111 protein-coding genes, 1 tRNA gene, 2 pseudogenes and 1 CRISPR repeat array (2 of these 115 running past the window's edge) are annotated in these 112,329 nt (G+C 62.3%); of the genes and pseudogenes, 57 read left to right on the top strand and 57 right to left on the bottom strand.

Annotation, left to right across the window (positions count from 1 at the left end; genetic code table 11):
- From BI344_RS01270 to BI344_RS22605, 6 genes are all read left to right on the top strand, one after another.
- Positions 1–705: the 3' portion of a glycosyltransferase family 2 protein gene (locus BI344_RS01270; RefSeq protein WP_071111156.1), read on the top strand. It extends 48 nt beyond the left edge of the window; the window shows 705 of its 753 coding nt (coding positions 49–753); the start codon falls outside the window, past its left edge; it ends in the stop codon at positions 703–705.
- A gap of 40 nt (positions 706–745) precedes the next feature.
- The gene (locus BI344_RS01265) at positions 746–1,582 is read left to right on the top strand and encodes a glycosyltransferase family 2 protein (protein ID WP_071111155.1); all 837 of its coding nucleotides are present in this window, start codon (positions 746–748) and stop codon (positions 1,580–1,582) included.
- Positions 1,579–2,634: a glycosyltransferase family 4 protein gene (locus BI344_RS22610; RefSeq protein WP_083370019.1), complete on the top strand. Its 1,056-nt coding sequence runs from the start codon at positions 1,579–1,581 to the stop codon at positions 2,632–2,634. The genes BI344_RS01265 and BI344_RS22610 overlap by 4 nt, the downstream gene beginning before the upstream one ends.
- Positions 2,635–2,699: 65 nt before the next feature.
- Entirely contained in the window at positions 2,700–3,632 is a 933-nt protein-coding gene (locus tag BI344_RS01260; protein WP_071111154.1) for an IS5 family transposase, read from the top strand.
- A gap of 255 nt (positions 3,633–3,887) precedes the next feature.
- Positions 3,888–4,289 carry a hypothetical protein gene (locus BI344_RS23580; RefSeq protein WP_139166849.1) on the top strand — a complete coding sequence of 134 codons (402 nt, stop codon included), beginning with the start codon at positions 3,888–3,890 and terminating at the stop codon, positions 4,287–4,289.
- Between the two features lie 59 nt (positions 4,290–4,348).
- The gene (locus BI344_RS22605; RefSeq protein WP_206600311.1) at positions 4,349–5,107 is read left to right on the top strand and encodes an O-antigen ligase family protein; all 759 of its coding nucleotides are present in this window, start codon (positions 4,349–4,351) and stop codon (positions 5,105–5,107) included.
- 226 nt (positions 5,108–5,333) lie between these two features.
- Here the strand turns inward: BI344_RS22605 and BI344_RS01250 are convergent, their stop codons facing one another.
- From BI344_RS01250 to BI344_RS01215, 8 genes are all read right to left on the bottom strand, one after another.
- On the bottom strand, positions 5,334–5,717 hold the full coding sequence (locus BI344_RS01250) for a type IV pilus assembly protein FimV (protein ID WP_239690812.1): 384 nt from the start codon (positions 5,715–5,717) through the stop codon (positions 5,334–5,336).
- A 114-nt stretch (positions 5,718–5,831) separates the two neighbouring features.
- A complete protein-coding gene (aroB, locus tag BI344_RS01245; RefSeq protein ID WP_071111152.1) occupies positions 5,832–6,911 on the bottom strand; it encodes a 3-dehydroquinate synthase in 1,080 nt (359 codons plus the stop codon).
- Positions 6,908–7,462, bottom strand: a complete 555-nt coding sequence (gene aroK, locus BI344_RS01240; RefSeq protein WP_071111151.1) for a shikimate kinase AroK — start codon at positions 7,460–7,462, stop codon at positions 6,908–6,910. The genes aroB and aroK overlap by 4 nt, the downstream gene beginning before the upstream one ends.
- 35 nt (positions 7,463–7,497) lie before the next feature.
- Positions 7,498–9,597, bottom strand: coding sequence for a type IV pilus secretin PilQ (locus BI344_RS01235; RefSeq protein WP_071111150.1), 2,100 nt, complete (start codon positions 9,595–9,597; stop codon positions 7,498–7,500).
- Entirely contained in the window at positions 9,594–10,112 is a 519-nt protein-coding gene (locus BI344_RS01230; RefSeq protein WP_071111149.1) for a pilus assembly protein PilP, read from the bottom strand. Before BI344_RS01230 ends, BI344_RS01235 begins: the two co-directional genes overlap by 4 nt.
- Positions 10,113–10,125: 13 nt before the next feature.
- Positions 10,126–10,743 carry a type IV pilus inner membrane component PilO gene (locus tag BI344_RS01225; protein ID WP_071111148.1) on the bottom strand — a complete coding sequence of 206 codons (618 nt, stop codon included), beginning with the start codon at positions 10,741–10,743 and terminating at the stop codon, positions 10,126–10,128.
- A complete protein-coding gene (locus tag BI344_RS01220) occupies positions 10,740–11,312 on the bottom strand; it encodes a PilN domain-containing protein (RefSeq protein ID WP_071111147.1) in 573 nt (190 codons plus the stop codon). Before BI344_RS01220 ends, BI344_RS01225 begins: the two co-directional genes overlap by 4 nt.
- Entirely contained in the window at positions 11,313–12,425 is a 1,113-nt protein-coding gene (locus tag BI344_RS01215) for a pilus assembly protein PilM (protein WP_071111146.1), read from the bottom strand.
- Positions 12,426–12,539: 114 nt separating this feature from the next.
- Between BI344_RS01215 and BI344_RS01210 the strand changes: the two genes are divergently transcribed.
- On the top strand, positions 12,540–14,900 hold the full coding sequence (locus tag BI344_RS01210; RefSeq protein ID WP_071111145.1) for a penicillin-binding protein 1A: 2,361 nt from the start codon (positions 12,540–12,542) through the stop codon (positions 14,898–14,900).
- Positions 14,901–14,970: 70 nt separating this feature from the next.
- Here BI344_RS01210 and BI344_RS01205 read toward each other — a convergent pair whose 3' ends face one another.
- Positions 14,971–15,228, bottom strand: a complete 258-nt coding sequence (locus BI344_RS01205; RefSeq protein WP_071111144.1) for a hypothetical protein — start codon at positions 15,226–15,228, stop codon at positions 14,971–14,973.
- Between the two features lie 410 nt (positions 15,229–15,638).
- Between BI344_RS01205 and BI344_RS01200 the strand changes: the two genes are divergently transcribed.
- From BI344_RS01200 to BI344_RS01190, 3 genes are read left to right on the top strand one after another with little or no spacing between them, the layout of a single operon-like run.
- Complete coding sequence (locus BI344_RS01200) at positions 15,639–16,304, top strand: helix-turn-helix domain-containing protein (protein WP_071111143.1); 666 nt, start codon at positions 15,639–15,641, stop codon at positions 16,302–16,304.
- Positions 16,305–16,351: 47 nt separating this feature from the next.
- On the top strand, positions 16,352–17,017 hold the full coding sequence (locus BI344_RS01195; protein ID WP_083338937.1) for a VUT family protein: 666 nt from the start codon (positions 16,352–16,354) through the stop codon (positions 17,015–17,017).
- On the top strand, positions 17,014–17,751 hold the full coding sequence (locus tag BI344_RS01190) for a metallophosphoesterase (RefSeq protein ID WP_071111141.1): 738 nt from the start codon (positions 17,014–17,016) through the stop codon (positions 17,749–17,751). Before BI344_RS01195 ends, BI344_RS01190 begins: the two co-directional genes overlap by 4 nt.
- Here the strand turns inward: BI344_RS01190 and BI344_RS01185 are convergent.
- Positions 17,740–18,267 (bottom strand): hypothetical protein, encoded by a 528-nt coding sequence (locus BI344_RS01185; RefSeq protein ID WP_071111140.1) that lies wholly within the window; start codon positions 18,265–18,267, stop codon positions 17,740–17,742. The genes BI344_RS01190 and BI344_RS01185 overlap by 12 nt on opposite strands.
- A gap of 370 nt (positions 18,268–18,637) precedes the next feature.
- Between BI344_RS01185 and lpxO the strand changes: the two genes are divergently transcribed.
- A complete protein-coding gene (lpxO, locus tag BI344_RS01180) occupies positions 18,638–19,558 on the top strand; it encodes a lipid A hydroxylase LpxO (RefSeq protein WP_204377996.1) in 921 nt (306 codons plus the stop codon).
- Positions 19,559–19,628: 70 nt separating this feature from the next.
- Here the strand turns inward: lpxO and cynR are convergent, their stop codons facing one another.
- Positions 19,629–20,516, bottom strand: a complete 888-nt coding sequence (gene cynR / locus BI344_RS01175) for a transcriptional regulator CynR (RefSeq protein ID WP_071111139.1) — start codon at positions 20,514–20,516, stop codon at positions 19,629–19,631.
- A gap of 109 nt (positions 20,517–20,625) precedes the next feature.
- Between cynR and BI344_RS01170 the strand changes: the two genes are divergently transcribed.
- The 3 genes from BI344_RS01170 to BI344_RS01160 all read left to right on the top strand — a co-directional run bounded on the left by BI344_RS01170 (position 20,626) and on the right by BI344_RS01160 (position 23,036).
- On the top strand, positions 20,626–21,270 hold the full coding sequence (locus tag BI344_RS01170; RefSeq protein ID WP_071111138.1) for a carbonic anhydrase: 645 nt from the start codon (positions 20,626–20,628) through the stop codon (positions 21,268–21,270).
- A gap of 26 nt (positions 21,271–21,296) precedes the next feature.
- A complete protein-coding gene (gene cynS / locus BI344_RS01165; protein WP_071111137.1) occupies positions 21,297–21,767 on the top strand; it encodes a cyanase in 471 nt (156 codons plus the stop codon).
- 69 nt (positions 21,768–21,836) lie between these two features.
- Positions 21,837–23,036: an MFS transporter gene (locus BI344_RS01160; protein WP_206600310.1), complete on the top strand. Its 1,200-nt coding sequence runs from the start codon at positions 21,837–21,839 to the stop codon at positions 23,034–23,036.
- A gap of 35 nt (positions 23,037–23,071) precedes the next feature.
- Here the strand turns inward: BI344_RS01160 and BI344_RS01155 are convergent, their stop codons facing one another.
- Positions 23,072–23,974: a LysR family transcriptional regulator gene (locus BI344_RS01155; RefSeq protein WP_071111135.1), complete on the bottom strand. Its 903-nt coding sequence runs from the start codon at positions 23,972–23,974 to the stop codon at positions 23,072–23,074.
- A 173-nt stretch (positions 23,975–24,147) separates the two neighbouring features.
- On the opposite strand from BI344_RS01155, the gene BI344_RS01150 reads away from it, so the two are divergent.
- Together BI344_RS01150 and BI344_RS01145 are read left to right on the top strand one after the other, a co-directional pair.
- Complete coding sequence (locus tag BI344_RS01150; RefSeq protein WP_071111134.1) at positions 24,148–24,381, top strand: hypothetical protein; 234 nt, start codon at positions 24,148–24,150, stop codon at positions 24,379–24,381.
- A gap of 56 nt (positions 24,382–24,437) precedes the next feature.
- Positions 24,438–24,683 (top strand): hypothetical protein, encoded by a 246-nt coding sequence (locus BI344_RS01145; protein ID WP_071111133.1) that lies wholly within the window; start codon positions 24,438–24,440, stop codon positions 24,681–24,683.
- Positions 24,684–24,773: 90 nt separating this feature from the next.
- Here the strand turns inward: BI344_RS01145 and BI344_RS01140 are convergent, their stop codons facing one another.
- The 3 genes from BI344_RS01140 to BI344_RS01130 form a co-directional block, all read right to left on the bottom strand.
- Positions 24,774–25,208: a Spy/CpxP family protein refolding chaperone gene (locus tag BI344_RS01140; RefSeq protein WP_206600309.1), complete on the bottom strand. Its 435-nt coding sequence runs from the start codon at positions 25,206–25,208 to the stop codon at positions 24,774–24,776.
- A 532-nt stretch (positions 25,209–25,740) separates the two neighbouring features.
- Complete coding sequence (locus BI344_RS01135) at positions 25,741–25,974, bottom strand: DUF3309 domain-containing protein (protein WP_241499226.1); 234 nt, start codon at positions 25,972–25,974, stop codon at positions 25,741–25,743.
- Positions 25,975–26,130: 156 nt separating this feature from the next.
- The gene (locus BI344_RS01130) at positions 26,131–27,036 is read right to left on the bottom strand and encodes a LysR family transcriptional regulator (protein WP_071111130.1); all 906 of its coding nucleotides are present in this window, start codon (positions 27,034–27,036) and stop codon (positions 26,131–26,133) included.
- Between the two features lie 134 nt (positions 27,037–27,170).
- Between BI344_RS01130 and BI344_RS01125 the strand changes: the two genes are divergently transcribed.
- Both BI344_RS01125 and BI344_RS01120 read left to right on the top strand, forming a co-directional pair.
- Positions 27,171–28,607: an MFS transporter gene (locus BI344_RS01125; protein ID WP_241499225.1), complete on the top strand. Its 1,437-nt coding sequence runs from the start codon at positions 27,171–27,173 to the stop codon at positions 28,605–28,607.
- Positions 28,608–28,725: 118 nt separating this feature from the next.
- The gene (locus tag BI344_RS01120) at positions 28,726–30,417 is read left to right on the top strand and encodes a sensor domain-containing diguanylate cyclase (RefSeq protein WP_071111129.1); all 1,692 of its coding nucleotides are present in this window, start codon (positions 28,726–28,728) and stop codon (positions 30,415–30,417) included.
- Positions 30,418–30,739: 322 nt separating this feature from the next.
- Here the strand turns inward: BI344_RS01120 and BI344_RS01115 are convergent.
- Positions 30,740–31,672 (bottom strand): annotated as a pseudogene (locus BI344_RS01115) (IS5 family transposase).
- Between the two features lie 58 nt (positions 31,673–31,730).
- On the opposite strand from BI344_RS01115, the pseudogene BI344_RS01110 reads away from it, so the two are divergent.
- Together BI344_RS01110 and BI344_RS01105 are read left to right on the top strand one after the other, a co-directional pair.
- Positions 31,731–31,865: pseudogene (locus BI344_RS01110) on the top strand (IS3 family transposase); the annotation flags it as partial.
- A gap of 17 nt (positions 31,866–31,882) precedes the next feature.
- Complete coding sequence (locus tag BI344_RS01105) at positions 31,883–32,755, top strand: IS5 family transposase (RefSeq protein ID WP_071111127.1); 873 nt, start codon at positions 31,883–31,885, stop codon at positions 32,753–32,755.
- Here BI344_RS01105 and BI344_RS01100 read toward each other — a convergent pair.
- The 10 genes from BI344_RS01100 to BI344_RS01070 all read right to left on the bottom strand — a co-directional run bounded on the left by BI344_RS01100 (position 32,745) and on the right by BI344_RS01070 (position 44,362).
- Positions 32,745–33,416: a tyrosine-type recombinase/integrase gene (locus BI344_RS01100; protein ID WP_071111126.1), complete on the bottom strand. Its 672-nt coding sequence runs from the start codon at positions 33,414–33,416 to the stop codon at positions 32,745–32,747. The genes BI344_RS01105 and BI344_RS01100 overlap by 11 nt on opposite strands.
- A 1,044-nt stretch (positions 33,417–34,460) precedes the next feature.
- Positions 34,461–35,075, bottom strand: a complete 615-nt coding sequence (locus BI344_RS23575) for a lysozyme inhibitor LprI family protein (protein WP_139166848.1) — start codon at positions 35,073–35,075, stop codon at positions 34,461–34,463.
- Between the two features lie 204 nt (positions 35,076–35,279).
- Positions 35,280–35,804 carry a hypothetical protein gene (locus BI344_RS23570; protein WP_139166847.1) on the bottom strand — a complete coding sequence of 175 codons (525 nt, stop codon included), beginning with the start codon at positions 35,802–35,804 and terminating at the stop codon, positions 35,280–35,282.
- On the bottom strand, positions 35,801–36,775 hold the full coding sequence (locus BI344_RS23565) for a calcium-binding protein (RefSeq protein ID WP_139166846.1): 975 nt from the start codon (positions 36,773–36,775) through the stop codon (positions 35,801–35,803). The genes BI344_RS23570 and BI344_RS23565 overlap by 4 nt, the downstream gene beginning before the upstream one ends.
- Positions 36,776–36,780: 5 nt before the next feature.
- Positions 36,781–39,546 carry a type VI secretion system Vgr family protein gene (locus tag BI344_RS01095; RefSeq protein ID WP_083370017.1) on the bottom strand — a complete coding sequence of 922 codons (2,766 nt, stop codon included), beginning with the start codon at positions 39,544–39,546 and terminating at the stop codon, positions 36,781–36,783.
- A gap of 196 nt (positions 39,547–39,742) precedes the next feature.
- Positions 39,743–40,084: a helix-turn-helix domain-containing protein gene (locus BI344_RS01090; protein WP_071111125.1), complete on the bottom strand. Its 342-nt coding sequence runs from the start codon at positions 40,082–40,084 to the stop codon at positions 39,743–39,745.
- Between the two features lie 577 nt (positions 40,085–40,661).
- Positions 40,662–41,252, bottom strand: coding sequence for a hypothetical protein (locus BI344_RS23560; RefSeq protein WP_206600308.1), 591 nt, complete (start codon positions 41,250–41,252; stop codon positions 40,662–40,664).
- Between the two features lie 251 nt (positions 41,253–41,503).
- Positions 41,504–42,604, bottom strand: a complete 1,101-nt coding sequence (locus BI344_RS01080) for a DUF6236 family protein (protein WP_071111123.1) — start codon at positions 42,602–42,604, stop codon at positions 41,504–41,506.
- A gap of 128 nt (positions 42,605–42,732) precedes the next feature.
- Positions 42,733–43,041 (bottom strand): hypothetical protein, encoded by a 309-nt coding sequence (locus BI344_RS01075; protein ID WP_071111122.1) that lies wholly within the window; start codon positions 43,039–43,041, stop codon positions 42,733–42,735.
- 397 nt (positions 43,042–43,438) lie between these two features.
- Positions 43,439–44,362 carry an AbiTii domain-containing protein gene (locus tag BI344_RS01070; protein WP_139166844.1) on the bottom strand — a complete coding sequence of 308 codons (924 nt, stop codon included), beginning with the start codon at positions 44,360–44,362 and terminating at the stop codon, positions 43,439–43,441.
- A 380-nt stretch (positions 44,363–44,742) separates the two neighbouring features.
- Here BI344_RS01070 and BI344_RS01065 point away from each other — a divergent pair, with 380 nt between their 5' ends.
- The 7 genes from BI344_RS01065 to cas2 are packed head-to-tail and all read left to right on the top strand — an operon-like array spanning position 44,743 to position 52,282.
- Positions 44,743–46,944: a CRISPR-associated endonuclease Cas3'' gene (locus tag BI344_RS01065; protein ID WP_241499224.1), complete on the top strand. Its 2,202-nt coding sequence runs from the start codon at positions 44,743–44,745 to the stop codon at positions 46,942–46,944.
- A gap of 31 nt (positions 46,945–46,975) precedes the next feature.
- Positions 46,976–47,644 carry a type I-C CRISPR-associated protein Cas5c gene (cas5c, locus tag BI344_RS01060; protein ID WP_071111120.1) on the top strand — a complete coding sequence of 223 codons (669 nt, stop codon included), beginning with the start codon at positions 46,976–46,978 and terminating at the stop codon, positions 47,642–47,644.
- A complete protein-coding gene (gene cas8c / locus BI344_RS01055; RefSeq protein WP_071111119.1) occupies positions 47,641–49,416 on the top strand; it encodes a type I-C CRISPR-associated protein Cas8c/Csd1 in 1,776 nt (591 codons plus the stop codon). Before cas5c ends, cas8c begins: the two co-directional genes overlap by 4 nt.
- Positions 49,417–49,426: 10 nt before the next feature.
- Positions 49,427–50,296 carry a type I-C CRISPR-associated protein Cas7/Csd2 gene (gene cas7c / locus BI344_RS01050; RefSeq protein ID WP_071111118.1) on the top strand — a complete coding sequence of 290 codons (870 nt, stop codon included), beginning with the start codon at positions 49,427–49,429 and terminating at the stop codon, positions 50,294–50,296.
- Between the two features lie 13 nt (positions 50,297–50,309).
- Entirely contained in the window at positions 50,310–50,936 is a 627-nt protein-coding gene (gene cas4, locus BI344_RS01045; RefSeq protein WP_071111117.1) for a CRISPR-associated protein Cas4, read from the top strand.
- A 1-nt stretch (position 50,937) separates the two neighbouring features.
- Positions 50,938–51,978: a type I-C CRISPR-associated endonuclease Cas1c gene (cas1c, locus tag BI344_RS01040; RefSeq protein WP_071111116.1), complete on the top strand. Its 1,041-nt coding sequence runs from the start codon at positions 50,938–50,940 to the stop codon at positions 51,976–51,978.
- Between the two features lie 13 nt (positions 51,979–51,991).
- Complete coding sequence (gene cas2 / locus BI344_RS01035) at positions 51,992–52,282, top strand: CRISPR-associated endonuclease Cas2 (RefSeq protein WP_071111115.1); 291 nt, start codon at positions 51,992–51,994, stop codon at positions 52,280–52,282.
- A gap of 192 nt (positions 52,283–52,474) precedes the next feature.
- A CRISPR array of direct repeats spans positions 52,475–55,083; the repeat unit is 32 nt; unit sequence GTCGCGCCCCACGCGGGCGCGTGGATTGAAAC.
- Between the two features lie 87 nt (positions 55,084–55,170).
- On the opposite strand, the gene BI344_RS01030 is transcribed toward cas2, so the two are convergent.
- The 10 genes from BI344_RS01030 to ispB form a co-directional block, all read right to left on the bottom strand.
- Positions 55,171–55,617, bottom strand: coding sequence for a hypothetical protein (locus BI344_RS01030; protein ID WP_139166843.1), 447 nt, complete (start codon positions 55,615–55,617; stop codon positions 55,171–55,173).
- Between the two features lie 49 nt (positions 55,618–55,666).
- Positions 55,667–58,573 (bottom strand): DUF927 domain-containing protein, encoded by a 2,907-nt coding sequence (locus BI344_RS01025; RefSeq protein WP_071111113.1) that lies wholly within the window; start codon positions 58,571–58,573, stop codon positions 55,667–55,669.
- Positions 58,574–58,678: 105 nt separating this feature from the next.
- A complete protein-coding gene (locus BI344_RS24260; RefSeq protein WP_158021018.1) occupies positions 58,679–58,855 on the bottom strand; it encodes a hypothetical protein in 177 nt (58 codons plus the stop codon).
- Positions 58,856–59,209: 354 nt separating this feature from the next.
- Entirely contained in the window at positions 59,210–59,431 is a 222-nt protein-coding gene (locus tag BI344_RS01020) for a hypothetical protein (protein ID WP_139166842.1), read from the bottom strand.
- Entirely contained in the window at positions 59,431–59,835 is a 405-nt protein-coding gene (locus tag BI344_RS01015; protein ID WP_241499223.1) for a helix-turn-helix transcriptional regulator, read from the bottom strand. Before BI344_RS01015 ends, BI344_RS01020 begins: the two co-directional genes overlap by 1 nt.
- Positions 59,836–59,932: 97 nt before the next feature.
- The gene (locus BI344_RS01010) at positions 59,933–60,901 is read right to left on the bottom strand and encodes a hypothetical protein (protein WP_139166841.1); all 969 of its coding nucleotides are present in this window, start codon (positions 60,899–60,901) and stop codon (positions 59,933–59,935) included.
- Positions 60,902–61,037: 136 nt separating this feature from the next.
- Positions 61,038–61,286 (bottom strand): hypothetical protein, encoded by a 249-nt coding sequence (locus BI344_RS01005; RefSeq protein WP_071111109.1) that lies wholly within the window; start codon positions 61,284–61,286, stop codon positions 61,038–61,040.
- 2 nt (positions 61,287–61,288) lie between these two features.
- The gene (locus BI344_RS01000; protein ID WP_071111108.1) at positions 61,289–62,521 is read right to left on the bottom strand and encodes a tyrosine-type recombinase/integrase; all 1,233 of its coding nucleotides are present in this window, start codon (positions 62,519–62,521) and stop codon (positions 61,289–61,291) included.
- A 504-nt stretch (positions 62,522–63,025) separates the two neighbouring features.
- Positions 63,026–63,100 (bottom strand) — tRNA-Arg (locus tag BI344_RS00995).
- Between the two features lie 17 nt (positions 63,101–63,117).
- Positions 63,118–64,098 carry an octaprenyl diphosphate synthase gene (gene ispB, locus BI344_RS00990; RefSeq protein WP_071112014.1) on the bottom strand — a complete coding sequence of 327 codons (981 nt, stop codon included), beginning with the start codon at positions 64,096–64,098 and terminating at the stop codon, positions 63,118–63,120.
- Between the two features lie 180 nt (positions 64,099–64,278).
- Between ispB and rplU the strand changes: the two genes are divergently transcribed.
- The 7 genes from rplU (at position 64,279) to BI344_RS00960 (ending at position 69,753) form a co-directional block, all read left to right on the top strand.
- Positions 64,279–64,590, top strand: a complete 312-nt coding sequence (gene rplU, locus BI344_RS22600) for a 50S ribosomal protein L21 (protein ID WP_083338673.1) — start codon at positions 64,279–64,281, stop codon at positions 64,588–64,590.
- Positions 64,591–64,602: 12 nt separating this feature from the next.
- Positions 64,603–64,878: a 50S ribosomal protein L27 gene (rpmA, locus tag BI344_RS22595; protein WP_021476841.1), complete on the top strand. Its 276-nt coding sequence runs from the start codon at positions 64,603–64,605 to the stop codon at positions 64,876–64,878.
- 127 nt (positions 64,879–65,005) lie between these two features.
- Positions 65,006–66,169 carry a GTPase ObgE gene (obgE, locus tag BI344_RS00980; RefSeq protein WP_071111106.1) on the top strand — a complete coding sequence of 388 codons (1,164 nt, stop codon included), beginning with the start codon at positions 65,006–65,008 and terminating at the stop codon, positions 66,167–66,169.
- Positions 66,170–66,647: 478 nt separating this feature from the next.
- Complete coding sequence (locus BI344_RS00975) at positions 66,648–67,427, top strand: ABC transporter substrate-binding protein (RefSeq protein ID WP_071111105.1); 780 nt, start codon at positions 66,648–66,650, stop codon at positions 67,425–67,427.
- 136 nt (positions 67,428–67,563) lie between these two features.
- Positions 67,564–68,253, top strand: a complete 690-nt coding sequence (locus tag BI344_RS00970) for an ABC transporter permease (protein ID WP_071111104.1) — start codon at positions 67,564–67,566, stop codon at positions 68,251–68,253.
- On the top strand, positions 68,250–68,963 hold the full coding sequence (locus BI344_RS00965) for an ABC transporter permease (protein WP_071111103.1): 714 nt from the start codon (positions 68,250–68,252) through the stop codon (positions 68,961–68,963). Before BI344_RS00970 ends, BI344_RS00965 begins: the two co-directional genes overlap by 4 nt.
- Before the next feature lie 22 nt (positions 68,964–68,985).
- A complete protein-coding gene (locus tag BI344_RS00960; protein ID WP_071111102.1) occupies positions 68,986–69,753 on the top strand; it encodes an ABC transporter ATP-binding protein in 768 nt (255 codons plus the stop codon).
- Positions 69,754–69,904: 151 nt separating this feature from the next.
- Here BI344_RS00960 and BI344_RS00955 read toward each other — a convergent pair whose 3' ends face one another.
- The 3 genes from BI344_RS00955 to BI344_RS00945 form a co-directional block, all read right to left on the bottom strand.
- Positions 69,905–70,144, bottom strand: coding sequence for a putative hemolysin (locus BI344_RS00955; RefSeq protein WP_071111101.1), 240 nt, complete (start codon positions 70,142–70,144; stop codon positions 69,905–69,907).
- 2 nt (positions 70,145–70,146) lie between these two features.
- Positions 70,147–70,611, bottom strand: coding sequence for an inhibitor of vertebrate lysozyme family protein (locus BI344_RS00950; protein WP_241499222.1), 465 nt, complete (start codon positions 70,609–70,611; stop codon positions 70,147–70,149).
- A gap of 62 nt (positions 70,612–70,673) precedes the next feature.
- Complete coding sequence (locus tag BI344_RS00945; RefSeq protein ID WP_071111100.1) at positions 70,674–71,801, bottom strand: succinylglutamate desuccinylase/aspartoacylase family protein; 1,128 nt, start codon at positions 71,799–71,801, stop codon at positions 70,674–70,676.
- A 119-nt stretch (positions 71,802–71,920) separates the two neighbouring features.
- Here BI344_RS00945 and BI344_RS00940 point away from each other — a divergent pair, with 119 nt between their 5' ends.
- From BI344_RS00940 to BI344_RS00930, 3 genes are read left to right on the top strand one after another with little or no spacing between them, the layout of a single operon-like run.
- Positions 71,921–73,198, top strand: coding sequence for a replication factor C small subunit (locus tag BI344_RS00940; RefSeq protein ID WP_071111099.1), 1,278 nt, complete (start codon positions 71,921–71,923; stop codon positions 73,196–73,198).
- A gap of 52 nt (positions 73,199–73,250) precedes the next feature.
- Positions 73,251–74,021: a hypothetical protein gene (locus BI344_RS00935; RefSeq protein WP_071111098.1), complete on the top strand. Its 771-nt coding sequence runs from the start codon at positions 73,251–73,253 to the stop codon at positions 74,019–74,021.
- Complete coding sequence (locus BI344_RS00930; RefSeq protein ID WP_071111097.1) at positions 74,021–76,843, top strand: ATP-binding protein; 2,823 nt, start codon at positions 74,021–74,023, stop codon at positions 76,841–76,843. The genes BI344_RS00935 and BI344_RS00930 overlap by 1 nt, the downstream gene beginning before the upstream one ends.
- A 12-nt stretch (positions 76,844–76,855) precedes the next feature.
- Here the strand turns inward: BI344_RS00930 and BI344_RS00925 are convergent, their stop codons facing one another.
- Positions 76,856–77,578, bottom strand: coding sequence for a haloacid dehalogenase type II (locus tag BI344_RS00925; protein ID WP_071111096.1), 723 nt, complete (start codon positions 77,576–77,578; stop codon positions 76,856–76,858).
- A 108-nt stretch (positions 77,579–77,686) separates the two neighbouring features.
- Positions 77,687–78,928, bottom strand: coding sequence for an alpha/beta hydrolase (locus BI344_RS00920; protein WP_206600307.1), 1,242 nt, complete (start codon positions 78,926–78,928; stop codon positions 77,687–77,689).
- 73 nt (positions 78,929–79,001) lie between these two features.
- Here BI344_RS00920 and BI344_RS00915 point away from each other — a divergent pair, with 73 nt between their 5' ends.
- Positions 79,002–79,496 carry a MarR family winged helix-turn-helix transcriptional regulator gene (locus BI344_RS00915; protein ID WP_083338675.1) on the top strand — a complete coding sequence of 165 codons (495 nt, stop codon included), beginning with the start codon at positions 79,002–79,004 and terminating at the stop codon, positions 79,494–79,496.
- A 42-nt stretch (positions 79,497–79,538) separates the two neighbouring features.
- Here the strand turns inward: BI344_RS00915 and BI344_RS00910 are convergent, their stop codons facing one another.
- Positions 79,539–80,252 (bottom strand): superoxide dismutase, encoded by a 714-nt coding sequence (locus tag BI344_RS00910; protein WP_083370015.1) that lies wholly within the window; start codon positions 80,250–80,252, stop codon positions 79,539–79,541.
- Positions 80,253–80,459: 207 nt separating this feature from the next.
- Positions 80,460–80,930 (bottom strand): DUF1842 domain-containing protein, encoded by a 471-nt coding sequence (locus BI344_RS00905; protein WP_071111093.1) that lies wholly within the window; start codon positions 80,928–80,930, stop codon positions 80,460–80,462.
- A gap of 275 nt (positions 80,931–81,205) precedes the next feature.
- Here BI344_RS00905 and tpx point away from each other — a divergent pair, with 275 nt between their 5' ends.
- The gene (tpx, locus tag BI344_RS00900) at positions 81,206–81,703 is read left to right on the top strand and encodes a thiol peroxidase (protein ID WP_071111092.1); all 498 of its coding nucleotides are present in this window, start codon (positions 81,206–81,208) and stop codon (positions 81,701–81,703) included.
- Positions 81,704–81,772: 69 nt separating this feature from the next.
- On the opposite strand, the gene BI344_RS00895 is transcribed toward tpx, so the two are convergent.
- On the bottom strand, positions 81,773–83,407 hold the full coding sequence (locus BI344_RS00895; protein WP_239690815.1) for an APC family permease: 1,635 nt from the start codon (positions 83,405–83,407) through the stop codon (positions 81,773–81,775).
- A gap of 372 nt (positions 83,408–83,779) precedes the next feature.
- Between BI344_RS00895 and BI344_RS00890 the strand changes: the two genes are divergently transcribed.
- Positions 83,780–85,426 carry a methyl-accepting chemotaxis protein gene (locus BI344_RS00890; protein ID WP_071111091.1) on the top strand — a complete coding sequence of 549 codons (1,647 nt, stop codon included), beginning with the start codon at positions 83,780–83,782 and terminating at the stop codon, positions 85,424–85,426.
- 2 nt (positions 85,427–85,428) lie between these two features.
- Here the strand turns inward: BI344_RS00890 and BI344_RS00885 are convergent, their stop codons facing one another.
- Entirely contained in the window at positions 85,429–85,950 is a 522-nt protein-coding gene (locus BI344_RS00885) for an RDD family protein (RefSeq protein WP_071111090.1), read from the bottom strand.
- Between the two features lie 3 nt (positions 85,951–85,953).
- The gene (locus BI344_RS00880) at positions 85,954–86,499 is read right to left on the bottom strand and encodes a gamma carbonic anhydrase family protein (RefSeq protein WP_071111089.1); all 546 of its coding nucleotides are present in this window, start codon (positions 86,497–86,499) and stop codon (positions 85,954–85,956) included.
- 106 nt (positions 86,500–86,605) lie between these two features.
- Here BI344_RS00880 and BI344_RS00875 point away from each other — a divergent pair, with 106 nt between their 5' ends.
- The 11 genes from BI344_RS00875 (at position 86,606) to BI344_RS00845 (ending at position 93,622) form a co-directional block, all read left to right on the top strand.
- Positions 86,606–88,648: a M3 family metallopeptidase gene (locus tag BI344_RS00875; RefSeq protein WP_071111088.1), complete on the top strand. Its 2,043-nt coding sequence runs from the start codon at positions 86,606–86,608 to the stop codon at positions 88,646–88,648.
- A gap of 228 nt (positions 88,649–88,876) precedes the next feature.
- The gene (xth, locus tag BI344_RS00870; protein WP_071111087.1) at positions 88,877–89,650 is read left to right on the top strand and encodes an exodeoxyribonuclease III; all 774 of its coding nucleotides are present in this window, start codon (positions 88,877–88,879) and stop codon (positions 89,648–89,650) included.
- Between the two features lie 262 nt (positions 89,651–89,912).
- On the top strand, positions 89,913–90,191 hold the full coding sequence (locus BI344_RS26040) for a protoglobin domain-containing protein (RefSeq protein WP_139166840.1): 279 nt from the start codon (positions 89,913–89,915) through the stop codon (positions 90,189–90,191).
- A gap of 29 nt (positions 90,192–90,220) precedes the next feature.
- Positions 90,221–90,352, top strand: coding sequence for a hypothetical protein (locus BI344_RS25725; RefSeq protein WP_277620416.1), 132 nt, complete (start codon positions 90,221–90,223; stop codon positions 90,350–90,352).
- Positions 90,353–90,455: 103 nt separating this feature from the next.
- Positions 90,456–90,725: an STAS domain-containing protein gene (locus BI344_RS22590; protein ID WP_083370014.1), complete on the top strand. Its 270-nt coding sequence runs from the start codon at positions 90,456–90,458 to the stop codon at positions 90,723–90,725.
- Positions 90,715–91,101 carry an STAS domain-containing protein gene (locus BI344_RS00860; protein ID WP_071111086.1) on the top strand — a complete coding sequence of 129 codons (387 nt, stop codon included), beginning with the start codon at positions 90,715–90,717 and terminating at the stop codon, positions 91,099–91,101. Before BI344_RS22590 ends, BI344_RS00860 begins: the two co-directional genes overlap by 11 nt.
- A gap of 190 nt (positions 91,102–91,291) precedes the next feature.
- Positions 91,292–91,417, top strand: a complete 126-nt coding sequence (locus tag BI344_RS25720) for a hypothetical protein (RefSeq protein ID WP_277620415.1) — start codon at positions 91,292–91,294, stop codon at positions 91,415–91,417.
- A complete protein-coding gene (locus tag BI344_RS00855) occupies positions 91,414–91,647 on the top strand; it encodes a hypothetical protein (protein ID WP_071111085.1) in 234 nt (77 codons plus the stop codon). Before BI344_RS25720 ends, BI344_RS00855 begins: the two co-directional genes overlap by 4 nt.
- A gap of 8 nt (positions 91,648–91,655) precedes the next feature.
- On the top strand, positions 91,656–91,868 hold the full coding sequence (locus tag BI344_RS23550) for a hypothetical protein (protein WP_139166839.1): 213 nt from the start codon (positions 91,656–91,658) through the stop codon (positions 91,866–91,868).
- 193 nt (positions 91,869–92,061) lie between these two features.
- Positions 92,062–92,769, top strand: a complete 708-nt coding sequence (gene rquA / locus BI344_RS00850; protein ID WP_071111084.1) for a rhodoquinone biosynthesis methyltransferase RquA — start codon at positions 92,062–92,064, stop codon at positions 92,767–92,769.
- A 136-nt stretch (positions 92,770–92,905) separates the two neighbouring features.
- Positions 92,906–93,622, top strand: a complete 717-nt coding sequence (locus BI344_RS00845; RefSeq protein ID WP_071111083.1) for a hypothetical protein — start codon at positions 92,906–92,908, stop codon at positions 93,620–93,622.
- A gap of 129 nt (positions 93,623–93,751) precedes the next feature.
- Here BI344_RS00845 and BI344_RS00840 read toward each other — a convergent pair whose 3' ends face one another.
- Positions 93,752–94,534, bottom strand: coding sequence for a ferredoxin--NADP reductase (locus BI344_RS00840; RefSeq protein WP_071111082.1), 783 nt, complete (start codon positions 94,532–94,534; stop codon positions 93,752–93,754).
- Between the two features lie 588 nt (positions 94,535–95,122).
- Here BI344_RS00840 and BI344_RS24680 point away from each other — a divergent pair.
- Positions 95,123–95,263, top strand: coding sequence for a hypothetical protein (locus BI344_RS24680; protein WP_206600305.1), 141 nt, complete (start codon positions 95,123–95,125; stop codon positions 95,261–95,263).
- 100 nt (positions 95,264–95,363) lie between these two features.
- Here the strand turns inward: BI344_RS24680 and BI344_RS00835 are convergent, their stop codons facing one another.
- From BI344_RS00835 to BI344_RS00805, 7 genes are all read right to left on the bottom strand, one after another.
- Entirely contained in the window at positions 95,364–96,401 is a 1,038-nt protein-coding gene (locus BI344_RS00835; protein ID WP_071111081.1) for a glycosyltransferase family 4 protein, read from the bottom strand.
- On the bottom strand, positions 96,389–97,213 hold the full coding sequence (locus tag BI344_RS00830) for a UDP-2,3-diacylglucosamine diphosphatase (RefSeq protein ID WP_071111080.1): 825 nt from the start codon (positions 97,211–97,213) through the stop codon (positions 96,389–96,391). Before BI344_RS00830 ends, BI344_RS00835 begins: the two co-directional genes overlap by 13 nt.
- A 242-nt stretch (positions 97,214–97,455) precedes the next feature.
- The gene (locus BI344_RS00825; protein WP_071111079.1) at positions 97,456–97,809 is read right to left on the bottom strand and encodes a 5-carboxymethyl-2-hydroxymuconate Delta-isomerase; all 354 of its coding nucleotides are present in this window, start codon (positions 97,807–97,809) and stop codon (positions 97,456–97,458) included.
- 19 nt (positions 97,810–97,828) lie between these two features.
- Positions 97,829–98,236 (bottom strand): hypothetical protein, encoded by a 408-nt coding sequence (locus BI344_RS24250; RefSeq protein ID WP_071111078.1) that lies wholly within the window; start codon positions 98,234–98,236, stop codon positions 97,829–97,831.
- A 67-nt stretch (positions 98,237–98,303) separates the two neighbouring features.
- Positions 98,304–99,467 carry a methanobactin export MATE transporter MbnM gene (locus BI344_RS00815; protein WP_071111077.1) on the bottom strand — a complete coding sequence of 388 codons (1,164 nt, stop codon included), beginning with the start codon at positions 99,465–99,467 and terminating at the stop codon, positions 98,304–98,306.
- Between the two features lie 2 nt (positions 99,468–99,469).
- Positions 99,470–100,486, bottom strand: coding sequence for an MbnP family copper-binding protein (locus tag BI344_RS00810; RefSeq protein ID WP_083338683.1), 1,017 nt, complete (start codon positions 100,484–100,486; stop codon positions 99,470–99,472).
- 25 nt (positions 100,487–100,511) lie between these two features.
- On the bottom strand, positions 100,512–102,458 hold the full coding sequence (locus tag BI344_RS00805) for a TonB-dependent copper receptor (protein ID WP_158021015.1): 1,947 nt from the start codon (positions 102,456–102,458) through the stop codon (positions 100,512–100,514).
- A 116-nt stretch (positions 102,459–102,574) separates the two neighbouring features.
- On the opposite strand from BI344_RS00805, the gene BI344_RS00800 reads away from it, so the two are divergent.
- The 5 genes from BI344_RS00800 to BI344_RS00780 all read left to right on the top strand — a co-directional run bounded on the left by BI344_RS00800 (position 102,575) and on the right by BI344_RS00780 (position 110,276).
- Complete coding sequence (locus BI344_RS00800; protein ID WP_071111075.1) at positions 102,575–103,837, top strand: ATP-binding protein; 1,263 nt, start codon at positions 102,575–102,577, stop codon at positions 103,835–103,837.
- Positions 103,834–104,358, top strand: coding sequence for a response regulator transcription factor (locus tag BI344_RS00795; protein WP_071111074.1), 525 nt, complete (start codon positions 103,834–103,836; stop codon positions 104,356–104,358). Before BI344_RS00800 ends, BI344_RS00795 begins: the two co-directional genes overlap by 4 nt.
- A 122-nt stretch (positions 104,359–104,480) precedes the next feature.
- A complete protein-coding gene (locus BI344_RS00790) occupies positions 104,481–106,112 on the top strand; it encodes a 3-(methylthio)propionyl-CoA ligase (RefSeq protein ID WP_083338685.1) in 1,632 nt (543 codons plus the stop codon).
- A 371-nt stretch (positions 106,113–106,483) separates the two neighbouring features.
- Complete coding sequence (locus tag BI344_RS00785) at positions 106,484–108,361, top strand: methyl-accepting chemotaxis protein (RefSeq protein WP_071111073.1); 1,878 nt, start codon at positions 106,484–106,486, stop codon at positions 108,359–108,361.
- Positions 108,362–108,446: 85 nt separating this feature from the next.
- Positions 108,447–110,276, top strand: a complete 1,830-nt coding sequence (locus BI344_RS00780; RefSeq protein ID WP_071111072.1) for a tetratricopeptide repeat protein — start codon at positions 108,447–108,449, stop codon at positions 110,274–110,276.
- 107 nt (positions 110,277–110,383) lie between these two features.
- Here the strand turns inward: BI344_RS00780 and BI344_RS00775 are convergent, their stop codons facing one another.
- The 3 genes in view from BI344_RS00775 to BI344_RS00765 are tightly spaced (at most 2 nt apart) and all read right to left on the bottom strand, a layout consistent with a single transcriptional unit that may run on beyond the window.
- Positions 110,384–111,766, bottom strand: coding sequence for an FAD-binding oxidoreductase (locus BI344_RS00775; RefSeq protein WP_071111071.1), 1,383 nt, complete (start codon positions 111,764–111,766; stop codon positions 110,384–110,386).
- 2 nt (positions 111,767–111,768) lie between these two features.
- Positions 111,769–112,281 (bottom strand): cupin domain-containing protein, encoded by a 513-nt coding sequence (locus tag BI344_RS00770; protein WP_071111070.1) that lies wholly within the window; start codon positions 112,279–112,281, stop codon positions 111,769–111,771.
- A protein-coding gene (locus tag BI344_RS00765) for a M15 family metallopeptidase (RefSeq protein ID WP_071111069.1) crosses the window boundary here: on the bottom strand, positions 112,278–112,329 show its 3' end. Its footprint extends 632 nt past the window's final position; 52 of the gene's 684 nt are visible here — the last part of the coding sequence; its start codon lies off the right edge, out of view — the gene reads right to left on this strand; its stop codon occupies positions 112,278–112,280. Before BI344_RS00765 ends, BI344_RS00770 begins: the two co-directional genes overlap by 4 nt.

Genomic DNA, 112,329 nt, shown 5'->3' with positions numbered 1-112,329 from the left:
ATCGATTGTCTGCGTTCATTGAAGGAGGTGTGCGACGACATCGTGGTCGTGGACTCAGGCAGCACCGATGGCACCATCGCTCTGGCTGAGGCCGAGGGTGCCATTGTGATCGTACAAAAACCGTTTTTGGGCGATGGTCCGCAGCGCAGCCTCGGCTTGGGCAGCTGCCGCCACGATTGGGTGCTTAACCTAGATGCCGACGAGCGGCTGGAGCCCGATTTCGTAGCCTATCTGAAGCAGACCAATCTGGATGCATTGGGTGTCGATTTGGTGGAGACCCGCCGCCGCAACTACATTGGCGATCGCTTCACGCCATTCGCTGGTCAGTATCCCGACTATGTTAAGCGGCTGTTCAATCGCCGGCGCGCCGACTTCACCCCAGTGGTGGCGCATACCTATGTCAAAGCGGCCAGCGCCACTCGCGCCAACATCCACATTACGCATTATTCATACCGTAACTACCCGGATATGGTTGCAAAATGCAAGTATGCCGAATGGCTTTCCGTGGGCCTCGCCAAGAGCGGAAAGCGGCTCTATCCGTGGGAGCCGGCGATGCACGGCGGCTGGGCCTTTTTCCGCCATTACGTGATCAAGCTGGGCTTCCTCGCAGGGTTGGACGGGCTGACGCTGTCGATTTGCAAGGGTGTCGGCTCCTATCTGAAATATGCGCATGCGATCGAGCTGCGCCGCAGTGGCAAGGCGTAAGCGGGCACGTGTCGCCAATACGTCTTCGTGGATTGTGCTTATGAAAATTTCCGTCGTCATTTCAACGTATAACCGCCCGGATGCTTTGGCTGCCGTGTTGGCCGGTTTCGCTGCGCAGCGCGGCGTCGAGCCGTCCGACTGGGAGATTGTGATCGCCGACGATGGTTCCGACTCCCGTACCGCTGACGTCGTCGAGTCATTCCGGCCACAACTCGGTGATCGGCTGCAGCATGCCTGGCACGAGGACAGGGGTTTCAGGCTGGCCGAGATCCGCAATCTGGCAGCGAGGTTGGCCCGCGGCGACTACCTGGTGTTTCTCGACGGCGACTGTGTGCCGCAGCGCGACTTTATCGCCTGCCACCTGGCATTGGCCGAGCCGGGTTGGGTGGTAGCCGGCAACCGGGTGCTGTTGTCCGAGCCATTTACCCGCGATTATCTGGCTGGCCGCAGCGCGCCGGTCTTTTGCTGGAGCAGGTTTGCCTGGCTGAGCCACCGTGCAGGCCGGCGCGTCAATAATGGTCTAGGGTGGCTGCGATTACCGCTGCGGGCTTGGCGCAAAGAGCGGCGTGCTGATTGGAAATTATTGCGCGGCTGCAATATCGGCGTGTGGAAGTCAGACTACCTGGCAGTCGATGGTTTTGACGCCACTTTTTCCGGATGGGGTTATGAAGATTCCGATTTCGCGGTTAGATTGATTCGCCACGGCATCGGCATTAAGAATGGCCGTTTCGCCGTCCCGGTGCTCCATCTTTGGCATAAGGAAAACGACCGCAGCTTTCAGGGCGAGAACTGGGAGCGTTTTGAGGCCTCCCTGCACGGTAGCCATGTCCGCGCTTTGCGCGGGCTGTCGAGTTTAGAGGAAGGAACGGTCCGATGAACGTACCCAGTGGGGTCAATCTAGTGTTTCATTCCATCCGCCCGGGAGGGGGGATGGAACGGTATGTGATGGATGTCATAGCGGAACTTTGTCGTCGAGGTATTTCAGTGCGCGGGATCGCGCGCAAAGTTGACTGGCACGATGCGCCGCAAGGTGCGGAGTTCGTAGTAATGCGGGATCGAACACCCGTCTCTAGACTGAACAATTTGTTGTTCGAGCGTAATGCATTGCATGCTTGTCGGCCGGACTGGAAAACGATAGGCATTTCTCGTGTCCCCGGGGCTGTGGATTTGGCAATCGTGGGCGGCACGCATATTGGTCATTTGCACGACAAGGGAAAACGCTACCCTGGTCTTTTTGATCGATTGACAATAAGACATGAAACACAGTTTTACCGAAAAGCCAAACTCATTATGCCGCACTCGAAAAGAGTGGCAGGCGAGATCAGTCAGTTGTATGACATTCCTGTTTCCAAAGTGGCTGTGCATTATCCCCCTGTCGATACGCAGAAATTTTCGCTAGCTGCCCGAGAAAAACGCGAGGCGATAAGGCAGACTTTGGGTATTCGCTCAGACCAGTTTATGCTGCTTTTCCCTTCCAATAACCATACGCTGAAAGGTGCAGAGCTAATTCTACAAGCGCTGCAGGCATTTGGCGGGAAGGTTATCCTAGTTGTTGCTGGAAAAGCTCCGCTACAGGCGCCTCATGTCGTTAATGCTGGCTTTTGTCAGGACATGCCTGCTTTGTATGCTGCGGCCGATGCGACGATTTTGGCTTCGAAGTACGAAGCATTCGGACTGGTAGGGCCAGAGTCGATTTTGTGTGGGACACCGGTTTTACTTGCCAATACCATTGGTGCTGTCGAGGTGTTGCGGGAGCCTGGATGCTATGTATTTGGCCGAAGCGTGGATGAATTGACAGATTGCTTACTGAAAGTTGTTAATTTAAGAGAAGATGGGCTGCCTCGCAGTCCAGAATGGGTGGGGAAGTCTCTTGACTACCCTTACTCTATTTCCATGCATGTGAATAGTGTCCTCTCTTTGCTCGGGTGATTTATGGAATCTTTGCGGCTTTGTTGCGCAAATCCGTCTGCGCCGCGGCTTGGTAAGATAGCGGTATGACCAAGCCCGCTCCGAAACGCTACCGCACGACCAACTGGAAAGCCTACAACCAAGCCCTGATCCAGCGCGGCTCCCTTTCGATCTGGCTGGATACGAGCATGTCATGGCAGGCGACTCCACGAGGTAAACGCGGACGGACGCAGACCTATAGTGATGCCGCTATTCAATTCTGTCTGACCATCAAGAACCTATTTGGACTGCCTTTGCGGCAGACCATCGGTTTCATTCAAAGCCTGTTCAAGCTGGCGGGCCTGGACTGGAGCGTCCCGGACTACAGCACGTTATCCAGGCGGCAGCAGACGCTGCAGGTCAGCATCCCCTATCAAAAGCGTTCAGGCGCGTTGCATATTCTGGTGGATAGCACCGGGATCAAGATGCTGGGCGAAGGCGAGTGGAAAACCAAGAAACACGGCGCGGAATACTGCCGGCAATGGCGCAAGGTGCATCTGGACATCGATGCGAAAACCCTGCAAATCCGCGCCATGGCGGTGACAGACAAGCGCCAGGGCAATGCGCAAATGCTGCCTTCGCTCTTGGTGCAAATCCCGGTCGATGAGCCGATAGCCTGCGTGAGTGGCGACGGGGCTTTCGATACCAAGGCATGTCATGAGGCGATTGCCGCGCGCGGCGCAATCGGGTGCATCCCGACGCGCAAGAATGCGCGGCCGTGGAAAGGAAGTTGGCCGGGTGTGCTGGCTCGAAACGAGATTCTGCGGGCCACCAAGCGATTGGGCAGGGCGATCTGGAAACGCTGGAGTGGCTACCATCGCCGCAGCTTGGTCGAAACCAAGATGCATTGCTTCAAGTTGCTGGGTGAAAGAGTGACAGCCCGGTGCTTCGATGGCCAAGTGGCAGAGCTGCAAGTGCGTGCTGCCATCTTGAACCGCTTCAGCATGCTGGGCCGTCCGTGGACGGTGGCTGTGGCATAAATCTGTTTGGGGAAAGGGGAAACTCGCCCTGCCCAGGATTTATGTAACAGCGCCGGTACTTTGTGAACCTTTATCAGAAAGAGTTTTTGACTGAGTTCATGTTACGGGGACACAGAAGTTTAACTGAAAAGATAAAATATATATGTGGGGCATCTGGCGTGAAATTTGGATTTAGAGCAAGGATATTTATGTATTCTGTATTTCCAAATGCTTTGAACCCATTTTTCAAATTGAAGACGCTGTTGAGGGGGTGATGTGAATTTTCAAAAAACATATGATTTTTTGATATTTGGGCTTATTTTTTTAATCATTTCTTGTGGTTTTATTTTGCGCGGGGCTGCTACTTCGGCAGCTGCGTTACTTGCTTTGATCGGTATTGCTTCTGCCTTTAAACAAAATTACTTTAAGGTTTGCTGGAATCGTTACTGGCCATGGATGATCGCAATGTGTGCCATTGGTTTGGCTATTGTTACCAGGCAGTTGGTAGATCTGGATTTTAGGATGCGATTTGCAGATTCTGCGACTCGATTGATGATTGCCATTCCTATTTTTGTTGCCTTGAGTCACTCTGGTTTTGTTAGTTTTAAGACGGCGCGTTGGACATTGTTTGCGGCAATTTTTCTGATGTTAATTTCGGCTATTATCATGCAGTTTTAGTTGGTGATCCTCGTATCAGGACGGAGTTCACAAATACTATACCCTATTCAGCATTCTGTTTGATATTTGGCGTGGCCTTTTTTATTTATTCTTACCGACTAGGCGGTTGGGATAGAGTGGCGGCGATTATTGCTATTTTTGGATCTTATTTGGCTCTCTATCTTTCTCAGTCACGCGGGGTTTGGGTGGCCGGTGCGGTTGTTAGCCTGTTCCTGCTATCTTCAGTATTTGGTTTTAGTCGGAAGAAATTTTTTATCTTCTTGTTTGTTTTGATTGCTGCTTTGGTATCGGCTTATTTTTTTAGTGAGGTGATTCGCGATAGGGTGGTGATGGCTGTTTCTGAATATCATCAGTTTTTTATGGGGCAGAGACATGGCTCTATTGGTGAGCGATTGGATATGGCTCTGGTTTCGTATTATATTTTCAAGGCATATCCATTATTCGGTGTTGGTCGCGATATTTCACCGGTTCTACACATGTTGCATGAGCAGGGTTTAGTAATTCCAAGTGTTGTCAATGCCACAGACACTCATGGAGAATTATTCTTCAATGCGGCTAGCTTAGGGGTGTTGGGTTTGTTGTGCTATTGTGCTTTTTATATTGGCGGGAGTTATCCTTTCTGGAAAGCAGCTTTTTCCCAAGAGCCCGAGGCTGTTGCTTTGGGGAAAGTCGGGTTGGCATCTAGCGTGATTTTGTTCATTGTTGGGTTTACCCATATTACCTTGGGCTTGGTCATGTATGCTTCAATATATGCTACATTTCAGGGATTGTTACTTTCATCCTTATATAAGCTGCAGCAGATGAAAGCAAGTCGGTAAAGGCCTACATGAGTTACGGTATCTTGTCAGCATGGCTGGATATATGTTGCCAGTCTGCGGGTTGTTCTGCTGTTGGGTTATTGGAAGATGTTGTGGTTGCCTGAAAGGTCTGTAGTTCAGCGAATCCCAGACCAACTGAGAGTCCGTACTAGGTAAGACAAAGGCCGCTGTTGAATCAGCGGCCTTTTTTGTCGGATCGGACGGAGTGCTTGGCGTCGCGGGCGACTCAGATTTTGACTTCGAACAGCGGTTCCTGAGGCGCCAGTTGGCGGCCATTCTCCTGTATGGTGTGCCAGACCGGCTGGCCCTGCACCTGAGCTTGGACGTCGCGCGCCAGCCGCACATAGGCTTGACTGTCGCGTGCGCTGGAGTAGGCCCGCAGCAGGGTGACCTTGGCGTGCAGATTGTCCGGATCGTCTTTCAGAGAGTCTTTCAACACCCGCACAGCTTCTTTGGTGCGGCCATAGGCAAGGTAGACTTCGGCTTCCCCTACCGGATCGATGCCGCGGTGGGTCGGTTTGGTGTAACGCAGGCGGCGCCAGAACTGGCGAAGCGAATAGTAGACAAGCATCAAGGCCAAACTGCTGGCCAGGGCCGTAAATACATCCATTCTGTTTCTCCCCCTCGGTGGTACAACATCTTATGTAGTCTGTTGATTATTCGGAAGAGGAAGGCGGCTTGGCAATCCGTATAAATCCGTAGCATTGCCTGGGCCGCCGCGGACTTAGCTGTTTTCGAGCAAAATCCTCTCCAGCAGGCTGGTGTCAAGGCCCGCTTGGATCGCTGCCTGGCCCAGCGAACGCAGCAGCACGAAGCGAACGGTGCCGGCCTCGACCTTCTTGTCATGGCTCATCAGCTTAAGCCATTGTTCTGCAGGCATAGCCGGCGCCTTCACCGGCAGGCCGGCGGCGGCGATCAGCCGGCGCACCCGCTCCACATCGGCCGCACCAAGCCAGCCTAACTCTGCAGAGGCGGCGGCGGCCAGCACCATGCCGGCGGCGACGGCTTCTCCGTGCAGCCAGGCGCCGAATCCCAGCCCGGCTTCTATCGCATGGCCGAACGTGTGCCCCAGATTGAGCAGCGCGCGCACGCCGTTCTCCTTTTCGTCCTCCGCTACGATGGCGGCCTTCATCTCGCAGCTGCGACGCACAGCGTATTGCAGGGCGGCGCTGTCGCGTTGCCGCAAAGCCGCCATATTCTGTTCCAGCCAGGCGAGGAAGTCGGCGTCGCCGAGCAGGCCGTATTTGATCACTTCCGCCAGGCCCGCGGACAGCTCGCGATCGGGCAAGGTCTCCAGCAGATCCATGTCGGCGATTACCGCCCGGGGCTGGTAGAACGCGCCTATCATGTTCTTGCCCTGCGGATGGTTGATGGCGGTTTTACCGCCAACCGACGAGTCGACCTGCGCCAGCAGGGTGGTGGGAATCTGGACGAAGGGGGCGCCGCGCTGGTAGCAGGCGGCGGCGAAGCCGGTCATGTCGCCTATCACGCCGCCGCCCAGGGCGATCAGCGTGGTGCGGCGCTCGGCGTTGCCGGCTAGCAGCGAGTCGAAAATCAGGTTCAGCGTCTGCCAGTCCTTGTACCGCTCGCCATCGGGCAGGATCACGCTCGTGCAGGCCACGCCGCGGGCCCCCAGAGCCTGCTGCAGGCGATGGAGATATAGCGGAGCGACGGTTTCGTTGCTGACGATGGCCGCCTTGGGGATTGGCAGGTGGGGGAGCAGCAGGTCGACCTGTTCCAGCAGTCCGTGGCCAATATGTATCGGGTATCGGGTATCGGGCAGGATCAGGTCGAGGGTGATCACGAGTCGGCTTCCTTGGTGGTGGTCGGGGGGGGCAACTGGTCGATCAGGCGGCTGACCAGCAGATTGACGTTTTGCTGGGTGGTGTCGACGATGATGTCGGCAATTTCCCGGTAGAGAGGGTCGCGTTCGTTGAACAGGCTTTCCAGCTTGGCGCGCGGGTCGGCGATTTGCAGCAGTGGACGGTTCTTGTCGTGCTGGGTGCGGGCCAGCAGGTCATCGATCGGCGCGCGCAGGTAGATCACGGTGCCATAGCGCATCAGCACCTGGCGGTTTTCCTCACGCAGGACGGCGCCGCCGCCGGTGGCCAGCACGATGTCGTCTTGCCGGGCCAGGTCGCGGATCACGCAGGTTTCGCGATTGCGGAAACGCAGCTCCCCTTCGATGTCGAAGATGGTCGCCACCCGCACGCCGGTGCGCGCCTCGATTTCCTGGTCGGAATCATAGAACGTCTTGCCGGTGCGGCGCGCCAGCGCCCTGCCTACCGTGGTCTTGCCCGCGCCCATCAGGCCGACCAGAAAAAAATTGCCTGCCAGTCTCTCCATGGCAGGCATTGTAGCCGATGGATCGCGGCTCTGTCTCGGGCCAGTCAGCGCCCGGCGGCGACCAGATCGTTGACCACTTTGGGCGTGATGAAGATCAGCAGCTCGCTGCGCTTGTCTATCTTCTGCGAGCTGCGGAACAGCACGCCGAGCAAGGGGATGTCGCCGAGGAAGGGCACCTTGTTGACCACATTGTCCAGCTGTTGCTGGTAGATGCCGCCCAGCACCACCGTGCCACCGTTGTCCACCAGCACCTGGGTTTCGATCTTCTCGGTGGTCAGCGACGGGGTGCCGTTGACGGTCTGCTGGAAGTTGGCCGAATCCTTGTTGACCTTGATGTCCAGCATCACGTGGTTGTCGGGGGTGATCTGCGGCTTGACGTTGAGGCTGAGCACCGCCTTCTTGAACGATACCGAGGTGGCGCCGCTGGAGCTGGCTTCCTGGTAGGGAATTTCCGTGCCCTGCTCGATGGTGGCTTCCTGGCGGTCGGCTGTCATCACCCGCGGGCTGGAGATGATGCGGCCCTTGTCTTCGGCCTGCATCGCCTGCAGTTCCAGACCCAGGATCACCGAGTGGCCGACGTTGTACAGCGCGGTCAGCGTGCCGGAGGGGTTGGCGATCGGCAGGTTGACGCCGGACGGCGTGGTCTGGATCACGTAGGGCTGGCCGGTGTTGAGATTGGTGACGTTGGAGACCGCGGTGCCCAGCGGACTGCCGGAGATGATGCCCTTGGGGTCCATCCGGTCGTAGGTCAATTGGATGCCGAGGTCGCGCTCCCAGTTGTCGGTGGCCTCCACGATGCGGGCTTCGATCAGCACCTGCTTCACCGGGATGTCGGTTTTGGAAATGACGTCGCGGATTTTGTCTATCACCGCGTTGATGTCGTTGACGATCAGGGTGTTGGTCTTGGGGTCGATCAGCACGCTGCCGCGCTCGGACAGCAGGCTTTCCTTCTTGCCGGAGGTGATGTCGCCGTCCAGCACCTTCTTGAAGTCCTCGGCGGAACGGTAGCGCAGCACGAAAGTTTCGGAACGCAGCGGCTCCAGCGTGGCCAACTGCTGGCGGGCTTCCTGCAGTTGCTTGTCGCGCGCCAGCAATTCGTCGCGCGGGGCGATCTGGATGATGTTGCCGTTGCGGCGCTGGTCCAGGCCCTTGGTCTGCAGGATCAGGTCCAGCGCCTGGTCCCAGGGCACGTCCTTCAGCCTGAGGGTGATGTTGCCGGTCACCGAGTCGCTGGTGACGATGTTGAGGCCGGTGAACTCGGCTATCACTTGCAGCACGGTGCGCACTTCTATGTTCTGGAAGTTGAGCGATAGCTTGTCGCCCTTGTACACCGGCTTGCCGTTGTCGCTATTGGCCAGCGTTTCCAGCGCCGGGCGGCGCACTTCCACCACCAGCTTGCCGTCGGTCTGGTATGACGAGTAGTCCCAGTCGCCCTGCGGCATGATCTGGATGCGGATGCCGTTGCCCTGGTTGACGGCGTCCACCTTGGCCACCGGGGTGCCGAAGTCGGTCACATCCAGCCGGCGTATTTGCTGGCGTGGCAGCGCGGCGCCGGCGATGTTGACGATCAGGTTCTTGCCGTCGCGGCGGACGTCCACCGGCGTGTTGGCGCTGGGCAGGCTGAGCTCGATCCGGCCTTCGCCGTTGCCGCCGCGGCGGAAGTCCAGGCTGGCCTGGCCGCCGGACGTCGGGTACCCGTTTTGCTGCGGGGCGTTGGCGGTAATGGTTTGTTCTTGCGGGGTGGCTCCCTGGGCCGGCGTCATCGAGCCGTCCAGCGTCAGCAGCAGCTTGTTGCCGTTGATGACGCTGCGGTAGGAGGCATTGCGGGCAAGGCTCAGCACCAGCCGCGAGCGGCCGGCGGCTTCCACTGCGATGGCCGATTTGAGCAGCGGGCTGTCGATGTTCAGCGCGGGCTTGTCCAGCTTGACGGTGGTGTCGGCGAAATCGAGCGCGATGCGCGGCGGATTGGACATGGCGAAGCTGCCGGGCTTGACCGCCGGGCCGTCGAAGGTGATTTGCACGGTCTGCAGATTGCCGTCAACCTTGCCGGGCTCGATCGCCGTGATGGCCGGGCCGGCGCAGGCAAGGCCGCCAGCCAGGCACAGCATCAGTCCCGTCAGCCATCTGATCGAAAGTTTTTTCATTTGTTCTGCCCTTGTTCGTCAAGATACAGACTGCTGTTGCGCTGCACCCAATCTCCATTCAGATCCTCGACGGTTTCGGAAAGCACGACTTCCGAGTCGCTGATGCTGCTCACCTTGCCGAAGTTGGGGCCGATATAGTTGCCGGCCTCTATCCGGTAGATGGCACCCTCCGGCGTGCGGATCAGCGCGTAGAGCGCGTTGCCCCGCTTCAGCGTGCCCACCATCGCAAGTTTGTCCAGATCATAATTTTCCAGCGCTTCGCGCGGGCGCTTCAGGTCGGGGGCGTTGGCCGAGTTCTGCCGCTTGCCGGCCTGCAGCTTTTGCGGATTGAACGGGTCGCTCAGATCGTATGCCTGGTAGTTGAAGGGTTTGTAAGTTTGCACCTGCGGCAAGGGTTCGATCTGGCCGCGCAAGCCCTGGCTGCTGCTGGCCATCCACTGTTGCAGATCCTCGGTGCCGGGGCCGCCGCATGCGCTCAGCAGCAGGGGCAGCAGGCCGATGAATGTTTTCCTCATCCTGGCGCGCCTCTCACTTCTGCTGCGCGGCGGGCAGGCCGCTGCGTTCGCTGGGCTCCAGCGCGCGGTAGGTGCGCGCCGTCGCGTCCATCGTCAACCGGTTGTCCTTGCCACCGCCCGGATTGAGGGCGATATCGCTGATGGTGACGATGCGCGACAGTTGGGCGACGTCGTTGACGAAGGCGGCGAGGTCGTTGTAGCTGCCCGACAGCCGGATGCTGATCGGCACTTCGGCCATTTCCGCCGAGCGCGACTCGGTGCCGGGCTTGAACAATTCGAACTGTAGGCCGCGCCCCAGGCCGGCCTGGTTGATTTCGGTCAGCAAGGTGTCCATGTCCGATTTGGTGGGCAGCTGTTTGAGCAGCGCGCCGAAGGAGGCGTCGATTTCCTTCAGTTGCTGTTGCAGCGCGTCCAGGTTCACCGCCTGGCGCTTCTTGTCGACGAAGGTTTGCTTGAGCTGGGCTTCCTGCAGGTGAGCCTGGTTTAGCTGGTTCAACTGGTCGCCCAGCACGAAGAAATAGCCCAGGCCGACCACCAGCAGGGCCAGAACGCACAGCATCAGACCCTGCGCCTGCAATGGCCAGTTGGGCATGTCCTTGGGATCCAGGCCGCGCAGTTCGTCCAGCGTCATGGCTTGGCTCCTTGCTGGCCGCCGGCCGGGGATTGGCGCAGGCTGGCGTTGAGGGTGAAGGCGCTGACGCGCTGGTTATTGACGACGGAGGACGAAACTTCAATCAACACCGGCGCTTCGAAGGTTTCCGATTGTCCCAGCATGCGCATATAGCTGGAGACGCGGGCGCCGGACTGGGCGTAGCCGGTCAGTACGATCTGGTTGCCGTTCTGCCGGAAGGTCTTGAGATAGACGCCGTCCGGAGTCTGGCGCACCAGTTGGTCGAACAGGCGCACCGCCTGGTTGCGGCCCTCCTGCAATCTCTCCACCAGTTGCTTGCGCGCCAGCAGGTCGTCGCGTTGTTTCTTCAGCTTGCCGATGTCCTTGATCTGGCCGTCCAGCTTGCCGATCTCGGCCTGCAGGTAGTGGTTGCGCTGTTCCTGGCGCGATAGCTGATGTTCCAGCACCATATAGGCCGTGCCCACCACCAGCAGGGCGAAAGCCGCGGTGGCGCCCAGCAGCAGCTGGAAGCGCAACCGGTGCGCCGCCTTTTTCTGCTCGCGGTGCGGGAGGAGGTTGATCCGTATCATTCAGTCGAACCTCCTGAGCGCCAGGCCGCAGGCGATCAGCAGCGAGGGCGCCTCCATCAGCAGCTCCTTCAGACGGATGGAGCTGGATTGCACCATGGTGGTGAAGGGATTGGCGATCATGGTGCTGATCTGGGTGCGGCCGGCCACCGCGTCGTCCAGGCCCGGCAGCATGCTGCAGCCGCCGGCCAGCAGGATGTAGTCCACTCTCAGGTATTGCGACACGCTGACCGTGGTGTAGAAGAACTGCAGCGCGCGCTGGATTTCCTGAGCCAGCGAGTCGATGAAGGGGTGCATCAGCTCCGACTCGTAGCCGTCCGGCAGCGCCATGCTGCGCTTGCCGCTTTCGGCCTCGTCGAAGCTGATGTTGTAGCGGCGCTGGATGTCGCGCGTCAGCTGATGGCCGCCGAACGCCTGCTCACGGTAGTAGATCTGCTGGCCGTTGCGGATGATATTGCAGTGGATGCGGGTGGCGCCGATGTCGAACATCGCGAAGGTCTGGTTCATGCCCTGGTCGGGCAGCTGGTGCTGGATCTGCTCGAAGGCGGTCATCATCGCGAACGATTCCACGTCCACCACCAGGGCGTGCAGGCCGGCCATCTCCACCACGGCCACGCGCTCCTCGACCTTTTCCTTGCGCGCCGCGCACAGCAGCACCTCCAGGTCGTCCATGCTGGATGGCGAAGGCCCCAGCACCTGGTGGTCCAGATTCACTTCATCCAGCGGAAAAGGGATGATCTGGTTGGCCTCGGACTCTATCATCTGGTCCATGTCTTCGGTCTGGCTGACCGGAACCAGCAGTTTTTTGTAAATGGCCATCGGCGTGGGAATGGCGATGGCGACATTGCGGATCGGGCTGCCCAGCCGCTTCCAGGCGCGGCGCAGCGCTTCGGCGATGCCGTCGATCTCCACCAGATTGCCATCGTTGACCGCCTCCTTGGGCAGCGGTTCTATCACGTAGCGTTCCACCTGGTAGTTCTTGCCGTTGCGCGACAGTTCAACTAACTTGACTGCCGTGCTGCTGATGTCCAAGCCAAGCAGGGGGGTATTCCGGGATTGCCCCAGTCCCAGTTGTTCTAGCCATGGCCGCCCAAGCCTCAGTTTGTCGACTAGCATCTGCGCCTCAATCCGGTCTCATGCAACAGATTTCCAACTGTCGCCGCCATTGTTTGTCTTGTTGGCTTTCACAAGACGTTATAATCCGGTTTCCAGTGAAAGCCCATCGTAAATATGCTCAGACGATTTCTTGCAATAATGGCAGGCGTGTTTCTAGGTGGTGTGGTGTTGCTGGCGGGAGCCGCCGCAATTGCCATCATCATAACTTATCCGCGTCTGCAAAGCCTTGATGTAATCACGGACTACCGTCCCAAGATCCCGCTCCGGGTTTACTCGGCTGATAATCAGCTGCTGGGGGAGTTCGGCGAGGAGCGGCGGTCGTTTTCCCGCATCCACGAGGTGCCCCAGTTGATGAAACAGGCGGTGCTGGCTGCGGAAGACGAGCGTTTCTACCAGCACAGCGGCATTGATTACCTTGGCATCATGCGCGCGGCAGTCGGCAACCTGGTGTCCGGCCATGCCCGCTCTGGCGCCAGCACCATCACCATGCAGGTGGCGAAGAACTTCTTCCTGTCCAGCGAAAAGACCTTCACCCGCAAATTCAACGAGGCGCTGCTGGCGTTCAAGATCGAACACACGCTGAGCAAGGACCAGATCCTGGAGCTGTACTTCAACCAGATCTACCTTGGGCAGCGGGCCTATGGCTTCGCCGCCGCGGCGCAGGCTTACTACGGCAAACCGATCAACGAACTGAGCGTCGCGCAGATGGCGATGCTGGCCGGCCTGCCCAAGGCACCGTCGGCCTACAACCCGATCGTCAATCCCGAGCGCGCCAAGCTGCGCCAGCAGTACGTGCTGCGCCGCATGCGCGAGCTGAATTTCATCACCCAGCCGCAATATGATGAGGCCTTGAGCGAGCCGTTGAAACTGGCCAGCCAGGCGGCCGATACCAGCCAGCCGGGACAGTATGTTGCGGAAATGGTACGCCAGGCGATGTACGAGCGTTACAAGGAGGCTGCTTACACCGAGGGCTTCAAGGTCTACACCACGCTGGACAGCCGCCATCAGAAATGGGCGTACGACGCTTTGCGCGCCGGCCTGGTTGATTACGACCGCAAGATGGGCTACCGCGGCCCGGAAAGCACCATCGATCTGCCCAGCGGCGACGGCGAGGACCTGACCGAGGCGCTGGACGAGGCGATGGGCGATCTGCGCGACAGCGGCGATATGCTGCCGGCCATCGTGCTGTCGGTCAGCCCGTCGGAAATCCAGGCGTATATGCGCGGCGGCAAAGCCATTTCGATCAAGGGCCCCGGCCTGGAATTCGCGCGCCGCGCGCTGAGCAGCAAGGCGTCGGCGCAGCTGCAGATCCGCCGCGGCGCGGTGATCCGCGTGTCGGCCAATGCCAAGGGCTACTGGGAAATCGTGCAGATGCCCGAGGTGGAAGGTGCCTTCGTATCGCTGGATACCCGCACCGGCGCGATCAAGTCGCTGGTGGGCGGTTTCGATTTCAACCGTCGCAGCTTTAACCATGTGACCCAGGCCTGGCGCCAGCCGGGCTCCTCGTTCAAGCCGTTCATCTATTCGTCCGGCATCGAGCGCGGCATCACGCCGTCCACCATGATCAACGACGCGCCTCTGTCGGTGCCGGGTATCAACGGCCAGAACTGGGAGCCGAAGAACGATGACGGCAAATTCTCCGGCCTGATCACCTTGCGGCAGGGCCTGACCCGCTCCAAGAACCTGGTGTCGGTGCGGGTGCTGATGGCGGTGGGCACCGACTACGCGCAGCAGTACATCCAGCGCTTCGGTTTCTCGGCCAAGCAGCACCCAGCCTATCTGCCGATGGCGCTGGGCGCCGGTTCGGTGACGCCGCTGCAGATGGTTGAGGGCTACTCGGTGTTCGCCAACGGCGGCTACCGCACCAAGGCCTACTTCATCGACCGCATCGAAGACCAGTCCGGCCGCGTGCTGGCCAAGACCGTGCCCACCGTGGCCGGGCAGAACGCGCAGCAGGCGATAGATCCGCGCAACGCCTTCATCATGAACTCGATGCTGCGGGATGTGGTGCGCTACGGCACGGGCTCCCGCGCGATGAGCCTGGGCCGCACCGATCTGGCGGGCAAGACCGGCACCACCTCGGATTGGAAGGATGCTTGGTTCGTCGGCTTCAATCCGAACCTGGCTGCCGCGACCTGGGTGGGTTTCGACCAGCCGCGCTCGCTGGGCCGCTACGGTTACGGCGGCACGGCGGCGTTGCCGATCTGGATCAACTACATGGGAAATGCGCTGAAAGGCCAGCCGGAAGTGGAGCAGCCGGTGCCGCAGGGCATCGTGGTGAAGCCGGGCGCGGGCCAGCGCGGCGGCGACGAGTACTACTATGAAGAGTTCCAGAAGACCAATCCGGAACTGCACATCGATAACCAGGGCACCGTGCCGGGCAGCGGCGAGGACGCCAGCGCCCCGGCCGCCGACGACAGCGGCAAGCCTGCGGCCCAGGATGCGGTGGAAAACGTCAAGGACCAGCTGTTCTAGAGCGTGTTGCAGCAATGAAGAACCCCGGCGCATAGCAATCGCGCCGGGGTTTTTTTATGGCTGGTGGGCGTTACTCGATCGGACAGGATTGCCGGCTGGAATCGCGGCTCAGCGCGCATTGGATGTCTGCCGGATGCAGCACGTCGTTTTCTATGCCGCGTCGGATCAGCGACATCAGATAGTGCCGGCCGAAGATGGGCGAGCCTTCCCATTCGCTGCCCTGCTTGCCAAGCATGGTGGGCAGGGTGATCAGGACTTTTTCCCCATCAATGACGTCTACCGCGAATTCATCTTCATGAATGCATTCAGTAAGGTTTGGGCTATGCATGGCGAAGCAACCTCAGGAGTGGCGACAGAGTTTTGGATTTGAAATGTTCTACTGCAATATGGAGGTGATGTCGGGAGCGAAACAATTTACTGTCTTTCTTGATATTATATTATCATTTCCTGGCAGGCAATAAGCAGGGCTGCTAGTCAAGTTTAAAAAATACTAATTAGAAATATATCTATAAAGTTATTTTCAATTAAGATTGCTTTGCTGGTTTTGTTTTTAATTAATACGGGTTGGATAACGGGTCTGGGTTTGCAATGAAAGTTTCGCCGCTTTATATTTGGCGTCCCGATTGCCGTCGCAAGAGCGCGGCGGCAAGTTTTCATGGCGGTTTGATTTCGATTGGCTGGCAATGCGCCGCCATTGATCGAATGGCGCGGTTTCAGTCAACGGTTTGGGATGAGTGAATGGTGAAAGGCGTGGAAAAGGCGCAGCCGGTCAACGATGGCTTGCTGAACGTTATTGCCGGCAATTTGGCCAGCCTGATGCAAAGGCATGGCGTGGACGCCATGCGGCTGAGCGACGAGACGGGTCTGGGCATTGCCACGATCAACAATCTGCGGCGTGGCGTCGGCAACCCCACGCTTTCCACGCTGGGCGAACTCGCCCGCTACTTTCAAGTCAGCATAGGCGAGCTGGCCGAAGCGCGGCTGGACCCGGCCGCTCGGCCGCGGCAAGCGGTCTTTTCCATGCCCTTGGTCGGTATTGGCCATGTCGGCGATTTCATCGACACCGAGGTGGCCGATCAGGGGCATTACTGCGCGGAAGTCGCCGGCTACGCCGACCGGCCGCTGTTCGCGGTGCTGGTCAACAATGACACGTTGTACCCGCATTACGCGCAAGGCACGGTCTTCGTCATGGTGCGGGAAAGCCGGCCGCAGGATGGGGACATCGTGCTGGTGCGGATCGGCGCCAATCCGCCGTGCTTGCGGCGGGTTTATGTCGAGGAGGAGTTCTTGCTGTTTTCATCGATAGCGGCGCTGAACGATGTGGCGCCGTCGCTTTATAAAAACTATCAGGTGCTGGCCGTGGTATTGAAGGCCATCAAGACATTGTCGGGGGACGCGCGGTGAACGAGTTTCGCTTGTATGGATTGATAGTTGGCTTGACTGTCACCATCATGATCATTTGCGATTCGCTGGTGTACAAGACGGTGGATATCTACAGTCTGAAAATCACCGCCAGCGGCATCGTGTTTTCGCTGTGCTATCTATTGTCCACCATTTCCACCGAGGTGTACGGCTACAAGCTGGGCGGCCGCACGGTATGGATCATCGTGATCTGCCAGACCCTGTTCGTGCTGATTCTCAACGGCTTCGCGCTGGTCCAGCCGGACAACAATGCCATCTCCAAGCAGTACTATCAGCTGTTCCACGAATTCTGGCGGGTGATGGTGGGGACCTGGATTTCGGTGCCGGCCTCCTACTTCTGCAACGGTTTCATCGTTTCGCGGCTGAAAATATTCTTCGCCGGCCGTTTCTTCTTCGTGCGCTATCTGCTCGCCTCGATGCTGGCGCAGGCGGTGCTGTTGCTCACCGCCTATCCGATCAGCCTGTCCTCCAAGTACAGCGGGCATGAGCTGGTCAACATCATTGCCACCACCTGGTCGTACAAGGTGGTGATGTCGGTGCTGCTGCTGCCGCTGGGCTACTACCTGGTTTCGGTGATCAAGAAGATAGAGCGCACCGACTATTTCGACTGGGAAGTCTCCTACAACCCGCTGACGGTATTCCGCGATAACAATGGCGATATCGAGCGCAACCGGTTTGAAAGCGCCAAGGCATGAACATCCTGCAATTGACCGATCTCCACCTGTTTGCCGCCCCGGGCGGCCGGCTGCTGGGTCATGACACCCACGCGGCCTTGCAAAAGGTGCTGGCTGCGGTGCGGGCGTTGGAGCCGGATGCGGTGGATGCGGTATTCCTCACCGGCGACGTGTCGCAGGACGAATCCGAAGAATCGTACCGGCTGGCGGCCGAGGCGCTGGCCGGCCTGCAACGTCCCGTCTATTGGATGGCCGGCAATCACGATTGCCGGCCGACGATGGCCAGGGCGTTTGCCGATTATCCTTTCTTGCAGCCGCTGGAGGTGTTGGCGTTGGCCGGCTGGACCTTCATCGGCGTGGACAGCTGCGTGGCGGGGCGGGACGAGGGGCGGATCAGCGCCGACAGTCTGGCCCGCTTGAGCGAGCGGCTGGCGGCGGTGGAGCAGGGCCGCGCCGCGGTGGTGCTGCATCACCATCCGCTGGCGGTGGGCACCCCGCTGCTGGACGATTGCATGCTGCGGCAGAGCTCGCAGTTCTGGCAGGCGGCGCAGGCGGAGCGCCTGGAACTGGTGATTTGCGGCCATGTGCACGGCGACCATAGCATGCCTTACCGCGGCCGCATGCTGGAGGTTGGTCCAGCCACCTGTTTCCAGTGGCAAAAGGGCGCCAGCGACATCGATATCGATGACAAGCAGGGTTACCGGCTGTTCAGCTTCTCCCCGGATGGCTACCGGGTGGCCACCTCATTTGCGTGAGCGCAGCGGCACCACATTGGCGGCGGCTTCGCCGGCTTCGGTCCGGCCCTGCTCGGCCAGCGCGCGCAGCTGGCCAGATACCTTGCGGCCTTTGTTGAACCCGGTTTCGTAGGCGATCTTGCAGATCTCGTGCGGCGGCAGGCGCTGAAACAGATCCAGATTGCCGCAGATGCTTTCCCCGGAATACACCTCTTCGCGGCCATGGCTGGCAATCCGGTACTGATTGCCGCGCAGGGTTTCCGTCACCTGGCATTCGCCGGCGCTTTCTTTCAGATTGTTCTCGTACAGTGCGATGCCGATCAGATCCTTGGGATTGATCGCGGCCAGAATCTGGACATTGCCGATGATGTCCCTGTGGCGAAGTTTGATGATGTCATGCGTGCCGTATTGCTTGAAAACGTAGACGGTGGCGTTGCTCTCCCGGCTGGGCAGGATTTCGCACAGCGAGAGCTGGTATGGCGGGTTGAACACACCCACAATCCAGTGCTTGAGGTTGCGCAGGCTTTGAAGCGGCATCGGGTTCTCGTGAACTGCAGCGAAGGCCTTGCCGGCATGGCTTTGCGGCAGAGCTTCAGGTTTTGGTTTTGGGGGTAAGGGCGTGGGGCCGGACTCATCGAACTTTCGGGCTCGGCCAGGATGGCATGACGTCGGGTCCGAGCCTCAAGCCGGGCATGGCGCAGTATAACCAGGGAAAACGTAAATGTCATATCAATTTTATTATTAATATCAGTATGATTCTTATGAGAATTATTTTGGGGTGTGAGTGAGATGCGCAAGGTGGAGGCATGGCAGAGTGCCTGACCTTTATCATTAATTTTCATGCCAAGTTCTGCGTAGGAGGCTGCGGCGCTTTACAATAGGCCGCTAGCCTTAACAGGAATACCTGATGCCTTATATCAAGCTTCTGGTGGTGGCGATCTTTATCCTCTCCACCATCTATGTCCATTTTCGCGGCCGGGTGCGGCTGGGCTTCTGGCGCCAGTTGAGCGACCATTCCACCTTCATGGCCCCGATCAACTGCTTCATGTACCTGTTTTCCAAGGTGCCGGCCAAGCCCTACCTGCCGCTGGAGCGCTTCCCGGAGCTGCAGACCCTTACCGCCGACTGGCGGAAGATCCGCGAGGAGGCCGTGGCCCTCTACGAGATGGGCAGCATCAAGGCGTCCAGCCAGTACGACGACCTGGGCTTCAACTCCTTCTTCAAGACCGGCTGGAAGCGCTTCTACCTGAAGTGGTACGGCCAGGACCACCCGTCGGCGCAGGCTTTGTGCCCATATACCACCCAGTTGCTGCGGCAGTACCCCAATATCAAGGCGGCGATGTTCGCCGCGCTGCCGCCGGGTAGCCGGCTGGTGCGCCATCGCGACCCGTTCGCCGGCTCGGTGCGCTACCACCTGGGTCTGATCACGCCCAACGACGACGACTGCTACATCGACGTGGACGGCGAAAAGTACAGCTGGCGTGACGGCGAGGCGGTGATCTTCGACGAAACCTATCTGCACTACGCGGAAAACACTACCGACCATAACCGCATCATCCTGTTCTGCGACGTGGAGCGGCCGATGTGGTTCTGGCCGGCTTTGTGGGTCAACCGCCTGGTCAGCCGCATCCTGGTGGGCGCGGCCAATTCGCCCAATCAGGAGGGCGACCGCGTCGGCGGTCTCAACCGCGCCTTCCGCTATGTGCAGCAGGTGCGTCTGTTCGGCAAGAAGATCAAGGCGCAGAGCCGCTTCACTTACTATCTGCTCAAGTGGCTGATCTTGGGCGGCCCCATCGTGCTGTGGCTGTTCTGGGGCAGTTGGGGCTGAAATCGACCGGGTGCGAACAAAAAAACCGCGTGGCTGTGCCGCGCGGTTTTTTGTTGCCAGAGCCCGGTGGCTAAGCCATGTCGGCGCTCAAGCTCCGCAGCAGCGGGATGAAGGCACGCATCGCCGCGCTTTGGTAAGCGCCCTGGCGGCTGAGCAGGGCGGCGCCGCGTTCCGGCAACGGAAACTGCAGCGCCGCGGCGCGCAGCTGCGGGTGTTGTCGCGCGATGGCTTGCGGCAGAATGGTGGCCATCCGGCCTTGGCGGACGATTTCCAGAATGGCGCTGATGGTGTTGGCCTCGACGGCGATGCGCGGCGCGATGTTCTGTTGGCGCAGATACTGGTTGATATGGCCGCGGGTGGCGAAATCCTCGCTCAGCAGCGCCAATGGCGTTTGCTCCAGCTGTTGCGGACCTATCGGGGGCCTGCCGCCGTTCCAGGGATGGTTGTGGCCGACCACCACCGCCAGTTTCTCGGCGAACAGCAGCTGTTGTTCGATCTCGGCCCCGCGCGCGCCGTGGAAGGCGATGCCCAGGTCTATCCCATCCGCCGCCAGTGCCGCCTCGATGGCGTCCTGCGTCATTTCGCGTATCTCCAGGTCCACGCCGGGATGGCTGGCGGCAAAGCGCTCCGCCAGCGGACCCAGGAGATAGCTGGTGAAGGTGGGCGTCATCGCCAGCCTCAGCTTGCCGCGCGACAGGTCGCCCACGTCGCGGGTGGCCCGCTGTCCGGCCGCCAGCTCACGTAGCGCCCGCTGCGCATATTCCAGATAGGCCGCGCCGGCGTCGGTGGGCCGTACCGTCCGCCCACTGCGGTCCAGCAACTGCGCGCCCACGGTTTCCTCCAGTTGCCTGATCTGTTGCGACAGCGTGGGCTGCGAGACATGCAGCGCCTCGGCGGCGCGGGTGAAGTTACCGTGCTCCACCACGGCCTGCAGGTAGCGGATGTGTCTGAGTATCATGCTGCTTGTTATTGGTAAAAATTATGGTTTTGATTATATATCGGTCTTGGACGCTATAGTCCAATCGGTTCATCCTTGCGCCATTACTTCATCAGCCAGGGAGAACCCCATGCAAGCAGTCATAGACGGATTCCTCAAGTTCCAGCAGGAAGCCTTTCCCAAACGCTCCGAGTTGTTCCGCAAACTGGCCACCAGCCAGACCCCGGGCGTGCTGTTCGTCACCTGCTCCGACAGCCGGGTGGTGCCGGAACTGCTGACCCAGCAGGAGCCGGGCGACCTGTTCGTGATCCGCAACGCCGGCAACATCGTTCCCGGTTACGGCCCGGAGCCGGGCGGCGTGTCCGCCACTGTGGAGTATGCGGTGGCTGCGTTGGGCGTCAGCGACATCGTCATCTGCGGCCACTCCGACTGCGGCGCGATGACCGCCATTGCCAGTTGCAAGTGCCTGGACCATTTGCCAGCGGTGGCGGGTTGGCTGCGCCACGCCGATTCGGCCAAGGTGGTGAACGCCGCCCGCAGCCATGCGTCGCCCAAGGACAAACTGGACGGCATGGTCAGGGAAAACGTCGTCGCCCAATTGGCCAATATCAAGACCCATCCGTCGGTCGCGCTGGCAATGGAGCAGGGCAGGCTCACGCTGCACGGCTGGGTGTACGACATCGAAACCGGCTCCATCGAAGCCCTGGACGGCGACAGCAAGCGCTTCGTCTCCCTGGCACGATTCCCGCAAACCAGCGCCACCCCACGCAATTGAAATCAGACCAATCGAAAGGACATGCCATGCAACAATCCCACTCCACCCAGGACGCCCGCATCGAACTGACCAGCCGCGTCATCGCCGCCAAGGCCTTGAAAGACCTGAGCTGGGAGCAACTGGCGGAAGGCTCAGGCCTCAGCCTGGCCTACGTCACCGCCGCGCTGCTGGGCCAGCACGCTCTGCCCAAGGCCGCCGCCGATCTGGTGTGCGACAAGCTGGGTCTGGGCGCGGCCGACTCCGCCAATTTGCAGGCCATTCCGCTGCGCGGCAGCATTCCGGGAGGCATTCCCACCGACCCCACCATCTACCGCTTCTACGAAATGATCCAGATCTACGGCACCACGCTGAAGGCCTTGGTACATGAGAAGTTGGGCGATGGTATCATCAGCGCCATCAATTTCCGGCTGGACATCCAGAAGGTGGCCGATCCCGACGACGGCGAACGCGCGGTGATCACGCTGGACGGCAAGTTCCTGCCCAATAAGCCGTATTGATCCCGGTCCTGTGGCGGCCGCGTCTCCGACGCGGCCGTTTTTGTTTCCCCGCTTTTCCCTAGGATGGTCATGGATACCCCTTCCCCTGGCTTGAGCCGCGGTATGGCGCTGCTGTTCGCCGTTTCCTGCGGTGCCGTCATCGGCAACATCTATTACTCGCAGCCGCTGCTGGCCGTTATCGCCCACGGTTTCGGCCAGTCGGCCGCCAGCCTGGGCTTTGTCGTCACCCTGACCCAATTGGGTTATGCCTGCGGCCTGCTGCTCTTGGTTCCGCTGGGCGACGTATTGGATCGTCGCCGCCTGATCGTGATTCTTTTGGGTTGCAGCGCGCTGGCGCTGCTGGCGGTGGCCTTGAGTCCTGGCCTGGTCTGGTTCGCCGCCGCCTGCGTGGCGCTGGGACTGTGCACCTGCGCGGCCCAGCTGCTGGTGCCGTTCGCCGCTTCGCTGGCGGCGGAACGCGAACGCGGCCGAGTGGTGGGCACTGTGATGAGCGGCCTGCTGCTCGGTATTCTGCTGGCGCGCACCTTCTCCGGACTGGTCGCCCAATTGGGCGGCTGGCGGTTGGTGTACTGGTTGGCCGCCGCGGTGGTGGTGTTGTTCACCGCCATCCTGGCATCGGCGCTGCCTGGCGACAGCCGCAAGCCGCCGTTGCGCTACCGCGCGCTGTTGGCATCGCTGCTGACGTTGGCGCGGGCCCATCCGGCGCTGCGGCTGCGTGCGTTATATGGCGCGCTGGCCTTCGCTTGCTTCAGCCTGTTTTGGACCGGGCTGACCTTTCTGCTCAGCCAGCCGCCGTACGCTTACAGCGAGGCGCAGATCGGCGCCTTCGGCCTGGTAGGCGCGGCTGGCACACTGGCGGCCAGCGGCGCCGGCCGCCTGGCGGATCGCGGCCACGGCCGGCTCGTTACGCGCGCATGCTGCCTGGGAATTTTGTTGTCGTTCGGCTTGTTGTGGCTGGGCGGCCAGTGGTTGGCGGCGCTGCTGGCCGGAGTGCTGTTGCTGGACGTGTGCGTGCAGGCGCTGCACATTTCCAATCAGAGCGTGATCTACGCATTGGCGCCGGAGGCCCGCAGCCGCATCACCACGGTCTATCTGGTCGGCTATTTCCTGGGCGGCGCGTTGGGATCCGGCGCGGCCAGTCTGGCCTATGCCGGCGCCGGCTGGCTGGGGGTGTGTCTGGCGGGCGCGGTGTTTGCCGGTGCGCTGCTGGCGCTGTGTCTGGCGGCCCGTCTGCGCGAGGAGAGCCAAACGGCGCCCTGCTGGAATTGACAGCAAGGCGCCATCATGCGGGGAGGCTATGCGTACTACGCCAAGCTGCCATCCGCCGGCTGGGTGGCCAGTAGATCCTGCCAGCGCTCTGCAAGGTGGTTGAACACGCAGCGGATGCGCGCGCTTTGCTTCAGCTCGCGGTGGCATACCAGCCATACCGGCAGCACGGTCCGGGTCAGCAAGGGCAGGATGGAGCGCATCGACGGATAACGGCGGGCGACGACATCGGGTGCAAACGCCACGCCGGCGGCCCCAAGAGCCAGTTGCCAGCCGACGATCTGGTTGTCGCAACGCAAGGAGAAGAAGTCGCGCCCGGTGGTGATGCCGAAGTCCCGCAGCCGTCTGAGCATGAAGTCGGAACGGTCCAAGCCTATCCAGTCGTAGTCTTCCAGCTGTTCGCCCTGGAAGTCCGTTCCCTGGCGCGCCAGATAGTCCTGATGCGCCCAAGCCTGCACTTGCAGCTCTCCCAGCTCGCGGGCGAACAACGCGCCCTGCGCCGGTCGGGTATGGCGGATGGCGATATCCGCTTCGCGCTCCAGCAGATTGTCGACATCGTTGCTCGCCACGATATCGATTTCAATCTGCGGATGCTCGATGCGCAAATCGCGCAGCATCTCCGGCAGCAGAAAGGCGGTAGCCATCTCGCTGGCGGTGATGCGGACGCTGCCCTGCAGCAACTGTTGTTCCTGATCCGCCGCAATGGCCACCTCGGATGCCGCCGTGCGCATCGCCCGGGCGGGGGCGACCAGCGCTTCGCCCGCCTGCGTCAGTCGCAAGCCGCGGGAGCCGCGTTCGAATAGGCTCACCCCCATGGCGGCTTCCAGCGCGGCAACCTGCCGGCTCAAGGTGGGCTGGCTCAACTGCATGGTGGCGGCCGCCGCGCTCATCGAGCCGGCTTCCGCCACTGTCAGGAAAGATTGCACCAGATTCCAGTCCATCCGATAACCATTCAGATATGAATAAGCGGTATCCAATTATGCACCTTCCTTGTCTTTAGGCGACAGCTAGAGAATAAGGCTTCCATTCCAACAGGAGCCCGCCAGATGAATGCACTCGCAGCCGCACGCTTGCTCGGCGCCTTTGGCCGCTTTGGCATGCCGGAGTGCCTGTCATGCGCAGCCTGAACAACGGCTTGTACCGCCATGCCTCCATACCCGCTGCGCTGGTTTTGTTGTTGATGACCGCAGCTTTCATGTACCTGTTCAATTTCTCCTCCGGCGCGCTGTCGATCAGCGCGTTGGCGCGGCAATACGGCGAACCCATCCTGGACCCGCAGTCCTGGTGTTCCACCGATGCCGTGCGGCATCTGCTGGATGCCTATGGCCCGGATGGCCGCCTGCGCTAGCTGTTTTTCTTCGCTTCGACAGCCTGTTCCTGCTGCGCTGCGGCAGCGGATTCGCCATGCTGTTGAGCCTGCTGCGCCGCCATCTGCCGCGACCCGGCTTGTACAACCTGCTGCTGTTGGCGGTGGCTTGCGCCGACGTGCTGGAAAACCTGTGCAGTTGGGGCGGCCTGCACGCTTATCCGGCGTGTTATCCGCCGCTTGCCAGGCTGGGCTACGCAATCACCGCGAGCAAACATCTGCTGACGGCTGCCACGCTGCTGTGTCTGGCATTTTCCTGCCGGAGCGCGCGCATCGCCGGCTGACACGCCGGCGGCGGGATGCGCGTTTCCTTATGGAGCGGGCCTCCGTTGCTGCTGTGCATGCGGGCGCTCTCCGGGCCGAGGACAATATGGCTATTTGTGCCTCCGGTGATGATGTTCCTCCTGCTCGTGGCGGAACAGCTTGTCGGCGATGGCCTTCTGCTCATCCGATAGCACGCCATAAAGCGCATGGAAGGAGGCGGCCAGTTTTTTCATATTGTCGGCATGCAACTGGGCCAAGTCGGCGTAGGACTTCATCGCCTCGTCGGCATTCAATGTGGGCAGCTTCTGACCGCGGTCGCGGAAGGCCTGGTCGGTGCTGTCGGCGTTGTCGCGCATGGTCTTGGCGTAGGCATCCCATTGTGTGGATTGCTTGTCGGTGATCTTGAGCTTGGCGTGAAGCTCCCTGATCCGTTTTTCCAGATAGTCCGCGCGCTTTTGCGCTTTTTGTTCGCTTACCCGCGTGCCGGCATGATTCGGGCTTGCGGTCTGAGCAGTCGCGGATATGGAGAGCGAGGCCAGCAGCAACAGCGCGGGCGCCGTGGCCTTCAATACGAATGTGTTCATTTCGCGGTTTTCCCTAAGAGGGTGACGGTTGCGGTCCTGGCCGGATGGCCTGGTTGTTATCGATATCGATACACCGGCGGATAGCGACTGGGATAGGGGGCGGGATAATAGTAGTAAGCGGCTCCAGGCGGAGGGGGGGGAGGTTCCGAGTACACCACGACCGGCGGTGGCGGCTCGGAGCCGACAATCGTCGCGCCCACCACCGCGCCCAGCAGCGCCCCGACAACCAAGCCATCCCCGCTATGGCCGTGACCATAGTGGTAGTTTCGATGGTAAGCCGGCGTCCTATGGTTTTCGCCGTGGTGGTAAGTCGGCGCCGCAAGCGCCGCCAAGGGGGTGGTGATGGCGACAGCCGCCGCGGGCAGCCAGCGAAGCAGAGGCCAATGCGAATTCATCAACATGAATCAAGCCCTTTTCTGTGTCGGCGCCAGCCAATCAAGCGGCCCGGCGCTAATTTTTCCGGCAGTGCGGCAGGCGCCTGGAGACACCGGCGCTACAAGCGGCCCAGCAAGATCAGCACGATCAATATCAGCAGGATCAGCCCGACTCCGCCGCTGGGGCCGTATCCCCAATCCCTACTGTGCGGCCAGCGTGGAAACAGGCCGATCAGCAGAATGATCATGACGACCAGCAATATCGTTCCCAGCGACATTTCATTCTCCTGACAATGAGCCGGCGGGCCGCTTGAGCCGCGAGGCAGGGCGCCGCTTTGCCACAGTTCCAGCATTAGTTCCAGCATTGCCGGCCCTCGCTGGCAATACTACGCAGCTGGATAAGGGCGTCTGTACGGAGCCGTACATAGGAAAAACTGTGGCGGGAATGGCGTTTGAACGGGGGAAGGCGACTACTGACCGGCCTTCTCCGCGGGCGTGTCGTTTTCCGGCTATGCGCCGGAGAATGGCGCCGCGCACACCTGCCGCACGCAGTCGCGCAGCCAGCGGTGCGCCAGGTCGGCGTCCAGGCGCGGGTGCCACAGCATGGAGAGGGTGATTTCCGGCGCCGCCAGCGGCAGGGAGAAGCTGTGCATGCCGGCGCGCAGCGTGCCGGTGTCGCGCTCCGGCACGCTGGCGATCAGGTCCGACGTCCTAGCCAGCGCCAGCGCGCTGGAGAAGCCGCCCACTATGGTGGAGATCCGCCGCTCCAGCCCCAGCGCCGCCAGCGCGTCGTCAATCGGCCCCTTGTCCAGGCCGCGCCGCGACACCAGGATATGTTTGCCGGCCGCATAGCGGGCGGGCGTGATCTGGCCCCGGCTCAGCGGATGGCCGCTGCGTACCACGCCGATGAAGCGGTCGCGGAACAAGGCCCGAGCGCGCACTTCGGGGCTGGTGGCTTTGCCCACCACGCCAATCTCCAGATCCACGCTGCCGTCGCGCAGCGGCCCGCTGTCTTTGTCCGGTTTGGGCGCGAAACGCAGCCGCACGCCGGGCGCCTCTGCGCCGATGCGGGCCAGCAGGTCCGGCCCGAAGTTCTCCACAAAACCCTCGTTGGCTCGCAGCGTGAAGGTTCTGGCCAACTGGCTGAGGTCCAGTGCCCGCGCCGGGCGCAGCACCGCCTCCGCATCCTGCACCAGGCGGCTGACCTGTTCGCGCAGCTCCAGCGCGCGGGGCGTGGGTACCAGGCCGCGGCCGGCCCGCGCCAGCAACGGGTCGCCGGTGGTTTCGCGCAGGCGCGCCAAGGCCCGGCTCATGGCCGACGGGCTAAGCCGCAGCCGTTGCGCCGCGCGCGCCACATTGCCTTCCGCCAGTAGCGCGTCCAGGGTAATCAGCAGGTTCAGATCGGGCTTGGACATGGATGGACCTTAGCACATATGGCGTCATACGCATCAATCAAGTGCAAATCCTGTGTCTTTCGCCATATCAGGCAAAGGGCTACCTTCTAGGCAAGTCGGCGTTGCGGCAACTGCCAGATCAGAAGGAGCCGATGTTGAAGCCGAATACCCAAGAATCCAGCACGGTCTTGCCGCCTGCCGCCCGTTGGGCGCTGGCCAGCCTGTCGCTGTCCACGCTGATGCCCTCGCTGGATACCAGCATCGCCAATGCTGGCTTGCCGGCGCTGGCCCAGGCATTGAACGCCTCATTCCAGCAAGCGCAGTGGATTGTGTTGGCTTATCTGCTGGCTATCACCACGCTTATCGTCAGTGTCGGCCGGCTGGGAGACTTGCTGGGCCGCCGCCGTTTGCTCTTGGCCGGCATCGTCCTATTCAGCGCGGCATCGCTGCTGTGCGGCATGGCGCCCACGCTGGGGCTGCTGATTGCGGCCCGCGCGGCGCAGGGCCTGGGCGCGGCCATCATGCTGGCGCTCACGGTGGCGATGCTAGGGGAGGCGGTGCCGAGGGGCAAGGCCGGCAGCGCGATGGGTCTGCTGGGCACCATGTCCGCCATCGGCACCACGCTTGGCCCGTCGCTAGGCGGTTTATTGATCGACGGCCTGGGCTGGCGCGCCATCTTCCTGGTCAATGTGCCGCTGGGCATGATCAATTTCGCGCTGGCGCGCCGCTATCTGCCGGCGGACTGTCAGGCGGATAAGGCGGAGAGGGTGGGTTTCGACCATCTTGGCACGTTATGGCTGGCGCTGACGCTAGCGGCGTACGCGCTGGCCATGACCATGGGGCGCGGCTATTTCGGCGCGCTCAATATCGGGTTGCTGCTGGCCGCCGTTGGCGGAGCCATTCTATTTATATGGGTAGAGTCCAGAGCGGCATCGCCGCTGGTCAGGCTGGCCATGTTCCGTGTGCCGGCCTTGAGCGCCAGCCTGACGATGAGCGCGCTGGTGTCCACAGTGATCATGTCCACTCTGGTGGTGGGGCCGTTCTATCTCTCCCGCGCTTTGGAACTGGGCACGGCGTGGGTGGGGCTGGTGTTGTCGGCCGGCCCGCTAGTGTCCGCGTGCAGCGGCGTGCCGGCGGGCCGACTGGTGGACCGTTTCGGCACGCAGCGCATGAGTCTCGCCGGCTTGGCAGGCATGGCGGGCGGAACCCTGCTCTTGTCGATGCTGCCGACCAGCCTGGGCGTCGCCGGCTATATCGGCCCGATCATGATCACCACCGCCAGCTACGCCTTGTTCCAGGCGGCCAACAACACCGCCATCATGGCGAGCGCCGGCGCAGGACCGCGCGGGGTGGTGTCCGGCATGCTCAGCCTGTCGCGCAATTTGGGTTTGATCACAGGGGCGGCGGCGATGGGCGCGGTGTTTGCGGCGGCATCGGCAAGCGATGGAGGTGGAATGGCGAGCGCGCAGGCGGTGGCCAGCGGCATGCGGACAACCTTCGCGGTGGCCGCGGGGTTGATCGCGGCGGCTCTGGTCATCGCCACGGCCAGCCAGGCATTGGCGCGCAGGAGGTTGGCGGCGCGCGGCGGTTAGGGCGCGGCCGCATCTGGCAGGCAATGGCATCTCGCGCAATGGGGCTGGGCATTCAAGAGACAGCGCGGTTCGGGGTAGGATATACAATCAGTCTCTATATCCTCCGCGAAGGGTTGCCATGAACCGTCATCGTTTCGCCTTGCCCGGCAGCTTCCGCTTGCGGCTGGCCGCCTTGTTCGGCGGGCTGTTCCTCGCCTCGGCGCTGTTGGCCGGGCTATGCCTGGACCAGGTATTGTCCGACCGCGTGCTAAAGGACCAGGGCGAGGCGATGGACAGTCTGACCGGAAGCATCGCCCAGGCCATCGAAAGCAATCTGCGCGAGCGGCGCCGCGAGGTGATCCTGCTGGCGCAGTCGCCGGCCTATGTGCATGCGCCGCTGGACGGCGACGAGTTGCGTCAGAGTCTGGAACGCACCAAGCAAGCCTATCGCTATTATGCCTGGATAGGCGTTGCCGACACCAACGGCAAGGTGTTGTCCTCCACCGGCGGCATGCTGCTGGGCCAAAGCGTGGCCCAGCGGCCGTGGTTTATTCGGGGCCAGCATGCGCCTTTCGTCGGCGACATCCATCAGGCGGTGTTGCTGGCCAAATTGCTCCCTTCCGCCAAACCCCAGGGCGAGCCGCTCCGCTTTGTCGATTTCGCCTCGCCGCTCTACGACTCGTCGGGCAAGCTGCGCGGCGTGCTGGCCACCCACGCGCTATGGGACTGGGTGGAGGAGATCATACATTCGCGCCTGCCGGCCAAGGGCGGCCTGGAGGCGTTCATCGTCGACCGGGAGAGCAATATTCTGTCGCCGTTCGAGGCGGTGGGGCGGGTGCGGGCGCCGGCACCGCTGCCGGCGGGACAAACATTTCGGCTGGGCGCTTGGCCCGGTGGCGGCGACTACCTGTACAGCGAAGCCTGGGCGCAGCACGCCGGGGTGGGGTGGCGCATAATCGTCCGCCAGCCGCGGCAGCAGGCGCTGGCGGCACTGAACCAGCTGCGCGGCGCGCTGCTGCTGCTGGGCCTGGCGGCCAGCTTCTTGCTGATGGCCGCGGTATACCGGCTGGCGACCTCGTTCAGCCGGCCGTTGGAGGAATTGGCCGACATCGCCGAGCGCATTGGCCGTGGAGAGGAGGGAGCCGTTTGGGAAATCCGTGGCGGCGCGCAGGAGTTGCGCCAGTTGTCGGAATCGATGCGGAACATGACATCCGCGCTGTTGGCGCGCAAGCAGCAATTGGCAGACATCAACGCCAGCCTGGAGGGGGTGGTGGCGGAGCGCACCAACGAATTGCGAGAAGCCAATCGCTTGCTGGTTGCCAAGGCCACCCAGTTGGCGAAGCTGGCGCGCAACGACGCGCTGACCGGATTGAACAACCGCATGGCCGCCAACGAGCAGCTGCAGGATGAACACCAGCGCTATGGCCGCAGCGGCGAGCCCTATGCGGTGCTGTTGCTGGACATCGACCATTTCAAGCGCGTCAATGACTGCTGCGGCCACGACGCCGGTGACCGCGTGCTGGCGCATATTGCAGCGATCATCCGGCATGCCGCCCGCGGCACCGATTTCGTCGCACGCTATGGCGGAGAGGAATTTCTGCTGCTGCTGCCGGCAACGGATGCCGGCGGCGCGGCGGTGCTGGCCGAGAAGATCCGCGCCGCGGTCGAGCAATCGCAAACCCCGGATGTCGGCCGGATCACCGCCAGCATCGGCCTGGCGGTGGCAGGTCGCGCCGACGCGCAACCCGAGGACGTGGTGAAGCGCGCCGACCAGGCGTTGTACCAGGCCAAGGCTGGCGGCCGCAACCGGGTGGAAGCCAGCGCCGGCTGAGCGGACGGTAGCGCATCGATCCGGCTATCTTTCATCAAGACCTGGCTGCTGGCGGCCTTGCTCTCAGTCTTTCCATCCTGCTTACGGGCGGGATCTGGCCGCTGTGAAAGTCGGTCCGGCCAGTCAGGCGGCGCCGGCAGCGAGCGACCGCCTGGCATGATCCGTCCTTAAGAAATTTATATGACTTTGTTATTGAGATGGGCGGCGATGCGCAGCCTATCCGGTCGGCGGCTTGGTTGCAGACGCCGGATGGTTATCGCCCCGACAGGGCTCTGTTGCACAAATCCCAGGCAGGACGAGTTTCCCCTTTCCCCAAACCGATTTATGCCATAGCCACCGTGCACGGCCGGCCCCGCATGCTGAAGTGGTTCAAGATCGCTGCGCGCACTTGCAGCTCTGCCACTTGACCATCGAAACGCCGTGCCGTCACCCTTTCCCCCAACCGTTTGAAGCAATGTATCTTAGTTTCCACCAAGCTGCGGCGATGATAGCCGCTCCAGCGTTTCCAGATTGCCCTGCCTAGTCGCTTGGTCGCCCGCAGAATCTCGTTGCGAGCCCGCACACCCAGCGAATTTCCTTTCCACGGTCTCGCATTCTTGCGGGTCGGAATGCATCCGGTTGCGCCTCGCGCGGCAATCGTCTCATGACATGCCTTGGTATCAAAAGCCCCATCCCCGCTCACGCAGGCTATCGGCTCATCAGCCGGGATTTGCGCCAAGAGCGAAGGCAACATTTGCGCATCGCCCTGGCGGTTGTCTGTCACTTCAATGGCGCGGATTTGCAGGGTTTCCGCATCGATGCCCAGATGCACCTTACGCCATTGCAGGCGGTATTCCGCGCCGTGCTTCTTGGTTTTCCATTCGCCTTCGCCCAGCATCTTGATGCCTGTGCTATCCACCAGCAGGTGCAGCGCGCCCGAGCCTTTCTGGTAGGGAATTTGGACCTGCAGCGTTTGCTGCCGTCTGGATAGCGTGCTGTAGTCGGGGACGCTCCAGTCCAGGCCCGCCAGCTTGAGCAGGCTTTGGATGAAACCGATGGTCTGCCGCAAAGGCAGTCCAAACAGGTTCTTGATAGTCAAACAGAACTGAATAGCTACATCGCTATAGGTCTGCGTCCGTCCGCGCCTGCCCTGCGGAGTCGCTTGCCATGACATGGTTGTGTCGAATCAGACGGACAGAGAGCCGCGTCGGATCAGGGCTTGGTTGTAGGCTTTCCAGTTGGTCGTTCGGTAGCGTTTTGGAGCGGGCTTGGTCATGCCGCTATCTTACCAAGCTGCGGTGGGTGAGTATTTGTGCAACAAAGCCCTGACCCACTACCGGAGCTACGAGGAGGCGCGTACGGATGTGTTTGATTACATCCGCTTTTACAATCACCAACGCCGTCATTCGACTCTGGGGTATCTGACCCCGGTTGAGTTCGAACGCCGCCGCTCAGAGCTTAGTGCTTAACCCTCTGTCCATGGGGAGTGGGACAGACCAGCTCTCTGTCCGTCTGGTTCGACACAACCATGTCATGGCAGGCGACTCCGCAGGGCAAGCGCGGACGGACACAGACCTATAGCGATGTAGCTATTCAGTTCTGTTTGACCATCAAGAACCTATTTGGACTGCCTTTGCGGCAAACCATCGGTTTCATCCAAAGCCTGCTCAAGCTGGCGGGCCTGGACTGGAGCGTCCCCGACTACAGCACGCTATCCAGACGGCAGCAAACGCTGCAGGTCCAAATTCCCTACCAGAAAGGCTCGGGCGCGCTGCACCTACTGGTGGATAGCACAGGCATCAAGATGTTGGGCGAAGGCGAATGGAAAACCAAGAAGCATGGTGCGGAATATCGCCGGCAATGGCGCAAGGTACATCTGGGCATCGATGCGGAAACCTTGCAAATCCGTGCCATTGAAGTCACGGACAACCGCCAGGGCGATGCGCAAATGTTGCCTTCGCTATTGGCGCAAATCCCGGCCGACGAGCCGATAGCCTGCGTGAGCGGGGATGGGGCTTTTGATACCAAGGCATGTCATGAGGCGATTGCCGCGCGAGGCGCAACCGGATGTATTCCGACCCGCAGGAATGCGAGACCGTGGAAAGGAAATTCGCTGGGTGTACTGGCTCGCAACGAGATTCTGCGGGCGACCAAGCGACTAGGCAGGGCAATCTGGAAACGCTGGAGCGGCTATCATCGCCGCAGCTTGGTGGAAACTAAGATGCATTGCTTCAAACGGTTGGGGGAAAGGGTGACGGCCCGGCGTTTCGATGGTCAAGTGGCAGAGCTGCAAGTGCGCGCAGCGATCTTGAGCCGCTTCAGCATGCTGGGCCGGCCGTGCACGGTGGCTATGGCATAAATCGGTTTGGGGAAAGGGGAAACTCGTCCTGCCTGGGATTTGTGCAACAGAGCCATTGCTGACTCTTGAGGGCGTCAGTCAGCGGCGCGGCCGGGTCGCTGTCGCAGCGGCCGGTCAGGATGGCCAGGCGGAAGACGGCTGAGCAGCGTTGCCGCAGGCGCTTGGTGGTGTCGATATTGCCGGCGCTTTCCACCTTGCGCAGCACTTCCAGCAGCTCCAGCGGGCGAATCTCGCTGATGGGCCTGTCCCCGATGTAGGGGAAGATGTGGGTCTTCATGGCGGACAGAACGCGCTCGCTGTGGGCGGCGGACCATTCGTGACTTTCCCTTTCATGCCACTCCAGCGCGATGGCTTCAAATGTGTTGGCGGCCGCTGCCAGCTTGATCACCTTATCCATCTTGCGCATCGCAGCTGGGTCTTCGCCATCGGCGATCTGCTTGCGGGCGTCATCGCGCTTCAGTCTGGCTGCCTTCAGGCTCACTTCCGGATAGACGCCCAGCGCCAACAGCTTCTCTTTGCCATTGATCCGATACTTCAGCCGCCAATACTTCGCGCCGGTGGGCATGACCCATAGCGACAGCCCTTGTCCATCCGTGAGCTTGAGGTGTTTGCCATCCTCGCGTGGTTTGGCGCTTTTGATGGCGGCGTCGGTAAGGGGCATGGGGGTACTCCTTGTTGTGGGGGTATCGAAATGTGGGGGTACACAAGATACCACCAATCATACCCCCACGTACCCCCACGTACCCCCGGCTTTGCTTGGATGGCTTTGGACGGCTTTGGACGTAAAAAAACCCGCAGAGCCTTATTTGGCGCGGGTTTGTGGACTTTCTCGGATTGCTTTGGAAGTGTGGGTGGTGCCCCGACAGCAATAGAAATGGTCAATTAAACTGTTGTATTTTTTGTCGTTTGTGTGGGGTTGTGCAAGGATATATACACGAATCTATGCACACTTTCTTCATGCTGGGGGCTTGCGGCAGTCTTCCAGGAGGCTGGACAGCGACTTGCGAGAAAGTGGCCCATGATCGGCCAGCCTGCTGGGCAAGGTGAGGTGTTCGCGGGTTGAGGGGCGTTTTTTGACATCGGCCTCTGGATGAGCGTCCCCATGGCAGTGCCTATCTAACCCCCCCCTCCCTGAAAAATGCTCCCCATAAAAATCCGTGACTAGGCACGCGGTCTAGTCGAATGATGGCCAGACTTTTACCTACCCCCCCTAACTATGCGAATCTTGCTCATGGGTAGCCCTGGGGCCACCTATATGAATATTCCCAAGGGCAGGGGGATTTTTTGCCATCCTCTTTCTTGATTGCTTTATGGTGGGCCAATTTAGACCCCCCCCTATGAATTTCCACCATGGGGATATGTCTGGTTAGGCACGCGGTCTTGTTTTGCGGTGCTCCCGCGAGGAATTCTACCCCCTACCTGTCTTCACCTTTCATTCACTTTCAGATGCTGCCCCTGGCAACGCATCGTAGCTCTGATCACCTGTACTTTATGGAGTGTGTAGGGTGGGGGGGCGAGGCATGGCCAGTGCAAGTCATGCCGCGGCTGATAGCCCTAATCTTCTTTTACGGGAGTTTTTCCAATTCTACTAAAAAATGGTAGTGACACTAGTGACGTAGTGACATCTTTGATTTTAAAATGGAATTGAAATTACACTGTAGTGACATTCAGAGAGTGTCACTAGTGACAGTTGAACGATCAGTCTCTATTTTTCAGACTTTATTTTTTTGTATATGCTACTTTCAATTGGGCTTTGGCGAATGGTAATTAACTGTTTGTTAGGCATAATAATTTGGTACTTAAAATCTAATTTATCCACGCCTGAGGATATGTGAAGTTGACATGTTTTGGAATTGAATTCCCATTTTTTGTCAGAATATTCAGGTCTTTCATTTCTCCAACTATTGAATGAATGGTCTTTGTTTAGCTCGAAAGTGTCAAACTCTGCATCCCGTATTCCATTCCAACTGCCGATGAGCATTGGCTCTTGTATTGTGCAGGTCTGAGAGGACTTATATATAAGTCCTTCTACTTCAGAAACTCTTTTTGAGTAGACTTGAACTAGGCAAGTTAAGTCTTCGCATTTGTCTCTGTAATTTTTAAGCCATGAGCGCTGCTCACTTATTAGTGATGCTTTGTTTGTTGTAATTAATAATGCAGTTCTATATTTCTCATTCAAGATGCTATCTTTATGTGATAGCTCTGGTGAGTCGCAAATTATTATTTCCGTGTTTGAGCTTTTTGCAGAGCAATTAATTGCCCATGCACTATTGCTTATCCAAAGTAGTGCCGTAATGGTAATCGCCGTAATGGCTTTCATGTTTTTATTCGCAGCGCTATGTCTTGTGGGTGAGGTGAGTCCTTTGTGTCGATCTTTAAGCCTGGTTTCGTAATTTTTACTTTTTAAAATGATCATTGATAGGTTAACTAAACTGGCGCGTATCTAAATGTTTCAGTTTAAGTTTTGCAAGTGATATTCGAGCGGACTTGGTAAAATATTTAACTTTTGCCAGGATTTAGAAAATTAGGGGCGCTTGCATCTGGCGTAATTTTCTGGCCTTTTGCCTTCATCTTTTCCCGCGAGAATAGATTTTTTTAATTCCAAGAAGTCTATTTTTGCGCCTTCATCTGTTACCCATGACTCTGAGGTCTCCCAATTTCCTGCGCACAAATTGATACTTCCTGAGTAAAGAATGCATCCATTTTTGCGTTCGATAAATACGCAGCTTGCTACATCATGGTAGCTTTTTCCATTGTCGGGATCGTCAAGAATGCCATATGTAGCAACTGTCAGAGTCAGGATTTTATTTTTATCTCCTGATACGTTCTCTAAGTTGTAAGGCTCGCCAAGGAATTTGAGTATGTCTTTATTTGTGCGTCCCTCTTTTATTCGTAGTTTATTATCAAACTTTCTATGTGAAAGCTTTGCTGTTAGCTTGTCAGATATTTTCAATTTTTCTATAAATAGGGGGCTGTTAGGTATAGTTTCGGCCCCTGCTTGCATAGAAAATCCAGTCAGAAACGTAACAAGCAAGATTAAATTTTTCATGTTTTAGCCTTTAGTTTTTTAAATCTTAATGGCATGTCTGTTCCCTGCCTAGCATTACCATAAATCTCCAGAACGCCAGATTCGATTTTAGCGTGATTTGTACCCCAGGTCGCGGGATCAGGCTTTACATCTGGATGCTTTGCTATGTAAGCATGAACAGCCGACTTTATGTCTGTAGTCACATATGCAGGTCTGTTTACATGCTGATCAAGTGCAGTGGCCCTTCCAAGTTCAGACTTAAGGTAGTCTGAAACCTTACCACTAATCTTTCCATCAGTAATTTTTAAGTTCATTACCAGCCTGAGCCGTTTTATAAAGTCTTGAACCTGATGTTCTAAAAAATATTCATGCTTCAGGGCTTTGATAATTGCTGCCAATGGGCGAGATTCTTGTTTTTCTTTTTTAGAGTTGGTTTTTTTATTAAATTTACTGGAGTCACGTAACAAGTTTTTAAGCTCTACAGCTGTTATCTTATTTCCTCCAGTTAACTCCTTGTCTTTGTAATACATCTTTCGATCTATAGGGCCTTTCCCCTCAACGGTCCAGCCACAATTTTCAAAAAGAGATTGATATAACTCTGGATGCTTTTCTTTAAAGTCAGCGACCTGGGCGGGGAACTCTCCAGCTCCAGTTGGAGAAATTGTTTTCTGCATCGCTCCTGCAGTTAGTATTTGGTTATCATACGACTGCACGGAGTCCATATTTCCTTCGTTTGCAGACATTATGATAATGACTCGCTTTTCTGACTCGGTAACTTCTCCATTTTTTATCATGGTGGCCCAGCCTGGGTATTGATCAATTGGTAATTCTCCATGGTATACCGGGCCATAGGTTGAGCCATATTTCGTGCAACTTATAATCTCACCATAATCGCATCCGCAATCGTGACATACGGGCACAACAACCGTAGATTTGGTCAGATCTTCGTTGTTTGTTTTGATATTTTCTTTTGCTAGTTTTACGGTTGCCACAATTGTTAATCCCTGACAATAGCTTTGATTATCTTTAATGGTCTGGCCGTGTTGATCCGTTCAGTTTTGCCTTCCGCATCAGTAACACCCTTGAAAATCCACCCATTCTCCATGTGAACTTCATAGTTTTTACCAGCCAACGGTGCCTTGGTTATTTCATCGACAAATGTCAGGCTTTCATCATGCTCTGGGAATATGGGAAGTCCAACGGGCGTTGTTAGCCGGGCTGGGCCGCTAAATGCGTGGCTTGCACCCTTGATGCTGATAGTGCCGGGGGCGTGTACTTCAATATTGCCGCCCTTAAGGCGGATGTAAGCGCCACCACTTACAAGAAGCAGTTCCTGCTCAGCTGCGACATGAACGAAGCCTTTAGCTGATGTGATAGTTACATCCTTATCAGCGGTCAGCTCCATCGCATCACTCTGAGCTTGTATTTGAATTTTGCCTTTGGCCGCGATCAGCTTCATCGCAACTTTGTCTTTTACCCCCGTTACGAACAAGCTGATGTTCTTGCCCACGTTGTGAATCCAGCGCCGTCCGGTGGTGTGATTGGCATCGCGTTGGGCGACTAGATTCAGATTGGTGCCTGTTGCCAGTGTTTGGCTCTGTTCGGTCAAGCTGGCAATGCCGGCGGGGGCGGACAGGATCAGCTGTGGCTGTTGTCCAGTTTGCTCCTTGGCGGTCTTGCCGTCTTTGTCGGTATTGGAGCCGGCTTCCCAGGCGGCCAGGGCATCCAGTTGATGCAACATGTGGCCCTTGGCCTTCTTGCCGCTTTTGGTGTTGCCCTCGCCGATTCCATCCGGGCCGGTTTCCATGGCGTCGGCCAGCTGTGCGGTAGCGGTCTCCGCCAGTGCTTGACTCAAGGCGACTGCGGATTGCAGCTGGCTTTGCGCATGTTCGCGCGCCAGTTGTATGCCGCCTGCGCCGTTCTGCGCCTCGGTGGACAGCAATAGGCCGTGCGCGGCGCGAATGGCCCCGTGGTTGTCGGTGCGCAGTTCGAAGCCTTCGCCGCGAGGCTGGGCCTTGCCGTCGCTGCGCGGGTGGGTCAAAAAGCCTTGGTTGAGCTGGGTCTTGCCGGATTCGCTGGATAGCTTGGCGCGCACTTCGCCGGGGGTGTCGTCGAACAACAGTTCGCTGTAGCTGCCGCCCTGGTGTTCCTTGGACTTGATGCCGGACAGCGTCTTGTTGGCCGGTAGGCTGCCGGCTCCGCTGAAGTCCGGCGGCGGGTGGCTGCCGTTGTACAGCACGCCGGTAACCAAGGGCCGGTCGATGTCGCCTTCGATGAAGTCCACCAGCACTTCTTGCCCGATGCGCGGAATGAACTGGTGGCCCCAGGCCGCGCCGGCTGAAGGCATGGTTACCCGTAGCCAGCAGGACGACTTGTCGTCCATGCCTGCGCCTATGGTGGGATGTTCCTTCGGGCGCTGCCAATGGAATTGCACTTTCACCCGGCCATATTGATCGGTATGGATTTCTTCCCCGGCAGGGCCAACCACCGTGGCGGTTTGCTTGCCTAGGCTGGTGGGCTTGGCGTGCGGGGTATCGGCATAGGCGGGCGTCAGCGGAATGCCACGTCTTTGCGCCTGGAATTCGGTTTGAAAAGGCGTGCCGGTGCTGTCTGCTGCCATCAAGCCCAAGCCGGGAGCGGCGGCCTGCAGCTGCTGGGTAAGATCGCCAGGCAGGTTGTTGCGGGCGTGGATACGCTGCTGAGTGACGACGAATTCGCGCTGCTCGTGGCTGTCGCCATCATGGGCCGGATGGTCGTCCAGCCGGAACCATTCTCCGGCTTGCAGACCGCGCACCGCGCCATTGCCGGTAAAGGCCTTGGCCTGCAGGTCATGCGCTTGCTGCCGCAACTGGGCATAGCGGCTGAGCTGGTCGGCATCGCTGGCGTAGTAGAGGCCGGGGGCGTCGTAATGGCTAAGGCTGCTTTGCAGCGCCTGGCCGGCTTGTCCCTGGTCCACCTGGCTTGTGTCGCTGCTGTGGCTGGTACTGGTGGGCTGGTAATCGTAACTGGCCAGCGCCACGCCGCCGGCGACGATCTGGCGCGCGGCCTGCCAGTCGGTCAGGCCGTCTTGTTCCTCGGTGGCGTCGGCGCGGTGGAAACGCACCCGCTCAAGCGGGCTGGCCGGCAGGCTATAGGCGTCGTCAAACACGACTAGCAGCACTTGCGGGCTATCGCCATCAATGTGCTGAAAGCGCCAGGCGTAGCCTTCCTCATGCATCAGCCTGACGATGAAGTCATAGTCGCTTTCGCGGTATTGCAGGCAATAGCTGCGCGGCTGAGCCTGGTCAACCTTGATGTCCAGCGTTTGCACGCGGGCAAACGCCGGGTTAGCGGCCTGATGTTCTGTGATGATCTGCTTGATGATGTCCGGAACGCTCAAGTCCTGGAACACCCTGGAGCTGCGGCGGTGGCGCAGCAGGGCGAACGGCGGCTCTACCGTCAGCCCGTATTTGGCAAAGCCGCCATCACTGCCCAGCAGCTTGGCCTGACTGATGACGCCGCAACGCACGCTTTCGCCGCCGTTGGCGTCGGTGATGCCGATGCGCGCCGGCTGGCCCAGCAGGGTTTTAAGCTCAATGCCGCCATCCGGCGACAGGCATTCCACTGTATAGCGATAGGGCTGGGAAATACCTTCCTCGCCTTCCAACTGGTGCGGCAATAGCTGTTCCGCGCCGACTTGATCGCCGGCTATGGCTAGGGTGAGGTGGCGGTTGGCTTGGGAAAAGGCGGAAGCGAAGCTGGCAAGCAGTTGATTAATGTCCATGACTGTTGGCCAATGCAAAAATACCCTCAGGGCGAGGGTATGGAGGTTAGGCAGAATCGAACATATTAGTTGCAATGAACACCATCAGGCAATGCTGAAATAGGCTGTTCGGCACTGAGCTGCACTTCTGGACAGGGGGTGTGACTGTCGAGCAAGCTTCTTGCCCGGCGCAAGCATGTGAAGGGTTGCTAATCGCTCACTTGGATTTGTCCACCAGCTTGCGAGACAACGCTTTCAACTGATCCAACACGAACAGCCGGTCTGCCTCATCCAGTGGGGCAATCTCGTCTTTGACGGCCTCCACCAGCGAGGCCAGCTCAACAGAGGCCCCAGTCAGGAACTGTGCCAGTGGCACGTCCAGAATCCCGGCCAGTTTGTCCAAGGTCTTCAAGCCAGGCAGCGCCGCCCCTCGTTCTATCCGCGACAACGATTCCGTTTCAATTTCCAAGTGCTCCGCCACTTGGCGCTGTGTCAGCCCGCGAGACTCCCGCGCCTGCTTGATGTTGCTGCCTACTCGAACTTCCAAGAGCTTGCCCATAGCACTAGATGTTTCATGTTGATCTATGAGCTATGACGTTGCCTGATCTTGACTTGCCATAGAATGACGTAATATGTTTATATTAGATGTATTACGTTCATTTTGTGGCCAAGTGTCAGACTAGCTGTAGGGCTGAGGGGGGCGCAGGCCGGTTCGGGTTTCACAACGTACAAGGAATCTGTGATGACTAAGATGGTGTGTCCGGAGTGCAAGGGAGCAGGGGAGGTGCCCTGCACCTTGGCGTTTGGCTACAAGGAACATCCACCGTTCTGCCCGCTGTGTAAAGGCGATGCCGAGGTGCGTATTCCATGCGAAATGTGTGAAGGGGAGGGCAGGATTCATATTTGACTCATGCCAAGTTGGACGCACTTCTGGCAGGCAGCTTGGTCACGTTCGGCACGGTCGATAGCTTTCTTATGGTAGTTCCTCAGCCAAAACGGACGCTCGGACTTAGGTCTGTAGTGGTGTCAGCGTTGAGCGAGCAGTTAGGCTGGGGCGCATAAGCATAGTGTTGCGCTTACAGTCTGAATGCAGACTGGTGCAGCGCAACCTCGGTCAGTTTGTGGGGCCGCTTTGTCTACTTGGCGTTGATATAAATCGGTATATATATTGGGCCTGGATTGCAATTTATGGCCGTGGGTAGAAGTTGCGGCTCTTGGTATTCAACCATGCCTTTCAGTAAGGGGTAGTTGGTATCGATGTATTTTGTGGCGGCCTTCAAATCGCGCCGATAGTGAACCTCCAACTTGTCCTCTTTGAATTTATAGTCCACTGAGCCGATATAGATAACCTTGCCCTTTGGAATTTGAAAAACGAAAGTTTTTGCTGCCTTGCATGGAGAGAAGTCTCGACCAAGAAATGCGGTGCTGTCATCTGAAATGAGTCTTACATTCGTGATGGCAAGTACATCTCCCGCTGATGCCTTGCCTACGATGAACCCGTCTTTCGCTGCACCGTAAAGTGCTGCGGGCAAGAATGCATTCTGACGAAAAACGCCATCTTCGACAGTTCCAGGAAATGCAGATATACGGTGATTCGCTGGCGTGACCCCTATTACAAAAATAGACTCGCTCACTGTGGGTGGGCTCGCCTTGGCATCTAGTCGCCCCAGAGACGTGCAGCCAGGTAATACAGCCAGGGACAAGAGAGTTGCAAGAAGTAGTTTCATAGTGATCGGAGATTTATTGATGGTCTAACGTTAAAGAGCTAAATGAAGAGGTCCGATAGGGCCTCTTTTCGCTTGTGGTTTCTTGTGGGAAGGGTAGGTGTCGATGGGCTACTATTCGGCCAAAGCAGAAATTAATGTTCGGCTTTTCAATGTCGGCACGCCATCGCATTGCAGACACTAACGTCTAAGCTCAGGGGCACTGCGCGGCTTTATTGCGCAGAATTCCATGGAGCGTAGTGTTAGCCAGTCGCTCACCACTGCCGCTCCATTGAAAGCAAATAGGAATACGGACTCTCGATTCTCGCCCGGCGGCGTTGATTTGCTAATAGCACCGCTGACGCGGTAAGCGAGATTCCAGCACCAGCAAGCAATGCTACTGAGTTAGGAATACCTGCAAGGATCGCAGCAGAGGTTGGAGCTGCCGAAAAGAAAGAGACCTTTAGCAGTCCGTTGAGTCCAGCATCCCAGCTTTGGGCTTGAAGTGACTCGCGGAGGCTGCGCATTGCTGGTAATACGTCGGCGTGGTACTGATCTGAAACGGCTTGTCTCAGTGCTTCTATTGGTACATCCTTTGGCAAGTCGGTGGTAAGCCGAGCAACCTCTCGGCGGAACACAGACAACTCCTCCTTGTGATCCTTCTTGAACTTGAGTATCTCCTTCACCGAAAGGTTCTCGGGCAAAGAAATTCCTTGCACCATAAGATCAATGAGCAAGCTCGGTGCAACGTCTGTTGGCAAAGAGCGTCTCGGACCCAATGCATCAAAATGGCGACCGATTCGTCGATTGCCAGATGTGCCAAGCGGCTTTCCTTTGCGTACAGCAATCGCTAACTGGTCTGCTGCAGACGACTCGGTGACTAACCCCAACCCCAGTCGCTGAGCCAATTGAGATGCGAGCAACGTCATGTAGAAGTTGGCAAAGCCAGGCGCAACATGAAACCATCCGTCATCATCTAATCCTCTCTCAAGTTCTGAGCGAATCATGTACGGCAGCTTTTCTGCGTGGATATGGGCTAGCTCGCGCAATTCATACGACATTTTGTCCGGATGAATTCGACGGGTCGGATATTTGTCGGTGTCAAACATGACGCCAGCTGAGGCTGGGTCGGTAAGAAAGTCGAGAACTTTGTCTGTGAGTTCCTCGACTTCATCCATATCCGATGAAACCCGAACGGGCTCAAGTACGCCCTCGTCGCAAAGAGTGCGCGCAAAATCGTTCAAGTAGGGATCGCGATGCGAAACCGGGACTATTGTTCGGATGGAGTCCCAGAACAGCGCCGCGCTTCGCAGCCATCGTTCATCCTTTATGTCGATGTATGGGTAGTAAAGCGCTGAGGAGAATGCTATTGGCACTGAGTTTCCTCCGTGATAGTTGTTCGGTTGGCTAACGCCCGAGGTAAGCGGCGCCGGAGTGCGAAGCACGGAGGGCACCAACAAGCGTAGCTTGCTAACGTCCGCTTGACCAATCTGTTAGGCCGGATTTATTCGTCGGGCTCATTGCTTTTGACCTGTGCCGATGTAGAGCCCGAGGAATTTGTGATGCGCAGGAACTCGCTGAATAGTGACGCGGCGTCATTGGTCACCAAAGTCCGGTCCCCCTTGCCATCAGCCACTGCCAATCTTTCTCTTAACGCTTCGTTGGAGCTGGCTAGGGCCCTGATTTGATGCACAGCGGCTTCCGTTGCACTAACAAGAAGGTCTGCCTTTATCGTGACAAACCGTCCAGGTACTACACGTTCCAACGCTTGCTGCGTAATCAAAGCGTCATCGGCTCCGAACGAGTATGCCATTGCTTTAGCCTTGCCGTTTTTACTTAGGTCTGACTCCCAGTCCAAGGTTATGAAGAGTTGAGCAGCGGGCTGCGTAAAGATCTAATGCAGCGCAGTCGAGGGCACTACCGGGCAAAAGATGTTGTTCACAAAAGTGAATGAACCGATCTTTCACTCCTGACATTGCTCCACCGTAAGCTGCCCATGCGAGTGCGTCCAGCAACGTGTAGTTGAGCGTCAGCATTGGAACATCTAGTCCCTGACTTCTGCATAGGTCGATTGCTGCGACCATTTTGTCAAACGTCGGCTTGGCGAAGTGGCTCATTGGGGAGGCCTAACGTTGGAATTGCGTATTCAGCGGACGCCGAAGGCGGTCCGCTGGAATGATGGGTTGGGCGTCATTTTTCGGTGTGCTCGGCTACTTGAGACCGTAGTACTTGAGTAAGGCTTCTTTGACCACATCTGTGGCAACTGCAACTCCCATTTTCCAAGTGCCAGACGCAGCCTTCTTGAGATTCTCAACAAACCAGTTGCGCACTTGGGGACCCATGGGCTCCTCGTTGCTCTCAGGCATTTCCGAAGCAGCGAGACGAGCCAGCTCTTGGGCATCCTCTTCCGCCATGCCGGAACCAGTTAAAAACTGCGTCAAACTTCGTGCGTCATGAGGAGCCACCGCAACTTGGATCGTTGCCCCGTCGCCGGTGGCCGCGATTGATGTAAAGTTGCCGTAGATGATTTGTTGGGCAATTTGCGTTGCTGCGGCCGCGCTAGGCACAGATGGCAAAGCAGCAGGGCCTATCACCACAGCAGCAGCATCTGGCACAGACTTCTCAAGTTCAAGAGTGAGTTCGAGTACGCGACTGCGCACTGCGTGCCGAATTGAGGCAAGTGATGACCGCGGGATGGTTCCAGTGACCGAATTGCAGGCGTAGTCTGGATACACCTTGCCTTGAAACAGAAGGATAAGGTCGGCGGCATTGATTCCTAAGTGGCCGCCTTCTTCGGCTGTGGCCAGCAAATCGTCCACTGCTGCAATGCTCTCCCGCATTTCGTTGCGTACCCATTGCTCCCCAGCGAACTTCTTCACTAAGTACGGTGAGATAGGCGCATTCTTGATCCCGGACCCAAACGGTCCGGAAAAATTCGCTGTGTAGCTGACCGGAATAAATCGATAGTCTGGAAGTTCCGCATCCCGCGGGTACCCTTCCGACTCGTGCCGCACCCATTCTGCGAGGGGCTGACTTCCGATCCGAGCTGCCAATAGCCGAAGTCTCAGAAGTATTGGTCCAAGGTCCGCCCCCTCCTGGAGTACCGCAGCTTGGATTTCATGAAGAAGGCTCATGCGCGCTCCCTGAATGACGGCCAATATGAAATATATATCCATGCAGGAGGCATGCCCGAAATTCTGTGTAAATCAGTCACTGCCCATCAACCTGCCGAAAGACTGCTTCGGCCGAGAAGCAGCCAATACTAGGTTTCCGTCAGCTATTCGGCCAAAGCCTCCTGTCAGCGTGGCAATGGATGATGGCCGATTTACATGGAAATCCAGACCTTCCAAGTAATGAACACCCGTCGATGCGGGCATCAGTCGAACCGATTAAGCCGATAATCGGTGGCACATGCTCGGCTTGGTGCTATCCGCTCTTGCATGGCTTGAGAGATGACTTTTGGGTATTATGGTCTAAGCTATGTCACTAGTTGCATGCGAAGAAGGGGATGCCCATGTTTTTCGCGCATTCTGACGACACAAATGATGATTGTAACTGGCAGCCTCTGGCGGAGCACTTGTTTGGTGTGGGGCGTCTGGCTGGGGGCTTTGCAGAGGCGTTTGGCGCAGCTCCCTTAGCTGAGGTTGCCGGCTGTCTTCACGATCTGGGCAAATACACTGCCGAATTCCAGAGTCGGCTGCGCGGTGGCCGTCCAGTCGACCACGCGAGCTGGGGGGCGGTAGTGGCCCGCCAGAAATATAAGTCTTTGGGGACGCTGCTCGCTTATGGGATCGCCGGCCACCACGCCGGCCTGGCGAATGGCCGCGAGCGAGGAGAGCGGACTCCGCTTCAGGAGCGGCTGAGCGCGGACTTACCGAAGCTGGATCCGCAATGGCAACAGGAAGTCTCGCTGCCGGATATCTTGCCGCCGCCAAACGACTTTCGGCCAGACAAGGCACTGGCTGGTTTTCAGCAGTCGTTTTTGGCCCGCATGCTTTTCTCCTGCGTGGTGGATGCCGACTTTCTCGATACCGAGGCTTATTACCGCCGGCTTGATGCCAACCCCAAGCCGCTACGCGGCTCCCCGGTGGAGCTACGGCAGCTGCGGGAAAAGCTGGATGACCATTTGACCGGCTTCATAGTGGATAGCGAGGTCAACCGCCTGCGCGGTGAAATCCTGAGTGGCGTTCGTGGCAAGGCGGAGCAGCCGCCTGGCCTATTTTCGTTGACGGTGCCTACCGGCGGCGGCAAGACGCTGGCCTCGTTGGCGTTTGCGCTTGATCACGCCATTGCCAACGGCCTGCGCCGAATCATTTTCGTCATCCCTTTCACCAGCATTGTTGAGCAGACAGCGGCGGTGTTCCGCAAAGCCTTCGGCGAGTGGGGCGAACTGGCAGTGTTAGAGCACCACAGCGCCTTCGTTGACGACCCGAACAAAGCCCCCGAGGCCCGCGATAAGCTGGCACTGGCGATGGAAAACTGGGACTGGCCAGTGGTGGTCACCACCTCGGTGCAATTCTTTGAAAGCCTGTTCGCTGCCAGGCCCTCCCGTTGCCGCAAACTGCACAATATCGCCGGCAGCGTGGTGATACTGGATGAAGCCCAGGCCTTGCCGTTAGTCCAATTGCGGCCCTGCGTGGCGGTGCTGGGCGAGCTGGCGCGCAATTATCGCAGCAGCATTGTGCTGTGTACCGCCACCCAGCCGGCCCTGCTGGCGCAGGATTTTCCGGGCGGCTTTGATGACGTCGTCGAATTGGCACCCGATCCACCACGGCTGTTCCGCGCGTTGGAGCGCGTCACGGTGCGGCATATCGGCGAAGTGAACGATGCTGCGCTGGCCGCGCGGTTTGCAGAAACACCGCAGGCCTTGTGCATCGTAAACAACCGCCGTCATGCCCGCGAACTGTACCGACTGATCGCCGATTTGCCCGGTGCCCGCCATCTGACCACGCTGATGTGCGCGCGCCACCGCAGCCAGGCGCTGGCCGCCATCAAAGCCGATTTGCGCGCGGGGCGTCCTGTCCGCCTGGTCGCTACCAGCTTGATCGAAGCTGGCGTAGATATCGATTTCCCCACCGTCTGGCGCGCCGAGGCTGGCTTGGATGCCATTGCCCAGGCTGCTGGCCGCTGTAACCGAGAGGGGCAGCGCATCGCTGCGGGCAGCGAGGTGCTGATCTTCAGCAACCAGTCTTGGCCGCCACCGCCGGAGCTGAGGCAAGCAGCCCAGGCCGCCGCAGAGGTATGGCGCCGGCCATCCGGCTCGCCCTTGGCGCAGCAGGCTATTCAGGAATATTTCAGGCAGCTGTATTGGGACAAGGGCGAGAAGGCGCTGGACAAGCATGGCCTATTGGCGCTGCTGTCCGCCAGCGGCGTCGACAACCTGCCCATGGAGCAGCTGGACCGGGACTTCCGCATGATCGAATCGGCGCTGATGCCGGTCATCGTGCCATTTGATGATGTCGCATGCACGGCGCTTGCCAAACTGGCCTATGCGGAAGGTTGCGGCCAGCTGGCACGCGATCTGCAGCCCTATCTGGTGCAAGTTCCGCGCAATGCCTTCGCCGCGCTACGCGCGGTGGGTGCTATCCAGCCGGTAAACCCCCTCCGCTTTGGCGATCAATTCATGCAACTGCTCAATCCGGCGCTCTATGACGCCAAGCACGGCCTGAGCTGGGAGGATCCCGCTTTCATCGAGGCGGAAAAGACTATTTGGTGATCTGACACTTCATATCAAGGCGAGGAGAACGATGAGTTACGGAATCCGCATACATGTCTGGGGTGAGCGTGCCTGTTTCACCCGGCCGGAAATGAAAGTCGAACGCGTGTCCTACGACGTGATCACGCCGTCTGCCGCGCGGGGCATACTCGAAGCCATCCACTGGAAGCCCGCCATACGCTGGGTGGTGGACCGCATCGGCGTGCTCAAGCCGGTGCGTTTCGAGTCCATCCGCCGCAACGAGGTGGGCGGCAAGCTGTCCGCTGCCAGCGTGGCCAAGGCGATGAAGACGGGCCGCACCGATGGCTTGGTGATGTTGGTGGACGAAGACCGCCAGCAACGCGCCGCCACTGTGCTGCGCAATGTGGGCTATGTGATAGAGGCGCATTTCGAGCTGACTGAGCAGGCCGGGCCGGACGACAACGTCGGCAAACACTTGGACACCTTCAAGCGCCGTGCCCGCAAGGGGCAGCATTTCCACGCGCCTTGTCTGGGCACGCGGGAGTTTGCCGCCAGCGTGGAGTTGATAGACGACGACGCAGATGCGCCGCAACCAGACGCGAGTCTGGCCGGCGTGCGCGACCTGGGTTGGATGCTGCACGATATCGACTTTGCTGACCGCATGACGCCCCGTTTCTTCCGCGCCGAGATGCGAGACGGCTGGATTGCGGTACCGCCTTGGCGGGAGGCGCGCACATGATATTGTCCTCCCTGCTTGATTATTACCAGCGATTGTCCGCCCTGGATCAGGTGCCGCGTTTTGGCTACAGCAGCGAGAAAATCAGTTACGCCTTGCTGCTGGATGAAGAAGGCAGGTTGGTGGATGTGCCGCGTGACCTGCGCGTGGCCAATGGCAAGCGCCATGAGGGGCGGTTGTTGAATGTGCCGCAGCCGGAAAAGCGCACGGTCGGCATCCGTTCCAACTTCCTATGGGATAAGACCAGCTATGTCTTGGGCGTCAGCGCCAAGGCCGGCGGCCGGGTGGCTGATGAACATGCAGCTTTCAAGGCGTTGCATTCTCGATGGCTGGCGGATAGCGAGGACGAGGGCCTACGAGCGGTGCGGCGCTTTCTGCAAGACTGGCGGCCGGAACAGTTCGATGCCTTTCCTTTGGATCTGCAAGAAAGCCTGCGCGACGCCAATGTGGTGTTTCGCCTGGATGGCCGGCGCGAGTACGTGCATGAGAGCGCCGCCGCGCAGTTGCTGAGAGCGCGCATGCTGGCGGAAGGGGGCGGAGCGCCCGGCATGTGCCTGGTGAGTGGGGGGAGTGCGCCGCTGGCCCGGCTGCATCCAGCCATCAAGGGTGTCAACGGCGCGCAAAGTTCGGGTGCATCCATCGTGTCCTTCAATCTGGAGTCGTTCTCGTCCTATGGCAAAAGCCAGGGTGAGAATGCCCCGGTTTCCGAGTTCGCGGCCTTTGCCTACACGGCCGTGCTCAACCACCTGTTGCGCCGGGAGGCCAGCAACCGGCAGCGGCTGCAAATCGGCGACGCCTCTGTGGTGTTCTGGGCGCAGGCGGCCACTCCGGAGGCCGCTGCCGCTGCCGAATCCGTCTTTGCCGACTGGCTGGACCCGCCTGCCGACGACACCTCGGAGACCCAGCGCGCAATGGCGACGCTGAAGGAAATTGCCGATGGCCGTCCTCTTGCGGATCTGGGTATACCACTGGCGGCCGACACCCGCTTGTTCGTATTAGGGCTGGCGCCCAATGCCTCGCGCCTGTCCATCCGCTTTTGGGAGACCGGCCGCTTGGAAACCTTTGCGGCTAGGCTGGCTTGGCACTACCGTGATCTGGAGCTGGCGCCCTCGCCATGGCGGCACGCGCCCGGCGTGTGGCGGCTACTGTACGCTGTGGCCGCTCAGGGCAAGCCCGAGAACGTGCCGCCGCAACTGGCCGGCGAACTGGCCCGGGCCATACTGACCGGCCGGCGCTACCCGCGCAGCCTGCTTTCCAACGTGATCATGCGCATGCGCGCCGACGGCGATTTGTCCGGAACGCGTGTCGCCTTGTGCAAAGCCGTGCTTGGGCGCGATCAGCGCCTGGGCGTTTCCTGCATCAACCTGGAGCTACCCGTGAGTCTGGACACCGCCAATCGAGATCCCGGCTATCTGCTGGGCCGCCTATTCGCCGAGCTGGAAAACATCCAGCGCAGCGCGCTAGGCAGGGATATCAACGCTACTATCCGCGACCGCTACTACGGTGCGGCCTCCGCCACGCCGGCCAGTGTGTTCCCGCTGCTGCTGCGCAACGTGCAACATCATCTGAGCCGTGTGCGAAAGGACAAGCCGGGCCTGGCCACGGTGCTGGAAAAAAGCCTGGGCGACATCATTGGGGGTCTGGATCGCTCCTTTCCGCGCAATCTGGGCATGAGTGCGCAAGGGCAGTTCGCCATCGGCTATTACCACCAGGCCCACAGCCATTTCTCCAGCAAGGGCGGCGACGTGGCTGCCAGCGACACCACCGAAGAGTGAGGATAACCATATGACCGCTATCGCCAACCGCTACGAGTTTGTTTATCTGTTCGACGTCAGCAACGGTAACCCGAACGGCGACCCCGACGCCGGCAACCTGCCACGGCTGGACCCGGAAACCAACCAGGGACTGGTCACTGACGTGTGCCTGAAGCGCAAGCTGCGCAACTACGTGGCTCTGGAGAAAGACGGCGAACCAGGTTTCGCACTTTATATGCAGGAAAAATCGGTGCTCAATAACCAGCACAAGCGCGCTTACGAGGCGCTGAGCATCGAGCCCGAGTCCAAGAAGCTGCCCAAGGACGAGGCCAAAGCGCGCGAGCTGACCGCCTGGATGTGCAAGAACTTTTTCGATGTGCGCGCCTTTGGCGCGGTGATGACGACAGAAGTCAACGCCGGACAGGTGCGCGGCCCGATACAGCTGACCTTTGCAACATCCATCGAGCCGGTAGTGCCGCTGGAGGTGTCAATCACACGGATGGCCGTTACCAATGAGAAAGACCTGGAAAAAGAACGGACCATGGGTCGCAAGCACATCGTTCCCTACGGCCTTTACCGCGCCCATGGCTTCATCTCCGCCAAGCTGGCCGAGCGCTCCGGCTTTGGCGAGGGCGACCTGCAGCTGCTGTGGCGTGGCCTGATCAATATGTTCGAACATGACCGCTCCGCCGCGCGCGGCGAGATGGCGGCGCGCAAGCTGATCGTGTTCCGGCACGAATCGGCGATGGGCAACGCGCCAGCGCACAAGCTGTTCGACGCGGTGCGGGTTAGCCGGACGGATGGAGAAACGGATAGTCCGGCGCGCGGCTTCGCCGATTACCGAGTCGCGGTGGACCGTGCCGCCATTCCGGCCGGAGTGGAGGTGCAAGAGCTGCTGTAAGCCGGGAGATGCGATGGAAGACGACGAACTGATTCCGCTCTCCGCACTGCAGCACTATCTGTACTGCCCCAGGCAGTGCGCGCTGATCCACCTGGAGCAGTTGTGGGCAGAGAACGAGCAGACGGCGGAGGGCAGGATCATGCACGAGCGGGCCGACCAGCCAGGCATGGAAACCCGGCGCGGCGTCCGTGTGGTCAGCGCTATGGCGTTGGCTGCTCCCGCGCTGGGTATCGCGGGTGTGGCGGACATCGTTGAATTCCACGCCACGCAGCAGGGCGAACAGGCCTATCCGGTGGAATACAAGCGCGGGCGGCCCAAGGGCCACCGCGCCGACGAGGTGCAGCTATGCGCCCAGGCGCTGTGCCTGGAACACATGCTGGGCCGGCCGATTGACGAGGGCGCCTTGTATTACGGAAAGACGCGTAGACGGAGGGTGGTCCGTTTTGACGAGGTGCTGCGCGGGCTGACGCTTGACACCATCTCCGCCACTCGGGCGCTATTTGACAAGCGGCAAACGCCGCACGCGAGCTACGAATCGCGCCGCTGCGACGCCTGCTCTCTGCTGGAGTTGTGCCAGCCGCGCCTGCTTGGGCGTCAAGAGAGCGTCAATGCTTGGCTTCGACAACAATGGGACACCTGATATGCGACGTCAGCTCAACACCGTCTATGTCACCACCGAAGGCGCTTGGTTGCGCAAGGATGGCGAGAACCTGGTCATGGAGGTGGAGGGCAGCGAGCGGGCGCGCCTGCCTGTGCACATGCTGGAAGGGCTGGTCTGTTTTGGCCGGGTGTTGGTTTCACCGCCGTTGATGGGTTTTTGCGCCGAGAGGGGCATTACCATCAGCTATCTGAGCCCGAACGGTCGTTTCCTGGCCCGGGTGGAAGGGCCGGTATCTGGCAATGTGCTGCTGCGTCGGGCGCAGTACCGCACTAGCGACGACGAGCCGGCTTGTCTCTCGCTGGCGCGCCATCTGCTGCTGGGCAAGCTCTACAACCAGCGTGCGGTATTGTCACGCGGTTTGCGCGACCATGGCGCCGGCTTGGACGCGGCGGCGCGCGGCGAACTAGAACAGGCGCGCAAGCGTCTGGGCAGGTTGGCGGACAAGTTATGGCATGGCGTCGATCTGGACGAGCTGCGCGGAGTGGAGGGCGAAGCCGCCCAGAACTATTTCGCCGTATTTCCTCATCTGTTGCGGGTGGAGGACCCGGAGGTGAGCTTTGCCGGGCGCAGCCGCAGGCCGCCGCGTGACCCGGTCAACGCCGTATTATCCTTCTTGTACACCCTGCTCACCCATGACTGTCGCTCGGCGCTGGAAAGCGTAGGCCTAGACCCGGCGGTAGGCTTTCTGCATCGCGACCGTCCTGGCCGTCCCAGCTTGGCGCTAGATCTGGTGGAAGAGTTCCGGCCGGTGCTGGCCGACCGGTTGGCCCTGTCGCTGTTCAATCGTCGCCAATTGAACGCAAAGGACTTTCGTGCGCAGGAAAACGGTGGTGTGCTGCTGAGTGACGAGGCACGTAAGACGGTGCTGGTGGCGTACCAGGAACGCAAGCGCGACAGCCTGCTACATGCTTACCTGGATGAAAAGGCCGAACTGGGTTTGTTCCCTGCGATCCAGGCGCAATTGCTGGCGCGGCACTTGCGTGGCGATCTCGACGCTTATCCGCCGTTCTTGTGGAAATAGGAGGGATGGCAAGATGATGGTGCTGGTCAGCTACGACGTCCGCACCCAGGACAAGGATGGCGCCGCCCGTTTGCGTAAGGTGGCACGTGTCTGCAGAAATTACGGCCAGCGCGCGCAATATTCGGTGTTTGAAATAGAGGTAGAGCCTGCGCAATGGGTGCTGCTGCGGGACAAGTTGTGCTCGCTGATAGATGCGCGGCAGGACAGCCTGCGTTTCTATTATCTGGGCAGCAATTGGAAACAGAAAGTTGAGCACATCGGTGCTAAACCGGTGCTAGATCTACAGGGGCCTTTGGTGCTGTAAGCCGGAGACTCGCTGTGCGAACCCCAAGTGACTGCCCATTCCCTGGGAGGTTCGCGCCAGTTGCAGACTGTGGATTGGCCAGCCTATCCGGCCCGCCGCGATGGCGCGCAAACGGCGAGACCGGCTATTTTGTAGCTGGTTCGCGTTTTCTGGATGAAAATACATTTGTTTTCATATGTTTGTAGTGACCCAGTCGCGCCCCACGCGGGCGCGTGGATTGAAACTTCTTGGGTGGCTCGATCGTAATTGCAGGCGGGAGTCGCGCCCCACGCGGGCGCGTGGATTGAAACACCATGGAACTCACCCACAACAACCTTTGCAAGCTGTCGCGCCCCACGCGGGCGCGTGGATTGAAACAGCGGCGTTCGGCAACCAGCAGGAAATGCCCTGTCGTCGCGCCCCACGCGGGCGCGTGGATTGAAACTATGCCACCTCTCTTTGATCAATATTCGACTTCCGTCGCGCCCCACGCGGGCGCGTGGATTGAAACCACGCATTGCTGCTGTGTCATGCGCATGCCGGCAGTCGCGCCCCACGCGGGCGCGTGGATTGAAACTGTATCGACTGGAGAGTTCGACCAGGAAGCATGCCGTCGCGCCCCACGCGGGCGCGTGGATTGAAACACCGCGCCATACGAGTACCGGGAATACCCGAAGTGGTCGCGCCCCACGCGGGCGCGTGGATTGAAACTCTACACTCGCGTGGGCCGCCCCTGGGGAACAGGTCGCGCCCCACGCGGGCGCGTGGATTGAAACCTCGGCTGCAGTGCGCGTTGCCCATGCAGGGGAGTCGCGCCCCACGCGGGCGCGTGGATTGAAACGGTGACAAAGTGCTGAATGTCAAAACCACTTGGGTCGCGCCCCACGCGGGCGCGTGGATTGAAACGGCATAACATCGACAATTTGGGATGCAGCCAGCGTCGCGCCCCACGCGGGCGCGTGGATTGAAACCATGTGTAAAATCCTCAGTCGACGAAATGGTGAGTCGCGCCCCACGCGGGCGCGTGGATTGAAACTGCGGCCGGCGGTTATGTGCGTGTTTCGGCCGGGTCGCGCCCCACGCGGGCGCGTGGATTGAAACCGGCACCGTTACCGCGGCCAAAATTTGATGGACAGGTCGCGCCCCACGCGGGCGCGTGGATTGAAACACGTCCGGGGTATCCGCATACGTGTACGGTAATTCGTCGCGCCCCACGCGGGCGCGTGGATTGAAACAAATCGACACTCGGCAGCATCACGCCGTTTTGACCGTCGCGCCCCACGCGGGCGCGTGGATTGAAACTTGACTCCCTGTCGTCCGCTTTTTCGAAGCTGGACGTCGCGCCCCACGCGGGCGCGTGGATTGAAACTTGCTCTTTCTGGGCCGCGCTCTTGACCTCGTCCGTCGCGCCCCACGCGGGCGCGTGGATTGAAACACCGCCCTGGCGTTTTTTGACAAACGATACCAGGTCGCGCCCCACGCGGGCGCGTGGATTGAAACGCTGCCTCAAGCGTTTCCTGTAACGCGACGGGAAGTCGCGCCCCACGCGGGCGCGTGGATTGAAACAGCTTGGCCATGAGTTCCGCAGCGCCTACAACTTGTCGCGCCCCACGCGGGCGCGTGGATTGAAACTGCGGGTTTTCGTCCTTGATCACCAGGGTCGGGTCGTCGCGCCCCACGCGGGCGCGTGGATTGAAACATGGGCACTGCACCTTTCGGATAGCCCCCAGGCGTCGCGCCCCACGCGGGCGCGTGGATTGAAACCCCACCCGACCAGCACGCTGGCACCCGAATTGACGTCGCGCCCCACGCGGGCGCGTGGATTGAAACCACTGCGGCCACGACGGGCGCTGCGGCCGGCACGTCGCGCCCCACGCGGGCGCGTGGATTGAAACAGTTCGCTTGGTTATGGTATCAACGCGCAGACGGTCGCGCCCCACGCGGGCGCGTGGATTGAAACATTGAGGCTGACACCGGATTCCGTTTGCGAGCATGTCGCGCCCCACGCGGGCGCGTGGATTGAAACGCCGAAGCTGGACCGTCCGCAGCCCCATTTAATGTCGCGCCCCACGCGGGCGCGTGGATTGAAACCCATTGCGCGTGGAGTGCCACCAGACTGCTGCCGAGTCGCGCCCCACGCGGGCGCGTGGATTGAAACTCTACGGCGTCCGCCAGTTGGGTCAGGGTTTGCAGTCGCGCCCCACGCGGGCGCGTGGATTGAAACCGACGCGCGATTCGGTTTCGTCTTCGAAGATATGGTCGCGCCCCACGCGGGCGCGTGGATTGAAACGATTTATACACGGTGGTAAACGGGACAGTCATTGCGTCGCGCCCCACGCGGGCGCGTGGATTGAAACGCTGTGCGGCACCGTTTACGGTATCGACTCGGACGTCGCGCCCCACGCGGGCGCGTGGATTGAAACACAATTGCGGCGCGTGGGCATTTCAGCACGATCCAGTCGCGCCCCACGCGGGCGCGTGGATTGAAACTCTGTGCAAAATCCGCGCAGGATCAGGCTCAACAGTCGCGCCCCACGCGGGCGCGTGGATTGAAACTATTTATGCGCTGGCCGATTTCAACAATCCGGGCGTGTCGCGCCCCACGCGGGCGCGTGGATTGAAACCTCTGCATCAATGCCGCCGCGCAGAACTGGATCGTCGCGCCCCACGCGGGCGCGTGGATTGAAACGCATGAAAGAGCTGACCATCGGCGATGCCATGTAGTCGTGCCCCACGCGGGCGCGTGGATTGAAACCCTGCGTTGTGAATAGGGTAATGACCGCAAGCGACGTCGCGCCCCACGCGGGCGCGTGGATTGAAACGTGGTGGTGTTGGCAGCTACAGAGTCCGGAGCGAGTCGTCCCCCACTTGGGCTCGTGAGTTGAAGTAAAGGACTTCCGAGTGCACCACTAGCCGCAAGTGGGGTTACAGCCCATATGGGGGCGAGGATTGACGGCAGGTAACTCTTGCCAACCAGGCTGCGGCCGTACCGTTGCCAAAGCCACGCCATAGCGCAGGCGCGCCCGGCGCAATACGGTGGCTTGATTGGCCGGCGGCAGGTTGCTCCACCAAACCAGCCGGCCATCCTTCAAGGTCAGCCGCCACAGCCAACAATGCCCCATTGTGACGCCAGGCAGGGGCTGGAAGGCATCGCAGCGGGCGGTTTGCTCATGTGTGGGAATCGTTGCCAGCTGTCGGCATTGTCCTTCTCGCAGGGCCGCGCAGCCCCGGCACAGCAGCGGCAAGCGCTCGTCGGGGTGCAGGTCCGCGCCGGCCAGCTCGGGGCCGTCGTCCCGACACCAGGGCAGGGCCAGTGGATCGGGCGCGGCGTTGTCCGCCTGGCGGCGGGTTGCCATGTCGGTTGGGCTCGCCGCTGTGGGCAGTTCGTCAAACCACGTCGCCAGCTCATGCGCCATCGCTATCCTCCTGCGCCGGGCCATCGCCAAACAGGGCGGAGGTAATGCAATACACCTTGGCTCGTCCGCTCTTGCTGTACTTCGCCTCCGGCGTAGTGCGGACTTGCAGCATGTTGCCGGCTCCCTTGGTCACTTCCAGCGCGCCTTGCGCGGTCAACAGCTTGCACACCCGGTTCACGTCCATCCCGGCGCACACTTCGGCGCGGAAGCTTTCCGGCAGCACGTAATACTTGATCAGGCCGGACACCTTGTCCTTCAGGCGGTAGCCGCAACGGCTGATGGTCTTGGGCGCGTGGTCGTCCGGGTCGGGGGCGTGGCCGTCGTGCTCGTGAAGAATGCTTTCGTTGGACAGCCGGGTGAAGCGGGCTTCGCCGTGCTGTTCGAAGAACAAGCGCACCTTGGCCAACAGCGCTTCGTCCTCGCGGTTGCCGCTGGTGCCCCGCGCCTTCAGCCAATCGCCAAAGCAGGTCATCGCCGCCTGCCAGGCGGTGCCTTTGGGCCAGCCGGTCACGCCCCAGGCGCTGGCCAGCTCGCCGGCTATCGCCACCAGGGCGAAGCGGGCGGCGGCTCGGTGCGCCTGGCCATGGGCGGCGCTGGGCAAGGCTTCGCTGTCGAAGCGCGCCAGTTGCTGGCGGATCAGCGCCGGCAAGTCTTCCTTTTCTGCAACCAAACGCTCAATGAAGGCGCGGGCGGCGCTGCCGTGCTGCTGCGCCACCGCCGCCTTGATGTGGTCGGACAACGCCTGGCCGCTGGCTTTGTCGTGCAGGGTGTCGAACAGGCCAAAGCCCTGGCCGGCGTCGGCCTGCACCGCCAGCATCCGAATCTCCATGCCGGCCTTCATGTCCTTCTTGGCTTCGGCCAGGTGGGCGGCCAGCGTCTTCTCGCCGGAGGACAGGAACATCAAGCGCCATTCCGCCACCGCCCCGCGGCTGCCACCCTTGTCGTTGGCCCGGCTCTTGCCGCGCCCGTTGCCCAGCATGTAGACCGCCTCGCCGATGATGCGCGGGTCGCACTGGTGGATCTCGTCCAAGGGCAGCAGGCAATCCGAGTAAGCCGAGGCGATGGCCTCAAGGCTGTTGTCGGTGGCGCGCCAGGTCTGCAGATAGCCGGGCCCGCCAAACACGCTGGCGGCGGCCTGCAATAGCGTGGTCTTGCCTTGCGAACTGTCACCGTAGAAGTGGAAGCCGCCCGACTCGCTGCCCATCACCCCCAGCAGCGGGCCGGCGAAGGCGGTGGACACCGAGAAGGCCAGCCGGCTATTGCCAACGCAATAGCGCGCCAGCTGCTGTTGCCAGTCGGCCAGGGTGCCGGCGCATTGCATCGCCTCGCGCTGTTTCTGCGCCGCCTCGAACACCAGACGTTCCGCGCTGGGGCCCAACTGGGTATCCGGCAACAGGAAGGCGTCCTGATGCCAGCCCAGGCGCGGCACGATGGTGGCGCGCTCGCCGCCCTCATAGCGGCCCAGATACTCCAGCAGTCGTTGCCGCGCCTTCGGGCCCGCGCCCAGCAGCAGGCCACGCGACAGCAAGCCCTTGATCACCTCCGCGCCTTCGCTGGAAGCCAGCATTTCCGAGGGGATGTTCCATTCCTTCTGGTTGTGGTCGGGATCGGCGAAACGCACCAGCAAGCCCCAGCTGCCGGCGTGCTTGTCGCGGGTGCGGGCCAGAATATCCAGCCGGCTGCACACCCATAGCGGCGCGTCCATGTCCTCTGTCTGGAAGAACACGCCGGCCTCCGCCAGCTTGAACGGGCTGCCGATGCCGCCGCCTTGTGATGGCTGGGCGGCTTGCGCCGCCTTGGCGGCCTTGACCGGTTGGGTCTGTACCTGCGGCGCGGTCGCCGCCGGCTGCGGCTCGCCCGCTATCCACATGCCTTGCGCCTGCAGCAGCGCGAGATGGTCCGCCGTCCAGCCAGCGGCCAGCGCGTCGGCGGCGTCGTCGCCGTCTTGCCAGTTGCCGCCCTCCCGCAATGTCGGTTGGCCGTCCCGGCTGCCGGGCGCGTACTGGCTCAAGCCATCCAGCTGGACCTGCCGCACGCGGGCCGCGCCGAACTTGGCCAAGGCGCGCGCCACCGCTTGGGCGGCCTCGCGGCCGGGCTGGTCGTGGTCGGGCCAGATCAGGCAATCGCGTCCGGCCAGCGGGCCGAAGTCAGCCTTGGCCACCGCCTCCGCGCCGTTCATCCAGCACACCGCCACATGCTCGGGCAGCAACTGGCCGGCGGCGTCGGCAGCCTTCTCGCCCTCGCAGATCACGACTGGCGCGTCAGGCCGCGCGGCTAAGCGCTCCAGGCCATACAGCGGGCGCGGCGCGTTCAGGTTCTTCCAGCGCCAGGCGGTCTTGCCGCTGTCCGCGTCTTTCCAGACGGAGAGCGGGAAATAGTCCTTGCTGCGGCCATTCTGGCCCGGCTCCAGACGCACCACGAATACCAGGGGTTGCCCGGCGGCGTTGTTGTAGCGCCAGAATTGCACCGGCTTGCCGGGATGATGCGGCTTGCTGCGCGGCATCTTGCCCATCAGCGCGGCCGGAATCGGCAACACCGCTTCAGTGGTGGGAGCCGCCGCCGGCAGCGGCATAGGCGCGACAGCGGCAGACGCTTCGCCGTTCACGATGCCCAGCAAACGGGCCAAGTCCTTGCAGGCTTCGCCTTGGCCGTAGGACTTCAGGTAAGCCACCAGGGCAATCACGTCGCCGCCCTTGTCGCCGCTGGCAAAGTCCGCCCACACGCCGCTATGGGCATTGATCGAGAACGAGCCATAGCCATCGTCATTGCTGCGAGTCGGGTTGATCATCTGGATTTCGTGATGCACCTGTTTCCAGTGCACCCCGGCCCAATCCAGCACGCGGGGCAGGGCGGCCAGGGCGGCGGCTTTGACCGGTTCAAATGGCAGCAACTTCATGCGGTTTCCTTGGCATATTGGGTGAGTGAGTGCGAGAAAAACGGCAAGCCGGTGGCCTCCCGCCCGTTGTGGGGGAGGGGGATAGAGCGATTCATTTGGTGTTCCTTAGGAGGTGTGCGGCAGGCTTGGCGCTTTAGCGGCCATTGAGGCGTGATACATGGCCGGGGCGGTATTCACTCGCTCGCAGGCGGGGATGCAAGTCAGGATCAACACCAAGGTAATCACGCGCGGGTGGTAGCGCAGCCGGTCCACCCGCTGGGCGGATGGCAAGGGTTTACGCATGGCAAGCCTCATGGTGTTGTCGTTGGGCGATGCCGTGCGCCACGCTGGCCCGGTATGGGCCTCTGCTGCGCACGCTCTCATAGCAAATCGGGCAAACCGATGCATGGAACACCTGGCCAAACAGGGGCAGGGCCATTGTTTGCGAGCCTTGTCGCCATTGGCCGCAAGCGGCGCAAGGCTGCGCGCTGCTGCCGAAGGCGCGGGCGTTTTGCTGGTAGTTTTGGCGCTTAGCCGCGCGTCGCGGTGCATCCAGCTGGGCAGGGGGAAAGTGCTGGCGCAATTCGATAAAAGACCCGAATTTAACGGCCTCGCGTGTTCCCGCACGTGGGGCTATTTTGCTTGTTCGTCCCATCCTCACTTCTCCACCGGCTGGGCCATCGGGCAGCCGTGTCCCGCTAGCGCCGCGCGTAGCTGTTCCATGCGCTTATCGTTGCCCTCTGCTCGCAGTTGCTTGATCACCGGGCCAAGGGCTTCGCCGAGGAAGTGGCTTGCTCGATGGGGCTGGGAGGTGCGTCGGGCATCGCCGCTCGTGGCGCGAATGATGGGGGAGCGGAAAGCAGCGTGTTGGCGACGCATCATGCCACCTCCTGTGCAGCGGCTTCGCGGCTGGCAATCCAGTCGTCAATGGAAGACTGTTTCCATGCGACGGCGCGCGCGCCCAGGCTGATAGCTATCGGGAACATATCTGCCTTCATCTGCGCGTAAATCCAGCTGCGGGACATGCCGGTTTTGCGCATTACTTCCGGCAGGCGGATCAGGCAATCGGTGCTGGAAGTGATCGGGGCCGGGGTAGCCTGCTGGGCAGGCTCCCGGCTGGCTTTGAAGGCGTCCAGCTCGCCCCGTTGGTAGACGCATTGTCGGCCTACGCGGATCGAGCGCGGGCCTTTGCCCTCGCTGGCCCACTGGTTCATGGTGAAGATGGAGACGCCCAGGTATACGGCGGCTTCCGGGCGGGGCAGATGGGTTTTGTGAGATTGCATTCGCAGTTCCTTGAAGGATTCATGCTGTCCAATGCGGTACAGCAAGGCGAATGTTAGGGGAGGTTAAATTTCCAAATAGAGCCTTTTGGAAATTAAATTATTGGATTTTGGCTCTTGGTTTTCTTCCGCGTGTGCTCTTCTGGCCCAAACCTGTCTCTGCATGTAGTTGGTCCAAAAAGCTTCGAATCGTATTTCTGCTTGGCTTCTCGTTGGGTTTGCTGTTGCTCAGGGTAGAGCGGCCAAAGCTATTGGCAGAGGATATATGATGTCGTCTTTGAATCTCGGAAATCACAGACTCGAAGCCTGCTCCACCTTCCCACATCTCCAGTGCGAGGCCTCTCCATTTCGGGTACGCCCAAGCGTATTTAGAGCTGCGCTTGCCTGCTTCTGTTTGTGCTTTATGAACCCGGTGCAAGCGACCCTGCTTCTGCCAAATGGGCAGCTCTCGGCGCAGGCGTGACAGCATGTCCAGAATGCGCATCTTGTTGCGATCTAGCTCTCCCTTGCTGGCTCGTCGGCGTTGCATTATCAACAGCACACGCAAGGTGATAAGCGCATCTTCCTGTAAGACAGTAAGATTTTCTGGATTGTCGAGTAAATCGCTAATCATGTCGTAATTACGAAGATTGCTACTTAGCAGTGGTGGTTGCATCTCCAGTAAGGCTTGCTGGATACCTCTGGCCAAGCTTGGCAAGGGACTATTCATCCATTTCAAAAATCTGGCTTCCCCAACGGGAAAGGACGCAGAGCCAGCATTCCACTCTTCTAGTTGTTCCAAGAGTTCTGTCGCTTCTTCCTCAGACTCGGGCAGGCATGCGGAGATCTCCTCCGGGATTCGCATGTCTGGTATATCGTAGTCGTCTGTATCTGGTCGAGATGCAATGAATGCTAGAAGCTCTTCCAATGCGGAATCATCTGCTTCTGGGTGGGCGACGAGAGGGCGCTCCTGATCGGCTGTGTTATGGCTATTGATATCGGCTTGTCGGCTGCTACTTTTTTTGTGCTGCGCTTGTGGCGAGTTCGGATCACCGCCCGGCAAGGTGCTCTTATCCAGTTTGCTTTTCATCATCATGCCTTCCGGCGTGGCCCTTCAAATGGCAAAACCACGCCAAACAGGTGAATGTGTCCTGTTTTGCCTCATCGGGCTGGGCGTGGTTTATATGTTAATTTTACATCGACCGTTGCGGTGTTCGAGTAGCCATCTACTTGTAAAACTCTTTAGCTCTCAGGGCGGGCTTGGATAGAGCCATCTGCATCCGTTCCAGGGTGCTGCTGGGGCTGTTGTTACCTTCCGCCACCTCCCAAAGCACGATGGCTGGGTTTTCGCCATATGCGACGGTCTGCCCTGCGTCGTTGTAGAAAACTTCGTGGATGGCGCGCCAACGATGAGGCTCAGCCTCTCCCGGAGCTGCCGTTTCGAACTCGATTACACGATAGTCCCAAGTAGTCATGCTTAGCCCGCCCGTTGAAAGTTAACCGGCACGACATTGTCGCCTTGCTGCTGGGCAATGTAGCTTGACCACCATTGCATCATGCGGCGGCGCTCCTCCATGTACTCGGCGCGGTTGTAGGCGGCGCGGACCCGGTTTCTTTCGACGTGGGCCAGCTGGCGTTCTATGGCGTCAGGATTGAAGCCTTCCTCATTCAGGATGGTGGATGCGGTGGAGCGGAAGCCGTGGACATCGGCTTTGCCCTTGAAGCCCATGCGATGCAGCGCCCGCCGCAGCGTTTCCGGCGACATTGGCCGGTTCGGGCTGTTGCGGTTGGGGAAGATGTGTTCCCGTCCGCCGCTGATGGCTTGCAGCTCGCGCAGGATGGCAAGCGCGTGGTCGGAAAGGGGCACAAGGTGGGGCGCGGCGGATTTCTTGGATATATCTGTCAGCTTGCGGTGTTCCGGCGGAATGGTCCACAGCTTGGAGCCGAAGTCGATTTCTTCCCATCTGGCCATGCTCATTTCTCCAACGCGCGTGAACGTGTGGAGCATCAGTTCCATCATCAGCTTGGTTTGACGATTGGAATCCATTTCCTTTAGCGCATGCAGAAATTCCGGCAGCTCATCGCGGTTGAGGGCTTTGCGGTGTTCTGCCTGCGGTGTCTTCAGTGCGCCCACCAGCGGGGCGGCGGGATCGCTGTCGCAGCGGCCGGTCAGAATGGCGAGCCTGAAGATGGACGAGCAACGCTGGCGCAGGCGTTTGCAGGTGTCCAGGTTTCCCGCTTTTTCAACACGGCGCAGAACTTCCAGCAGTTCAAGCGGCTTGATGTCCTTGATGGGGCTGGAGCCAATGAAGGGGAAGATGTGCAATTCCAACGAGGTCATGACTCGTTCGGCGTGCTGCTCACTCCATTCATGGCGTTCTTTGGCGTGCCACTCCTCGGCAATCGCCCGGAAGGTGTTGGCTGCTGACAGTTTGGCGGCAAGCTTATCCGATTTGCGTTGTGCCGCCGGGTTGATGCCCTCGGACAGTTGCTTACGCGCTTCGCCTGCTTTGTTGCGTGCCTCGGCCAGGCCGACATCTGGGTATTTGCCCAGGGCAAGAACGGCGGCTTTGCCGTTGAAGCGGAAGCGGTAGCGCCACAGCTTGCCGCCGGATGGGGTGACTTCCAGGAACAGGCTGCTCCCGTCAGGCAGGTGATAGGTCTTCTCTTGTGGCTTGGCTTGCCGGATGGAAATGTCGGTTAGCGCCATGTGTATAGATTCCCGTGTATAGATTTGCGCCGTTAGTCGGGCGTGGTGAGCCCGCTCAGCGCTTATTTTTGGGGCCTGAAGCTTTTGCTATCAGGCGCTGGGCGAAGGTGTGGCTTGTCCGTCACTAGTGACTGTGTGCAGTCGTCACCAGCCGATGGGGACGGGAAGCCTTTGCAAATCAAAGATGTCACTACGTCACCACCGTCACCATGCGACTTCTGCGGGGTGGCCGCTACGGTCTTGATGGTGTGGCTCTCAAGGCTCCAGGGCCTACATCTGGTTGTTGGCAGTCATACATTTTTCCAACCAGAGTATGGATTGCAAAAGGTGCTAGGGACGATGTGTATAGATTTTATCGGGGGTTTGGGATGTATGCACGAATCTATACACAAGAAGTGTAGATGTTGCTGGATGCTGCTGGACGACTCTGGACCAAAGAAAAACCCGCAAAGCCTTGTGCTGTGCGGGTTTCTGGATTTTCTTGGACTGTTTTGGAAGTGCTGGTGGTGCCCCCGACAGGAATCGAACCTGTAACTGCCCCTTAGGAGGGGGCCGTTATATCCATTTAACTACGGAGACACTTCAAAAAACTGTGGTCAGGCGCTGCGGTCCACCGACAGGCGGGCCAACTCTATCAGAGCCTGGCGGGTTTCCGTATCGGGGATGGTTTGCAAGGCCGCGATGGCCTTGCCGGCCATTTTGGCGGCTTCGTTCTTGGCGTAGTCCAGCGCGCCGCAGGATTGTACCGCAGCGAGCACATCCTGGAAACCGTCGCGGCTGGCATTTTCCAGCGCGCCGCGCACGGTGGTCGATGCTTCCGGACTGCCGTGGCGCATCGTATAGATGAGGGGCAGCGTGGGTTTGCCTTCGGCCAGGTCGTCGCCCAGGCTCTTGCCTATGGTTTCGGCGTCGCCGCTGTAGTCCAGTACGTCGTCGATGATCTGGAAGGCGGTGCCTAGGTACATGCCGTAGTCGGCCATTGCTTGCACCTGTTCCGGCGTGGCGTCCGCGATCAGCGCGCCCACGCGGGCGGCGGCCTCGAACAGTTTGGCGGTCTTGTACTGGATCACCTTCAGGTATTCGTCTTCGCTGACGTCGGTGTTGCCGATGTTCAGGAGCTGCAGCACCTCGCCTTCGGCGATGATGTTGGTGGCTTCGGCCATCACTTCCAGGATTGTCATGTTGCGGGTGGTGACCATCATTTGGAAGGCGCGGGTGTAGAGGAAGTCGCCCACCAGCACGCTTGCGGCGTTGCCGAACAGCGCGTTGGCGGTCTTGCGGCCGCGGCGCAGGTCGGATTCGTCCACCACGTCGTCGTGCAGCAGGGTGGCGGTGTGGATGAACTCTATCATCGCCGCCAGTTCAAACAGGTATTCCCCCTGGTAGCCCAGCGCGCGGCCGGATAATAGGGTCAACGCCGGACGCAGGCGCTTGCCTCCGGCGGAGATGATGTATTCCGCCACCTGGCGGATCAGGACCACGTCGGAGTGCAGGCGGGCGCGGATGACGCGGTCAACCGTCTGCATGTCGTCGGCTATCAGGGTACGGAAAGGCGGGGTGGACACGTTTTCAACCAGTATCGTTGCGATGGTTACGCCAAAGTGCAGAATCTTACCAGAAAAGGCCCGCAGCCCGCCATGCCACTGTGGTTGCAGCCTTAAGTTGATGAAATCATTGACAACTTGAGTTGGGGCACGTATATTCTCGCGTTCCCTGCGCAACAGGCGTGGGGATTTTCAAATCAGGAGCTCATGCGAATGTATGCGGTCATAAAAACCGGCGGCAAGCAGTACAAGGTTGTCGTTGGTGAAAAACTCAAAGTAGAACAGATACCTGCAGACGTCGACAGCCAGATCGTACTTGAAGAAGTGCTGATGATTGCTGACGGTGAACAGGTTGTTGTAGGCGCGCCGATGATTGTTGGCGCCACTGTTAAGGCTACCGTTGTTTCCCACGGTCGTGGCGACAAGATCCGCATTTTCAAGATGCGTCGTCGTAAGCACTACCAGAAACACCAGGGTCATCGTCAAAACTTCACCGAAATCCGCATCGACGCGATTTCGAAGTAAGGATAAACAGTCATGGCACACAAAAAAGCAGGCGGTAGCTCCCGCAACGGTCGTGACTCCGAAGCCAAACGCCTGGGCGTTAAGGTTTACGGTAGCGAACTGATTCCGGCTGGTTCCATCATCGTGCGTCAGCGCGGCACCCGCTTCCATGCCGGTGAAAACGTTGGTCAGGGCAAGGATCACACCCTGTTCGCCAAGGTTGATGGCTACGTTGAATTCACCGTTAAGGGCGCGCAACAGCGCAAGACCGTTAACGTGATTCCGTACACCGGTGTAGACGGCGAATAATTCGCTTTCTAGCATCCAAGAAAGCCCTATCCTGCGATAGGGCTTTTTTCATACCGAGGGGCAAGGCGTGAGGGTTGGCGCTGTCCAGTCCTGACCCCTGACTCCTCGCTGAACAGAGGTTGTAAACATGAAGTTTATCGATGAAGCCCGGATTGAAGTGATGGCCGGACGCGGCGGCAATGGCGTGGCCAGCTTCCGCCGTGAAAAATACATTCCGTTTGGCGGCCCGGACGGCGGCGACGGCGGCAAGGGCGGCAGCGTGTTCGCGGTGGCCGACGAGAACGTCAACACCCTGGTTGAATTCCGTTTCGTCAAAAAATACCTGGCCGAACACGGCGAGCGCGGCCGCGGCGCCGATTGCTACGGCAAGGGCGGCGACGACATCGAACTGAAAATGCCGGTGGGCACGGTGATTACCGACCACGACACCGGCGAGCTGGTGGCCGACCTCACCCACCACGGCCAGCGCGTCATGATCGCCAAGGGCGGCAAGGGCGGCCTGGGCAACATCCATTTCAAGTCGTCAACCAACCGTTCGCCGCGTCAATGCACGCCTGGCGAGCAGGGCGAGCAGCGCACCTTCAAGCTGGAGCTGAAGGTATTGGCCGACGTCGGCTTGCTGGGCATGCCCAACGCCGGCAAGTCCACCTTCATCCGCTCGGTGTCCGCCGCGCGCCCCAAGGTGGCCGACTATCCGTTCACTACGTTGCACCCCAATCTGGGCGTGGTGCGGATGGACGATACCCGCAGCTTCGTGATCGCCGACATTCCGGGCCTGATCGAAGGCGCAGCGGAAGGCGCCGGTCTCGGCCACCGCTTCCTCAAGCACCTGCAGCGCACCGGCCTGCTGCTGCACGTGGTGGACATCGCCCCGTTCGACCCGGATGTCGATCCGGTGCGCGAGGCGCGCGCCATTGTAGAAGAGCTGAAGAAGTACGATGAGGAGCTGCATGACAAGCCGCGCTGGCTGGTGCTCAACAAAGTGGACATGTTGCCGCTGGATGAGCGCGAGCTGACGGTGTCGGCCTTCCTCAACGCTTACGGCTGGCCCACCGAAAAGCCGGACGACAGCTTGGGCTTCGACATCAAGGCGCCGCGCGTGTTCACCATCTCCGCGCTGAACCACGAAGGCACCCGCGAGCTGACTTTCGCCATCATGGCCTATCTGGACGTGGTGCGCGCGGCTGCCCGTAAGCAGGCCGAGGCTGAAAGGGAGCAGGCTGCGGCCGCGCGCCAGACCGTGATCGCGCCGGAAGCGCCGTCATCGGCAACGGAAGGCGACCAAGCGTAACGGAAGGTTCATGTTTGTGTGGTAGTAAAGCGGGTCAGAGGCATATCTGACCCGCTTTTTTATTCAATTTGGGCAAAATGCAGGAGTTTGACCGATTTTTGCCAATTTTTGTCGCTTTGCTGTACACCGATCTCTTCACGTGTCGTTACTTCTCAAGTCGATTGGATGTTGTATTTTGTCCTCAGACAAACACCACGGCGGCAGCCGGTTTTCCTTAGAGATGGCATGAATTCTGCTAAGTGAAGCGCCATATGCTTCAGTAATGAATATGGCATTTCCGGAAAATCGGGCTTGCTAGACAAATTGCTCTAACTATATAACATGGTGCGGCCATCCTCTGGAGGAGCAGGGGCTGGCCACCGATGTGGCGTCAGTTGCAGTTTGCTGTTCCGGTCCGGGCGCGGTTTGCCTGGGAGACAAAGTCCGGCGAAAAGCTGGACAGACCAACAAAGATGTTTGCTTTGATGAGGAGAATCACATGAAGAAGGCACTTGCTGCGCTGGCCGTAGGTTTGCTGGCCGCATCGATGGGGGCTTACGCCAAAGACTGGAAAGAAGTGCGTTTCGGGGTGGACGCCAGCTACGCGCCGTTTGAATCCAAGGCCGCCAATGGCCAGATCGTCGGTTTCGACATCGATCTGGGCACCGAGATCTGTCACCGGATGAAGGCCAAGTGCGTCTGGGTGGAAAACGATTTCGACGGCATGATCCCGGCGTTGAAGGCCAAGAAGTTTGACGGCGTGCTGTCGTCGATGTCGATGACCGAAGCCCGGATGAAGGAAATCGCCTTCTCCGCCAAGCTGTTCAACACCCCGACCCGCATGGTTGCCAAGGTGGGTTCCGGCCTGATGCCGACTCCGGCTTCGCTGAAAGGCAAGCGCGTGGGCGTGGAGCAGGGCACCATCCAGGAAGCCTACGCCAAGAAGCACTGGGCGCCGGCCGGCGTGGAAGTGGTTCCTTATCAGAACCAAACCCTGGTGCTGGCCGACCTGACCGCGGGCCGTCTGGACGCATCGCTGCAGGACGCGGTGCAGGCTGACATGGGCTTCCTGAAGAAGCCGGAAGGCAAGGGCTTCGCGTTCGCCGGCAAGGATCTGGTCGACGCGCAAACTCTGGGCGAAGGCGCCGGCATCGGCCTGCGCAAGGAAGATGCCGACCTGAAGGCCGCCATCGACAAGGCCATCGCCGGCATGCTCAAAGACGGCACCTACAAGAAGATCGAGAAGAAGTACTTCTCTTTCGACGTATACGGCAACTAAGTGCTGACGGACGGGCGGCGCGCCGCTTGTCTGCTGTTGCGATGCGCCCCGGTCCGCCGGGGCGTATTAATCTGGAGGACCCGTCGCCATCCGGCAAGATAAGCCGCAGGGACGGGCCGCTCGAAGGGGGAACATCATGTTTCTGGACGGATTCGGTCCCATTATCTGGCAAGGGACCCTGGTGACGCTGGAGCTGTCGGTGCTGTCGCTGCTCCTGGCTTTCGTCATCGGCCTGCTTGGCGCAGGCGCCAAATTGTCCAGCAATCCCGTGCTGGGCGGGATTTCCACCCTCTACACCACTTTGGTGCGCGGGGTGCCCGATCTGGTGCTGATGCTGCTGATCTTCTACAGCCTGCAGATCGGCATGAACAAGCTGACCGAGGCGCTGCAGATCGAGCAGATCAACCTGGATCCATTCGTCTCCGGCATCGCCACGCTGGGTTTCATCTATGGCGCCTATTTCACCGAGACGCTGCGCGGCGCCTTCATGTCGGTGCCCAAGGGCCAGATCGAGGCCGGCATCGCCTACGGCATGAGCAGCTGGCAGGTTTTCAGCCGCGTGCAGTTTCCGCAGATGATGCGGTTTGCGCTGCCCGGCATTTCCAATAACTGGCAGGTGATGCTCAAAGCCACCGCCCTGGTGTCCATCATCGGCCTGGCCGACGTGGTGAAGGCATCGGTTGACGCCGGCAAGAGCACCTACAAGGTGTTCTTCTTCACCCTGGTGGCGGGCGCCATCTACCTGCTGCTGACCACGCTGTCCAATTTCGTGCTGGTGAGGCTGGAACGCCGCTATTCGATGGGTGTGAGGGAGGCGGAGCTATGATAGACATCATCCAGCAATACTGGCGCGCGTTTCTGTGGAGCGACGGCTACCACCTGTCCGGTCTGGCTGTTACCATGTGGCTGTTGGTGCTGTCGATCGCCTTCGGTTTCGTGGTTTCGGTGCCGCTGGCGGTGGCGCGGGTGTCCAAGGTGAAATGGCTGGCGCGCGGCGTGGGGCTGTACACCTATGTATTCCGCGGCACGCCGCTGTACGTGCAACTGCTGTTCTTCTACAGCGGCATGTACAGCCTGGAGGTGGTGCGCGAGGTCGGCTTCCTCAACCACTTCTTCCGCGAAGGCTACAACTGCACCATCCTGGCGTTTGCGCTCAATACCTGCGCCTACACCACCGAGATCTTCGCTGGCGCGATCAAGGCGACGCCCTACGGCGAGATCGAGGCGGGACGCGCCTACGGCATGAGCACCTTCACCTTGTACCGCCGGGTCATCATCCCGTCGGCGCTGCGCCGCGCTTTGCCGGCCTACAGCAATGAAGTGATCCTGATGCTGCACGCCACCACCGTGGCCTTTACCGCCACCGTGCCGGACATCTTGAAGGTCGCGCGCGACGCCAACGCCGCCACCTACGATTCCTTCAACGCCTTTGGCCTGGCCGCGCTGCTGTACCTGAGCATCACCTTTATCCTGGTCGGATTGTTCCGCAAGGCGGAGTCGCGCTGGCTCGCCTATTTGCGGCCGATCAAGAGCTGAGAATTACTGGGGAATCTTTAAGATGGACAAGCTGAACATCAGCAACATTCACAAGCGCTACGGCGACCACGAAGTACTGAAAGGCATCTCGCTGCAGGCCAAGGCCGGCGACGTGATCAGCATCATCGGCTCGTCCGGCTCCGGCAAGAGCACTTTCCTGCGCTGCATCAATTTCCTGGAAAAACCGAATCAGGGCAGCATCGCGCTCAACGGCGAGGAAATCCGTCTGTCCAAGGACAAGCGCGGAGAACTGATCCCGGCCGACCAGAAGCAGCTGCAGACCATGCGCACCAAGCTCGCCATGGTGTTCCAGCACTTCAATCTGTGGGGCCACATGACTGTGCTGGAAAACGTCATCGAGGCGCCGGTGCACGTGCTGGGCCTGCCGCGCGACGAAGCGGTCGCCCGCGCCAAGAAATACCTGGAAAAAGTGGGCCTGGACGAGCGCGCCCAGGCCAAGTATCCGGCCCACCTGTCCGGCGGCCAGCAGCAGCGCGTGGCCATCGCCCGCGCGCTGGCGATGGAGCCGGAAGTGATGCTGTTCGACGAGCCGACCTCGGCGCTGGACCCGGAGCTGGTGGGCGAAGTGCTGAAGGTGATGCAGGCGCTGGCCGAGGAAGGCCGCACCATGATCGTGGTGACGCACGAGATGGGCTTCGCCCGCAACGTGTCCAACCACGTGATGTTCCTGCACAAGGGCCTGGTGGAGGAGGAAGGCCACCCGGACGAGGTGTTCGGCAACACCAAGAGCGAACGGTTGAAGGCTTTTCTGTCAGGTAGTCTAAAGTAAAACTATCCCTGCCCAAGGGGGTAGGAAACCCGCCGGAGCTGTCAGCCGGCGGGTTTGTTTTTGTCTGTTGCTGTGGGTAACTTTTGAATTTGCGGATTTCTGTGGATAAGTCGTCCGGCGACCATCCCGGGCTCTCCGGCGAGCCGGCGCTTCAGCCCGGATGCTTCTCGCGGAAATAGGCCCACTCTTCAATCTCGCGTCCGTCCGGCAGCCGGCACAGCGCGTATTCGCCGCCGCTGGCGTCTTTTTGCGGAATCAGCTTGCCGCCTTGCTGCACGCAGTACACCGAGGCCGGGTTGGCCATGCCCACCGGGCGCGGCGGGGTGGGGGAGGTTTGCGCGCAGGCGGCGAGGCCCAGCGCCAGCGCGGCGGTGGTCAGAATCTTCGTCATTTTCATTTCCAGTTGGGATCGGCTTTCAGCTGATCGTTGAGATAGGCCTTGAGCTTGGCGCTCGGCTTGCCGAACCAGCGGTAGCGGGCGTGGCGGGCCGGATGCTCCATCGCGTCCGGGGCGTCGGCCACCGTCACCAGCAGCCCCCAGGCCTGGCGCTTGTCGGCGCCGAACATGCCGTAGAAGCGGCTGGCGCTGCAGTCGTGCGGTTTGCACATCTCGCCGGCCAGGTAATCCTTGTCTTTTATTCGCACCGGGTGATACGGCGCGCTGGTGGCGCGCGCCTGGCTCAGCCAGCGCGGCACCTTCTTTTCGCCGGCCAGCATGGTTTGCCAGGCGGCGTGGTAGGCCGGTTGGGCCGGCAGTTCGGCGAATACCGCGGTTGCCGTGTCGCCGGCCCGGGCGGGCGGCGCGGACAGCAGCGGAAACAGCAGGATGGGCAATAGGGCGAGGTATCGAAGTTTCATGGTGGCGGCCATGCGGCGGCGGATCAAAAGCGGTTGGATGGCCGCCGCCGGCAAAAATTCCATCAGGCGGTCAACAGCTTGCCCTGCTTGAAGGCGGTGCTGCCCGCCACCCGGGCGATGCCGAGGCCCGCGGTGGCGTAGGGCCGGTCGCTGGTGGCGTACAGCACGCCGCCGCGCTGGGTGCGCACCTGGCTGGAGATGTCGCGCAGCGGGTCGATCACGTCGGCCACCAGGTCGCCTGGGGCCAGTTGGCTGCCCGGCTCGGCGTGGTACACCACCACGCCGGCGTGCGGCGCCAGCAGGTCTTCCGATCCGGCCAGCGGGGTGGCGGGGTGGCGCAGAGGTGGCAGACGCGGCGCGCCGCCGGCGATCACGCCGCGGTGCTGCAGGAAGTGGATGATGCCGTCGGCGTCGCGGGCGGCGTATTCGTGGTTGACGTCGTTTTCGCCGCGCAATTCGATGGTGACGGCCAGGCAGGCCATCTCAATCGGAGCGGACAGGCCGGCCTTGGCGGCCAGGTCGCGCAGCTGCCACCACGGCTGGCTGCAGGCTTCGTCGAAAGGGTAGTCGCCGGAGTCTTCCGCCAGCAGGCTGGCGCAGACGCCCAGATAGCGCGCCAACGGCTCGCACTGCTCCCACAGCGGCGTGCCGGTGTACAGGTGGATGTCGGCGCGGCTGTCGCAGTGCAGGTCCAGCATGATGTCGGCGTCGCAGGCCAGGCTGTGCAGCGCGTGGCGCAGCGATTGCAGCTCGCTCTGGGCCTGATAGCGCGCCAACTCCGCCTTCATCGCGGCGCGGATCAGCCGGGTATTGGCCTTGGCGTCGCCGCCCAGCTTGCCGAATACGGCGGCGGACACCGGTTCGGCCAAGGCCAGGTAGTGGCGGTTGAAGTTCTGGCCGCTCATCAGTTCGAAACGGCCCTGCAGCCGGCTGCTCAGATTCTGGTTCAGGCCTATCGGGTTGGCGACCGGCAGCACGGCGATTTCTCCCAGGATGGCGCCTTCGCTTTCCAGCTGCAGCAGCCGCTGTTTCAGGTGCCAGGCCACCAACATGCCCGGCAGCTCGTCGGCGTGCAGGCTGGCCTGGATGTGCACCTTCTCGCCGTGGCCGGGCTGACCGAAGTGAAAGCTGACGAGGCTGCGCTGGCTGCCCAGACTGGGCGACAGCAGCGGATGATGGCGGGTTTGCATGGCGTCTCCTTTATAAATTGTTATGTTTGCCGGCTCGATAAAACGCGCCGCCGCGTTGACTAAGCGGCAGACGGTCGGGACAATCGCTGCTTTGATTCATCCCAGCTTGTGGAGCGCGTTTGGATTCATTGTCCGATTTCTTCCAGCCCGGCATCGAGCCTGGCTCGCTGCAGGCGGTATCGCGGCTGCAGGGGGCCTGGTCTTATCTGTCCGTATTCGTCACGCTGTTCCGTGGCGGCGACGAGGAAGTGCTGATGCGCCTCCTGGTGCTGCGCGAACTGGGCGGCCGCGCCGAGGCGCCGCTGTGGACGCCGCAGGAAATCGCCCAGCGCTTCTCCTATCTTAACGATACCAAATTGGCCACCATTCTGGGGCGTCTGCGCGAAGGCGAGTTGCTGGTGTACGACAGCGACGGCGGCGTCTACCAGCTGTCCGAGGGCGCGCGGGTGGCGCTGGCGGCGCTGGCCACCATCATCGATTTTTCCGGCGACGACGTCGAACTGGGCTATCTCGCCAGCCAGGTGGCGGCCGGCCAAGCGGTGGGCCAGGTGTCGGACGAGGCGCTCAGGCACCTGCTGGCGCGGCTGAACGAGCTGTACGCGGAATTCGAGGAGGCGCTGGAGTCGCAGTCGGAATTCCGCATCCGCGCCGCCCAGCACCGGCTGGAGGCGGTGTGGCGCTGGGTGGCCAAGTCCACCGAGGTGGTGAAGGGCCTGACCCAGGACGATACGCTCAGCCTGCTGGTGCTGAACCAGGCGCAGGCCATCGCGCTGGCGCAAAGCCGGATGCTGGCGCTGGCCGGCACCTTTGAGCGCCGGTTGGCGCAGCTGGCTTCGCAGCGCGTGCATCTGGGCGGCTCCGGCCTCACCTCTACCGACATCGCCGACTGGCTGCGCCACCTGGCGGTGGGCCAGCTGGCCGACAGGCTGGATGGCTGCCTGGCCATCAATCCCGAGCCCGCCTTCCTGTCCACGCCGGAATTGGCCGATGTGGCCGAATTCGAACTGCTGGCGCGCGAACGCGCCAAGGCCGGCGAGCACATCCTGCCCGGCGGTGAGGCGGCGCCGCTGTCCGACGCGCCGGAAATGGAGCGCTTGCTGGAAGCGGAGGCGATGTACGACCTGCTGCTGGAGCTGGGCATGAGCGGACGCGCCGACGCGCATATCGGAACGGCGGTGCTGGCTGACAGCTACAACGAAACCGCCTACCGCCTGTCGCTGCTGTCGCTGATCGGCGACCCGGAAACCAGCAACGACCAGAGCATAGTGGCCGCGCTGGCCAAGCTGCCGTTCAGCCTGCATGGCGGCGAGGATGTCATTCATCCCGACCACCCGGAAGTGGCGACGCTGTCCGACGCTCGGCTGGTGGCGAACGGCAGCCAGCAACAGGACCGGTGACGGCCGGGGCCGCGCCGAACGAGCGGTGCGCCCGCACAAGATAAAGAAGCATATGGAACACGAAATCAAGACCCTCACCGCCCGGCTATTGGCCCAGCGCGTGGTGCCGCGCGCCGACGCGCTGGCCAGGAAGGCGCTGCTGGACGACATCTTCCGCCAGGAGCTGGACAAGAGTCTGGCCGCCGTCGGCCTGCGCCTGGTGGAGAACCCCTACGCCGAATACATCGCGGTGGCGCTGCTGCCGGAAATGACCGAGCCGGTGTTCGGCTCGGGCGACGCCTGGCTCAACAACAATCTGGGCCTGCCGCGCGACGGCGTGGCGCTGCTGGTGATCCTGTGGGCGCTGATCATCCTGCCCAAGCGCGAGAGGCAGATCGCCCGGGTCGAGGCCGGCAAGGAAAGCCAGAGCGACATGTTCGGCGCGCAAAAGCCGCTGGAAACCGGCGAAACCGTCTCCACCGGCGTATCCGAGGACGCGCTGTACGCCGACTTCGGCAAGGCGCTGGGCGGCCGCACCCGCTTCGCAGCGAATCTGGGCCGGCTGGTCAACCTGGGCTTCATCGTGCGCCGCAACCGCTGGCTGGACGAGGGGCCGATGCTGGACCTGATGATCGACTACGCCCAGCTGGCGCCGCGCATCATCGAGGGCGCGCTGTCTGACGTGCTGCTGCGGCGCGAGGGCCGCGAGGCGCTGGCGGACAAGCGCGCGCCGGACGAGCTGGCCGGCGACAGTGAGGATGAAATCGGGGCGGACGATGTCGAGTCGGCCGGCCCCTTGTTTGACCTGCCGCCGGACGACGCGGCGGACGAGGAGACGCGCTGATGTTCCAGATGAAATCCGTCGAAATGGTGCACTGGGACTTCTGGCAGCGGCTGACCGTGCCGCTGGACGCGCAGATCGTCACCATCATCGGTCCCAACGGCTCCGGCAAGACCACCTTGCTGGACGCGATGCGCACGCTGCTGGCCATCAAGTGCTCCGGCAAGCGCGACTACAAGCGCTACGTGCGCAACAACAAGGAAGCCTTCGCCTACCTGCGCGGCGTGGTGGACAACCCTAGGCGGCCAAGCGGCGGCCTGTATCCCACGCCGTTCTTTCCGATTGTGTCGGAGTCGGTGACGCTGCTGTGCCGCATCAAGAAGCAAGGCGGCGACTGGGTGCGCCATTACGCGATCCTGGACGGCGACATCGCGCTGGAGCATGCCGAGGGCCAGGCGCAATGGCTGGGCGTGCAGGAATACCGCCGCCGGCTGGAAGCGGCCGGCCTGACGCCGGCGGTGGCCGAGGTGCTGGCGCTGGAGCAGGGCGATACCGACAAACTGACCGAATACAGCCCGCGCCAATTGCTGGACCTGGTGTTCCAGGTGTTCGGCGACAAGGACGTGATGGACAACTACCAGCGCGCCCGCGACGAACAGCGCGCCACCGAGCTGGAGCTGGACACGCTGGGCCGCCAGGAAGAGGCGCTGCAGGTGAGGGTGGAGGCGATGAAGACCCGCGCCAACCGTTATCTGGAATGGCGGCAGCTGCAAACCGGCATCGCCAGGCTGCGCGACGAGGCGCTGCCGGTGCTGGCCTATCTGGACGCCAAGGCCTCCTTCGGCAATGTCTGGAACGGCTACCGCGCCAGCTACCGCGTGCTCAACCAGGCGCTGGGCGAGCATGCCGACACGCTGCAGCTGGTGGCCAAGCTGAAAGCGGCCGAAGTCAGCGCCGCCGAAGCCCGCCAGGCGGCGGAAACCGCCCGCGCCGGCGCGCAGGAGGCTTTCATGGCGGCCAAGGGCGAGCACGCCAGCGTGGCCGGCCAGTTGAAGGAGCGCGACCGGTTGCAGGCGCTGGCCGGCAAGGAATACGGCGCCGACGCCGCCGGCCTGGCCGACAAGCTGGCCGCGCTGCGCGGCGAGGCCGAGCAGTTGAAGGACGGCCTGCGCGGGTTGAAAAAGCAGCGCCAGGAAAGCTCGGAACACCTGCAGGCGCTGGAGATAGGCCGCGGCCGCTCGCCGGAGGACGTGCGCCAGTTCAAGGCGGCGCTGGACGAGGCCGGCATCCAGCACGCCATGCTGTCCGACATCGTGGAAGTGATGGACTCCAACTGGCAGGGCGCGGTGGAAGCGCTGCTGCGCGGCTATCGCCATGTCGTGCTGCTGGACCGGGAAGCCGATCGCCGCGAGGCCTGGCGCATAGGCGAGAAGCTGCGCTACCGCCATTTCGTGGTGCCGGAGCGCTCCTCGCCGCCGCGCGCCAACCACGGCAGCCTGCTGGAAGTGGTGCGCTTCTCCGCCGATGCGCCGGACTGGCTTTATCGCCAGATGAACAGCGTGACGCGGGTGGACAGCGCCCAGCACGGCGCCGACGTGGACGGCGACTGGATCACCCGCGACGGCTATTTCCGCGAGCGGCGCGGCGCGCGCCACATCGGCGTGCCGGCGCACGAGTACGCTTTCGGCGAGGCGGCGAGGCAATCGCGGCTGTTGGCGGTGCGCGACGAGCTGAAGGCGCTGAACGTCCGCATCCTGGCCGATGAGGAGCGGCTGGTGGCGGTGACGCGCGAGGCGGCCGGACTGGCCGAGTACCTGGGCGGCATGGACGCCATCCGCATGCTGGACAGCCGCGCCGAGGAATTCGCCGCGCTGGAGGCGCGCAAGCAGGGGCTGGAGCAGGAAGTGGCCCGGCTGGGCGCGGCCTTGGCCGACGCCAGCGCTGAAAAGGAGGCGGCCGACGCCCGCTACGGCGACGCGCGGCTGGCGCACGACCGCGTCTGCCAGCGCGAGCAGGAAAGCCTGGGCAAATTCCAGCACAAGCAGCAGGAAGTGGAACAGGCGCGCCGCCAACTGCGCCGGTTGTTGTCCGAGCTGCGCGAATGGATGCAAAGGCTGCCGGCCGATGCGCTGGCGGCGGAAAACGTCGCGGCGCTGGAAGACGAGTTCGACACCGCCGCCGACGCCCGCCATCAGCTGAACTATCTGGAGGAGCGACTGCAGAACGGCGACTGGGAGCAGGATGATTCGGTGCTGGCGCTGAAGGACAAGCTGGTGGAGGACCTGACCTCGCTAGACCGCGAGCGCCAGCGGCGCCAGAGCGAAGTGGACCGTTCGCGCGAACTCACCGACGAGGCGCGCGCCGCCTATATGGGCAAGCTGCGCGCCACCGTGCGCGCCTACGGCCACAATGTGAAGCGGTTGGGCGAGCTGGCGGGCATCCAGGTGGAAGTGGAATTGCCCAAGCTGGAGAACGACGACGCGGTGCTGGCCCAGGCCGGGCTGGTGTTGAAGTTCAACTTCGACCAGAAGGGCATGATGGGCATGAACGACGGCGAGGCCTCCGGCGGCCAGCAGGTGATGAAGTCGCTGATCCTGCTGATCGGCCTGATGATGGACGAGTCCAACCCGTCCGGCTTCGTCTTCATCGATGAACCGTTCGCCCACCTCGATATCTTCAACATCGACCGCGTGGCCGGCTTTTTGAAGGCAACCGAGGCTCAATACCTGATCACCACGCCCAACACGCACAACATCAATATCTTCGCCCCGTCCGAGCTGACGCTGGCCACCCGCAAGAAGCGGCCCGGCGAGCAGTGGGCGCCGCCGATACTGCAGACGCGGCGGCGCCTGGATGAACCGGTGAAGGACTCCGGGGAGGGCTGAGGCTGGGGGAGCTTAGGCTCCCAGCAGCTCCGCCAGCTGCCTGAAGTCGGGCGCCACCCAGTCCCAATCCTGCTCCGGCGCAAGGTCGGTGCGTTGGCCGGGGCCGAACTCCAGCGGGCGGGCGACGAAGGCGGTTTTCAGGCCGTGGCCGCGGGCGGCTGTCAGATCGTAGTTGTGGGCCGCCACCAGGCAGACTTGCTCCGGCCGCAGGTCCAGCAGCTCCAGCGTGCGCAGATAGGCTTGCGGCGCCGGCTTGTAGGCTTGCGCAGCCTCCGCGCCCAGTATCGCGTCCCACGGCAGGCCCGCGTAGCGGGCCAGGTTCAGCATCAGGCTGGTGTTGCCGTTGCTGAGGGTGGCGATGGCGTAGCGCGCCTTCAGCCGCGTCAGCCCGGCCACCGCGTCCGGCCATGGTTCCAGCCGGTGCCAGGCGCGGTTCAGCCATTTCAGCTCATCCTCCGGCAGCGTGGTCGCGGCGAGGCCGAAATCGGGCAGGATGGCCTCCAGGTTTTCACGGTGCAGTTGGTCCAGCCGGGTGAAGGGCCGGCGTCCGCTGCGGACCTCCTCCATCGCCGGCGAGTAGCGGCGGCGCCAGGCATCGGCGAAGGCGAAGCCATCGGTCTGCTTCGCGCCATGGCGCTGCAGGAAGGCGGCTGCGTCGCGCGCCACGCCGCTGCGCCAATCCACCACCGTGCCGAACACATCGAAAACCAGCGCTTGGATTGTGGATGGCTGCATCGCGGGCTTCGCTTCATGTCATTGGTATGCTTGAAGTGTGGTGCAGCCGCCATGGGGCGTCAAACGAAATAAAAGGCCGTTGCCGGCCTTTTGCCCATCCATCGCGGTTCAGCCGGCCAGCGGGTCGGCGCCCAGCCACCAGCTGGGGTTGGCGCTGCCGTCGACGATTTTGCCGTCGCGCTGCAGATAGTGGCGGACGTCGCGGCCGGGTTGGTTCAGCGCCGGATCGCCGTTCAGCGCGCGCTCCAGCCATTCTGCGCCGTAGCGGAAGATTTCCGCCGCCACCCCGCCCAGCGGGTGGAATTCGTTTTCGTAGACGCGCATCTCCTTGGGGGCGCGGATGCGCTGGTAGCAGGCCAGCGCCTGTTCCAGCGGGGTCAGCTCGTCGAACTCGCCGATGCCCATCAGCACGGGGATGCGGATGTCGGCCACCAGCGCGCCCAGCGGCATCGCGTCGCGCAAGTCGCGGTCGAACGCCGCCTCGTCGCCATAGCCGCTCATATACATGTAGTTCTTCTTGAAGCTGGGCTGGGCGCGCTCGAAGATGGTGAGGAAGTCGCCGGCCACCGCCTCGTAGGCCGCTAGCGCCGCCAGCCTGGGCTCGCGGGCGGCCGCGCGCAGCCCCCAATAGCCGCTCATGCTGATGCCGAACATGCCGATGCGGGTCGCATCGATTTCCGGCCGCGCGGCCAGGTAGTCGATGTAGGCGCTGATCGCGCGCTCGTAATTGTCCAGCGTGACCATCAGGCCGCCGGCGCGGCTTTCGCCCTGGCCCGGGCCTTCTATCGACAGCGCCACCATGCCGCGCGAAGTATAGTAGCGCTCGGCGGCGTACAGATAATCCTCCTTGATCATGTCCATGCCCGGTCCCAGGATCACCGCGGCGGCTTGGCTGGCCTTGCCTTCCGGCAGGTGCAGCAGGCCGTGGATATGGCCGCCTTCGAATGGAATCGCCACTCTCTGCACCCGGTTGTCGCGCAAGGCGCCGATGCGCTCCACGCAGTGGTCGCAACGCGCGCGCAGCGCGGCCTTGCGCGGGTCGCGGGTGTTGAAGATCGAGTACTGCGCGCGGCCCCACATCACGGCGGCGCGAAGGTAGAGGTCGGCGGCGGTGCGGGCGTAGCCGTCGCGTTCGTAATGGGCGGCGCGGCTTTCCGCCCGCGCGGCCACTTGCGACCAGGCTTTGGGCAGCATCGCGCCGCTTTTGACTTGCGCGAACACCGCGTCGAAATCGGCCGGGTCATGGCCCAGCTGCAACAGCGTGTTCTTGCCTTCCGGGTGCAGGGCGTCGAAGCCCCCTTGCGCCAGCGCGATATCCAGCGACCAGCTTTGCGCTTCTGAACGTGACATAATTTCACCTCGTTAAATTGACCGTACCGAAATTAACTAAGTACTTAGTTATATTATTGTGGAGCCACAACGCATGTCAACACTGCAGTCGGGGGAAGAGCGCGCCGCCGCAAGCGCCATGCCGGATGAAGAGGCGCGCCAGGCGGCGCTGGCCACCCTGAGCCGCGCCGCCTACAGTCTGAGCGCCGCGGATGCGCGCTTGCGCGGCCGGGCCACGCGCCAGGCCGGCGCGCTGTCGCTGTCTCATGCTCGGGTGCTGCGGATGCTGGCGGAGGAGGGGCCGGTGTCGGTGGCGCGGCTGGCCGAACTGAGCGAAACCACTGGCGCCGGGGTGACCCAGCTGGTGAACGGCCTGAGCGAAGCTGGCTATGTCGAGAAGGCCAAGTCGCTGCAGGACAAGCGCTCGGTGCAGGTGCAACTGACCGAGCTGGGCCGCCGGCGCCACGAAGAGCGCGAGCGTCTGCTGGAACAGGTGTTGGCGCAGGCGTTGCAGGGCATGAGCGTGGAGGCGATCGCCGCGGCGTCAGGCGTGCTGCGCGCGCTGTCCGGCGTGTACGACCAGTTATGAGCGGCGCGACGGCCCGCGCGGGCCGCCGTCCTGGCGCGCGGATCAGGTTTTCAGGTTTTGTTGCGCGAATTCCCAATCGACCAGCTTGTCCAGCACCGCGTTGACGTAGTCGGCGCGGCGGTTCTGGTAGTCCAGGTAGTAGGCATGCTCCCACACGTCCAGGTTCAGCAGCGGCCGCATGCTGCCGGTGAGGGGCGTGTCGGCGTTGCTGGTCTTCACCACTTTCAGCGCGTCGCCGTCCTGCACCAGCCAGGCCCAGCCGCTGCCGAACTGCGCGATGGCGGCGCCGGCCAGCTGTTGCTTACAGGCGTCCACGCTGCCGAAAGAGGCTTCCATTTTTTCGCGCAGCGCCTGCGGAGGAATGCCGCCGCCCTTGGCGCGCATGCTGTTCCAGTAAAAAGAGTGGTTCCATAGCTGAGCGGCGTTGTTGAACACGGCGGCGTCGGCCGTTTTCTTGACGGAGGCGGAGATGATGCCTTCCAGCGACATGTCGGCGTAGTCGCGGCCGGCTATCAGCTTGTTGAGGTTGTCGAGGTAGGCCTTGTGGTGCTTGCCGTAGTGAAAGCCTATGGTGCGGGCCGAGATCACCGGCTCCAGCGCGTTGTCGGCATAGGGCAGCGGCGGCAGCACCTGCGCGGAAGAGGCGTGGGCGCGGGCGGACAGCATGGGCAGCGCCAGTGCGGCCAGGCCGCCGGCGGCGGCGAGCAGGAAGCCGCGGCGGTTCAGTTCCGGCAGCGGGGTGGATGTGCTGTGCATCTGAATTCTCCCAAAGGATGGGGGGCGGAGAAAGCCGTTGCGCGACCACATGGCGGCGACGCGATGGCCGGATCATATTAATCCAGCATGCAAGCACGATTTGCGGCGATCGGGCGATGGCCTTGTCTGTCCGGACAGGCTGGAGCGGCGGAAAGCGCAAACCGCCAGGCCGGTGGGCGCTGGCGGTTTGCGTGCCGAGCTGCGGGCTTAACGCAGGTTCAGCGACTTCACGGTGTGGCGCAGTTCATCGGACAGCTGGATGTCCTGGCCAATCACTTCGGTCCAGTGGCCGTGTTGCAGGAAGGCGTAGCGGGCCTTGGAGCCGGCATCAGCCTGCCAGCCGCCTTTCAGATGGCCGTCGAAGTGGAAATCCTCGCCCGGCAGCGCGTGAGCCTGCTGTTGGCCTTGCTGGCCTTGGGTCTGCAGCAGGTTGTGGCCGGCGAGGAACAGTTCGATATTGCTGCCGTTCTCCTCGTAGTGGCCGTGCACCGGGCTCTTGAATACCAGCGGTTGGGCGGTGGCGTGGGTGATGACGGCTTCGCCGCTGACGCGGCGCGACGGCGGGTAGACCGACAGCTTCAGCTGCAGATTGTAGCCGCCGGCCACGCCGGGTTTGGAAACGTTGTAGCTTACGATGAACAAGCCGGCTTTTTGATCGCGATCCAGTTGGTTGGCCATGATAGGACTCCTTGGAAATCGGATGACAGTTGATGGCGCCGGTAAGCGCGCATCCCATATTGCTTGCCGTGGCGCCACGGTAGCGGTCGCCACCCGCTCTTTATATAACAAATGGTTAGATTTTTCACTGCCACTTAGGTCAGTATGGAATTTGGTGCGGGTAGCGATGGTCCGCTGCCGGGTGGTATCCACGGCAACCATATCGGACATGGGGTTGAATTCCGCCGGCTTTGCGCCACACTAGCGCCATCCCCAACCCTGAATAGGACTGAGACATGGCAACTGTTACCCTGCGCGGCAATCCGGTGGAAGTGGCGGGCGCGCTGCCGGCCAAGGGCACGGCCGCTCCGGCGCTGCAACTGACTAATGGCGATCTGGCCGAGGTGACGCTGGCCGACTACGCCGGCAAACGCAAGATCCTGAACATCTTCCCGAGCGTGGACACCCCGACCTGCGCCATGTCGGTGCGCAAGTTCAACGAGAAGGCCGCCAGCCTGGCCGATGCGGTGGTGCTGTGCGTCTCCGCCGATCTGCCGTTCGCGCAGAAGCGCTTCTGCGGCGCCGAAGGCATCGAGGGCGTGGTGAACCTGTCCACCTTCCGCAATCCGGCTTTCGCCGAGGCCTACGGCGTGAAGCTGGCCTCCGGTCCGCTGGCCGGCCTGACCGCCCGCGCGGTGGTGGTGCTGGATGCCGACAACAAGGTGCTGCACAGCCAGTTGGTGGGCGAGATCGCCGACGAGCCGGACTACGCCGCCGCCCTGGCCGCGCTGTAATCCAGCCGCAGGCAAACAAAAAGCCGACTGCATCGCAGTCGGCTTTTTTTGTCGGCGAAGACGCCGGGTTCAGACGCGTTGGCCAGCCAGCTTGCCGGACGGCTGCTGTTCGGCCTGCATCGCCTCCACCAGCTTGGCATCGTGCTCGTCGCGCAGGTAGCGGGTGTACCAGCCGCTGTTGACGCCCCAGAAATAGAAACCCAGCGCGGCCGCGGCCACCACGGCCATGTCGGCGCCGTAGGGCAGCAGGCCGATGCCGCCGAAGTCCTTGCTGCCGATATAGGACAGCAGCGCCATCGCCGGCAGGTACAGCACCATCCACAGCGCGCCCTTCAGCTCGCGGCTGAATTCCGGCCAGCCGGCACGGGCCTGGTACCAGATGTATACCGGCAGCGCCGCCACGATCAGGAAGATGATGTGGCCGGTCAGCGGCCAGCGCGCCCAGTACAGCACCAGCGAGGCGCAGACGAAGGCGAACGGGGCGACCACGCCGAGGCCGGACAGGCGCAACGGGCGCGGCAGGTCCGGCGCGCAGCGGCGCAGCGCGGCCACGCTGATCGGGCCGGTCAGGTAGGAGATCACGGTGGCGACCGAGATCACCGCCGCCAGCGTGCCCCAGCCGCGGAAGAAGAACAGGAACACGAAGGACACCGCCAGGTTGAACCACATCGCCGGGCGGGGGATGTGGAACAGCGGATGGATGCGGCCGAAGATGGCCGGCATGGTGCCGTTGCGCTGCATGCCGTAGATCATGCGCGAGGTGGTGGCCATATAGGTGGCGCCGGTGCCGCTGGGGCTGACGAAGGCATCGAAGTACAAAGTCATCATCAGCCAGTTCAGGCCCAGGGCCATCGCCAGCTGGGCGAACGGCGAGCTGAAGTCTATGCCTTTCCAGCCGTGCGCCAGATTGGCCGGCGATAGCGCGCCGAGGAAGGCCACCTGCAGCGCGACGTAGATCACCGCCGCCAGCAGGATTGAGCCCACCACGCCGAAAGGCACGCTCTTGCCCGGATTGCGTGCCTCGCCGGCCAGGTTGATCGGGCTCTGGAAGCCGTTGAAGCTGAACACGATGCCGCTGGTGGCCACCGCAGTCATCACGCTGGCCCAGCCGAACGGCGCGAAGCCGCCTAATGCCGGGTTGTTGAGGTTTTCGCTGTGGAAGCCGCTGTAGACCAGCGCGCCCACCGTCAGCGCCGGCACGATCACCTTGAAGATGGTGATGGCGCTGTTGGCCTTGGCGAACAATCTCACGCCCCAGTAGTTGAGCAGGAAGTAGATCACCACCAGCACGGCGGCCAGGCAGAGGCCGATGCCGCTCAATTCGCCGTGCTGGTACAGCGCCTGCGCCCAGGCGTAGGGCCAGGAGCTCATGTACTGCACCGAGGCTTCGGCCTCGATCGGAATCACCGAGACGATGGCGATCCAGTTGGCCCAGGCGGCGATGAAGCCCAACAGCGAGCCGTGCGAATAGCGGGCGTAGCGCACCATGCCGCCCGATTCCGGGAACATGGCGCCCAGTTCGGCGTAGCTCAGCGCGATGGAGAGAATGATCACCATGCCGACTATCCAGGCGACGATGGCGGCCGGGCCGGCGATCTGCGCCGCGTGGGCGGCGCCGAACAGCCAGCCGGAACCGATGATGGAACCTAGGCCGGTCAGCATCAGCGCAATCGGGCCGATGTGGCGGGAGTGTTGGTGTTGCAAGGGCGAATCTCCTGTCATTTTAACGTTGACGGGCAACAGCGGCCCCTGGCTGGCGCGCACGCGCCATGCCTTCAAGAGGTGTGTTGCCCACGGCGCCGGGTGTCCCGGTCTTATGGAAGTTGCGCCTGCGAGAAGCAGGCGGTGCCTGATGGCGCGGCTCCGGCTCGCGGATAACCTGCCAAGGGGAGGTTTGCGGAGTGGAGCCGGCCAGGATGGAAGTGCTGGCCGGATACGACTAAACCACCCGTGTTGGGCGAGCGATTGTAACGCAATGTGAATGAACTATGCCATGGTTTGCTTATATGTCTTGAAATCTTACTGTCATGAATATTGAATACACTGCGGTTTCCTACGTTTCACGCCTCACCCGCCATGTCTCTGATCAAACGCCTGTGGCTGACCATCGCCTTCACCCTGGCCAGCCTGGTGCTGGTGATGTCGATCACCGGACAGCAGCTTTACGCCTTCACCCGCCACGTCGACAGTTACAACCAGCTGCAGCAGCTGGCCAGCAATCTGCAACAACTCAAGGCCGTCGCGCTGTCGTTTTCGCGCGCCGATCCCCTGCTGCCGGAAACCGGCCGCCGCCTGCAGGCGGCGCAGCGGCAGGTGGCGGGCTTGCAGCAGGAGATTCTGTCCGGCCTGCCGGCGGTCGATAGCCAGGCTTTCGGCGCGGCCCTGCGCGGCCATTGGCAGGAGTACGCGCGCAATCTGGCCAGCGCCATTCATATCGCTGAAACCGCGCCGCAGGACGCGCTGTCGATACCGGAGCAGGCCTATCAGAACGATCTGCTGCCGTTGGCGGCGGAGATCGACCGCCAGGTCGCCAGGCGCGACGGCGAGCTGCGGCAGGAGAAGGCCGCGCTGGCGAGCGCGCTGGCCTGGCTGGCGCCGTTGATCCTGGGGCCGCTGGCGCTGGCCAGCGCGTTGGTGGTGCTGATCCAGCTGACGCTAGCGCGCCGGCTGAAGCGCCATCTGGGCGCCATGGCGCAGGCGGCGGACGCCTTGAGCGAGGGCAATCTGGCCGTGCGGCTGCCGGATCAGGGCGGCGACGAGCTGGCCCACGCCGCCGCGCGCATCAACCGTTTCCTGGATAGGCTGGCGGGCTTGCTGGACGATGTGCGGCGGCACGCCGGCGACAATCTGCGCGACAGCCAGCGCCTGCAGCTGTTGACGCGGCAGAGCGCCGACGCCAGCCGGCAGCAGACGCAGAAAAGCCGGCTGAGCAACGAGGCCGCCGGCGAGATAGCCAGCCACGCCGAACAGGTGGCGCAGCATGTCGAAGCGGCGCTGGACGGTTCGCGCAGCGCCGCCGCCACGACCGAGGACGCGCGCGCGCTGGGCGGGCGCAATATCGTGGCGATGCGGCTGCTGGCCGAACGCATCGACGCCGCCACCCGCGAGATGCGCGAACTGGGACAGGCGGTGGGCGCCATCGGCCAGATCAGCGCGTTGATCCGCGAGGTGGCTGACCAGACCAATCTATTGGCGCTGAACGCGGCGATAGAGGCGGCGCGCGCCGGAGAGGCCGGCCGCGGCTTCGCGGTGGTGGCGGACGAGGTGCGCAAGCTGTCGGAACGGACGGCGGCGGCCACCAGCGGCATTTTCGACAGCCTGCAGCAGATGGAGCGGGCCAAGGGCGCGCTGGGCGAGGCGATAGCGGCGGCCGGCAGCGCCAGCCGCGACAGCCAGCATTCGCAGCTGGCGCTGGATCAGGCGTTGGCCACGGTGGACGGCGCGCTGTCCAGGCTGGCCGGGCTGATGGACGACATCGGCGCCGCGCGCGAGCTGCAAAGCCGCGCCGGCGGCAGCATCCGCCAGCACGGCCACGAGCTGTCCAGCCTGGCGCAGGACATTGAAAGCCAGATGGGCCAGGCCGAGCCCTTGATGTTGAAACTGGCGGAGTCGGCCAGCGGGCTCAATCAGGCGCTGGCCTGGTTCCGCCTGCCAGCAGCCGATGAGCGCGCGGCCAAATCGGCCGGCCAGCGGCTGACCGTTCCCAGGCTGGCGCTGGTCTGAACTTAACGGGCATGTGGGAAGGACGGCGGCGCAACGCGCGGCTTGGGCCGCACCACCACGGTGCGCGCCAGCTTGTCGTGCCAGCCCTGCTTGCGCGGGTCCAGCCCCACCCAGATCAGCCCCAGGCAGAACGGGATGGCGGCGACGAAATAGCCCAGATAGCGCAACACCGCCTGGCGCGGCGTCAGCGGCAGGCCGCTGTCGGCGTCCACCACCCGCGCGCCCAGCATCATCTTGCCCGGCGTGGCGCTCTTGTAGAGCCAGAACAGGATCACCGCCGCGGCCGGCAGCAGGTAGTTGACCAGGAGATCGCCGGCGCTGCCGGTGCCGCCAAGCTGGGCGAGGTTAGCGCCGCCATCGGCCAGATCGGCCAGAGCCGGAGCCTCGTTTTGGGCCAGCAGCCACCATAGCGGGGCCGACACGATCAGCAGCAGCACGGTGTCCACCAGGCTGGCTAGCACCCGTAGCCAGAAGCCCACGTATTCCAGTTCCTCGGCGTCATGCGCCGGCAGGGTCGGATGCATCGATTAGTCCTCCAGATTGGCTTTGTGCTTGTCGGCCACGCGCAGGTAGTGCTCGGCCGAATACTTGAAATACGCCAACTCCTGCTCGGTCAGCGGCCGCGCCTGCTTCACCGGATTGCCCAGGTACAGGTAACCGGACGCCAGCCGCTTGCCCGGCGGCACCAGGCTGCCGGCGCCGACCAGCACCCGGTCCTCGATCACCACGCGGTCCAGCACGATGCTGCCGATGCCGATCAGCACCTCGTCGCCTATGGTGCAGCCGTGCAGTGTCACGTGGTGGCCGATGGTGACGTGCCGACCGATGATCAGCGGCGCGCCGACCGGATCGGCGGCGCTCTTGTGGCTGACGTGCAGCATGGCGAAGTCCTGCACATTGCTGTTCTCGCCGACGCTGATGGAGTTGACGTCGCCGCGGATCACCGCGCACGGCCAGACCGAGGCGCCCGCTTCCAGTTTCACTTCGCCGATGACGACTGCGGCCGGATCGATGTAACAGCCGTCGGCGATCTCTGGATGATGGCCGTCGTACTGGCGGATATTGCGATTCACGATAATGTCCTTATCTTATTGGCGTTATCCGCGAGGCTATCATTAGCCCGTCACGCTTGCCACACGGCGCGGCCATCTTGCCGCGCCCCAGCCCGAAGGGACTTCCATGCGCCACAGCAACCCGCTGCTCGATTTTACTGACCTGCCGCGCTTCGACGCCATCAAGCCGGAACACATCACCCCCGCCCTCGACGCGTTGCTGGCCGATGCCCGCGCGGCCATCGATGCGGTGGTCGCCGCAGGCGGCGACAGCTGGGACGCCGTGGTGGAGCCGCTGACCGAGGCCACTGAAAAACTGGGCCGCGCCTGGGGCGTGGTCGGCCATCTCAACGGCGTGGTGGGCAATACCGAGGGCCTGCGCGAGGCGTACAACGCTGAAATCCCGCGCGTCTCCGCCTTCTTCACCGAACTGGGGCAAAACCTCGACCTGTTCGCCCGCTTCAAGGCCGTGGCGGCCAATCCCGCTTTCGCCGCCGCCAGCGCCGCGCAAAAGAAAGTGATAGACAACGACCTGCGCGATTTCCGCCTGGCCGGCGCCGAGCTGCCGGACGCGCAGAAAGCGCGCTTCGCCGAGCTGTCCAGCCGCCTGGCCGAGCTGTCCAACCAGTTCTCGCAGCACGTGATGGACGCCACCGACGGCTTCAGCCTGTACATCGATGACGCAGCCGAGCTGGCCGGCATCCCCGAGGACACGCTGGCGATGTACGCCGCGATGGCCGAGGCCGACGGCCAGCCGGGCAAATACAAGCTGGGCCTGCAGTTCCCGCTGTTGTTCCCGGTGCTGCAATACGCCGACAACCGCGCGCTGCGCGAGAAGCTGTACGAGGCCAACGCCAAGCGCGCCTCGGAGTTTGGCCCGGCCGAGCAGGATAACGGCCCGCTGATCCGCGAAAAGCTGCGGCTGGCCGCCGAAGAGGCGCAACTGCTGGGCTTCGCCAACTACGCCGAGCTGTCCTTGTTCACCAAGATGGCGGAAAGCCCGTCGCAGGTCATCGACTTCCTGCGCGATCTGGCGCGCCGCGCCAAGCCCTACGCCGAGCAGGACCGCGCCGAGCTGGAAGCCTTCGCCCGCGATGAATTGGGGCTGGACATCCTGCAGGCGTGGGACATCAGCTACGCCAGCGAGAAACTGCGCGTCGCGCGCTACGCCTTCTCCGAGCACGAAGTGAAGCAGTACTTCCCCGAACCCAAGGTGCTGCAGGGGCTGTTCGGCGTGGTCGGCACCCTGTACGGCGTGCGTTTCGCCGAGCGCAGCGTCGCCGTCTGGCACCCGGACGTGCGCTACTTCGAGATCTTCCAGGGCGACACCTTGCTGGGCGGTTTCTACCTCGACCTCTACGCCCGCGACGGCAAGCGCCCCGGGGCGTGGATGGACGATGTGCGCGGTCGCCGCCGTAAGGGCGATGAGGTGCAGACCCCGGTGGCCTATCTGGTGTGCAACTTCAGCCGCCCGGTGGGCGACAAGCCCGCCTACTTCACCCACGACGAGGTGATCACCCTGTTCCACGAATGCGGCCACGGCCTGCACCACCTGCTGACCCGCATCGAGGTGGCCGGGGTGGCCGGCATCAGCGGCGTGGAATGGGACGCCGTCGAGCTGCCCAGCCAGTTCATGGAAAACTTCTGCTGGGAGTGGGAGGTGCTGCAGGGCATGACCGCGCACAGCGAAAGCGGCCAGCCGCTGCCGTGCGAGCTGTACGACAAGATGATCGCCGCCAAGAACTTCCAGTCCGGCATGCAGATGGTGCGCCAACTGGAGTTCTCACTGTTCGACATGCTGCTGTACACCGCGGCCGAACCCGGCCGCGTCGACTGGCTGGCGCTGCTGGAACAAGTGCGCGACGAGGTGGCGGTCAACCGTCCGCCGGCCTACAACCGCTTCCCCAACAGCTTCAGCCACATCTTCGGCGGCGGCTACGCGGCCGGCTACTACAGCTACAAGTGGGCGGAGGTGCTGTCGGCCGACGCCTACGCCGCGTTCGAGGAGGCTGGCGGCGCCAACGCGCAGGTGGGCCGCCGGTTCTGGGACGAAATCCTGGCCGTCGGCGGCAGCCGTCCCGCGCTGGAATCGTTCCGGGCCTTCCGCGGCCGCGATCCGCAGATCGACGCGCTGCTGCGCCATTCCGGCATGGTGGTGGACGCCGCGTAAAAAAATCGGAAACTTCCGGAACTACCCCGCGACGGGCCGGCTCTAATCACTTGCTCAGGGTTGTCTTCCGGAGCAGCAAGCGAGCCAGACGCGTATCAGGGGTAGTGATAAGTGTCTATTACACGCCTCCGCATCATGCGGGGGCGTTTTTTTGTCCGCCTGACCCTGCACAGCCGGCCGCGCTGCTGTTATGGTGTCGGCCTTTAGTCCTTCACGGAGAACACGCCGATGCGCTTTGCCACCTGGAACGTCAATTCCCTGAAAGTCCGCCTGCCGCAGGTGATCCAATGGCTGGCCGACACCGGCGTGGAAGTGCTGTGCCTGCAAGAGTTGAAGATGGATCAGGACGTCTTTCCGCTGGCGGAAATCGAGGCGGCCGGCTACCGCGCCGCCTGGTTCGGCCAGAAAACCTACAACGGCGTCGCCATCCTGGTGAAGGCACCGCTGGAAATGAGCGAGGTGGTGGCCGGCATTCCCGGCTACGACGACGAGCAGCGCCGGGTGATCGCCGCCACCGTGAACGGCATCCGCGTGATCTGCGGCTACTTCGTCAACGGCGAGGCGGTGGATTCGCCGAAATACCCGTACAAGCTGGAATGGCTGTCCCGGCTGGAAGGCTATGTCGCGGCCGAGCTGGCGCGCTATCCCGATCTGCTGCTCCTGGGCGACTACAACATCGCGCCGGAAGACCGCGACGTCTACGACCCGGAAGGCTGGCGCGGCCAGGTGCTGTGCAGCGAGCCGGAGCGAGACGCCTTCCGCCGCCTGATCGCCCTGGGGCTGTCCGACAGCTTCCGCCTGTTCAACCAGGAGGAGAAGCAGTACAGCTGGTGGGATTACCGCCAGATGATGTTCCGCCGCAACAAGGGCGTGCGCATCGACCACATCCTGGTTAGCGACGCGCTCAAGGCCCGCGCGCAGGTTTGCGAGATCGACAAGGCGCCGCGCAAGTGGGAGCGCCCGTCCGACCACACTCCGGTGATTCTCCACCTGAACGACTGAGCGGCCCTGGTTGAAAGGCGCTGGCTGCGGCCCGACCGATGTCGGGCCGTTTGTTTTGCATGGCGCGGCGGTGAAATTGCCCAAGTCATATGAATCTGCGCGGACTATGGCCCATGGATGGCAATAGGCACGATGCCGCCCACAACACAGGTTCACGGGGGAATGCGCTGATGGATCCGGTCAGCCTTGCCGATGCCGAGGATCTTCTCAAGACCTTTGCCATCCAGCAGGAGGATTCTGCAGCGGGTGCGCGCGATAGGGGATGCGGTGCTGCCCTGTCTGGAGGAGGCGATGGACCGGTTCTACGACGGGATGCCGTCGCTGCCGGAGCCAGACGCGCGGTTTGCCCGGCCCACCGCGCTGCGCAATGCGCGCGAGAGGCAGACCGAATTACTGGCGCCGCTTCTTTCATGGCGTGGCGGACCAGTCCTACTTGGCCGAGCGAGTGGCCTCCGGCGAGACCCACGCCAGGATCGGGTTGCCGCTCCGCACCGATTTCGCCGGCGTCAACTATGCCCTTCATCTGTTCTGCGGCAGCTAAAAAGCGGCAGCCGCGAGACGGTGTCGCAGATGATCCAGTCCTGCAACAAGCTGCTGCACATGGACACTGCGCTGGTGGTGGAAACCTACAGCCGCCCGCAGCAGCAGCGGAGCTGGAGCCAGGCGCTGATGGAGATGTCGACGCCGGTGTCGATGATCTGACAGGACATTCTGTGCTGCCCATCGTCGGCATCATAGGCTCGCAGCCTTCCCAGAGCATCATGGATGGCATACTCAACCAGATCTCCTCCACCCGCCCGCGCGGGTGTTGATCATCGATATTTCCGGCGTGGCGGTGGTGGACTCGGCGGTGGCCAATCACCTGATCAAGATCACCAAAGCCACCCAGCTGATGGGCTGCGAAAGCCTGGTGCCGGGGCTGTCGTCGGCGATCGCCCAGACCATCGTCCACCTGAGCATAGACACCGAGCAGATTTCCATCTTCGCCACCCTGAGCGACGCGCTGGAGGCGGCGTTCCGCATCGGCGGCCTGGTCATCCGCCAGCAGGGTGGAGGAGACGCTCATGCCCGGTGACGCCGCAGCCAAGATCACGCTATCGCAGATCGGCGACGCGATGCTGGCCTGCATGCAGACCGAATTGCGCCCCTCGTTGGTGCGCCGGATGCAAAACCGCTTACTGGAGCGCATCAACGGCAAGGTGGTGCGCAAGGTGATGCTGAACCTGTCCGGAGTCCGCTTCACCTGCCAGGCGCTGGTGGACATGAAGCGCGCCATCACCTTGCTGGGCGCTTCCACCTTTCTGGTGGGCCTGAGGCTCGGCGCGATACAGGGCTTGTCGCAGGTGGGGGTGGACCTGGGGCCTTTCGCAGCGCGATTTCGCTGGAGCAGGCGCTGGCCATCAAGCTATGAGCGTTCCCCCCTGGACCTGTCCGCTGCCGCCGGCCAATAGCCAGGGCGTCAGCGCCTCGCCGGGGATTCGGCGCGACACCGATGTGCGCATGCTGGTGTTCCAAGTGTAGCAGCTGGCGCGGGGGCTGGGCTTTTCCGCGGTGGGGGCCACCCAGCTGGCGACCGCGGCGTAGGCGCTGGCGATGAGCATTCTCAAGTACGCCGGCTGTGGCGAGATGCGCTGACATGCTGTGGGAAAGGGGCTGCGCAAGGGAGTGGAGCGGTGGGCGGTGGACTGTGGGCCGCGCATCGCGGACCTGGAGCTGCCGATGCTGGCGATGACCGGCGACCGCGAGCGCTGCGTCGAAGCGGGATGAGCGACTACATCGCCAAACTGATCGATCCGGCCAGCCTGTTCGCCACCTTGCGGCACTGGGATCCGCGGGACCGCTCCAGACCAGCCGGCAAGGGCGGGCATCCGCCGGCGCCGGCCAAGCCGGACAGCCTGCCGGCCGGAATGGACGACGATGATCCCCTGCGGCGCATTCCCGGCCTGGACGTCGGCAACGCCTTGCGCCGGCTATTGGGCAAGCGCGCCTCCCACTAGAATCTGCTGTGACGCTTCGTAACGGTCAGGCGGGAGCGCTGGACGATGTGCCGCGCGAAATGGCGCGCGAGGACCGGACTGGCTCCACCCGAGCCGCCAACGATCTGCAACCGCTGGCGGCGCAACTGGGGGCGGCGCAACTGGGGGCGGCGCAACTGGGGGCGGCGCTCAACGCCGGGAAAGGCTTGCCGGAGCTTGAAGAGCTGATGGGCGAAGTCTAGCGGGAGTTGCGGCGCCTGATCGAGCAACTGGGCGATGCCTTGCCCAGTCTGGGAACGGCGGCACCGGCCGCAGCCGATGCGAAGGCGGGCGGTGCCCGCTGAGCCGGCGCGCAACGGTCAAGGTTTGGCCTGGCTCAAACCAGAGGGTGGCCGCCCTTGTTAAGCTGAGTCCACATACTTACCGGTAGCCGCCATGACCACACTGAAGACAAGCGCCCCTCCCCACGGGCATTACTACCGCGATGTGCCCGACTACATGACCGAGGTCTACGACTGGGCCTACGTCAATCCGCGCAAGGCCAGGATGCTGGACCACAAGCTGGTGGTGCGCACGCTGCTGTTCGGCAACGACCGGCGGCTGATGCGCGCCTACCTCGATGAAATCCGGCCGGGCGAGCGGGTCTGGCAGGTGGCGCACGTCTATGGCGACCTGGTGCAGCGGGCCGCCGCGCGGATCGGGGGCACGGGCCGCTTCGTGCTGACCGACGTCACCCCGATCCAGGTGGAGCTGGCTCAGGGCAAGCTGGCAGGCCTGCCGCAGGCAAAGGTGGTGCAGGCAGATGCCGCCCGCTACCAGGCGGAGCAGGCGCCGGACTTGGTCTGCAGCTTCTTCCTGCTGCACGAGGTGCCAGAAGACAAGAAATCCGCCATTGTCGACAATATGCTGGCGCAGGTGGCGCCGGGAGGACGGGCGCTGTTTGTCGACTACCACCGGCCGGCGTTCTGGCAACCGATAGGCTGGCTGCTCAAATGGGTGAACCGGCTGCTGGAGCCGTTTGCCGAAGCGTTGTGGCGCAAGGGCATCGCCGCTTACGCCGCAGAGGCGGAACGATTCGACTGGAGCAAGCGCACCGTGTTCGGCGGGGTGTACCAGATCGTCACCGCCAGGCGGCGCGATTGAGTTGTACGTCGCGTTACACGGGCTTACAAGGCGCTAACAGACGGGGAGGTGGGGCGGGGCTAGGATACGTCTCAAGGAAACACCAAACACGGTGCCTCCGGAGGCAAGTCCTCCGTTACCGACCTGGAGATGAATCATGAAAAAGCTGACCCTTCTTGCCCTGTCCGCCGTATTTGGCCTGAGTTCCGCCGCTGGTTTCGCCGCTCAAGCCGTTCCGGCTTCCGCTCCGGCCGCCAAGGTAGCTCCGGCTGCCAAGAAAGCTGAAAAGAAAACCCCGGCCAAGATCCACCACGCCAAGAAGGCCGAGAAAGTTACCGCTTCCGCCCAGAAGGCCCAGGCAGCCAAGGCTGACGCCTCCGCTCCGGCCAAGAAGGTCGTGAAGAAAAAAGTGGGCGTGAAGAAGCACGCTTCCGCTCCGGCCGCGCAAAAAGCCCAAGCCGCCAAGGCCGACGCTTCCGCTCCGGCAGCCAAGAAGGCTCACAAGCACGCCGCTAAAAAGCACGCTGGCAAGAAAGAAGCTTCCGCAGCGCAGAAAGCCCAAGCCGCCAAGGCCGACGCTTCCGCCCCGGCAGCCAAGAAAGCGCACAAGCACCACGCTAGAAAGCACGCCGCCAAGAAAGAAGCTTCCGCCGCGCAAAAAGCCCAAGCCGCCAAGGCCGACGCTTCCGCCCCGGTAGCCAAGAAGGCGCACAAGCACGCCGCTAAAAAGCATGCTGGCAAGAAAGAAGCTTCCGCCACGCAAAAAGCCCAAGCCGCCAAGGCCGACGCTTCCGCCCCGGTAGCCAAGAAGGCCCACAAGCACCACGCCAAGAAGCATCACAAGGCTAAGGCTGCCGCTTCGGCCGCCAAATAAAACCAGATCGCATCTGGCTCGCATAAAAATTGGGGAGGCGTTCGCCTCCCCTTGTTTTTGTCCGCAGCCTGTTGATGGGACATGAAAAAAGCCGACCTCAGGGTCGGCTTTTTGTTTGACGGCGTCCGCTTACTTTTCGACGAAGGCGCGTTCGATCGCGTAGTCGGCCGGCTCGCCCATGCGCGGCGATTCCTTGAAGCCCATGCCGTTCAGGATTTCGCACAGGTCGTGCAGCATGCTCGGGCTGCCGCAGATCAGTACGCGGTCGTGAGCCGGATCCAACTGCGGCAGGCCGATGTCGGCGCACAGCTTGCCGTTGGTGATCAGGTCGGTCAGACGGCCCCGGTTGCGGAACGGCTCGCGGGTGACGGTTGGGTAGTAGATCAACTTTTCCTTCACCATTTCGCCGAAGAATTCGTTCTCCGGCAATTCCTTGGTGATGTAGTCGTGATAGCCCAGCTCGCTGACCCAGCGCACGCCGTGGGTGAGAATCACCTTGTCGTAGCGCTCGTAGACTTCCGGGTCCTTGATGATGGACATGAACGGCGCCAGGCCGGTGCCGGTGGACAAGAGATACAGGTTCTTGCCCGGCAGCAGGTTGTCCTGCACCAGGGTGCCGGTGGGCTTCTTGCTGATCATCACCGTGTCGCCCACCTTCAGGTGCTGCAGGCGCGAGGTGAGCGGGCCATCTTGCACCTTGATGCTGTAGAACTCCAGGTGCTCCTCGTAGTTGGAGCTGACGATGGAGTAGGCGCGCATCAGCGGCTTGCCGTTGACTTCCAGGCCTATCATCACGAACTGGCCGTTGATGAAGCGCAGGCCGGCATCGCGGGTGCAAGTGAAGCTGAACAGGGTGTCGTTCCAGTGATGGACGGACAGGACTTTTTCAGCGGACAAATTGGGAGAGGACATATCTCGTGCGGCTCACTATCCAATAGATCGAAAAATGTTGCGTTGCAAAGATTTTAACCCGTTTGCCGGCCCACTGCAGTTTCCTGCGGCTTCGGGTGTTGTATGGCTGCATGGACCGTAGTCCATGTTGGCTGATTGTGCTTGGGACGACGCCGGACCGGGTGGGCGGCGCTATCGTGAGTGGCGCGCGGGCGATGCTTCAAGCCACGCGTAATGGTCGCATGTTAACCGACAGCGACGGCTGGCTGGAAGATTGTTTGCTGATTTTTTTAGCACCGACAGTTATTTGTCTGAGCCACATCAAGCTTGCCAGGCCATAAGTAAGAGGGCGTCCCGGTGGTGGGACGCCCTCTGAGACTTGCTTGGGATCAAACATCGAAGTCGCGCTTGGGAACCATCATGTAACGGCGCGGACCTGACTGACTACACCGCATGCCGCTGAAACTGGCATGCCCGTTGAAGCTGGGAACAGATTGCCGGTGCTTTGCGATTCGGGATACTGCCGGCACATCATGCTGGCCCTCGATGGGCACATAAGCGGAAACAGCGTTTCCGTGTCTTCAACCACAATCTTCCAGTGTGCTGGTCATGAATCTGCAAGTCATGTCTGACAGGCCGGCGGCCTTGGAGATATTCACGCATCCGTCTTGGACGCTGGTTTGGGCATTGCTGGCACCGATGGTGTCGACCGCCGCCGTTCAAACGGGCGCGGTCGCAATGCCGGGTTGAGCACAAGGTGGCCGGATATTGTCGCCTGACACATCGCTCTCCCTTCCGGTTGCTTCAACTTTTCCAATATAGTGCTTATAGCTGCTGAAGCAAGGATCTTTTAATCCAGCGCGCCTTGCGGGGCGGGCGCGGCTTCCGGCGCATTGGGCTTGAGATGGGATTCGAACTGGCGGCTGGCGGCCTGCCAGGAGTAGCGCTCGGCCACCTTGCGCACATGCTGGCGGTCTATGTCCAGCGCCTTCAGGCAGGCGGCGCGCAAATCCCAGTCCAGCGCGCCGGCGCCCGATTCGCCCACCACGTCCAGAGGGCCCGCCACCGGAAAGGCGGCCACCGGGGTGCCGCAGGCCATTGCTTCCAGCAGCACCAGGCCAAAGGTGTCGGTGAGGCTTGGGAAGACGAAGACATCGGCGGCGCGGTAGAAACGCGCCAGTTCGTTCTGCGGAAACACCCCGGCGAAGTGCACGTCCGGATACTGCTGCTTCAGCCGCGGCAGCAGCGGACCATCGCCGACCACCCATTTGCAGCCCGGCAGCTCCAGCTTGAGGAAGGCCTCGATATTTTTTTCCACTGCCACCCGGCCGATATAGACGAAGCGCGGCGGCTGGGTGTCGTCCAGCCTGTGCCGCTCGCCTGGAGTGAACAGCGCGGTATCGACGCCGCGGCTCCACAGCCTGACATTGCGGAAGCCGCGCTTTTCCAGATCGTCGGCGATGGAGCGGGTGGGCACCATCACCGCCTGCGAAGCGTTGTGGAAGCGCCGCATCCAGGCGTAGCTGATGGACAGCGGCAGCCGGCAGCGCGCCGCGATGTATTCCGGGAAGCGGGTATGGTAGGCGGTGGTGAAGGCCAGGCCGTGGCGCAGGCAATAGCGGCGGGCGGCCAGTCCCAGCGGTCCTTCGGTGGCGATATGGACGGCGTCCGGCGCGAAGCCGGCGAGGCGCTGCGCCACCTGGCGGTAGGGCAGCAGCGACAGACGGATATCGGGGTAGGTGGGGCAGGGCAGGGTGTGGAATTCCAGCGGGGTGATCATGTTGACCTGATGGCCGAAGCCGTCCAGTTCGCGCACGGTTTCGGTCAGCGAGCGGACCACGCCGTTGACTTGGGGCTTCCAGGCGTCGGTGACGATCATGATGCGCATGTGGACTCCTTGCTGGTGGGGCTGTCGGGTTGTTCCTCGGCACAGGGCAGCGTCAGCGCGGTCCAGTGCAGCACCTGCAGGCTGCCGTCGGGATGCTCCACCAGCGCCGACAGGCTTTCCACCCAGTCGCCGCTGTTGCCGTAGAGGACACCGTCTATCATCCGCACTTCCGGCTTGTGGATGTGGCCGCAGATCACGCCGTCGAAGCCGCGCCGGCGCGCTTCGCTGGCCAGTATGGTTTCGAACTGGCTGATGAAGTTGACCGCGTTTTTAACTTTGTGTTTCAGGTATTGCGACAGAGACCAGTAGGGCAGGCCCAGGCGGGTGCGCACCCAGTTGAAGCCGCGGTTCAGCTGCAGGATCAGCGTGTACAAGTTGTCGCCGACATAGGCCAGCCACTTGGCGTACTGGATCACGCCGTCGAATTCGTCGCCGTGCAGCACCAGCAGACGCTTGCCGTCGGCGGTGAGATGCTCGGCCTCGTGGCGGATGGATATGCCGCCGAAGTCCAGGCCGCAGTACTGGCGCGCCGCCTCGTCGTGGTTGCCGGGAATGTAGATCACCTGGCAGCCTTTGCGCGCCTTGCGCAGCAGCTTTTGCACCACGTCGTTGTGGCTTTGCTTCCAGTACCAGGATTTTCTCAGCTGCCAGCCGTCGACGATGTCGCCCACCAGGTACAGATATTCCGATTCATGTTCGCGCAGGAAATCGAGCAGATGGTCGGCGCGGCAGCCGGCGGTGCCGAGGTGGACATCGGATATCCAGATGCTGCGCAGGCGGCGCGGGGCGGCGGAAGCCGAGTCTGGCTGCATGGCGGTGTCCGTGGACCGGGATGATGGGGCCATGCTGCAGGCGCAAGATGACAGGCAGATGAGGCTTTGTTGACGGCGGGATGAATCGTCTGTTTTGGAACGATTTCATGCGGCGGGCACGGCCAGGCTGGTGGGATGCGGACGGCGGATGAGGCGTTGGCCGCGGTGGCGCGGCGCGTGCGCCCGGTCTGCGCGGACAGGGCCGGCGTTGCGGTTTTGCCACAACAGCCGGACTTGGCTGATCAGCCTGCCATGATCAGGTGGCGGTTGCTGTAGGCCGCGCGCTGGATGTCGCGGACTTCGCTGGTGACCATCGCCACGTGCGGTAACTGGACGCAGACCGCGCGCGCGATGGCTTCGGTCAGCCGTTTCTTCTGCTGGTCGCTGCGGCCGGCCAGGATGTGGCTGGTCACATGCACGTAAGGCTCGGTCGCGCCGCCCACCAGGTAATGTTCCGACGGCAGCACCCGCACCTTGATGTCGGAGGCTTCGAACAGGCCGCTGGCGGCGGCGGCTTCGTGGACCGCCAGCATCAAGGGCTTCATGTCTTGTCGCCGCGCCAGTTCGGCTGGGCACTCGATCACGCAATGGGGCATTTTCTTCCTCTATCGTTTCTTATTTGGCGGGCATCGGTTTGCCGGCTCCGAAGCGCATGCGCCAGAACAGCGCATTGCAGACGCCGCCGGCCATCGCGCCCAGATACATCGTCATGCCGTCGTTGTACAGCAGCGGTTCGGCGATGCGGGCGTACAGCAGCGTGATCACGCTGCCGCTGAAGGCGCCGGGCGCGAATGCCGCCAGCGCCAGCAGCCAGGCTGGCCACAGCGTTTGCCAGCGGGCGATGGGGCCGGCCAGGACGATGCGCAGCAGGCACAGCATCAGGCCGAAGATCAGCGCCGGCACCGCGCCCATCAGGTAGGCCATCATCGGCACCACGCCGCTGGCCAGCAGCGCCACCAGCGGGCCCAACAGGATGAACAGGGTCAGCCCGCAGGCCAGGATTTTCAGGTAAGGGGTCTTCATCCGCGCTCAGGGGAAGGCAAAAGATGCCCAGCGTAGCAGACTGCCTGGCCGGCGACGAGCGCCGCCGTCATTTGCCGTGTTTGGCGGCGAACGGGTCGGCCAGCCTGGGGTTGTGGATCAGTTTGTCGTCGCTCAGCGTTTTCAGGAAGGCGACGATGTCGGCCTGTTCGCGCCGGTTCAACCGGATGCGGTCGATCGCCGCGTCTTTCCACGGATTGAGCCGGCCATCGCCGGCCTTGCCGCCGCGGCGGCCGTGCTCGGCATGGATGCGCACCGCGTCTTCCAGCGTGGCCACGCTGCCGTCGTGCATATAGGGCGCGGTCAGCGCGACATTGCGCAGGCTGGGGCTGCGGAAGCGGCCCATGTCGGCGGCCTTGCCGCTCAGCTCAAGCGCGCCGCGGTTGGGAAAGGGGTAGCCGCCCTTGCCGTCCAGATTGTAGAGGCCGATGTTGTGGAAGGGCAGGTCCCGGCTGAAGCCGGCCATCTGGTCGTCGAAATCGGCGCTGCCGTGGCAGCGGTAGCACTGGCCCTGTTCCGAGCGGAACAGCCGCAGGCCGCGCGACTCGGCGGCGGACAGTTCGGTCTGGCCGGCGCGGTAGCGGTCATAGCGCGAGTCGAAGGAGACGATGCCGCGTTCGAAGCTGGCGATGGCCTTGACGATGTTTTCCAACGTCAGCGGCCGCGGCTGGCCGGGAAAGGCGCGGGCGAATTCGCGCTGATAATGCGGATCGGCCGCCAGCCGCGCCAGCACCGTCGAGAGATTGCCGTCGTTGATGCCCATCTCCACCGGATCGGTGCGGAACAGCGGACCGTCCATCTGCCGCTCCAGCGTGGTCAGCGAGTAGTTGGCCCAGGTATAGCTCCGGCGCCAGGCGGCGTTGGCCAGCGGCTGGGCGTTGCGCAGCGCGCGCTCGCCTTCCGCGCCGATGGACAGCGCCACGCCGTCGCTGAAGGCGCGCGCCTGCGGGTGGCAACTGGCGCAGCTGATGTCGCCGTTGCCGGACAGCCGCTTGTCGTAGAACAGGTAGCGCCCCAGCTCGAACTTGGCCCGGCTCATCGGATTGTCGGCCGGCACCGGCGGCGGCGCGACGCCGGGTGGCAGTTGCCATTGCCAGTCCGCTCCGGCGGCGGCCGGCTGGCGGCCGCCGGCGTCGTCACCAGGCAGACCGGCGGCGAGCAAGGCGGACAGCAGCCCGCCGCCAGCCAGCGCCCGCAAGGCGGAGCGCTTCATGGTCAGATCTTTTCCAGGCGAAACACCTTGGAGTGGCGGCCATCGGTGAGCGGTTGGCCGCCATCGTTGCCGCCGGGACTGCTTTCGTCCAGGCGCAGGTCCAGTTGGCGGAAGAGGGTCTGGCATTCCTGGTCGGTGACATTGGACTTGCAGCCGAAGTCGGCGCTATCGTCGCGCGCGACATCGCTGCCGGCGAACAGCGACTGCAGATCCAGCACCACCCGGTCCTGCCGCGGATTGAACTGGTCGAACCTCACCTTGACGCGGTTGGGCTTACCGCAGCGGTAGCCGCCAACGACGGCGCTGTCGGCCTGGCAGTCGGTGGAGCCCAGATGGAACGCCCACTTGTCATTGCTGGAGCCGTCCTGGCGTTTGACGCCGCCTTCCGGCGCCAGGTCCACCCGCATGAAGCGGTGGCCGGACTGCCATTCCCACATCAGCCAGTACACGCCCAGTATCGGGTGCGGCGGCTTGTGCGCCGGCTGATGGTTGAGCGCCACATCCTCGCCCTTGGCGTTTTTGGCGGAGACCGGCACGCCCACTTTGAAGCTGAGCCCGGTGTAGGCGCCGGCGGGCACGCTGCCCACCACCTCGCTGTTGCTGCCGGCCAGCGGCTTGTTGTTGTCCACGCCCGGCTGCTTGCAGCTGCCGCCGGCGAAATCCAGCAGCGCCAGGTTGAGGAACTGCCATGGGCTGCCCTGGTCCAGCTGCAGCGGCACTTCCTGGCCGCGGCTGTTGATCAGCACCACGTCGTGGACGTAGATCATGCCCTCGGTCAGCTTGGCCTGGGCCTGGGAGACGCCGATGCCGCTGAGCAGGCTGTTGCAGTTCACCGCCTGGTTACCGGACTTGAGCGCGAAACGCACGGTGGTGTTGCCGCCGCCGTAGCCCGGATCGGCCGCGGGCTGGCCGCTGTCCGGGTTCGGCGACGGGCTGTCGCTGACGCCGACTCCGCCGCCCAGGCAGGCGGCCAGGCCTAGGCACAGCCCGGATACCAGCATCCAGTGCTTGTTCATCATGGTTCTCCGCTTGTTGTTTGGTGGCTTACCAGTGCGCCTGCAGCTTCAGCCACAGCGTGCGGCCGGGTTCGTTGACGCGCAGCGCGCGGGCATAGCCGGCCACGTCGGCGCCGCTGCTGCTGATGTGCTCGGCGTAGGTGCGGTTGAATAGATTGTCGAGGCCGGCGGTGAGTTTGAGCGCCTTGCTGACGCGCCAGCCGCCGTTGAGCGACAGTGTGGCGAAGCCGGGCGTGGGGCCGATGTCGCTGCTGGCGATATTGCCCTGGCCGATCGCGTAGCGGTCCTGTCCGGCCGCCACGCGCCAGACCAGCGCGCCGGCCCAGGTCTGGTTGTCCCAGGCCAGGCTCATGGTGGCGGACAGCGGCGGCGTCTGCGCCAGCGGCCGGTCGTCGGTGGTGTTGGCGCCCCAGCTGTAGGCGGCGCTGCCGGCCAGCTGCCAGTCGGGCGCGAACTGCCAGGACAGATCGCCCTCCAGGCCGTAGCGGTAAGCCTGGATGTTGCGGGTGGTCTGGCTGGCGTCGTCGTCCACCAGCAGGAAATCGTCGATCCGGCTCAGGTAGGCGGACACGGAGCCCTTGACGCTATCGCCGCGGTACAGTGCGCCGAAGTCCAGCTGGGCATTGCGTTCCGGCTGCAGCACCGCGCGCTTGCCGGCCACGTAGGAGCGCTCCCAGTAGTCCGGCGCGCGCTGGGCGATGCCCAGGCCCAGATAGGGCGTCCAGTTGCCTTGTTGGCGCTCGTAGCGGGCGAAGCCGCTGTACAGCCGGTAATCCTGCAATTGTTCGCCGCGGCCGGGGCTGGCGTCGTAGTAGGCGCGGACGCGGTCGTGGCGCCAGCCGGCGGTCAGCTTGCCGCCGTACAGCGGCAAGCTGCCTTCCAGATAGAGCCCGGCGCGCTGCAGGTGCTGGTCGGCGATGCGCGGCAGGCTGGCATAGTTGGTGCCGCCGACGCGGCTGGTGTGGCGGTCGCGCTGCCAGTCGGCGCCGATGGTGAAGTCGATGCCGTACAGCGCCAGGTCGGCTTCCAGCTTGGCGGCGTCGGTGTTGCGGTCTGGGTTGCTGGCGCGCTGCGGCTTGCCTGGCGCCAGCTGCCGCAGCGAGTAGTTGTCCATCACGTGGTCGGCGTAGCTGCGGTTGGCGGCGACGCGCAGCGCGTCCAGCCACGGCGCGATATTGCGCTGCTCGGCCTTGACGCCCCAGGCGCTGCGGTCGAATTGGCTGCCGTCCATCATCCGGTCGGCGTAGGCGGCGCGGCCGCGGCCAAAGTCGCCGGATAGCTCGATCGTGGTGTCGCGACCGGGCGTGAGGCCGGCGATCAGGCTCTGGCTGTCGCGCTGGTACGCCGAGTGCACTTTCTGGCCGTCGCCGTCGCGGTAGTCGCCGGCCTGGTTGTGGGAGTCGATCAGCCGCAGATAGCCCAGCTTGCCGCCCACGGTCAGGTCGGCGTAGACGTCCTGGCGCTGGGCGCTGCCGGCGAGCAGGCTGCCGTCAAAGCGCAGGCCGCTTTCATCGAAAGGCTTGACCTTGCGCTCGAAGCTGACCGCGCCGCTGATCAGCGCGCCGCCGTATTTCACCGATTGCGGGCCTTTCACCACCACCACCTTGTCGTAGGCGTCGGGAAACAGGTAGGCGGTGGGCGGGTCCATCCGGCCCGGGCAGCCGCCGTAGACGAAGCCGCCGTTGGCCAGGATGTTGAGGCGGGAGCCGCCCAGGCCGCGCAGCAGCGGATCGCCGGAGCTGCCGCCCTTGCGCACCACGCTGAAGCCGGGAATGGTTTTCAGCAGGTCGGCGCCGTCGCCGGCCGGCACCGGCTGGCGCGGCGCGCGCGGGTCGGTGGCGACGGTCAGCACCTGGTCGCTCTGGACCGCGGTGACGACTATCCTGTCGCCCTGAAAGGTGGGTAAATCGGCGGCAAAGGCGTGGCAGACCGCCATGGCCAGCGGCAAGGGAAGCAGGGCTTTTTTCAGGTTCATCAGGAAATTGCAAATTTGTTTTAAGTTTGCGGCGATCCTAGTGCAAACCATCCCGGCCCGGAATGCGGCATATTGTCGCAGCGGCCGCCATATGGGCTTGGTGGTAAAGTGGCGGCATGAAGTGGAACCCGATATTCAAGCCCGGCCCGGCTGGCGACGTCCACCACGCCGGACAGCGCGTGCGCCGGCTGCGCTGGCTGATGCTGTTCCTGGCGCTGGCGATGCTGGCCGGCTGCGCGCTGGAGCAGGTGGAGCTGCCCTGGCTGCTGATAGGCCAGGCGCTGGCCACGTTGGCGCTGGTCAACCTGCTGCTGCCCAGGCTGCCGTCCTGGGGGCTGGCCGCGGAGCAGGGCTTGCGGTTGGGCTTGCTGTTCGATGCGCTGGTGCTGACCGAACTGCTGGCCTTCAGCGGCGGCGCCGCCAATCCGCTGGCCTCGCTCTATCTGCCGCCGGTGCTGTTCGCAGCTTTGCTGTCGCCGGGCTGGTTCGCCTGGCTGCTGGCATGGCTCAGCGTGGCCGCCTACGGCCTGCTGTTCGAATGGCATCTGGACTGGCCGCTGAACGGCGGCAACGCCGCTTACGCCTTCAACCTGCACCTGTCGGGCATGTGGCTGACTTTCGCCTTGTCGGCGCTGTTGATCGCCGGTTTCGTTTCCTGGCTGGCGCGCCAGCTGCAGAGCCAGGGCAATGCGCTGGCCGAGGCGCGGGAAACCCAGCTGCGCGACGAGCAACTGCTGGCGGTGGGCATGCAGGCGGCCGGCGCCGCGCACTCGCTGTCCACCCCGCTCAACACCCTGACCCTGCTGGTGGACGAACTGCTGAGCGAACGCGGGCAAGACGAGCCGCTGCGCCAGGACCTGCTGCTGATGCAGGCGCAGCTTGCCAGCTGCAGCGCGACGCTTGCGCGCCTCAAGCACGGATCCGAGCCGCAACTGGGGCCCTTGCCCTTGTTCGCGGCGCTGGCGGAGCGGCTGGAGGGCTGGCGCAGCCTGCGGCCGGACGTGAGGCTTGAGTGGCAGGCGCCGCAGGGGCCGGACCCGGAAGCGAGACTGGATCCGGCGTTCTGGCCGGCGTTGTTCAATCTGGTCAACAACGCGGCGGAGGCGGGCGGCGGCGCGGTGACGGTGAGCGCGCAATGGCAGGCCGGCAGCCTGCAGCTGGACATCGTCAACCGCCAGGGCTGCCTGAGCGAGGCGCAGCTGGCGCGCGCCGGGTTGGCGCCGCTGGACTCGGCCAAGCCGGCCGGCCTGGGCCTGGGGATGATGCTCAGCCACGCCACGCTGGCGCGGCTGGGCGGCACGCTCAGCCTGGACAACCGCGCCGAGGGCGGAGTGCACGCCCGCATCCGCCTGCCCTTGCAGGAGGAGGAAGGGCGATGAGCGATTTCCTGCTGATAGACGATGACGAGGCTTTCGCCATGGTGCTGGCGCGTTCGCTGGCGCGGCGCGGCCATGCCGTGCATTGCGCCCGCAATGCCGACGAGGCGCTGGAGATGGCGGCGCGGCGGCCGGCGCGCATCCTGCTGGACCTGAACCTGGCCGGCGACAGCGGCTTGAGGCTGCTGCCGGCCTTGCGCGCGGCGTGTCCGGCCAGCGCCATCGTGGTGCTGACTGGCTACGCCAGCATCGCCACCGCGGTGGAGGCCACCAAGCTGGGGGCGGTGCAGTATCTAGCCAAGCCGGCCGGGGTGGCGGAAATCCTGGCGGCGTTCGAGCAGCAGGCCGCCAATCCGGAACTGCCGGTGGCGCCGCAGCCGATGTCGCTGCGCCGCGTCACCTGGGAGCATTTGCAGCGAGTGCTGGGCGAGAACGACGGCAATATCTCCGCCACGGCGCGCGCGCTCAATATGCACCGTCGCACCCTGCAGCGGATGCTGGCCAAGAAACCGGTGAAAAGCTGAATCAATGGCCATGACGAATATATAAATCGGGCAATGGCCGGCCATCAGAAAATATGATTGGAGACTATGCTCCAATGCGGCGTAACTTGCGACTTCCATAATCGACAACAAGGGGAGGCAAGATGCTGCATGGACAGATGATGGACCGGCCGTTGTTGATTTCAGACCTGCTCGCGCATGCCGAGCGCTTTCACGGCGACACCGAGATCGTGTCGCGCAGCGTGGAAGGACCGATGCACCGCTACACCTACCGCGACGCCGCGCGCCGCGCCCGCCAACTGGCCAACGCGCTGCAGGCGCTGGGCGTGCGGGGCGGAGACCGGGTGGGCACGCTGGCCTGGAACGGCTATCGCCACTTCGAGATCTACTACGCGGTGTCCGGCAGCGGCGCCGTCTGTCACACCGTCAACCCGCGGCTGTTCGCCGAGCAGATCGCCTGGATCGTCAATCACGCCGAAGACAAGGTGCTGATGTTCGATCTGACCTTCCTGCCTCTGGTGGCGCAACTGGCGGACCAGCTCAGCAGCGTCGAGCGCTTCGTGCTGCTGGCCGACCACGCCCATCTGCCGGCGGACAGCGGCATTCCCGATCTGCAAAGCTACGAAGACCTGGTGGGCAGCCACAGCGACGTTTATCACTGGCCGAGCTTCGACGAAAACACCGCCTCCAGCCTGTGCTACACCTCCGGCACCACCGGCAATCCCAAAGGCGTGCTGTATTCGCACCGCTCCACCGTGCTGCACGCCTACGGCAGCTCGCTGCCGGACAGCTTCGACATCTCGGCGCGCGCGGTGGTGATGCCGGTGGTGCCGATGTTCCACGCCAACGCCTGGGGCCTGCCCTACAGCTGCGCGATGAACGGCAGCAAACTGGTGCTGCCGGGGCCGAAGCTGGACGGCGCCAGTCTGCTGCAGCTGATTCAGGAAGAGGGCGTCACCACCACCATAGGCGTGCCGACGGTGTGGATGCAGTTGTTGCAGCATTGCCAGCGCGAGCAGCTGTCGCTGTCGCCGTTGCAGCGGGTGATCGCCGGCGGTTCGGCGGTGCCGGAAAGCATGATCGAGCAGTTGGCGGAGCATGGCGTGGAAATGCGCCAGCTGTGGGGCATGACCGAGCTGTCGCCCTGCGGCACCACCGGCACGCCCAAGCTCAAGCACGCCGGCCTGGCTCTGGCCGAGGAACGCCTGCTGCTGACCAAGCAGGGCCGGCCGATTTACGGCGTGGACATCCGCATCGTCGACGACGCCGGCCTGCCGCTGCCGCACGACGGCGTGTCCTTCGGCAACCTGCAGGTGCGCGGCCCCTGGGTGCTGTCGCAATATTTCCGCCGCGAGCTCGACGCCAACCACAGCGCCGATGGCTGGTTCCATACCGGCGACGTGGTGACGATAGACGCCGACGGCTTCATGCGCATCACAGATCGCACCAAGGATGTGATCAAGTCCGGCGGCGAATGGATTAGCTCGATCGATCTGGAGAACATCCTGGTCGGCCACCCGGCGGTGGCGGAGGCGGCGGCGATCGCCGTGCCGCATCCCAAGTGGGACGAGCGCCCGCTGATGGTGGTGACGCTGAAGCCGGGCGCGAAAGCCAGCCGCGATGAGTTGCTGGACTTCTACCAAGGCAAGATCGCCAAGTGGTGGACGCCGGACGACGTGGTATTTGTCGACGAGCTGCCGCACACCGCCACCGGCAAGCTGCTGAAGATGAAACTGCGCGAGCAGTTCCGCGACCATCGGTGGCCGAATAAATGAAGAATGGATTATTTGCTCTATTTTGTGGATTTTTGTAGAGCAATTGCGCTAGAATGGCGGCTGCACTGAGAACCGCAAGGTTTTGAGGTGTTAGCCCCTCGAAATATCGCGCTGGCTGAGGCCGGTCCGATGTTTCTTCCTCGTGTTGACCCCTGCAGCGTCGCCGCAGGGGTATTTTTTTGCGTCGATGCAAATGTGGTATTCACATCGACTGTTCCCTGCGTTGCACCTATCATATTTAAAAAGGCATGAGCTTGATCAAGCGGCATTCGCCCGGCTTGGATTAGCGTATGTTTCAATAAATCATTACAAGTCCGTCCGGGGATGCAGGATTCGCCAGGGCAATGCAGCGTAGAACCAAAGGGAACAACATGAAATCACTCCGCAGCCGTCTGATCGCGCTCAACGCCTTGTTGATGGCGCTGTTCGGTCTGGTCCTGGTGACTATAGTCTTCATGCAGATGAGATCGGAAATCCTGGACGGACTGGACAACGAGTTCGCCGCCAGCCTGAAGGGACAAAGCTCGGTAGTGACCACCTGGCTGGGCGAAAAAAAGCAGCAGATCGTCGCCCAGACCGGCGCGGCCAATGAACCGGATGCGCTGCGCTTCCTCAAGGTGGGCACCAAGGCCGGCGGCTTCAACGTCAACTACGCTGGCTTCGCCGACGGACACACGCTGTTTTCCGACGACTGGACCGCGCCGGCCGACTACAAGGTAGCCGACCGCGAATGGTACAAGCTGGCGAAGGACGCCGGCCAGCCCATCGTCACCGACCCCTATGTCGACGAGGCCACCAAGAAACTGACCGTCACCATCGCCGCGCCGTTCAACCACAACGGCGCCTTCGCCGGCGTGGTGGGCGGCGACGTGATGGTGGACACGCTGGTGAAATCGGTGCTGGCGCTGAAAGTGCGCGGCAACGGCTACGCCTTCATCGTCGACAAGAAGGGCACGGTGATCGCCCACCCGCAGGCCGACCTGACGCTGAAGCCCATCACCACGCTGGTGCCGGAGCTTACCGCCGACCGGCTGGCGCAACTGGTGCAGAGCGACCGCGCTTCCGATGTCAATATCGGCGGCAAGTCGATGCTGATCTCGGCGCAGGCCATTCCCGGCAGTAACTGGGTGCTGGCGCTGGTGGCCGACCGCGACGAGATCCTGGCCCCGCTGCACACCTTGCTGTACACCGTAGGCGGGCTGACCCTGCTGGTGTTCGCGTTGATGATCCCGTTCGCCAGCCTGATCATAGGCCGCATGCTGGTGGGCCTGGTCCGGCTGAAGGCGGCGATGGAGGACATCGCCCGCGGCCAGGGCGACCTGACGCTCAGGCTGAAGGACGACGGCCAGGACGAGATCGCCGCTACCGCGCGCGCGTTCAATACCTTCATCGCCCAATTGGGCCAGTTGTTCCGCGGCTTGAAGCAGGATGCCGGTGGCGTGGTCGGCGGCGTGCAGGATGCCAGCCAGCTGGTGGCCAACGTGGCGCAGAGTTCGCGCCACATCTCCGACGTGTCCTCGTCCAATGCCGCCACGCTGGAGCAGATCACCGTTTCGATCTCCCACATTGCCGACAGCGCGCGCCAAGCCGACGATCTGGCCAGCGCCACCGGACAGAATCTGGCGGCCAGCGCCGACAATATGCAGCAGCTGTCGTCCGGCATGGAAAGCACCGTGCAGTCGGTGCGAGGGTTGGAGGCGATGTTGTCGTCGCTGGACAAGCGCTCGCAGGAGATTTCCGGCATCACCAATGTGATCCGCGACATCGCCGACCAGACCAATCTGCTGGCGCTGAACGCGGCGATCGAGGCGGCGCGCGCCGGCGAGCAGGGCCGTGGCTTCGCGGTGGTGGCCGACGAGGTGAGGAAGCTGGCCGAGCGCACCGCCCAGGCGACGCTGGAAATCTCCAATATGGTGGGAGCCATCCGCGAGGAAACCGGCCGCGCGGTCGGGGACGTCAACAGCACGGTGCAGGCGGTGGACGAAGGCGTGGGGCTGACTCGCGCGGCGGTGGAGAACATCGCCGCCATCCGCGAATCGATGCTGGAAGTGGTGTCCAAGATGAGCGAGATTTCCGGCTCCACCCAGGAGCAGCACAAGGCCACCACGCTGATCGCGCAAAGCTCGGAAGCCATCAACGGCCATGTGCTGGAAAACGACGACGTGCTGCAGAACGTCAGCAGCACCCTGCAGGGCCTGGCCGGCAACGCCGGCAAGATGGACGCCGAGTTCAACAAGTTCCGGCTGTAGGCGCGAGCCGCCTCGCAGAAAACGCCGCCTTGCCAGGCGGCGTTTTTGCGTCGATTATCCGAACACGTCTTTTGTGGAAAATCCCATGCAGCCTTTGTCCGCCGATACCCTGCGCGCCGCCCGCCTATTGGCGGAAGGCGACTTCCGCTCCGCCTTGCAGGCCGCGCAGCAAGGCTTGCAGGCCGAGCCCGCCAACGCGCCATTGTGGAACCTGCTGGGGGTTTGCGCCGCCCGCCTTGGGCAATTGCCGCTGGCCGCGCAATGCTGGCACCAGGCGCTGGCGCGGGACGCCGCCACGCCGGACGCGCACTACAATCTGGGCTGCCTGCATGCGGAGCAGGGCGAGGCGGCGGAGGCGGAAACGCATTACCGCGCCGAGCTGGCAAGGGATGGCGAACATGTCTCCAGCCTGGGCAACCTGGGCGCGCTGCTGCTCGACAGCGGCAGGATCAACGAGGCCGAAGCCTGCTTCCGCCGGGTTGTGGTCCTGCAGCCGCAGGCCGCCGCCGCCCATTACAATCTTGGCCGCCTGTTGCGGCAGCAGGGGCGGGGCGAGGAGGCCGCCGAGCGTTTGCGCCAGAGCCTGGTCCTGGAGCCGGACGATGCCGAGGCGCTGCAGCTGCTGGGCCAGCTGCTGGTGGAGCTGGGGCAGCCTGCCGAGGCGGAGAACCTGTTGCGCCGGGCGCTGGAATGGGCGCCGGGGCATGCGGCCGCGTTGAACAATCTGGGCTTGCTGCTGTTGGAGCAGCGGCGCTGGGGCGAGGCGGAGGACTGTCTGCGGCAAGCGCATGCGCGGCAGCCGGAGGCGGTGCTGGGCAATTTGGTGGCGCTGCTGTCGGCCACCAACCGGCCGGCGGAGGCCGAGGCGCTGTTGCGCGAGGCGCTGCTGGCGGCGCCGGGCCATGTCGAGTGGTTGTGCCTGTTGGGAGTCGCGCTGCAGGAACAGGGGCGGAGTCGGGAGGCGGAGCAAATTTGGCGCCGCGGCCTGGCGCTGTCGCCGCAACACCGCCGGCTGCGGCAGAATCTGGGGTATCTGCAGCTGGCGCGCGGCGATTATCAGGCGGGCTGGCAAAATCACGAAGCCCGGCTGATGTCCAGCCATTATCCGCAGCCGGATTCGCCGCGCTGGCAGGGCGAGCCGCTGGCCGGCAGGCATCTATTGCTGGTGTTCGAGCAGGGCTACGGCGACGCGATCCAGTTTTTCCGCTACCTGCCGTTGCTGCGGCAGCGCGGAGCGGCCAGGCTGACGCTGATGTGCCGCGAACCGCTGCTGGCGCTTTTTTCCGCCCACGACCCGGCGGCGGAGTGTCTGCCCATCCTCCGCACTTCTCCCGATTTCCCGCCGCACGATTGCCATGTGTTTTCGATGAGCCTGCCTGGCCTGCTGCGCGCCGAGCCTCTGTCCCTGCCTTGCTATCTGCGGGCGGATTCGTCACTGGGCGAGGCGTGGCGCCGGCGCCTGCCGCCGGACGGGCGCAAGATCGGGCTGGTGTGGCGCGGCCATCTGGCCCATCCATTCGATCATTGCCGCTCGCTGCCGACGCCGGCGCTGTTCGAACCGCTTTGCGCGCGGAGCGACGCGCACTGGATCAGCGTGCAGCCCGATCCTGTGGTGGAGGAGCGGGAGTGGGTCAAGCGGCATTGCGCGCTGGAGCTGGGATCGGCATTGGGCGATTTCGCCTCCAGCGCCGCCTTGCTGGCGCAGCTGGACCTGCTGATCACGGTGGACACCGCGATGGCGCATCTGGCCGGCGCGCTGGGCGTGCCGTGCCGGTTGCTGCTGTCCAGCGAACACACCGACTGGCGCTGGGGGGAGGAAGGGGAGGTCACGCCGTGGTATCCGTCCGCGCGGCTGGTCCGCCAGCGCCGCGGCGAGGATTGGGCCGCGGTCATCGGCCGGATGGGCGCGCCATAGCGTACGGCCATGCGCGCCGCGCGGCTAAAGACAAAACGCTTGCCTCGTCGGCGCCGGTATTCGCCTGATGCGGGCCTGCTCTGCGCGGCATGGCGGAAAAGGCCCGGTTACAGCCATTTACCTGGATTCATCAAGCCGTCCGGGTCCAGCGCCTGCTTCAGCTGGCGCATCAAGGCCAAGGCCACCGGGTCCTTGTAGCGGGCGAGCCAGTCCTTCTTCAGCTGGCCGACGCCGTGCTCTGCCGCCAGCGTTCCGCCCAGCCTGTAGACGTGGTCGTAGACGATGGCGTTGACGGCTGCCTCGTCGTCGAACAGGTCGACATTGCCCGGCCGGGTGTAGCTGACGTTGTAGTGCAGATTGCCATCGCCGGCGTGGCCGAAGGCGACGATGCGGATGCCGGGGAAGTCGGCCTCCAGCGCGGCGGCGCAATCGTTCACCAAGGCCGGCAGCGCCGAGGTCGGCACCGCGATGTCGTGCTTGATGCTGGGGCCGTCCAGGCGCTGGCTTTCCGATATTTCTTCGCGCAGCCGCCACAGTTTGCGCCGCTCGGTCTCGTTCTGCGCCACCACGCCGTCGCTCATGTCCCGGCGCGACAGCCATTCCACCAGGCTGTCGTTGAGAAGCGCGGCGTCGCCGCCGTCGGACAGTTCGATCAGCACCAGCCACGGCGCGCTGAACGGCATCAGCTTGGGATGATGGCGCAGCAGCACCTGTTGGCAGTTGCGGTCTATCACTTCAAACGCGGTCAGGCGGTCGCCAAAGCGCGCGCGCAGCGCGTTCAGCCAGGCGATGGCGGTTTCGATGCCATCCACTCCCACCATCGCGGTGGCGTGGGCGGCGGGCTGCGGAAACAGCTTCAGCGTGGCGGCGGTGATCAGGCCCAGTTGGCCTTCGGCGCCGATGAACAGCTGCTTCAAGTCCAGGCCGGTGGTGTCCTTGCGCAGGCCGGACAACTGGCTGAGGATCCGGCCGTCCGGCAGCACCACTTCCAGCCCCAGCGTCAATTCGCGCATGGTGCCGTAGCGCAGCACCGCCACGCCGCCGGCGTTGGTGGACAAGTTACCGCCGATCTGGCAGCTGCCCTGCGAGGCCAGCGACAGCGGAAATAGCCGGCCGGCCGCCTCGGCCGCCTGCTGCGCTTCCTGCAGGGTGGCGCCGGCGTCCAGCGTCAGCGTGTCGTTGTCGGTATCGATTTGGCGGATCTGGCGCAGCCGGCGCAAGGCCACGATCAGCTGGCGGCCGCTGCCGTCCGGCGTGGCCGCGCCGCAGGTGGAGGTGTTGCCGCCCTGCGGTACGATGGCCACCTGGTGCGCGCGGCACAATTTCACCAGCTCCGCCACTTCCGCGGTGCTGCCGGGCAATGCCACCGCCAGCGGCGCGCCCTGGTAGCGGCGGCGCCAGTCTAACGTGTAAGGGGCGGTGTCGGCCGGTTCGGTGAGAATATGGGCCGGGCCGATCAGGCCCGCCAGCTGCTGCAGAAAGGTATGCATGTTCAGAAGGGTCCGTTGCTGTCGCGCAATCGGTCCGGCAGGCCGTCGTGGCCGCCGTCGGGGCGTGCCGGGGCATCCACCCAGTGCTCGACGCCGGCGGCGGCGTTACGCTCGGGATTCAGTGGGTAGTGATAGCGGTTGTCCTGGCGGCGGGCGTCGCCTACCACCAGCAACCGTACCGCGCGCTCGCTGTTGTTGATGAAGGTGTGGCACAGGCCGTCGCCGGCCTTGAAGCCCACCGCATCGCCTTCGGCCAGCCGGTGCAGCGTGCCGTCCAGCCACAGGTCGGGAGCGCCCTCCAGCACCAGGATGATCTCGTCCTCGGTGCTTTCGCAATGCGGCAGGCTGCTGCGCCGGCCCGGCTCCAGCCGGACGTGGTTGACGCCCAGCCGGGCGAAGCCGAAATGCTGGCCGAGGCGGGCGGTATAGCCCATTGCCTCCTGGCTGCCTGGATAATGGCCGGCCTCGGCGCTTTCCAGTTCGCTCCAGCGTTTGATGCAGTCGGGGCGGCTCATTGCGTAGTCTCCATGGTGTCCAGTTCGTTTTCCTCCACCGCCCGGTAC

Source organism: Chromobacterium sphagni, assembly GCF_001855555.1.
Lineage (GTDB): Bacteria > Pseudomonadota > Gammaproteobacteria > Burkholderiales > Chromobacteriaceae > Chromobacterium > Chromobacterium sphagni.
The sequence above is the reverse complement of the archived record's forward strand: the minus strand, read 5'-3'. Positions and strand labels throughout refer to the sequence as shown.

Coding starts and splice junctions, on each gene's coding strand:
- BI344_RS01265 (WP_071111155.1), top strand. CDS start 746: ATGAAAATTTCCGTCGTCATTTCAACGTATAACCGCCCGGATGCTTTG.
- BI344_RS22610 (WP_083370019.1), top strand. CDS start 1,579: ATGAACGTACCCAGTGGGGTCAATCTAGTGTTTCATTCCATCCGCCCG.
- BI344_RS01260 (WP_071111154.1), top strand. CDS start 2,700: ATGACCAAGCCCGCTCCGAAACGCTACCGCACGACCAACTGGAAAGCC.
- BI344_RS01250 (WP_239690812.1), bottom strand. CDS start 5,717: ATGGATGTATTTACGGCCCTGGCCAGCAGTTTGGCCTTGATGCTTGTC.
- aroK (WP_071111151.1), bottom strand. CDS start 7,462: ATGCCTGCCATGGAGAGACTGGCAGGCAATTTTTTTCTGGTCGGCCTG.
- BI344_RS01235 (WP_071111150.1), bottom strand. CDS start 9,597: ATGAAAAAACTTTCGATCAGATGGCTGACGGGACTGATGCTGTGCCTG.
- BI344_RS01230 (WP_071111149.1), bottom strand. CDS start 10,112: ATGAGGAAAACATTCATCGGCCTGCTGCCCCTGCTGCTGAGCGCATGC.
- BI344_RS01225 (WP_071111148.1), bottom strand. CDS start 10,743: ATGACGCTGGACGAACTGCGCGGCCTGGATCCCAAGGACATGCCCAAC.
- BI344_RS01220 (WP_071111147.1), bottom strand. CDS start 11,312: ATGATACGGATCAACCTCCTCCCGCACCGCGAGCAGAAAAAGGCGGCG.
- BI344_RS01215 (WP_071111146.1), bottom strand. CDS start 12,425: ATGCTAGTCGACAAACTGAGGCTTGGGCGGCCATGGCTAGAACAACTG.
- BI344_RS01210 (WP_071111145.1), top strand. CDS start 12,540: ATGCTCAGACGATTTCTTGCAATAATGGCAGGCGTGTTTCTAGGTGGT.
- BI344_RS01205 (WP_071111144.1), bottom strand. CDS start 15,228: ATGCATAGCCCAAACCTTACTGAATGCATTCATGAAGATGAATTCGCG.
- BI344_RS01200 (WP_071111143.1), top strand. CDS start 15,639: ATGGTGAAAGGCGTGGAAAAGGCGCAGCCGGTCAACGATGGCTTGCTG.
- BI344_RS01195 (WP_083338937.1), top strand. CDS start 16,352: ATGATCATTTGCGATTCGCTGGTGTACAAGACGGTGGATATCTACAGT.
- BI344_RS01190 (WP_071111141.1), top strand. CDS start 17,014: ATGAACATCCTGCAATTGACCGATCTCCACCTGTTTGCCGCCCCGGGC.
- BI344_RS01185 (WP_071111140.1), bottom strand. CDS start 18,267: ATGCCGCTTCAAAGCCTGCGCAACCTCAAGCACTGGATTGTGGGTGTG.
- lpxO (WP_204377996.1), top strand. CDS start 18,638: ATGCCTTATATCAAGCTTCTGGTGGTGGCGATCTTTATCCTCTCCACC.
- cynR (WP_071111139.1), bottom strand. CDS start 20,516: ATGATACTCAGACACATCCGCTACCTGCAGGCCGTGGTGGAGCACGGT.
- BI344_RS01170 (WP_071111138.1), top strand. CDS start 20,626: ATGCAAGCAGTCATAGACGGATTCCTCAAGTTCCAGCAGGAAGCCTTT.
- cynS (WP_071111137.1), top strand. CDS start 21,297: ATGCAACAATCCCACTCCACCCAGGACGCCCGCATCGAACTGACCAGC.
- BI344_RS01160 (WP_206600310.1), top strand. CDS start 21,837: ATGGATACCCCTTCCCCTGGCTTGAGCCGCGGTATGGCGCTGCTGTTC.
- BI344_RS01155 (WP_071111135.1), bottom strand. CDS start 23,974: ATGGACTGGAATCTGGTGCAATCTTTCCTGACAGTGGCGGAAGCCGGC.
- BI344_RS01150 (WP_071111134.1), top strand. CDS start 24,148: ATGCGCAGCCTGAACAACGGCTTGTACCGCCATGCCTCCATACCCGCT.
- BI344_RS01145 (WP_071111133.1), top strand. CDS start 24,438: ATGCTGTTGAGCCTGCTGCGCCGCCATCTGCCGCGACCCGGCTTGTAC.
- BI344_RS01135 (WP_241499226.1), bottom strand. CDS start 25,974: ATGCTGGAACTGTGGCAAAGCGGCGCCCTGCCTCGCGGCTCAAGCGGC.
- BI344_RS01130 (WP_071111130.1), bottom strand. CDS start 27,036: ATGTCCAAGCCCGATCTGAACCTGCTGATTACCCTGGACGCGCTACTG.
- BI344_RS01120 (WP_071111129.1), top strand. CDS start 28,726: ATGAACCGTCATCGTTTCGCCTTGCCCGGCAGCTTCCGCTTGCGGCTG.
- BI344_RS01100 (WP_071111126.1), bottom strand. CDS start 33,416: ATGCCCCTTACCGACGCCGCCATCAAAAGCGCCAAACCACGCGAGGAT.
- BI344_RS23575 (WP_139166848.1), bottom strand. CDS start 35,075: ATGAAAGCCATTACGGCGATTACCATTACGGCACTACTTTGGATAAGC.
- BI344_RS23570 (WP_139166847.1), bottom strand. CDS start 35,804: ATGAAAAATTTAATCTTGCTTGTTACGTTTCTGACTGGATTTTCTATG.
- BI344_RS01095 (WP_083370017.1), bottom strand. CDS start 39,546: ATGGACATTAATCAACTGCTTGCCAGCTTCGCTTCCGCCTTTTCCCAA.
- BI344_RS01090 (WP_071111125.1), bottom strand. CDS start 40,084: ATGGGCAAGCTCTTGGAAGTTCGAGTAGGCAGCAACATCAAGCAGGCG.
- BI344_RS23560 (WP_206600308.1), bottom strand. CDS start 41,252: ATGAAACTACTTCTTGCAACTCTCTTGTCCCTGGCTGTATTACCTGGC.
- BI344_RS01075 (WP_071111122.1), bottom strand. CDS start 43,041: ATGGCATACTCGTTCGGAGCCGATGACGCTTTGATTACGCAGCAAGCG.
- BI344_RS01070 (WP_139166844.1), bottom strand. CDS start 44,362: ATGAGCCTTCTTCATGAAATCCAAGCTGCGGTACTCCAGGAGGGGGCG.
- BI344_RS01065 (WP_241499224.1), top strand. CDS start 44,743: ATGTTTTTCGCGCATTCTGACGACACAAATGATGATTGTAACTGGCAG.
- cas5c (WP_071111120.1), top strand. CDS start 46,976: ATGAGTTACGGAATCCGCATACATGTCTGGGGTGAGCGTGCCTGTTTC.
- cas8c (WP_071111119.1), top strand. CDS start 47,641: ATGATATTGTCCTCCCTGCTTGATTATTACCAGCGATTGTCCGCCCTG.
- cas7c (WP_071111118.1), top strand. CDS start 49,427: ATGACCGCTATCGCCAACCGCTACGAGTTTGTTTATCTGTTCGACGTC.
- cas4 (WP_071111117.1), top strand. CDS start 50,310: ATGGAAGACGACGAACTGATTCCGCTCTCCGCACTGCAGCACTATCTG.
- cas1c (WP_071111116.1), top strand. CDS start 50,938: ATGCGACGTCAGCTCAACACCGTCTATGTCACCACCGAAGGCGCTTGG.
- cas2 (WP_071111115.1), top strand. CDS start 51,992: ATGATGGTGCTGGTCAGCTACGACGTCCGCACCCAGGACAAGGATGGC.
- BI344_RS01030 (WP_139166843.1), bottom strand. CDS start 55,617: ATGGCAACCCGCCGCCAGGCGGACAACGCCGCGCCCGATCCACTGGCC.
- BI344_RS01025 (WP_071111113.1), bottom strand. CDS start 58,573: ATGAAGTTGCTGCCATTTGAACCGGTCAAAGCCGCCGCCCTGGCCGCC.
- BI344_RS24260 (WP_158021018.1), bottom strand. CDS start 58,855: ATGCGTAAACCCTTGCCATCCGCCCAGCGGGTGGACCGGCTGCGCTAC.
- BI344_RS01020 (WP_139166842.1), bottom strand. CDS start 59,431: ATGCGTCGCCAACACGCTGCTTTCCGCTCCCCCATCATTCGCGCCACG.
- BI344_RS01015 (WP_241499223.1), bottom strand. CDS start 59,835: ATGCAATCTCACAAAACCCATCTGCCCCGCCCGGAAGCCGCCGTATAC.
- BI344_RS01010 (WP_139166841.1), bottom strand. CDS start 60,901: ATGAAAAGCAAACTGGATAAGAGCACCTTGCCGGGCGGTGATCCGAAC.
- BI344_RS01005 (WP_071111109.1), bottom strand. CDS start 61,286: ATGACTACTTGGGACTATCGTGTAATCGAGTTCGAAACGGCAGCTCCG.
- BI344_RS01000 (WP_071111108.1), bottom strand. CDS start 62,521: ATGGCGCTAACCGACATTTCCATCCGGCAAGCCAAGCCACAAGAGAAG.
- rplU (WP_083338673.1), top strand. CDS start 64,279: ATGTATGCGGTCATAAAAACCGGCGGCAAGCAGTACAAGGTTGTCGTT.
- rpmA (WP_021476841.1), top strand. CDS start 64,603: ATGGCACACAAAAAAGCAGGCGGTAGCTCCCGCAACGGTCGTGACTCC.
- obgE (WP_071111106.1), top strand. CDS start 65,006: ATGAAGTTTATCGATGAAGCCCGGATTGAAGTGATGGCCGGACGCGGC.
- BI344_RS00975 (WP_071111105.1), top strand. CDS start 66,648: ATGAAGAAGGCACTTGCTGCGCTGGCCGTAGGTTTGCTGGCCGCATCG.
- BI344_RS00970 (WP_071111104.1), top strand. CDS start 67,564: ATGTTTCTGGACGGATTCGGTCCCATTATCTGGCAAGGGACCCTGGTG.
- BI344_RS00965 (WP_071111103.1), top strand. CDS start 68,250: ATGATAGACATCATCCAGCAATACTGGCGCGCGTTTCTGTGGAGCGAC.
- BI344_RS00960 (WP_071111102.1), top strand. CDS start 68,986: ATGGACAAGCTGAACATCAGCAACATTCACAAGCGCTACGGCGACCAC.
- BI344_RS00955 (WP_071111101.1), bottom strand. CDS start 70,144: ATGACGAAGATTCTGACCACCGCCGCGCTGGCGCTGGGCCTCGCCGCC.
- BI344_RS00950 (WP_241499222.1), bottom strand. CDS start 70,611: ATGAAACTTCGATACCTCGCCCTATTGCCCATCCTGCTGTTTCCGCTG.
- BI344_RS00945 (WP_071111100.1), bottom strand. CDS start 71,801: ATGCAAACCCGCCATCATCCGCTGCTGTCGCCCAGTCTGGGCAGCCAG.
- BI344_RS00935 (WP_071111098.1), top strand. CDS start 73,251: ATGGAACACGAAATCAAGACCCTCACCGCCCGGCTATTGGCCCAGCGC.
- BI344_RS00930 (WP_071111097.1), top strand. CDS start 74,021: ATGTTCCAGATGAAATCCGTCGAAATGGTGCACTGGGACTTCTGGCAG.
- BI344_RS00925 (WP_071111096.1), bottom strand. CDS start 77,578: ATGCAGCCATCCACAATCCAAGCGCTGGTTTTCGATGTGTTCGGCACG.
- BI344_RS00920 (WP_206600307.1), bottom strand. CDS start 78,928: ATGTCACGTTCAGAAGCGCAAAGCTGGTCGCTGGATATCGCGCTGGCG.
- BI344_RS00915 (WP_083338675.1), top strand. CDS start 79,002: ATGTCAACACTGCAGTCGGGGGAAGAGCGCGCCGCCGCAAGCGCCATG.
- BI344_RS00910 (WP_083370015.1), bottom strand. CDS start 80,252: ATGCACAGCACATCCACCCCGCTGCCGGAACTGAACCGCCGCGGCTTC.
- BI344_RS00905 (WP_071111093.1), bottom strand. CDS start 80,930: ATGGCCAACCAACTGGATCGCGATCAAAAAGCCGGCTTGTTCATCGTA.
- tpx (WP_071111092.1), top strand. CDS start 81,206: ATGGCAACTGTTACCCTGCGCGGCAATCCGGTGGAAGTGGCGGGCGCG.
- BI344_RS00890 (WP_071111091.1), top strand. CDS start 83,780: ATGTCTCTGATCAAACGCCTGTGGCTGACCATCGCCTTCACCCTGGCC.
- BI344_RS00885 (WP_071111090.1), bottom strand. CDS start 85,950: ATGCATCCGACCCTGCCGGCGCATGACGCCGAGGAACTGGAATACGTG.
- BI344_RS00875 (WP_071111088.1), top strand. CDS start 86,606: ATGCGCCACAGCAACCCGCTGCTCGATTTTACTGACCTGCCGCGCTTC.
- xth (WP_071111087.1), top strand. CDS start 88,877: ATGCGCTTTGCCACCTGGAACGTCAATTCCCTGAAAGTCCGCCTGCCG.
- BI344_RS26040 (WP_139166840.1), top strand. CDS start 89,913: ATGCGGTGCTGCCCTGTCTGGAGGAGGCGATGGACCGGTTCTACGACG.
- BI344_RS25725 (WP_277620416.1), top strand. CDS start 90,221: ATGATCCAGTCCTGCAACAAGCTGCTGCACATGGACACTGCGCTGGTG.
- BI344_RS00860 (WP_071111086.1), top strand. CDS start 90,715: ATGCCCGGTGACGCCGCAGCCAAGATCACGCTATCGCAGATCGGCGAC.
- BI344_RS00855 (WP_071111085.1), top strand. CDS start 91,414: ATGAGCGACTACATCGCCAAACTGATCGATCCGGCCAGCCTGTTCGCC.
- rquA (WP_071111084.1), top strand. CDS start 92,062: ATGACCACACTGAAGACAAGCGCCCCTCCCCACGGGCATTACTACCGC.
- BI344_RS00845 (WP_071111083.1), top strand. CDS start 92,906: ATGAAAAAGCTGACCCTTCTTGCCCTGTCCGCCGTATTTGGCCTGAGT.
- BI344_RS00840 (WP_071111082.1), bottom strand. CDS start 94,534: ATGTCCTCTCCCAATTTGTCCGCTGAAAAAGTCCTGTCCGTCCATCAC.
- BI344_RS24680 (WP_206600305.1), top strand. CDS start 95,123: ATGAATCTGCAAGTCATGTCTGACAGGCCGGCGGCCTTGGAGATATTC.
- BI344_RS00835 (WP_071111081.1), bottom strand. CDS start 96,401: ATGCGCATCATGATCGTCACCGACGCCTGGAAGCCCCAAGTCAACGGC.
- BI344_RS00830 (WP_071111080.1), bottom strand. CDS start 97,213: ATGCAGCCAGACTCGGCTTCCGCCGCCCCGCGCCGCCTGCGCAGCATC.
- BI344_RS00825 (WP_071111079.1), bottom strand. CDS start 97,809: ATGCCCCATTGCGTGATCGAGTGCCCAGCCGAACTGGCGCGGCGACAA.
- BI344_RS24250 (WP_071111078.1), bottom strand. CDS start 98,236: ATGAAGACCCCTTACCTGAAAATCCTGGCCTGCGGGCTGACCCTGTTC.
- BI344_RS00815 (WP_071111077.1), bottom strand. CDS start 99,467: ATGAAGCGCTCCGCCTTGCGGGCGCTGGCTGGCGGCGGGCTGCTGTCC.
- BI344_RS00810 (WP_083338683.1), bottom strand. CDS start 100,486: ATGATGAACAAGCACTGGATGCTGGTATCCGGGCTGTGCCTAGGCCTG.
- BI344_RS00805 (WP_158021015.1), bottom strand. CDS start 102,458: ATGAACCTGAAAAAAGCCCTGCTTCCCTTGCCGCTGGCCATGGCGGTC.
- BI344_RS00800 (WP_071111075.1), top strand. CDS start 102,575: ATGAAGTGGAACCCGATATTCAAGCCCGGCCCGGCTGGCGACGTCCAC.
- BI344_RS00795 (WP_071111074.1), top strand. CDS start 103,834: ATGAGCGATTTCCTGCTGATAGACGATGACGAGGCTTTCGCCATGGTG.
- BI344_RS00790 (WP_083338685.1), top strand. CDS start 104,481: ATGCTGCATGGACAGATGATGGACCGGCCGTTGTTGATTTCAGACCTG.
- BI344_RS00785 (WP_071111073.1), top strand. CDS start 106,484: ATGAAATCACTCCGCAGCCGTCTGATCGCGCTCAACGCCTTGTTGATG.
- BI344_RS00780 (WP_071111072.1), top strand. CDS start 108,447: ATGCAGCCTTTGTCCGCCGATACCCTGCGCGCCGCCCGCCTATTGGCG.
- BI344_RS00775 (WP_071111071.1), bottom strand. CDS start 111,766: ATGCATACCTTTCTGCAGCAGCTGGCGGGCCTGATCGGCCCGGCCCAT.
- BI344_RS00770 (WP_071111070.1), bottom strand. CDS start 112,281: ATGAGCCGCCCCGACTGCATCAAACGCTGGAGCGAACTGGAAAGCGCC.